The organism is Nocardia sp. NPDC050799 (assembly GCF_040654015.1).
GTDB lineage: Bacteria > Actinomycetota > Actinomycetes > Mycobacteriales > Mycobacteriaceae > Nocardia.
In genome coordinates, this window is the sequence record NZ_JBFAHF010000001.1 from 399,195 (window position 1) to 514,537 (window position 115,343).

The 115,343-nt window shown below is 68.7% G+C and carries 88 protein-coding genes and 2 pseudogenes (2 of these 90 cut by a window edge); 56 read left to right on the top strand and 34 right to left on the bottom strand.

The window, feature by feature from the left end; genetic code table 11:
• From AB0H42_RS01940 to AB0H42_RS01975, 8 genes and pseudogenes are all read right to left on the bottom strand, one after another.
• Positions 1-26,505: the 5' portion of a LuxR C-terminal-related transcriptional regulator gene (locus AB0H42_RS01940; protein WP_357048313.1), read on the bottom strand. The gene continues 3,336 nt to the left of window position 1, outside the view; 26,505 of the gene's 29,841 nt are visible here — the first part of the coding sequence; the start codon lies at positions 26,503-26,505; the stop codon falls past the left edge of the window.
• A gap of 130 nt (positions 26,506-26,635) precedes the next feature.
• A complete protein-coding gene (locus AB0H42_RS01945) occupies positions 26,636-27,064 on the bottom strand; it encodes a YbaB/EbfC family nucleoid-associated protein (protein ID WP_357048316.1) in 429 nt (142 codons plus the stop codon).
• A gap of 28 nt (positions 27,065-27,092) precedes the next feature.
• Positions 27,093-28,754, bottom strand: a complete 1,662-nt coding sequence (locus AB0H42_RS01950) for a hypothetical protein (RefSeq protein WP_357048319.1) — start codon at positions 28,752-28,754, stop codon at positions 27,093-27,095.
• Positions 28,755-29,005: 251 nt separating this feature from the next.
• A complete protein-coding gene (locus tag AB0H42_RS01955; protein WP_357048322.1) occupies positions 29,006-30,535 on the bottom strand; it encodes a hypothetical protein in 1,530 nt (509 codons plus the stop codon).
• A gap of 474 nt (positions 30,536-31,009) precedes the next feature.
• A pseudogene (locus AB0H42_RS01960) lies at positions 31,010-31,245 on the bottom strand (hemin transporter); the annotation flags it as partial.
• A 175-nt stretch (positions 31,246-31,420) separates the two neighbouring features.
• Positions 31,421-31,897, bottom strand: coding sequence for a hypothetical protein (locus tag AB0H42_RS01965; protein WP_357048325.1), 477 nt, complete (start codon positions 31,895-31,897; stop codon positions 31,421-31,423).
• A gap of 29 nt (positions 31,898-31,926) precedes the next feature.
• Positions 31,927-32,403 carry a GreA/GreB family elongation factor gene (locus AB0H42_RS01970; RefSeq protein WP_357048328.1) on the bottom strand — a complete coding sequence of 159 codons (477 nt, stop codon included), beginning with the start codon at positions 32,401-32,403 and terminating at the stop codon, positions 31,927-31,929.
• A 330-nt stretch (positions 32,404-32,733) separates the two neighbouring features.
• Positions 32,734-34,269: a helix-turn-helix domain-containing protein gene (locus tag AB0H42_RS01975; protein WP_357048331.1), complete on the bottom strand. Its 1,536-nt coding sequence runs from the start codon at positions 34,267-34,269 to the stop codon at positions 32,734-32,736.
• A gap of 97 nt (positions 34,270-34,366) precedes the next feature.
• On the opposite strand from AB0H42_RS01975, the gene AB0H42_RS01980 reads away from it, so the two are divergent.
• Positions 34,367-34,861, top strand: a complete 495-nt coding sequence (locus tag AB0H42_RS01980) for a hypothetical protein (protein WP_357048334.1) — start codon at positions 34,367-34,369, stop codon at positions 34,859-34,861.
• Positions 34,836-35,423, top strand: a complete 588-nt coding sequence (locus AB0H42_RS01985) for a hypothetical protein (RefSeq protein WP_357048337.1) — start codon at positions 34,836-34,838, stop codon at positions 35,421-35,423. Before AB0H42_RS01980 ends, AB0H42_RS01985 begins: the two co-directional genes overlap by 26 nt.
• Here the strand turns inward: AB0H42_RS01985 and AB0H42_RS01990 are convergent.
• On the bottom strand, positions 35,407-35,844 hold the full coding sequence (locus tag AB0H42_RS01990; RefSeq protein WP_357048340.1) for a hypothetical protein: 438 nt from the start codon (positions 35,842-35,844) through the stop codon (positions 35,407-35,409). The genes AB0H42_RS01985 and AB0H42_RS01990 overlap by 17 nt on opposite strands.
• Before the next feature lie 256 nt (positions 35,845-36,100).
• Between AB0H42_RS01990 and AB0H42_RS01995 the strand changes: the two genes are divergently transcribed.
• Complete coding sequence (locus AB0H42_RS01995; RefSeq protein WP_357048342.1) at positions 36,101-37,063, top strand: ferritin-like domain-containing protein; 963 nt, start codon at positions 36,101-36,103, stop codon at positions 37,061-37,063.
• Positions 37,064-37,084: 21 nt separating this feature from the next.
• On the opposite strand, the gene AB0H42_RS02000 is transcribed toward AB0H42_RS01995, so the two are convergent.
• Entirely contained in the window at positions 37,085-37,267 is a 183-nt protein-coding gene (locus AB0H42_RS02000) for a hypothetical protein (protein WP_357048345.1), read from the bottom strand.
• A gap of 354 nt (positions 37,268-37,621) precedes the next feature.
• Here AB0H42_RS02000 and AB0H42_RS02005 point away from each other — a divergent pair, with 354 nt between their 5' ends.
• Complete coding sequence (locus AB0H42_RS02005; protein WP_357048348.1) at positions 37,622-38,497, top strand: phytanoyl-CoA dioxygenase family protein; 876 nt, start codon at positions 37,622-37,624, stop codon at positions 38,495-38,497.
• A gap of 5 nt (positions 38,498-38,502) precedes the next feature.
• Here the strand turns inward: AB0H42_RS02005 and AB0H42_RS02010 are convergent, their stop codons facing one another.
• On the bottom strand, positions 38,503-39,396 hold the full coding sequence (locus AB0H42_RS02010) for a class I SAM-dependent methyltransferase (RefSeq protein WP_357048351.1): 894 nt from the start codon (positions 39,394-39,396) through the stop codon (positions 38,503-38,505).
• Positions 39,397-40,053: 657 nt separating this feature from the next.
• Between AB0H42_RS02010 and AB0H42_RS02015 the strand changes: the two genes are divergently transcribed.
• The 4 genes from AB0H42_RS02015 to AB0H42_RS02030 are packed head-to-tail and all read left to right on the top strand — an operon-like array spanning position 40,054 to position 43,596.
• The gene (locus tag AB0H42_RS02015) at positions 40,054-41,034 is read left to right on the top strand and encodes an ABC transporter ATP-binding protein (RefSeq protein ID WP_357048354.1); all 981 of its coding nucleotides are present in this window, start codon (positions 40,054-40,056) and stop codon (positions 41,032-41,034) included.
• Positions 41,031-41,843: an ABC transporter permease gene (locus AB0H42_RS02020; RefSeq protein WP_357048357.1), complete on the top strand. Its 813-nt coding sequence runs from the start codon at positions 41,031-41,033 to the stop codon at positions 41,841-41,843. Before AB0H42_RS02015 ends, AB0H42_RS02020 begins: the two co-directional genes overlap by 4 nt.
• Complete coding sequence (locus AB0H42_RS02025; protein ID WP_357048360.1) at positions 41,840-42,982, top strand: histidine kinase; 1,143 nt, start codon at positions 41,840-41,842, stop codon at positions 42,980-42,982. The genes AB0H42_RS02020 and AB0H42_RS02025 overlap by 4 nt, the downstream gene beginning before the upstream one ends.
• The gene (locus tag AB0H42_RS02030; RefSeq protein ID WP_357048363.1) at positions 42,979-43,596 is read left to right on the top strand and encodes a response regulator transcription factor; all 618 of its coding nucleotides are present in this window, start codon (positions 42,979-42,981) and stop codon (positions 43,594-43,596) included. Before AB0H42_RS02025 ends, AB0H42_RS02030 begins: the two co-directional genes overlap by 4 nt.
• Positions 43,597-43,602: 6 nt before the next feature.
• On the opposite strand, the gene AB0H42_RS02035 is transcribed toward AB0H42_RS02030, so the two are convergent.
• Positions 43,603-44,610 (bottom strand): nitronate monooxygenase, encoded by a 1,008-nt coding sequence (locus AB0H42_RS02035; protein WP_357048365.1) that lies wholly within the window; start codon positions 44,608-44,610, stop codon positions 43,603-43,605.
• Positions 44,611-44,723: 113 nt separating this feature from the next.
• Positions 44,724-45,167, bottom strand: coding sequence for a MarR family winged helix-turn-helix transcriptional regulator (locus AB0H42_RS02040; RefSeq protein ID WP_357048368.1), 444 nt, complete (start codon positions 45,165-45,167; stop codon positions 44,724-44,726).
• Between the two features lie 401 nt (positions 45,168-45,568).
• Here AB0H42_RS02040 and AB0H42_RS02045 point away from each other — a divergent pair, with 401 nt between their 5' ends.
• The 4 genes from AB0H42_RS02045 (at position 45,569) to AB0H42_RS02060 (ending at position 47,404) form a co-directional block, all read left to right on the top strand.
• Positions 45,569-46,078, top strand: coding sequence for a nuclear transport factor 2 family protein (locus AB0H42_RS02045; RefSeq protein WP_357048370.1), 510 nt, complete (start codon positions 45,569-45,571; stop codon positions 46,076-46,078).
• Positions 46,079-46,129: 51 nt separating this feature from the next.
• Entirely contained in the window at positions 46,130-46,621 is a 492-nt protein-coding gene (locus AB0H42_RS02050; protein ID WP_357048373.1) for a CrcB family protein, read from the top strand.
• Positions 46,618-46,980 (top strand): fluoride efflux transporter CrcB, encoded by a 363-nt coding sequence (crcB, locus tag AB0H42_RS02055; RefSeq protein ID WP_357048376.1) that lies wholly within the window; start codon positions 46,618-46,620, stop codon positions 46,978-46,980. Before AB0H42_RS02050 ends, crcB begins: the two co-directional genes overlap by 4 nt.
• Before the next feature lie 253 nt (positions 46,981-47,233).
• Positions 47,234-47,404, top strand: coding sequence for a hypothetical protein (locus tag AB0H42_RS02060; RefSeq protein ID WP_357048379.1), 171 nt, complete (start codon positions 47,234-47,236; stop codon positions 47,402-47,404).
• A gap of 9 nt (positions 47,405-47,413) precedes the next feature.
• On the opposite strand, the gene AB0H42_RS02065 is transcribed toward AB0H42_RS02060, so the two are convergent.
• The gene (locus AB0H42_RS02065; protein ID WP_357048382.1) at positions 47,414-48,499 is read right to left on the bottom strand and encodes a dihydrodipicolinate reductase; all 1,086 of its coding nucleotides are present in this window, start codon (positions 48,497-48,499) and stop codon (positions 47,414-47,416) included.
• A gap of 49 nt (positions 48,500-48,548) precedes the next feature.
• Positions 48,549-49,574, bottom strand: a complete 1,026-nt coding sequence (locus AB0H42_RS02070; protein WP_357048385.1) for a Rieske 2Fe-2S domain-containing protein — start codon at positions 49,572-49,574, stop codon at positions 48,549-48,551.
• A 172-nt stretch (positions 49,575-49,746) separates the two neighbouring features.
• Between AB0H42_RS02070 and AB0H42_RS02075 the strand changes: the two genes are divergently transcribed.
• From AB0H42_RS02075 to AB0H42_RS02090, 4 genes are all read left to right on the top strand, one after another.
• Positions 49,747-50,367, top strand: coding sequence for a TetR/AcrR family transcriptional regulator (locus tag AB0H42_RS02075; protein WP_357048388.1), 621 nt, complete (start codon positions 49,747-49,749; stop codon positions 50,365-50,367).
• A gap of 184 nt (positions 50,368-50,551) precedes the next feature.
• Positions 50,552-50,875 (top strand): hypothetical protein, encoded by a 324-nt coding sequence (locus AB0H42_RS02080; RefSeq protein ID WP_357048391.1) that lies wholly within the window; start codon positions 50,552-50,554, stop codon positions 50,873-50,875.
• A 33-nt stretch (positions 50,876-50,908) separates the two neighbouring features.
• Complete coding sequence (locus AB0H42_RS02085) at positions 50,909-51,745, top strand: metalloregulator ArsR/SmtB family transcription factor (protein ID WP_357048394.1); 837 nt, start codon at positions 50,909-50,911, stop codon at positions 51,743-51,745.
• A complete protein-coding gene (locus AB0H42_RS02090) occupies positions 51,742-52,341 on the top strand; it encodes a dihydrofolate reductase family protein (protein ID WP_357048397.1) in 600 nt (199 codons plus the stop codon). Before AB0H42_RS02085 ends, AB0H42_RS02090 begins: the two co-directional genes overlap by 4 nt.
• Positions 52,342-52,543: 202 nt before the next feature.
• On the opposite strand, the gene AB0H42_RS02095 is transcribed toward AB0H42_RS02090, so the two are convergent.
• From AB0H42_RS02095 to AB0H42_RS02120, 6 genes are all read right to left on the bottom strand, one after another.
• Positions 52,544-52,882, bottom strand: a complete 339-nt coding sequence (locus AB0H42_RS02095) for a hypothetical protein (protein ID WP_357048400.1) — start codon at positions 52,880-52,882, stop codon at positions 52,544-52,546.
• Between the two features lie 180 nt (positions 52,883-53,062).
• A complete protein-coding gene (locus tag AB0H42_RS02100) occupies positions 53,063-53,809 on the bottom strand; it encodes a sterol desaturase family protein (protein ID WP_357048403.1) in 747 nt (248 codons plus the stop codon).
• A complete protein-coding gene (locus AB0H42_RS02105; RefSeq protein ID WP_357048405.1) occupies positions 53,806-54,528 on the bottom strand; it encodes a GntR family transcriptional regulator in 723 nt (240 codons plus the stop codon). Before AB0H42_RS02105 ends, AB0H42_RS02100 begins: the two co-directional genes overlap by 4 nt.
• 40 nt (positions 54,529-54,568) lie before the next feature.
• The gene (locus tag AB0H42_RS02110) at positions 54,569-55,600 is read right to left on the bottom strand and encodes an LLM class flavin-dependent oxidoreductase (RefSeq protein ID WP_357048408.1); all 1,032 of its coding nucleotides are present in this window, start codon (positions 55,598-55,600) and stop codon (positions 54,569-54,571) included.
• 4 nt (positions 55,601-55,604) lie between these two features.
• Positions 55,605-56,423: a DUF1684 domain-containing protein gene (locus AB0H42_RS02115; protein WP_357048411.1), complete on the bottom strand. Its 819-nt coding sequence runs from the start codon at positions 56,421-56,423 to the stop codon at positions 55,605-55,607.
• Positions 56,424-56,722: 299 nt separating this feature from the next.
• Positions 56,723-57,592: an HIT domain-containing protein gene (locus AB0H42_RS02120; RefSeq protein ID WP_357048413.1), complete on the bottom strand. Its 870-nt coding sequence runs from the start codon at positions 57,590-57,592 to the stop codon at positions 56,723-56,725.
• Positions 57,593-57,789: 197 nt separating this feature from the next.
• On the opposite strand from AB0H42_RS02120, the gene AB0H42_RS02125 reads away from it, so the two are divergent.
• The gene (locus AB0H42_RS02125; protein WP_357048416.1) at positions 57,790-58,842 is read left to right on the top strand and encodes an enoyl-CoA hydratase/isomerase family protein; all 1,053 of its coding nucleotides are present in this window, start codon (positions 57,790-57,792) and stop codon (positions 58,840-58,842) included.
• An 11-nt stretch (positions 58,843-58,853) separates the two neighbouring features.
• On the opposite strand, the gene AB0H42_RS02130 is transcribed toward AB0H42_RS02125, so the two are convergent.
• Complete coding sequence (locus AB0H42_RS02130) at positions 58,854-60,245, bottom strand: amidohydrolase family protein (RefSeq protein ID WP_357048419.1); 1,392 nt, start codon at positions 60,243-60,245, stop codon at positions 58,854-58,856.
• Positions 60,242-61,450, bottom strand: coding sequence for a CoA transferase (locus tag AB0H42_RS02135; protein WP_357048422.1), 1,209 nt, complete (start codon positions 61,448-61,450; stop codon positions 60,242-60,244). Before AB0H42_RS02135 ends, AB0H42_RS02130 begins: the two co-directional genes overlap by 4 nt.
• 388 nt (positions 61,451-61,838) lie before the next feature.
• On the opposite strand from AB0H42_RS02135, the gene AB0H42_RS02140 reads away from it, so the two are divergent.
• The gene (locus AB0H42_RS02140; RefSeq protein ID WP_357048425.1) at positions 61,839-62,654 is read left to right on the top strand and encodes a DUF1206 domain-containing protein; all 816 of its coding nucleotides are present in this window, start codon (positions 61,839-61,841) and stop codon (positions 62,652-62,654) included.
• Between the two features lie 144 nt (positions 62,655-62,798).
• Entirely contained in the window at positions 62,799-64,250 is a 1,452-nt protein-coding gene (locus tag AB0H42_RS02145) for an MFS transporter (protein WP_357048428.1), read from the top strand.
• 198 nt (positions 64,251-64,448) lie between these two features.
• Here AB0H42_RS02145 and AB0H42_RS02150 read toward each other — a convergent pair whose 3' ends face one another.
• A complete protein-coding gene (locus AB0H42_RS02150) occupies positions 64,449-64,784 on the bottom strand; it encodes a MerR family transcriptional regulator (RefSeq protein ID WP_357048648.1) in 336 nt (111 codons plus the stop codon).
• 415 nt (positions 64,785-65,199) lie between these two features.
• Here AB0H42_RS02150 and AB0H42_RS02155 point away from each other — a divergent pair, with 415 nt between their 5' ends.
• The 3 genes from AB0H42_RS02155 (at position 65,200) to katG (ending at position 68,305) form a co-directional block, all read left to right on the top strand.
• A complete protein-coding gene (locus AB0H42_RS02155) occupies positions 65,200-65,484 on the top strand; it encodes a cold shock domain-containing protein (protein WP_357048431.1) in 285 nt (94 codons plus the stop codon).
• Positions 65,485-65,633: 149 nt separating this feature from the next.
• Positions 65,634-66,038 (top strand): Fur family transcriptional regulator, encoded by a 405-nt coding sequence (locus AB0H42_RS02160; protein ID WP_357048652.1) that lies wholly within the window; start codon positions 65,634-65,636, stop codon positions 66,036-66,038.
• A 35-nt stretch (positions 66,039-66,073) separates the two neighbouring features.
• Positions 66,074-68,305, top strand: coding sequence for a catalase/peroxidase HPI (gene katG, locus AB0H42_RS02165; RefSeq protein WP_357048434.1), 2,232 nt, complete (start codon positions 66,074-66,076; stop codon positions 68,303-68,305).
• Positions 68,306-68,428: 123 nt separating this feature from the next.
• Here katG and AB0H42_RS02170 read toward each other — a convergent pair whose 3' ends face one another.
• Complete coding sequence (locus tag AB0H42_RS02170) at positions 68,429-69,313, bottom strand: aldo/keto reductase (protein ID WP_357048436.1); 885 nt, start codon at positions 69,311-69,313, stop codon at positions 68,429-68,431.
• A 74-nt stretch (positions 69,314-69,387) separates the two neighbouring features.
• Between AB0H42_RS02170 and AB0H42_RS02175 the strand changes: the two genes are divergently transcribed.
• Positions 69,388-69,561 carry a hypothetical protein gene (locus AB0H42_RS02175; protein ID WP_357048439.1) on the top strand — a complete coding sequence of 58 codons (174 nt, stop codon included), beginning with the start codon at positions 69,388-69,390 and terminating at the stop codon, positions 69,559-69,561.
• Positions 69,562-69,569: 8 nt separating this feature from the next.
• On the opposite strand, the gene AB0H42_RS02180 is transcribed toward AB0H42_RS02175, so the two are convergent.
• The 3 genes from AB0H42_RS02180 to AB0H42_RS02190 all read right to left on the bottom strand — a co-directional run bounded on the left by AB0H42_RS02180 (position 69,570) and on the right by AB0H42_RS02190 (position 75,491).
• Positions 69,570-72,797 (bottom strand): protein kinase, encoded by a 3,228-nt coding sequence (locus AB0H42_RS02180; protein ID WP_357048442.1) that lies wholly within the window; start codon positions 72,795-72,797, stop codon positions 69,570-69,572.
• Between the two features lie 217 nt (positions 72,798-73,014).
• Entirely contained in the window at positions 73,015-73,197 is a 183-nt protein-coding gene (locus tag AB0H42_RS02185) for a hypothetical protein (RefSeq protein ID WP_357048445.1), read from the bottom strand.
• Positions 73,198-74,720: 1,523 nt separating this feature from the next.
• Entirely contained in the window at positions 74,721-75,491 is a 771-nt protein-coding gene (locus AB0H42_RS02190; RefSeq protein ID WP_357048448.1) for an IclR family transcriptional regulator, read from the bottom strand.
• 67 nt (positions 75,492-75,558) lie between these two features.
• Here AB0H42_RS02190 and AB0H42_RS02195 point away from each other — a divergent pair, with 67 nt between their 5' ends.
• The 6 genes from AB0H42_RS02195 to AB0H42_RS02220 all read left to right on the top strand — a co-directional run bounded on the left by AB0H42_RS02195 (position 75,559) and on the right by AB0H42_RS02220 (position 81,612).
• Positions 75,559-76,563 (top strand): 2-dehydro-3-deoxygalactonokinase, encoded by a 1,005-nt coding sequence (locus tag AB0H42_RS02195; protein ID WP_357048451.1) that lies wholly within the window; start codon positions 75,559-75,561, stop codon positions 76,561-76,563.
• A 38-nt stretch (positions 76,564-76,601) separates the two neighbouring features.
• Positions 76,602-77,225, top strand: coding sequence for a 2-dehydro-3-deoxy-6-phosphogalactonate aldolase (locus AB0H42_RS02200; protein WP_357048453.1), 624 nt, complete (start codon positions 76,602-76,604; stop codon positions 77,223-77,225).
• Positions 77,226-77,273: 48 nt separating this feature from the next.
• Positions 77,274-78,422, top strand: a complete 1,149-nt coding sequence (dgoD, locus tag AB0H42_RS02205; RefSeq protein ID WP_357048456.1) for a galactonate dehydratase — start codon at positions 77,274-77,276, stop codon at positions 78,420-78,422.
• A gap of 11 nt (positions 78,423-78,433) precedes the next feature.
• Entirely contained in the window at positions 78,434-79,762 is a 1,329-nt protein-coding gene (locus tag AB0H42_RS02210; protein ID WP_357048655.1) for an MFS transporter, read from the top strand.
• 94 nt (positions 79,763-79,856) lie between these two features.
• Positions 79,857-80,423: a DUF2165 domain-containing protein gene (locus AB0H42_RS02215; RefSeq protein ID WP_357048459.1), complete on the top strand. Its 567-nt coding sequence runs from the start codon at positions 79,857-79,859 to the stop codon at positions 80,421-80,423.
• 100 nt (positions 80,424-80,523) lie between these two features.
• Positions 80,524-81,612: a methyltransferase gene (locus AB0H42_RS02220; protein ID WP_357048462.1), complete on the top strand. Its 1,089-nt coding sequence runs from the start codon at positions 80,524-80,526 to the stop codon at positions 81,610-81,612.
• Positions 81,613-81,648: 36 nt separating this feature from the next.
• Here AB0H42_RS02220 and AB0H42_RS02225 read toward each other — a convergent pair whose 3' ends face one another.
• Positions 81,649-82,158, bottom strand: a complete 510-nt coding sequence (locus AB0H42_RS02225) for a CGNR zinc finger domain-containing protein (RefSeq protein ID WP_357048465.1) — start codon at positions 82,156-82,158, stop codon at positions 81,649-81,651.
• Between the two features lie 25 nt (positions 82,159-82,183).
• Here AB0H42_RS02225 and AB0H42_RS02230 point away from each other — a divergent pair, with 25 nt between their 5' ends.
• A complete protein-coding gene (locus AB0H42_RS02230) occupies positions 82,184-82,348 on the top strand; it encodes a hypothetical protein (protein WP_357048468.1) in 165 nt (54 codons plus the stop codon).
• 232 nt (positions 82,349-82,580) lie between these two features.
• Here the strand turns inward: AB0H42_RS02230 and AB0H42_RS02235 are convergent, their stop codons facing one another.
• Positions 82,581-84,113, bottom strand: coding sequence for an FAD-dependent oxidoreductase (locus AB0H42_RS02235; RefSeq protein WP_357048471.1), 1,533 nt, complete (start codon positions 84,111-84,113; stop codon positions 82,581-82,583).
• Positions 84,114-84,273: 160 nt separating this feature from the next.
• Between AB0H42_RS02235 and AB0H42_RS02240 the strand changes: the two genes are divergently transcribed.
• Positions 84,274-85,014, top strand: coding sequence for a hypothetical protein (locus AB0H42_RS02240; protein WP_357048474.1), 741 nt, complete (start codon positions 84,274-84,276; stop codon positions 85,012-85,014).
• 183 nt (positions 85,015-85,197) lie between these two features.
• Here the strand turns inward: AB0H42_RS02240 and AB0H42_RS02245 are convergent, their stop codons facing one another.
• The 4 genes from AB0H42_RS02245 to AB0H42_RS02260 form a co-directional block, all read right to left on the bottom strand.
• Positions 85,198-85,833, bottom strand: coding sequence for a glyoxalase (locus tag AB0H42_RS02245; RefSeq protein WP_357048477.1), 636 nt, complete (start codon positions 85,831-85,833; stop codon positions 85,198-85,200).
• 330 nt (positions 85,834-86,163) lie between these two features.
• The gene (locus AB0H42_RS02250) at positions 86,164-86,676 is read right to left on the bottom strand and encodes an OsmC family protein (protein ID WP_357048480.1); all 513 of its coding nucleotides are present in this window, start codon (positions 86,674-86,676) and stop codon (positions 86,164-86,166) included.
• 218 nt (positions 86,677-86,894) lie between these two features.
• The gene (locus AB0H42_RS02255) at positions 86,895-92,360 is read right to left on the bottom strand and encodes a carboxyl transferase domain-containing protein (RefSeq protein ID WP_357048483.1); all 5,466 of its coding nucleotides are present in this window, start codon (positions 92,358-92,360) and stop codon (positions 86,895-86,897) included.
• A 475-nt stretch (positions 92,361-92,835) separates the two neighbouring features.
• The gene (locus tag AB0H42_RS02260) at positions 92,836-93,558 is read right to left on the bottom strand and encodes a helix-turn-helix domain-containing protein (protein WP_357048485.1); all 723 of its coding nucleotides are present in this window, start codon (positions 93,556-93,558) and stop codon (positions 92,836-92,838) included.
• Between the two features lie 128 nt (positions 93,559-93,686).
• Between AB0H42_RS02260 and AB0H42_RS02265 the strand changes: the two genes are divergently transcribed.
• The 25 genes and pseudogenes from AB0H42_RS02265 to hypE all read left to right on the top strand — a co-directional run.
• Positions 93,687-94,133: a nuclear transport factor 2 family protein gene (locus AB0H42_RS02265; RefSeq protein ID WP_357048488.1), complete on the top strand. Its 447-nt coding sequence runs from the start codon at positions 93,687-93,689 to the stop codon at positions 94,131-94,133.
• 50 nt (positions 94,134-94,183) lie between these two features.
• On the top strand, positions 94,184-95,020 hold the full coding sequence (locus AB0H42_RS02270; RefSeq protein WP_357048490.1) for an SDR family oxidoreductase: 837 nt from the start codon (positions 94,184-94,186) through the stop codon (positions 95,018-95,020).
• Complete coding sequence (locus AB0H42_RS02275; protein ID WP_357048493.1) at positions 95,013-95,795, top strand: SDR family NAD(P)-dependent oxidoreductase; 783 nt, start codon at positions 95,013-95,015, stop codon at positions 95,793-95,795. Before AB0H42_RS02270 ends, AB0H42_RS02275 begins: the two co-directional genes overlap by 8 nt.
• Positions 95,795-97,234, top strand: coding sequence for an FAD-dependent oxidoreductase (locus AB0H42_RS02280; protein WP_357048496.1), 1,440 nt, complete (start codon positions 95,795-95,797; stop codon positions 97,232-97,234). The genes AB0H42_RS02275 and AB0H42_RS02280 overlap by 1 nt, the downstream gene beginning before the upstream one ends.
• A 19-nt stretch (positions 97,235-97,253) precedes the next feature.
• Positions 97,254-98,570: an MFS transporter gene (locus AB0H42_RS02285; protein ID WP_357048658.1), complete on the top strand. Its 1,317-nt coding sequence runs from the start codon at positions 97,254-97,256 to the stop codon at positions 98,568-98,570.
• Between the two features lie 94 nt (positions 98,571-98,664).
• Positions 98,665-99,861 (top strand): homogentisate 1,2-dioxygenase, encoded by a 1,197-nt coding sequence (locus AB0H42_RS02290; RefSeq protein ID WP_357048499.1) that lies wholly within the window; start codon positions 98,665-98,667, stop codon positions 99,859-99,861.
• Complete coding sequence (locus AB0H42_RS02295) at positions 99,810-100,721, top strand: hypothetical protein (RefSeq protein WP_357048502.1); 912 nt, start codon at positions 99,810-99,812, stop codon at positions 100,719-100,721. The genes AB0H42_RS02290 and AB0H42_RS02295 overlap by 52 nt, the downstream gene beginning before the upstream one ends.
• The gene (fahA, locus tag AB0H42_RS02300; protein WP_357048504.1) at positions 100,718-101,902 is read left to right on the top strand and encodes a fumarylacetoacetase; all 1,185 of its coding nucleotides are present in this window, start codon (positions 100,718-100,720) and stop codon (positions 101,900-101,902) included. The genes AB0H42_RS02295 and fahA overlap by 4 nt, the downstream gene beginning before the upstream one ends.
• A gap of 10 nt (positions 101,903-101,912) precedes the next feature.
• Positions 101,913-102,035: pseudogene (locus tag AB0H42_RS02305) on the top strand (succinyl-CoA--3-ketoacid-CoA transferase); the annotation flags it as partial.
• A gap of 163 nt (positions 102,036-102,198) precedes the next feature.
• The gene (locus AB0H42_RS02310) at positions 102,199-102,567 is read left to right on the top strand and encodes a hydrogenase maturation nickel metallochaperone HypA (protein WP_357048661.1); all 369 of its coding nucleotides are present in this window, start codon (positions 102,199-102,201) and stop codon (positions 102,565-102,567) included.
• Positions 102,531-103,385, top strand: a complete 855-nt coding sequence (gene hypB, locus AB0H42_RS02315) for a hydrogenase nickel incorporation protein HypB (protein ID WP_357048507.1) — start codon at positions 102,531-102,533, stop codon at positions 103,383-103,385. Before AB0H42_RS02310 ends, hypB begins: the two co-directional genes overlap by 37 nt.
• 81 nt (positions 103,386-103,466) lie before the next feature.
• The gene (locus AB0H42_RS02320) at positions 103,467-104,522 is read left to right on the top strand and encodes a hydrogenase expression protein HypE (RefSeq protein WP_357048509.1); all 1,056 of its coding nucleotides are present in this window, start codon (positions 103,467-103,469) and stop codon (positions 104,520-104,522) included.
• 13 nt (positions 104,523-104,535) lie between these two features.
• On the top strand, positions 104,536-106,332 hold the full coding sequence (locus tag AB0H42_RS02325) for a nickel-dependent hydrogenase large subunit (protein WP_357048512.1): 1,797 nt from the start codon (positions 104,536-104,538) through the stop codon (positions 106,330-106,332).
• Between the two features lie 27 nt (positions 106,333-106,359).
• Positions 106,360-107,274 carry a NifU family protein gene (locus AB0H42_RS02330; RefSeq protein ID WP_357048515.1) on the top strand — a complete coding sequence of 305 codons (915 nt, stop codon included), beginning with the start codon at positions 106,360-106,362 and terminating at the stop codon, positions 107,272-107,274.
• A 14-nt stretch (positions 107,275-107,288) separates the two neighbouring features.
• Complete coding sequence (locus AB0H42_RS02335) at positions 107,289-107,900, top strand: DUF5947 family protein (protein WP_357048663.1); 612 nt, start codon at positions 107,289-107,291, stop codon at positions 107,898-107,900.
• Positions 107,897-108,544 (top strand): DUF6084 family protein, encoded by a 648-nt coding sequence (locus tag AB0H42_RS02340; protein WP_357048518.1) that lies wholly within the window; start codon positions 107,897-107,899, stop codon positions 108,542-108,544. The genes AB0H42_RS02335 and AB0H42_RS02340 overlap by 4 nt, the downstream gene beginning before the upstream one ends.
• Positions 108,541-109,866: a hypothetical protein gene (locus AB0H42_RS02345; protein WP_357048521.1), complete on the top strand. Its 1,326-nt coding sequence runs from the start codon at positions 108,541-108,543 to the stop codon at positions 109,864-109,866. The genes AB0H42_RS02340 and AB0H42_RS02345 overlap by 4 nt, the downstream gene beginning before the upstream one ends.
• Before the next feature lie 10 nt (positions 109,867-109,876).
• Complete coding sequence (locus tag AB0H42_RS02350) at positions 109,877-109,999, top strand: hypothetical protein (RefSeq protein ID WP_357048524.1); 123 nt, start codon at positions 109,877-109,879, stop codon at positions 109,997-109,999.
• 22 nt (positions 110,000-110,021) lie between these two features.
• Positions 110,022-110,339 carry a hypothetical protein gene (locus AB0H42_RS02355; RefSeq protein ID WP_357048526.1) on the top strand — a complete coding sequence of 106 codons (318 nt, stop codon included), beginning with the start codon at positions 110,022-110,024 and terminating at the stop codon, positions 110,337-110,339.
• Positions 110,299-110,817 carry a hydrogenase maturation protease gene (locus AB0H42_RS02360; protein WP_357048529.1) on the top strand — a complete coding sequence of 173 codons (519 nt, stop codon included), beginning with the start codon at positions 110,299-110,301 and terminating at the stop codon, positions 110,815-110,817. The genes AB0H42_RS02355 and AB0H42_RS02360 overlap by 41 nt, the downstream gene beginning before the upstream one ends.
• 2 nt (positions 110,818-110,819) lie before the next feature.
• On the top strand, positions 110,820-111,062 hold the full coding sequence (locus tag AB0H42_RS02365; RefSeq protein WP_357048666.1) for a HypC/HybG/HupF family hydrogenase formation chaperone: 243 nt from the start codon (positions 110,820-110,822) through the stop codon (positions 111,060-111,062).
• Positions 111,059-113,329: a carbamoyltransferase HypF gene (hypF, locus tag AB0H42_RS02370; RefSeq protein ID WP_357048532.1), complete on the top strand. Its 2,271-nt coding sequence runs from the start codon at positions 111,059-111,061 to the stop codon at positions 113,327-113,329. The genes AB0H42_RS02365 and hypF overlap by 4 nt, the downstream gene beginning before the upstream one ends.
• 19 nt (positions 113,330-113,348) lie before the next feature.
• Complete coding sequence (locus AB0H42_RS02375; protein WP_030520085.1) at positions 113,349-113,672, top strand: HypC/HybG/HupF family hydrogenase formation chaperone; 324 nt, start codon at positions 113,349-113,351, stop codon at positions 113,670-113,672.
• A complete protein-coding gene (gene hypD, locus AB0H42_RS02380) occupies positions 113,669-114,781 on the top strand; it encodes a hydrogenase formation protein HypD (RefSeq protein WP_357048535.1) in 1,113 nt (370 codons plus the stop codon). Before AB0H42_RS02375 ends, hypD begins: the two co-directional genes overlap by 4 nt.
• Positions 114,774-115,343, top strand: partial view of a hydrogenase expression/formation protein HypE gene (hypE, locus tag AB0H42_RS02385; protein WP_357048537.1) — the 5' portion only. 510 nt of this gene lie beyond the right edge of the window; 570 of the gene's 1,080 nt are visible here — the first part of the coding sequence; the start codon lies at positions 114,774-114,776; the stop codon falls past the right edge of the window. Before hypD ends, hypE begins: the two co-directional genes overlap by 8 nt.

Sequence of the window (115,343 nt, forward strand, 5' to 3'; positions counted from 1 at the left end):
GAAGACCAGGCCGATTCGCGGGTCGAAATCGGGATTGGGTGTTTCGATCGCCACCCGGACGACGACCGCGCGGCCGTCCGGCAGCGGGACCACCCAGACCCCGTGATGATTTCCGGCGAAGTCGGCCCGGTCCCGAACCAGAGTGGTCAACAGGTCGATCTCCTGTTCGGTCAACGCCGGACCGTCGACGGTGAAATGGGGGTGCGCCATTCGGGTCATCGGCCGCGGATCGGTGCCGCGCGCGGCCGTCGCGCCCGCCGTGGGCATACCGTCCAGCACGCCCCACCACCGGCGGTTCTCCGGCCAGTCGTTCGGTATCCGGTCGAGATACTCCGCCAGTTCGGCGAACGTGGGCCGGGCCTCGGCGGGGCGGTCGAATCGGTCGAGCATCGGGTCCGCCGCCGTCTCGCGGTGATCGGCGCCCAACAGGTGCGTGGTGCTCTCGCGCGACTCGGCCAGACGTTGCGGATCCGCATCCAGCCGCAGACCGTGCCGTGCGGACATCGCGAAACCCGCTCGCCCGTGGACGGGCAGCACGATCCAGCCGTCCGCGCCGACACATTCGCGTAGTCGTGGAACGAAGTACTGCACGAAGCGGGCACCGGCGAAGGTGCTACCGATCTCGAGATGGTCGAAGGTTATCGACACGGCGCCCTGGTCGTCGGGGCGGATATGGAATCGCATATCGCCCACTTCGTCCGGGCCGCGCGGACCGGTGACAACGACGGTCGCCGAGACGGTCAGGCAGCGGGCATCCGCGGCGTCGTCGTACCGCACATGGGTTGGAGCCACGACGTAGCCGTGCGGTCCGTACTCCGTGTCGAGCAGACGGTTCGCGACGGCGAGTAGTGGGTCGCCGGTATGTTCGGCAGTCGGCAGTGTCGCGAGCGGGTCGGTTGCGGTGGGGGCCGGCCGGTTCGGCGGTACCACGGTCGGCTCGGTCTGCCGCGGCAGATCCGGCTCGGCAATCAGCTCGTCGACTGCCGCCGAAATCATAGTGCGGACCACTTCCGGTGACTCCGGTTCCCAACCGCGGAGTCGGCACAACCGCCGGTAGTCGGAGTGGAACCGGTCGATCAGGGCAGCGGCTTTGCCGGGATCCGCCGCGATTTGCGCCACAAAGGTCACGGAATCGGCGTAGAGCGAGTCGAGGCACGCCATGGTGAGCAGCCGCTCCAGCTCTTTCTCACCGCGGCGCCCGAACCGGTCCCGGACCTCGTTCCGTAACATGCCCTCGACCTCTTCGGCGGTCTCGGGCGGCCAGTTGGACCACAGCATGGTCACGTAATCCCACAGGGGATGGGTGATGGCGGCGTTGTCCCAGTCGATCAGCGTAATCGAGTCGTCCCTTCCGCTGATCGACCTGTTCTCGTCCGCGGCGCGGATTCGGACATTCTCGAGGTGCATATCGCAGTGGTTCAGACTGGGCGGCCAGGCCTCATCATCGGTCTCCGGCGACCACGCCTGATGTGGCGCCAGCCGGAACAGCCGGTCCAGCCAGGGTGCACGGTTACGGTAATTGCGGCGCTGGTGATCCAAGTAGAGATGCAGATGCTCGGTCACCGGCCGTACCTTCAGATGGGCGGATAGCGGGATGTCCAGCAACTTCCGTTTCGCCCGGAACAATTTTTCCAGGGTTGCCCGCCAGTCGCTGTCGGTGACCGCCGGGGTATCGCCATCGGCGAACTCCTCCACGTAGAAATCGCGCCATTGGTACATCCGCGCCGGGACGTCGATCACCTCGCCGGCGAGCCGCACGGCATCGGGTACGTCGAACGACAGCGGGTGGTACCAGCGAATGCCCCTTTGTGACGAGGCGGGATTGCGCGTCAGATCCTTGTCGTCCCCGGCCGCCCGGACCAACTGGTGGACGACGATCCGGTTTCCATTGTCGTCACGGAAGAACCACGCCCGCTTGCTGTTGCCCTGTCGGTCGGGTGCCCGGAGCCGGGCTCGCAGGAACTGCCGCGCGGCCACCTGCCAATCCATGGTGCCGATACCCTCGCGCTCGATCGTGGCGAAGAGGGTTTCCGGCGCGGGCGCGGGGCCCAGCGGTGCGGCCCGGACCGGTGGGGCCTCCGGCTCGCTCCACACGGTGTCCTCGACGGCCCCCAGGTCGATGAAGCCGAGCCACGCCGCGGCCACCCGTTCCAAGTCGAAGCCGAGATCGCTGAGACCGGCACCGAACAGCTCCCGGGGTGCGGGCACGATACCCGACCGCAGCTGACGCCGTATCGCCGCGGCGGCAGCGGGCAGCGCCGGTTCGCGTAGCTCGAGTTCGTCCAGTTCCTCGCAGAGGGCTCCATGAACAGCGGCCAATTCACCGGGATGCGCTCGGTTCCAGTCGAAGCCGGCGCGAATGGCCGCAAGAAAATCGGTGATCGGTGTGTGGAGAATGTCGGCGCCTGCGTCCCGGGCGAAAGCGAGCACGAGGCGATCGACCTTGAGGGAGGGATGTGCACCGGAACAGTGGGCGATCATCTGGCCGGAATCTTTTCGTACGAACTGGAAGTACACTTCATCGGACTCGCGCGTGCCCTGCACGATCGCGGCGGTCACGAAGATCGTGCCGCCCCTGGACTGCACCCTCGTCGGTTCCAGTCGCCGCGGCCCATCCCAGCGCTGAAGGAACCGCAGTGCCGAGCGGTCCACATCGATGAGCCGGTCGCTGTTCGACGCCCCGAGGATGGCGAAGAACTGTTGTATCCACCGGCGCGGTGCCGCCGCGGGCATCGGCGGTGCCTCCGGACGTGCCGCAGTGGGGAGATCCGGCATCAAGGCACGCAGTGACCACTCCAGCAGCAGGTCACGGACCGCGTCCTCGGATATCAGTTCCCGGCCGGCGGCGCGGCGCATGAGGTTGATGTTGCGGTGGAAGGCCGGTAGCGCCTCCTCGACGGTCAGGAACCCCGAAGCGATCTTGCTCGGCAGGCGATAGGCATCGCCGAGGATCGACTTGCGAGCTTCCAGGAGCACATACCGATCGAAATCCACCACCAGCGCGGCGCCGTTATCGGCACCGTATCGGTGCAGCATGGTTCGGATCTCGGCGGCGACGGTATGCCGTTCGGCGTCGTCGGCCCATTCGTTCACGAGGTAGTACCTGGCCCAATCCCAGGCGATCGGAGCATACTGGGCAAGCTTCGCATCGGTGAAGCCGATCCGGCCGTCCGTACCGCGCCGCATCTTGCGGCGGATCGGGTTGCCGTGCGTGTACCCCATCCGCCCCTGGTCGTCGCCGGGCAAGGTCGGCTGCCACATGGCGAACAGTGGTACACCGCCGGTCAGCTGGTCCAGACGGTGGCCGACATCGTCCTGCTCCAAGCCGAGCACCCGATTGCGTTGCTGCCGATCCCAGTCGAATTGCGACAGGGGACTCGGCACGTTGTGTAGCTGGTACAGCTCACGGAAGGTGTCCTCAGTGGTGCGCTCCCAGCCTTCGTGCGGCCCGACGTCCTTACCCGGTACGTATTCGTGAATCGTCACGCGCGTCCGGAAGTCGGGCGCGGTCAGGGCGGAATCGGAGTCGTAGAGCAACCGCGGTCCCCGCACCCCGGCTCGATGGAACAGGTCCGACGACTCCGCCGCCGACAGAGCGAAAGAGTCCAGGTCGAAGCCCAGCCGCTTCGCCTCGTCGAGATATACCCGGACGGTCACCATTGTCTCGGTATCCATACCCGGTTCGGTCGCCACCGGCAGATGCCAGACACCGCATTGATTCTCGGACTCGTGCGGTGAGGTCACCCGAACCTGTTCCATCACCTGCAACACCTGGTCTCTGGTGAGCCGCCGATCCAGCCGCGGGGCGACCGGTTCGGCCACGGCCGGAACCCATGCGCAGGGTTCGCTCAGCCACCCCGGGGCGTTCTCGACCGGTTCGAGGCCCGCCTGCGCGAGCAGGTTGCGACCGTGTAGTACCTCGCCGGCCGCGTCCTCGGCGGCCCTGATCCGCAGCACATCGGCGCCCGCTCCGCGCACGAAATGCCGCACTATATCGAGAAACGAGCCGCGGTCGGTACCGCCGCGGCCGGCCAGGTACTCCGGAACGAAGTCGGCGCCCGGGCCGGGCTCGACGGACGCGACCAGGGTGCCATCGACGTCGAGCTCGAAAGACAGCTCCACATCGCCCAATTCGGCCTGACCCACCATCACCAGGGCGCGCAGACGCACGGAGTCCGCCGCATCGGCGCGAACTTCACGCTTGATCTCGGCCACTTCCAGCCGATGGGTTCCGCTCTGTTGCCGACGCGCGCGGACCAGGCTGTCCGACCCCGGATCTTCGAGCAGCTGACGAGCGGTCGTCCCGAGTCGTGGGGGCAGCGGTTCATCGATTTCGGGTACGAGGTAATTTCGCCGCACCTGGGGCCAACCCTGGGCAATGCGTTCGGCGAGGGTGTCGAGGGTCGCCTGGCACTGTTCTTCGGTGACCGTGCGCAGGCCGGTAACGGCCTGGACCAAGCCCACTTCCGTGGTGAACGCCGCCAGGAGATCGGTGTGCCGCACCATATGGGCGACGAGATTCCGTGGTGCCTGTAGTGCCCGGCCGACGGCCGCGATACGGGCCTCGACCGCGAGATAGCGATCGAAGTGGCTGCGCTCGACCGCACCGTGCCGGTCCAGGACCTGCTGTTCGCACCATGCGAGCACTTGCGGCCGCACCTCGGGCGGCCATGGGTTGCGGATGACGAAGGCGGCGTATGCCCACGCGGGTGGCCCGACGTCGGCACGCGCCGGATACGTCCGCATGAGCGTGCCGTCGGATGTCCGCGCCAGGTCGGAGAGGGTTACGGTGCTATGAAGTGCTACCGCCGACTCCGCGCCTTCGGCGACCCGTTCCACGCCGAATGTCTCGGACAACGCGGGCAGGCCGAGCAATCCGGGTCCCGATCCCAGCAACGATCCGAGATCCAGACCGGCGATCTCGGCCTCCGCGCGACGCAGAGCGCGGTGCACGCCGCGATCCCATTCGGCCCGTGCGCGGGTCGTGGGGCGGTCATCGGCCGGTGCGTGCTGCGCGAACAACTGTTCGGCGCGATCGTGGCGGAACGTCATATCCGCTATGTCCACGAGGTGGGTAACCGTCAGCGGGGTGCCCGAGATGTGCTCGTGCACGACGAGATCATCGCTTTCGTAAAGGCTTCGCAGCCCTCGGACACCAACGCCGATTCCGGCGGGGTCGTTCGTGCTCGGGATCACCCGCAGCAATTCGCCGACGCCCGCGAGTACGTCGGCGTCGGTCCGGGCCACCATCCGCCGGGCGACCACCTGCGCACCCGCGTGCCCGGGCCGCGGATCGGGTAGCAGCCACAGCCGGTGTCCGCCGTCGGTTCCGCGCGGGGCCTCGCTGTCGGTCAGGAGCAGGAGCGCTTCGGCCTGCGCGGCGGTCAGGGCGGGAACGCCGTCGCTGGGTCGCGGATACTCGTCCCCGCGCCGTGGACCGGTGATTTCGCCGTCACGCGGGGTCGCGGCGCCGGGGCCGTTGGGCGTCGCGGGGGGAGTCTTCGGATGCTGACGAGCGTCCCGGTTGGCTCCGGCGTCCGATGTCAGGTCGGGGTCGTCGGCGTACCAGATCGCCTCCTGCTGCGGAGCGCGCCGGGTACTCCTGTTCCGCCGGGTCCACGGAGTGCGGTGCGGCTGGTCCGAAGAGCCGGTCGGCGGCTCCGGGTTGTCGACGATTTCGCGTTGCCGCTCGGCGATCCCGGATTCGAGCGCGGGTCCGTCGTGGGCGGGCCGTTCGATGTCCGGTATCCCGGAGGGCCGGGAATCTGCGGAGACGGCCGGATCGGCCGGATCTCCGAGCGCACGCTGCGTACCGCCCCACGGCGTCCGCCCGGCGCCGGATGACGACAACTCGGCGCGGCCGGGCCCCGGCGGCTCGGAGACGGCAGTCGGCGGTGGCCCGGTGCCGTCGTCTCGCGGTGGCAGGGTGCCCTGCGCGAAGACCCCTTGGTTGTCGGGTCCACCCGGGCCGTCGACTCGACCGGCCAATTGCGCCCGAGGACCCCGTGGCGATGGCTGCCGCCCCACCAAGGGGATCTTCGGGGCGCCGGCGGTGTCGAACCGGAGGAACGACCCGCCCTCGACACCCCTCCCGGCATGCTGCTCCCACCGCGCCACATCCTCGCCGACCACCCAACCCGCGGCGTCGGCACCGGCGTAGGCATTGTCGAAGACCGCCACCTGACCGATCGCCTGCCGTAACTGTGGATAATGCTGCGCGAGAGCATCGTTCACCCGCACCACGGCAACCGCGTGGGCGAGGCCACCGTGCACCTCCAGGGCGGCGGCGATCATGCTGGTTCGGTTGCTCGGATCCCGCACCTGGTTCACCAGCCAGGCCGCTCCCGCCGGTCCGGGCGGAATCGGGGCCGGATCCCAATCACAACCCAGACCCACAGCGAATCGGATACCTGATAACCCGTCCCGCACGATCCGGGGATCATCGGCATACTCCGGATGCATCGCCGCACCATGGACACCCGCGCCCAGCGTGATAACACCCTGCACCAGCGGGGCACATATCTTCGGCACTTTCCGCTTGCTGTCCGGATATCGGAAACTCGTCGAACTATCCGCTGTTTCGAATGCCGCCGCAGGTGCACCGAACCGGCCCGAAACCTTCGCCGGCGAAGGTGCGGCATACCCGGGTAGTCCCGAATCGGCTGCTGCGGCCGGGACGTACCAGTACCCGAGGGTTGCGGTCGCGGCGGTCACCGCGGCGCGCATCCGGGCGCTACCGCCACCGCTCAACACGACACTGACACCGCTCTGCCGGTATCCGGCGCTTTCGGCGACTTCGACCTGTCTGGGCTGGCGGGCGAAAGCGCCGCGGACGAATCCGTTGCGGGTGAAATGCCCGGGCGAGAACCGGGCGCGCTCGAATTCCGGGTCGATGATCGTCAGCTTTTTCCCCGGCACCGGGTAGCCGAGCCATCGAGCGGCGATGAGGATACGCTGCTCCTCCTCGGTGCCGTTCGGATCAGGCGATTCGAGTACGCTGCCGGCCTTGTGTTCCGGCACGCCCGCGAGCCTGGCCACGTCCAGGAGCGTCGCTGTGCGGGCCAACTCCGACTCGCTGAACCCGCGCAGCAGCGCGACCAATTCCGTAGCTGTTCTCGTACTCGCTGCGTCCGCGGCCACAGCGTCCACTTCATCCGCCGGCAGGTCGAACCAACCGGACAGCTGATGACGCAGGGCACGGAGCTGTTCGAAGGCTTCTGCGTGATCGGGGGCTGTCCGCGAGTCGGGCCGGTGGGGATACCAGTGGTTCAGCTCGGCCACTGCGCTCCACACTCGCTCGACAACCGCTGTGGAAGGCCCGGATCTGCCTCGCAATACCTGGCTGACCATGGATTGTGAGACGTTCGCTGCCAGCGCGACTGCGTCCTGGCTGGGCTGGCGGAAGAAGTATCCGGGAAGAAACCCGTCCTCGGTGTGCCGGCCGGGAGTGAACCGCTCGGCCGCGAACCCCTCATCGATGGCGTTCGCGAGTTCCTCGGGGACCTCCGCGAAGCCCAGCCATCGAGCGGCGATGAGGACCCGTTGCTCCGGTTCGGTCGAGGACGGCCGCGACCGGCCCAGTATCACCTTGGCATTCTCCGGGTGGACTCCGGCCAGTTGTGCAACATGGAAGATCCTGGGCGTCTGGCCGAGCTGTAGGTCACCGAATCCGAGGAAGCGCTGACCCACCAGTACGAGACGGGCCGACTCGTCGGCGCCTCCGCGGTCGGCTCCGGCGACCGCCGCCGCCACCGCGGCCCGATCGACCTGCTCCGGCTCGATCCCCAGCAACTCGGCCAACTCGAGACGCAACGCGCGAACCTGCTCGACGTAAACGCCTTCTGACGGATCGGGGCGTAACCAGTAACCCAGCTCATCCACCGCCGCCCATACCCGCGCTTCGACGGCTGCGGAAGGTCCCGGGTCACCGCGCAGTACCTGTCTGAACTCGTACGGCGATGTGCGCGCCAGCCGAACGACCTCCCGCACAGTGGGCTGGCGGCGGAATTGTCCTGGGAGGAACCCGTCCTCGGTATGCCGACCAGAGGTGAACCGCTCGGCCGCGAACTTCTCATCGATGGCATCGGCGAGCTCCGCGGGGACCCCCGAGAATCCCAGCCATCGAGCGGCGATGAGGACACGCTGCTCCGCCTCGGTGAAGGCCGGCTGCCGCCGGTTCAGTACCTGACGGACAGTCGTGAGGCTGACTCCGGCCAGTCTGGCGATATGGATGGGGGTGGGCTCCTGAGCGAGACGCCCGTCGTCGAATCCGAGGAAGCGCTGACCCGCCGACACGAGACGGGCCGGCTCGTCGGCGTCCCCGCGGTCGGCTCCGGCGACCGCCGCCGTCACCGCGGTCCGATCGACCTGCTCCGGCTCGATCCCCAGCAGCTCGGCCAACTCGAGACGTAACGCGCGAACCCGCTCCACCTCGACGCGGCGGTCCTGGAGCAACCGCAATCCCGGCTCGTCGAGCTCCGCCCGGGAATCGACGCGGTTCCCCCACGGCTCCGTACGGGCACCGGGTTCCAGCGCGCCGAGCCGTCCGGGCGGTCCACGCAGTACCTGCGCCTGGGCATCGAAATTCTCCAGCGCCCGGCCCGCGGCATCGAAGCCGGCTACATGGACTTCCGCGGATCCGGCCCAGCCGGAAGCAATCCAGTCGTTGATCGCGGCGCCGCGCAGCAGTCCCCCTGCGGCATTGTCGAAAACGACTACTTCGCCGGCCGCGACCCCGGCTTCACCGCGGAGCGCCGCCGGCAAAGCGTTCAATATCGCGGCGAATTCCTCGGTTACTCGGGCCACAGCGAAACTGTGGCCGAGCCCCATGGTTGTCTGGTTCACCCCGCCGACCAGGACGCCACCGACGCGGTGAACCTGCCGGACCATGGCGGCGAGACCGGCGGCACCGGCTCCGACCGGCCGCTCGGCCCAGCCTGTTCGCATTCCCGCGACGAGATCGACCTTGTGGATTCCGGCCAGCGCGATCAGCGGATCGTCCACCGCGACCGGAGTCATCACCGCCGCGGCGCGACCGCCGACAGCGTCACGAACGAACCACTGCACCAGCGGACCACAGTTGAACGGACCCCCCTCATCGGTATGTCCGTCGACGCCCGCCCACACCGCGGTGCCCTCATGGGCCGCCCGCACCGACGCAGCCCCGGTGGGCGAATCGGGCGGTGATTCCTGCCGCGCGGCAGGTTCGCCGGTCGCCGACGCCGGTGCGCCGGTCGAGCCGGAGGGACGAGCGTAGCCGGCACCGCCCTCTGGACGTCCCTCGGCGGTTGTGCCGCTGAAACCCCGAGTGGTGGGCGTCGGTGCCGCGACCTCCTCATCGAAATGCAACGCGAGGTTGCCGCTGCGGGTCGAAACGGTGACAGCGAGAGCGCGCGCGCCGCGCGCCCCGGAAAGCTCGGCGGTGAAGGTGCCGTCGGCCCCGATCAACCGCCTGGTACGGGAGCGGTTGGTTTCGGCGAACTGCTCGACGATACCGGCGAATATCCGGTCGATCTGCCGCTCGTCCCACCCGGTCAGCAGTTGGGGAACAAGCGTTTGCGCGAACAGGATGCGGTCCGGCCGGTCCTGCCGCAGGTGCAGCCGGACCGTCGCGGTGCCGTTGGCCATCCGGATGTCCAGCAGCGGATGACCGGCATCGTCGCGGACCTGGACGCGGTGCCCGACCGCCGCGGTTTCCAAGGGCCACAGCTGTGCATCCGGGCGCGCGGAGGCCCGCTCCAGGACAGCAGCGACCACGGCCCGGCTGTCGGCATCGAGGTCCGGCACCCCGGCCAGCAGTTCCCGGATCTGCGGAGCGGACTCCAGCAGCGGCACCGGATGTGCGAGCTCGTCGAGCCGGCGCGCTTCCGACTCCCGTTCGGCCAGCAGGTCGACCGCGCGGACGAGCGGGTCGGTGGCGAGGAACCGCCGGCACAGAGCGACGATCCGGTCGGCGAAGAGCAGCCTGCGGGGGTTGTCCGGGGAGAACGGATAATTCTGCTGGCGCTCCGCCTGGCCCAGCAGGTTGTACACCTGGCCGGCGATCACCTGCCGGGGTTCGAGATCGAGGAAATCCGCCAGTTCCCGGCGGGCCTCGTCCCGGTCGTGCCGCAGCTTCTCGATCAGAGCAGAACCTGGTTGTGCCTGTTCGGGATCGATCGAGTGTTCGAGGGCGATCAGCGTTGCCGCGGCGCGTTGCCGGCCGACTTCCTCATGAGCCGCGATGGCGCCGTTCAGCAGATCGATCTGGACATCCCAGTGGTTGAATTCGTCGATCCACCCGACCAGCATCCGGGTCTTCGCATCGGTGGCGCGGCGTAGTAACTCCAGCTCGGCCGATTCCGCGCTCGAGGCGGCCAATTCCTTCGCCGGTATCGCCAGCTCCGTCCGGGCGCGGGCCCGCCGGGTCTCGGCCTCGGTGCGTTCCCGAACCAGCTCGATCAGCCGTGCCCCGGCATCGGTTCGGCCTTCCGGCCGGGCCGCCGGTGCTGGACGGGTATCGGTCAGCGAACTGGGGGCACGGTCGCGGCCTTGCGCATCATCCCAGGCCCAACCGTAGAAATCCGCGTAGCTGCCCCCGGCCGGCCGAGGCCCGGTATGCCTCAGCTCGGCATGGATCGCGTCGCGACCGGCTTGCCGGGCTATCGCGGCGGGTGTCGCCGGCCGGCCGGGCACCTGCGCGACGGCCTTCCGATAAGCACCGGTATACGCGAGTTCCAGTGCATCCGGTGGCTCGGTATCGTACCCGATCTCGCGAAGCTGCCGCATGGCCTCGCAGCGCCACGCCTGCGCCCCGGCCTCCTCGTCGAGCCGTGAGTCGACATAGCCCTTGCGACTCGGGTTCAGCAGCTCTTCGACCTCACTGGCCCCGGCGTGGCGGCGCTGCGCCGCCCGCAGCGCGTGGTAGGCGCCGGCCAGCATTTCGGCGGCCAATCGGGCGTCGGAACATCCGGCGCCGAGCACGTGGGCTTGTCTGGCCGGATAGAAGCGGTTGTCGGCATGCGCTTCCAGCAGGAACCGGATCTCGTCGGTGCGCAGCAGGTGGTCGGCCCGGCTATCGATCTCGATTTCTCGCAGGAGGCGCCCGGCCCGGCGAATCCGCTGCTCCCCGGCCTGCTCGGCCAGGTTGAGCCAGGGGACCTCGGGCAGTGCCGGTTTCGCTTGTGGCTGCGGGTCGTCGACCCGTCCCAGCGACACGGTTCCGTTGACATCACTGGAAGCGGACCAGAATTCACAATCCGATTCGGCGAGACCCACCAGCTCCGGATGAGCGGCGATCGCGTTGCCGAGCAGCCGGCGGTGATCGCCGTCGCCGGCGACGACGATCAGGTGCGGCCGGTCACCGTCGACCATCGCGACATGGTCTGTCAGCAACAGTCCGCGCTCGTACTGCCGCAGCAAAACGGTCGACACGTCACGGGCGACAGCCGCCTCGACTGCGGCACGCGCCGCGGTGGCCTCCCGCGCGGCGGCCGCTCGCCACGCGACGAGGTCCCGGAACTGTAGCGCGGCGTGGTGGCGGCGGCGCTCATCGGCGGGAGATGCCGAATCGGACCGGAGTACTCGCGTCCGTTCGAATTCCGCACGGATCGCCCGATCCAGGATGGCGAGATCACGCTCCGCGGCAGTCCTGGCCAGCGCCAGCCGCCTGATTTCGCGTGCTCGCTCGGGTGTGCTGGGTGTATGCAGATTTCCTTGTGCGGCTGCCGTGCGGGCAACGAACCACTGTTTGCGGGCATCCCACACGTAGATCCCGGGTTCGCCGAGGTGATCGCCCGACGTGTTCTCCGCGGACTCGCCGGATCCCTCCAGCAGCTCTGCCAATCTTTCCGGTGACTCGAGCAGCATCGCCAACCTGGCGCGAGCCTGTCGCGGGTGATCGGCGGACACGTCGTAACCGATGAGTTCGTCCAGTTTTTCCGGCGCCTCGAGGAACGCCGCGAACTTCGCCGGTGAATCGAACAATTCGGTGAACTTGAGTGGGAAGGCGAGGAAGATCTCCACAGCGTGGACACCGGCCCGGAAGCCGATCGCGAGCTGTTGCGACTCGGTGAGGTTCGGGTCGGCCTGCAACGCATCGCGGACTGCCTTGTTGTGCGCCTCCTCGTAGACGGTGTGCCGGTCATCGGCCTCGACGTCGTAGCCGTATTCGCTCAGTACTTCCGCGAACAACGCCTGCTGCGCGAAAGCTCTCGCTTCGAAGTGCAGGATCGCGTGGACATATTCTCCGCGTGTCATAGCGACCGGGTCCGGCAGGGGGATCTCGTCGAAGTCCCGGGCGTGCGTCAGCTCGTGGACCAGGTAGACGCCACGGCTGAGCAGACTCGAGCCCGCGGTCCGCATTCGGATCATCAGATCGGACAGTGAATACAGACCGCCCATCCCCGGCGCCAGATTCCGCACATGCCGCACTTCGACATTCGAGGGAAGCATTTCCCGCCACTGCGGTCCGCCCTCGTCGAGCAGAGCCGACATCCGGTCACCGATCGTGTCGAGTGTCAGCCCGACGGCAAAATCGAGATCGGCGGCGGAAGCAGGTTCGCCGGGAAGAACGATGGGGTTTCCGGCCGCGTCGAAAACGACCACCCGAATACTTTCGAGATCTGCCAGGTCCGAGGGTACGAGCGTGTCCGCGAGCGGGCCGAATATCTCCTTACCCGGATCTTCCCGGTGCGTCGCACCGTCGCGGTACACCGCCCGGAACACATGCCCGGCAACACCGTGCCGGTCGGCCGTGCCCGCGCGGACGAACACCAGTGCCGACGCGCCTTCGCGCCGGCTCTCCGGCAGTGCCGCCAGCGTGTCGGCGACCGCCGCGAACGGACTGCCGCCCGGGTCCGTGGGGAGCCGTCGAACATGCCGGAGGCCGGCGCCGGCGATCTCCACGAGGCGCGTTACGTCGATACCCTGCGCACCGACCGAGACGGGTATCGCACTCTTGTCCACCCAGGGGAGCAGCTCCAGCACCAGCCGGCCGCAGAAGTTGACGGCATGACCGGCCTCGCGGGCGCCGGTCGAATCATGCGGCCGCTGGTAGTCGGCTTCGCCGGTGGACACCGCGGGCCCGGTCGCATCCGCGCCCGGCACCTCGATCGGTGGGACCTGTGTTTTCCCGGTGGGTTGGTCCGTGGCGGTCGGCGGTGCGGACGTGTTCCGCGGCTCTACCACAGTCGAATCCAGCCGATCCCTGCTGGTCATATGCGGCTCGGCTCCGAGCGAATCGGCCAGTTTCCGTAGCTCGGCATTTTTCCCAGGTGTGGCCGGACGGCCCGCGATGCCGACATCGTCGTAATCGATTCCGGCGATGGCCTGGGACCTGCCGTCGACGAGCGGGCGGCGCGGTGTGCCACCCTGCATGATCTCCCATCCGGATAGGCTGCGTATCCCCGTCTGCTCGGCGGCCCATTCCACGAACGCGCTGCGCTGACCGTTATCGATCACCACTACTCGGCCGGCATTCGGGTCCGGAACCCTCGTACCGTCCGCACGGATCTCGAATCCGCCATCCCAGAACGCCTGTACCGCATGTGAGCCGGGCCGGGCGGCATCGGTGAAACCTTGGAGTCCCAGCACCAGCAGCACTGCGTCACCGGTCTGCTCCACATGCCGGCGGACCTCGTCGAAATCGCGGTAACCGCCTTCTCGAGGGTCAGCGTCGAGCAGGCCGAATGATTCCCGTGCGAGGACTCCCGCGGACCCGGTCACGTGGCCGCGCAGTTCTACCGGAGCGGTACCGCCCGCGGCCTCGTACACGCCCAGTCCCGACTGCACGAAACAGTTACGTTCCGCGGGTTGCCACAGATGTTCGACGGTGCCGATCGCGGGTTCGGCGCTGTCCCCGGTTCGATCGGGCGCGGCCGTCGCCGCGAACACGACGTCTACCTCAGTGGCGAGCCCGCTCGACAGACCCTGATCGATTCGGTCGAGTTGCGCGGTGAGCAGCTCGAATTCGACCACATCGCCGATCAGTTGCTCCAGACGCCGGAATTCGGCAATCCGGTCCTGGAACTCCCCGTCGGTGAACAGGTCGGCGCGGGAGAGGGCGACCAGCGTCAGATGTTCGGCGGTCAGGTCCGCCGCGGTCATACCGTGCTCGTCCAACGATTCCGGGCCGATCATCGCGGCCAGCGCTGCCCGTTCGCCCGCCTGGTATCGGCGCAGCTGCGCACCGCGATCGGAATCGCCGACCGGCCAGCCGAACTCCAGCTCGGTCCGCGCCCCGATCCGCTCGTCCGCCGCCGTCCCTTCGTCCAGCACGCGAGCCCGCTCCGCCGCTACTGTGTCGAGCCGGTACCCGAGGTCCTGCAGGCGCCGGACTCGCCATTGCCACAGCTCCCGTTGCCCGGCCAGGCCGAGCAGCTCGTGTAATGCGGCACGAACCTGCAGGTACTCCTCGTGTTCGTATCGGCCTCCCCGCCATTGCTCGGCGCCGGCCAGCTGCTCACGTACCTGTTCGGCATCGACGAGACCGGCGCCGAGCCCGTACCCGTAACCATCGAGAAGTTCCCGGTGCGCGCTCTGCCGTGCGACGAGTCGGCGCTCCAGAACGGGCAGCTGTGCTTGTGCCTGGAACAGTGCCGCACGCAGGCGATCGATCCCACGCATCCGCGTGGTCACCGCTACCGCTTCGTCCAACTGCTCGATTTCGACATCCAGCTGCCGGCATTTCGCGGCGGCCCTGCTGCGCTCGTCCGCGACGCGTCGACGCTCCAGTGCCTCGGCGATCCTGCGGACCCGGGCCGGGTTGAGGAGCCGGGGTGCCATACCGATCGCCGACGCCAGTTCCTGCGCGAACTGGAGACGAAGCTTGCGGTGCGAATTCAAGTTTTCGCCGGCCCGGGCCGCCGATTCGGCGGCGCTGTCTCCCATGGCGGGCAGCTGGTGCAGCCGACGGCGCCGATCCGCATCCATATCGCCCAGCGCGTCCAGGTCATCGCCGATCAGCATCGGAGTCGCGGCGCTGTCGAGACCCCGGATCCGGGCGACATAGTTCAGCGCGCCGGCCAGCTCAGCGCCGAACGATTCCCCTATCGATTGGAAGAACGGGTCGGCCAGATTCTCGGCGACAGTGCCCTGACCGCCGTGCTCCCGGCTCCGCTTTATCTGGCTGTGATATTCCGCTGCAGCCGCCTGCGCGATCTTGTCCAGCTTCTCCTGCAGACGCTGTAGTTCTCCGTCTGCCAGTTCACCGTGCGCGGCGAGCGCATGGGCGTGGAAGAGAGCGGCTTCCAGCCGATCGATCTGATGGATTTTGTTTTCCAGGTAGGGGACGGCGTCGATGAGATCGATCGTGTCGAAGAACCAGGCGAATCTTTCCGCCGCCTCTCGGAGATCGTCGGGTGCTTCGTCTCGCTCCAGTACGTCGCCGGCGTGGATGCGTAGCCAATTGCCTACGTCGGAAGGCGAATACCCCTCGTGTTCCCGGACCTTGTCGATCAGGTGCTGTTGTGTGTACGCCAGCTCATCGACCAGTTCCGCTCTGCGCGCCGAGAGCTCCGCCGCCGTCATGTTCTGGTGATCCGCGCGCACCGCGAGCTGGTCCAGCACATCCGCGCGCAGCGCGCGTGCCAACCGTCGCGTCGTATTCAGCTCCCCCAGCCGGGGCTCGACCACCGCCACCGGGATCGCCACCGGCTCCGGCTCCGTACTTCTGGACATCCGGCGGCGGGCCTGCGTGGCCAGCGGCGTCGCCATCGCCCACTCTGCAAAGCGCCCCGCGGGTGTGAACAGCCGGCCCTGCGGAGCAGGCCTTCTGCGGGGTAGGTTCGTGAAAGCGTCCCGATGCGGCTTCACCTGCGGGTCGGTGGCGACAGACTGGATGAGGCCCGAACCCGGCTGGTCCGGGACGAGCCGTATCCTGCGCTTCGGGTCGGTGGCGTTCTCACGACGAGCAGCCAGTTCGGCGAGCACGGCAGCCAGCGACTGCGCCGTATCGCCCTGCCACAGCACGACAGCGACTGCCCGATCGTCGCCGTATCTCTCCGCGTACACCTCCACCGCCTCGCGCAGGCCCGTCCGCAGCGAACCCGGTGTGACCGCGGCCCGCACGAGTACCACCACCTCGTCCGCGGTGCGTGGGTCCGCACCGAGGACGAAATGCTGGGCGGGCGATACCGTACGAGTGACCAGCTCGGGCACACCGGGCAGGTCCGCGGCCCAGCCCTGTGCGCGGCGCACGATATCTTCGTCGGTTTCGCCCCGGGTCACCTGTGCCAGGTCCAGCCCGCTGCCGTGCAGGCGATCCGCCACCTCCTGCCATATCCGCGTGCCCCGGTTCGTATTGCTGCGGCACACCAGTTCGACCCGCGGCGGTTCGTCGTGGGGCGCCCAGACGTCCCGCGCCCCGTCTTCCGCGGCCAGCCATGCCGTGAGGTCGGCGCCGGCCCGCGCCTCGCGGGTGTTTCGCGATTCGGCGTCCCCGTAGGAGTGCAGTACGAGCGTGGTCACCGCACGGCTGGGCCGGTGCTCGAGCTCGGCGAAGTCCGCACCGTTGCGCACCACGTCGACCCATTCGCCCGGAACGCCGCTGCGGACGATCGGGTACCAGATCTCGTTCTGGGGTGCGGTTTCGTCACCATAGGCGAACAGGAGACTGCCCGCGGCCCCACCGAGTCCCGTCCGGCGCGGGAAAGACAGCAGGTGGAACGGTACGCCCATCTGCTTTGCCCGTTTCCTGCCCTCGTCGCGCAGCGCCCCGATCGTCTCCAGTTCCCGCAGCCGCTGGTAGTCGGCCTCGTCGAGAGTTCCCTCTCGAGCGCTCAGCTCATCGAACTCGCGTTGCCATTCGGATTCGTTCAACTCGGTGCGGACTGCGCGTGGAATACCCGCGGCCTCACCGAGGATCGCGGGATACTCCGCTGCCAGTACCGCGCGCAGCTCGTCGTTCGCCCAGTCCCACAGTCGGGCATTTCGCCGCCCCTGCGCTCGCGCGGCGGCAACCGCCGGCATTGCGCCGTCGCGATGCACCATCTGTTCGATTTCGCCGATCCCGGCGCGGGCCAATGCCAGTGCTACCTGCCGCGCGCGAGCTGCCGGGTCATCGGCTTCGGAGGTGGCGACGGCGATATCCTCGTCGCGTTCCACCGGTCGTGGTCCCGGCCCCTCCGGTGGCGCGACCGAGAAACCGTTCTCGTCCACCCACAGCGCGACCGTCTTCCGTTCGCCGGGTTCCTCGGCGGGCCGGAAGTTCTGCACGATGGTGTCGTAACCCGCGTCCCAGCAATCGATCCGAATCAGGCCGTCTTCTACGACCGACACCAGCTCGACCATATGCCCGAGCCTCTCGGTGCCTGCGGTCAGCACGAATATCGACTTGCCGTGGCCGGCGCCCGCCTGCCGGCTCTCCGCTGTGGATGCCCACGAGCGCAGTTCGTCGTGGGCCACGTGTATATCGCGGACCTGATGTGCTCGGACCGGCCGGCCCGGTCGAGCCGTACGCGCTTCGATATAGCTGGACAGTGTGCCCTTGCCCGGCACCGCGGGCTCGATATCCCCGGTATTCCGTCCGGTTCGTGCCGCGTTGGCGGCCAACGCCGCCCGCCCACATTGATCGTCGAGTCCCTGCAGCGCGTGGGGCCGCTCGTATCCCGCCATTCCTTCCGCGTCGGCGATCGCGATGGTGCGCTGGGCCGGGGGGAGGGTGTGCGCCACCCGGCCACCGTCGGTTATCCCGGCGGGCGCACTGGCCAGTGCGGCGCCGGTCCCGGTGGCGATCCGGGATGTTTCCGCGAATCCCGCGAGCAGTTGGTGTTCGAGTTCGCGGATCTTCTGGGTCCGGGCGCCGACCGCCGCGTCCTCGGATCGTCGATACTGCGCCGCTTCGCCGCGACCGGGTACGCCGACCGCTTGTCCCGCAGTGGCCCGTCGACCACCCGCGGAACCCGGTACCGGCCCTCGCGGTCCGGTCTCCCCGGACAACTCACCGTGCCGGGCGGTGTACTGGGCGAGCTCCTTCTTCGCGGCACGGTACTCTGCCGCCAACGTGTCGAGACCGGTTGCGTGCAGATCCAGTCGGCCGGACCGTTGCCGGCGCCGGGTATGGTCTGTACTCAGCGCAATCAGGTTCTGCAGACCAACGGCCGACCGCGGATCGGTTTCGCGCACCGCGACGAGCCGGTCGCGTAGTTGCTGCACCGCATCCGGTCCGGGCACCGGAAACCCGAGTTCACGGTTCGAGTCGGTGAACTTCACCTTCGCAGCCGACCGATATCTGTGGGCGGTCAGCAGGGCGGCTTCGAGGGCGTAGACACCGTCGATCAGCATTTCCGCTGTATCGAATTCGGCCTGCGAGGACCCGGGTCCTGCCTCGACCGCCTCGCACTCGAGAAGAAGCTGCCGCAGTTCGTGCCCGAGCTCGACTCGTGGGGTGGGTGGGTACCCCTGCGCAGGGTCCGGCAGCGTTTCCGGCGCGTCGATACCGTGCTGTCCCAGCATCTCACGGGGGCGATCCGCCCACCGCTGCGGCCGGGCCCGCGGCTGTTCGTCGCGCCGGGATCCGGATCGGCCGCCGCCACTCCACGGCGCGAACGTGGACGGTGCCGTGCCGAGAGCGGGGGCTTGCTGTCCCTGCTGCCCGCCGTGATGGACCGGGTTTCCGGCAAGCATGCGTGAAGGGTGCGGTGCGCGATGCTTTTGCGAATCGGCGGATATCGCCGACATGCCCGCCCGGGATACCGTAACGAGCCCGGTGTTCCACGGTGCTGTTCCGTCATGGTTCTTCGGGTTCGTATTCCCGGCCGGGCGCGTGGGTGCGGACTCTGCGGAGGTGGGCGCGGGGTTGCTGTTACGTTCGGCAACCGACGGTCGTGCCCGGCCGGTATCGGTGTCGTCGAGAAGGCCGCGTCGTTGCGCTTGCAGCGCCAGGTCCAGCTTGCTGTCGACATCGAATTTGCCCAGCAGTTCGGACATGAACCGTCGCGTCCGGCGCTGCCCCAGCCCCAGCGCGGCCCCGATGGCCTGGTTCGTCTCGCCGTCCGCCACCATCCGGACGGCGCCGGCCTCGGCCTCGGACAACTCGACCCGATCGGCCACGTCGGTACCACTGTTGAGCGCACCGGTACGGATCGCGGCCAGGACCGTCGGGATCAACCCTTCGGTGTGGAGTTCGACTTCTGCGTGAGCGATGTCATCGTGGACAGCAGTGGGCTCCAGGCCCAGCAATGCGGCGGCTTCGACGACGGAATGCCCCTGGACGAGAAGATTCAGCACCTCGATCTCGCGTTCGCCCAGCCGACCGCTCGGCTGGTCTGCGAGGTGAGTGCGGAAGGTCCGCAGGATATCCGGTGTCACGGCCGAGGTGTCGTCGGCGGTGGGGTCGGGTAGATCTGCGGTCAGCAGGCGAAGCATCTCGATCTGTCCGGTCGACAATCGGATATCTCCGGCCGACCCGGTCTGCTGTGCCGCCGGGGGCATCCGCACAGCGGTTGCCTCCCCGAGCTTCGAGTTCAGCCGCACGAGCAGCCGATTCACCCGGGCCGGTGCGAGCCCCAACACGGCGCCGAGCAAGCGCGCCGGTGTCGCGGCCGCCTCGGATACGAGACCGGCGACAAGGCGCACGATATGCACCTCGGCCTCGGACAGCTCGATACCGGGGAACGTCGCCGTCCTCGAAGGCGCCTTCTCGTCGGTATCGGGCGATGCGGTGGTCGGCGGGTCGATGCTCTGCACGGCAGCCGGTTCCCGCGTCGACCGCGTGGGCTTTCCATCGGATCGATTGCGCTGGGATCGGCCCGCCTCCGCGTTCCTTCCCTCGGCACTTCGGGGAAGGAACGCGTGCTGCGGTCCCGGCACGAATCCGTCGCCTGGTACAGAGGCTTCGGGACCGAATGCGTGAACTTCGGCCAGATCCGCCGGTCCTCGGTTCCGTCGCGGGCGCACTCCGTCGACAATCGCCGCCGCGTCCCGGGGGGAGACCGGAGCCGGGACCGGTGGCGCCGCGATACGGGTGGCCGCCGGTTCCTCGGCTTCGGTGCGACGGGACCGACGCTGCGCCACCGTCGCGAGTCGCTGGATCACGGCGACCTGGTCGTCGGCCAGGTCGCCGCCGCGGTGCAGCCCCTTCATCGCGGCCGCGGCCAGCCGGCGGTCGTCGCCGTCCACATGCACCAGGCAATCGAGCAGCGTGTCCTGGGCTACCGCGAACATCCAATCGGAGACCTCCAGCCCTTCTGTCACCGGCCAAAGGTTGTCATCGGCATAGGCCACCACCCGGAAATGGATTTCGTGTGCCAGGCGCGTGACCTGGGTGGGCGGCGTGCCGCGGGCCGGGTCCCACCCCAGCAGCGCAACAGTGCGCTGGATATTGTCCTGTCCGTATCGGCGAGTCAATGCCTGCGCGGCCGACCTGTCGCCCCCCTGGGCACGGCGCAGTGTCGAGTTGTCGACGACCCCCGCACCGAGCACAGCGGGATCGACCGGTGTCGGCTTACCACTGGATTCGGCCGCGGAGACAACCGAGGACGGTCGCGAACTCGGTTCACCCTCGATGGTGTCGCTGATGGTCTCGTCCCACTTCGACCACATCGCGCCGTCGGCCTCGAGAACCGCCTCCCGGATCCCGGCCGCCACCATTGCGGCGGGAACGAACGTGCCGAGTGTTCTGCCGATATCACCGAGGTGCTCGTGTACCGCGGCCTGCGGAAGGGACAGCACCGCCGCCACCGCCTCGGGTGTCAGGCCTTTCGCGGTGAGGGTCAGCACGGCGGTCGCTTGCTCGGACAAGCGCACCGCCGCAGTAGCTTGCGCAGCCGGGAAGGCAGTGATATCGAGATCGCCGCGCCGGGTCGCCTCGGCGACGGATGCGGCCCGATTGGCGACGTTCAGTTTCTGCGCAGCCTGCCGGACCAGGACGGCCATGGACCGTCGCGGCATATCGAGCCGCGCCGCGATCACCGCACGTGACAAACCCTGGGCCGTCATCTGCAGGACGGTGAGTTCGGCGGCAGTGAGTTCGGCGTCCGTTCCCGGTATTCCGTGTTCCGCGGCGACCGTTCGCGCGAGTCGGCGCAGCCCGCCGGCGACGATGGCCCGGACGGTCGCGGCCTGCCAGCGCATTCCGGTGGAGGTGCGCGCATTGTGCACGTAGGCGGTTTGCGCCTCCGACAAACCCTGCCGGAAACGCAACGCAAGGGCGGTCCGCTGGCTCTGATGCAGGTTGTCGACACACCGCCCGAACACCTCCGGCGGCGCCCCGGCGAGCGCGGCAACTACGGGATCGGCCGCCGTGACGCCCTCGAGGGCTTGGTAGGCGGTGACGATTCCCCGTTGCAGCGCCCGGAGGTCCCGCGCGGTATTCGGATCCGTTTTCGACGGTGCGGGCGTCGTCGGCTCAACCGGCGCCGTGACGGGTTCTGCTGGAAGGCGAGCATCGGCAGACCGGTCCGAAACAGCGGGATCGCCGGCGGTAGCGCGCGAACCGGACGCGATACCGGTGGGCGCAGCGGAATCGTTCGGCTCGGCCGAAGCGTCCGGCCGGGCGGTGGCCGCCGGTGCCGGCTGCGAGATATGCGCGCTCGGGCCCACGGATTCGGACGCAGCGTCGGAACGATACCGTGCGTGTACGGTCCGCGTGAGTTGTTCCAGCACGTCGATCTGTTCATCGGTGAGGCTCTGTCCGGGCACAGTCGCTTGTAGTGCGTTCGCAATATCGCGAGGCTTGACCGCATCGAGCTGCGCCAAGCTGTCGAGCAGTGCGTCGCGGGTTTTGTCGCGCAGCCAGTCGCCGAGGTCTGTATCCCCGGGTACCGACCATTGGTCGAGTTGTGCGGCCCGGAGTCCGGCGAAGGCCATCGCGTGTGCCAGTTGCTCCACGATCTCGGCCACCGGCCCGGTGGCGGAGTTCCTGCCGAGCGTGGTGTAGGCGTGCTGGAGGGTATCGGTCCAATACGTATCCACCAGCGATCTGGCGGCAGCCGGATCGCCGTGCTGGGCCGCCTGTAGTTCGGCCGGATGTCCGGTGGACACCGGGGCGGGCTCATATGTGCTGCCGGACGCGTCCCGCGGGTCGGCCGCTTGCGCGGCGGCCGCCGCGGTCACGTCGGATGTGCCCGCCGACAGTGTCGGCGTTGTCGGATCCGATGCATGCTGTGGTGGCCGATCGGTGTCCGGCTCTTCCTGGCTGGTCGCCGGCGCCGGGCGAAGAGGGCCGGCAGCGGGTCCATCACCGAGAGTACGGATCGGCGGCGGCTGGTGCGGCTGTTCCGAGTGATTCCAGGGAGCGGCGCGGGTGTCGGTGATGGGTGGTGAATTCGCCAGGTGAGCGGTAGCGGGGTCGTGCGTGTCGGCGGTGCGGACACCGACGGGCTGTAGTTTTTCGGTGAGTGCGCGGATATCGGCGACAGCCGCGGAGAAATTCATTTCGGTAACCGCTACCCGGTTGGTGGTCTGCCGTAGTTTTTCCCGGGTTTCCGGGGTGGGTCCGACAGCGTGTTCGGCCAGCGCTGCGCGGTGTTCGGACAGTGCCTCCTGGTGCTGTGTGTAACGGATTATCGAGATCTGGGCTTGGGGTGTTTGTGCGTAGAGCGCGTCGTCGGGTGCGGTGAAGTACTGGACGCTGCCGTTTCCGCCGCTACGGGCGGTGCGGTTTTCGGCTTGGATATCCACGGCGCGGGATTCCGCGGAACGGCCGGAGATCAGCACATGCAGGCCACCGTCGGCGTCGACATCCGGGGCTACGGGGATGTCGACGCCCCGGCCGCCCTGCCGGTTGATCACCAGAACTTTGCCGCGCTCCCCGGCTTCGTGAAAGATTTTCTGCAGTTCCGCCTCGGCGTGCACGCCATGGCGCAGGAAGAATTTCGCATCGACAGCGATATGTTCCACCCCGAGGTCGCCGAGCATGGTCGAAAGTCTGCCGACTTCGCTGTTGCGGTTGCAGATGGCCAGTTGCGGATTTCCACCGGGTTGGCGCTCGGCGATGCTATGTGCCATGGCGAGCATTTTTGCGTCCTGGTGGCTGATCACCCCTTCCTGACCGATCGCATGATAGTCGTCGGCGATCTTCAACTGGGATTCTTTGAAGCGGGGGATATCGATGACCTGTGTGACACCGTGGTTGTTCTGTAGTTGCTCGGCGACGCCGTCGGCTGTGCCGGAGAGTCCGAAAAGCTCATCGCTCTTCTCCGCCGAGAACATCTCCCCTGCGGTGATGCTGGCGGAACTGGCAGGGTCGTCACGGATTTGGATCCCGTGTTTCGCTTCGGCGGCTTGGGCCAACCCACCATTCCAGCGGCTTTCGGTAGAAGTTTCGGCATCGAACATGACCTTGTGCGAGGTCTGGTCGATGATATAGATCTTGTGAGCATCCGGATTGAGAACCGTTGTCCCCTCGGCGGTGGTAATGAATTCGGGGCCGAGTTCGGGGTGATGCCACACAACATAATGATCGTTCTCGAGATATTCCCATTCAGCGGTCGCGGCCATGGTCAGGCGGTGCGCTTCCTCGGCAGTGAGGTCGCGGCCTAGGATTTCGTTGATCTTAACGCGGCCTTCGTCGGTCAAAACGGTGCCGCCACCGAGCCGACCGGGCTCACGGCCGAAATCGAATTCGGTCAGCAAACCGGCTTCCCGCGCGGCGGTGAAAAAACTATGCGCGTCGGCGACCGCAGCGGTGACCTCGTCACCGGCCGGATCACCGGAGCCTTCGGACAGAATGAAAGTGGTATCGGCGTGCACCAGCGCCTCGTCGATCTCGTCGACACCATTGCGGCGCGCCGGCGCCACATTGCCACGAAGTTCACCGAACCCGGCATCGTTCATGGTGCCGATATAGATCGTGGGCCGCCCCTCGACCGGCGCGCCGTAGGGGCTGTCCGGATTCATACGCACGATATCGAACCCATAACCGGCCAGTATCGTCCTGTATTCACCGAACGCCTCGTTGGCCAGGACATCCCGAGTCGTGATGATCTTCACCGCGTCGCCCCGGGCCGATTTCAACGCCGCCGCCGCCAAAAACACCAAAGTCTTCCCCTCACCGGCCTGCATATTCCCCACACCCCCGTCCCGGGCAACCAGCACGGCCATAACCTGCGTCCACCGCAGCACCCGGTGCTTGGGATCACTGCGACGGATCATCTCGACCGTCGCCGTCGCCGCCTCCCGGTTGTCACCGTGGCGGACCATCCACTCCAGGCCCTCCGGCGACACCAGACTCCAGTCCGTCGCCGCATGCCGGGCGAGAACGGCGTCGGCCTCGGCCCGATACCGGGCCGCGAGCTCCGCCGCATCCGGATCCGCATCCGAGCCGAGTGAGGTGCTCTCGCTCCCCGGAACGTCCTGCGCACCGGTGGTGTCGCGCTCCGGTCCGTCAGGTGAATCCGCAGTCTCGGGTTCCCGTGGTTCCGGGACGACCGCGGCGGGATCGTCGACCGTGCCGGTCTTCGGCGTGCCGCCTTCCTCGGTAGGCCTTCCCGCCTCCTCGGCGGACGTGGCCGACGGTTTCGGCCCCGGCTCCTCGGATGCCTTCGCGGCAGTATCTACCACGCCGGCCGCCGTGCTCTCCGGGGCGGGTTTTCCGGCCGGCAGTTTCGGTGGGGTCCCGTGGTCCTTGATGGAGACGGGCTTTTCCGGATAGGCCGGTGGCCTACCGGGCAACTCCGTTGTCGGCCGCGCCTTCCCCTCCTCGGATGCTCTGACCGATACTGCGTCCGAGGGAATCCGGTTGACGGTCGGCGGTTCGGCCGATGATCTCGGGCTGGACGCCCTGGCCGGCACGTCGGCGGATTCCCGGACCACGGTGCCATCGGGCGGCCGTGGTGCTGCGTGCTCCCCGGGCCTGCCGGCGGCCGGGGCCTCGTCGGTTCCGTTCACTTCGCGCCTGGGACCGGTATCGGTCGACCTCAGTGCAGCGTCGATATCTTTGCTCGACACGGTGTTCAGGTCTGTCCCCGGCACACCGGTGGGTTTGTCCGGCTTGTCGACGGGGCCGGGTGCGTCCCTCTCGATGGACCCGGGTTGCGCTTCGGGCAGCGTCCTTTCCGAGGTATTGAACTCCGCGACCACCGGTCTCGTGGTCTTGCCGTTTTCGACGACCTCTGGTGGAGCGGGTGATTCGTCCGTCGCGAGCCGCTGAAGCAGCCGGGCATGTAGTTCCCCGGCCGGTTGTGCGGTGCGACCGCCCGTGCGACCGCCGGCGTCGTCGCCGGTAGGTGTGGAGGGAGAGCTGCTGTGGCTCGGCGCCGTGGAGTGCCCCGGCTCTTCTCCGGTGCGGATGTCGCGGCCGGCCGATACCGGCGGCGCGGGCTCGGCATGGGGTGCGACGGTGTCCGACTTCACGATGGCGACGTTCTCCGGCAGTACCAAGCCCGCGGGTCGCCAGTCGACCGAGTTGTACTGCGGCGTAGCGGAGTCCCGGAGCAGGCCGGTCAGGAGCGCATTGAGCTTCTGCTGGTATGTCTCGGGTTGTCCGGCCGGGACGGCGGTGCGAAGGTGCCTGCGTGCGTCGAGCGCTTCCGAAAGGGGGCGGGCGCTCTGGGGTGACTCACCCTGGGGATGGGGGGCGTCGATACCCGGGCCTTCGGCAGCTCTGGCACCGGGACCGGCCGGGGGTGGAGCCGCCGCCCGCAAACTGGCCAGGCTGTGTCCGGCGGCGCCGAGGAATCCCCCGGACACGGCGGGGACGAGCCCTTCGGTGAATGCGTCGAGGGTGAACTTCTCGTCCGACAGCTCGAGCGCTGCCGCGGCACCGAAGAGCCCGCCGACCAGACCGCCGATACCGCCGATGACCATCGCCCCGCCGAGCTGGAAGGCCACTCGTTCGGTGGTGCCGGTGGCGCGTTCCGCGCGCGCGAGGGTAGCCGGGATGATCCACCGGTCGCCGACCCACTTACCTGCGACCGCACCGGCCGCGCCCCCGACACCGCCGGCGGCCGTTGCGATCCAGAGGTCCTTACCGCGCACCCGGTCGCGCTGATCGTAGGCGACCTGCTTCAGTTGTGCCGCCAAAGTGATGCCGCCGCCCTGCAGGCCCCCGAAAAAGGCAGTCCTACCGGCCAGTGCCAGGGTGCTGCGTTGAGCGGCCGCCCGCGCGCTCAATCCGGCGAGGTATTCCAGGAGTTTGCGTTCGGCGATCGTCAACGCCGCCCTGGTCCGCGACTCGGCGAGATAGGCTTCGATCGGCCCGCCGGCGGCGAACATGAAGGCGGCGTGACACAGCGTCCACGCCAGAATCAGCGCGAACCCGATAACCGTCCACTTCTGGATCTCGAAGGCGTTCGCGGCCTCGAACAGCTGCTCGGCTTCGCTGTCGAGATGGTCGGCCTGATTTCGGAAGTTCGCAGCCGTCTCTCGATATTGTTGTTCGAGCTGGTCGCCTCTGCGGCCCCGGATGGCACGGTGGCGGTCGGCGGCTCTGCTGTCGAAGTACGCTGCCTTTCCGCGACACCGCTCGGCAGTGTCCGACAGATGACCGGCCCGGCGACGCATAGCGTCTTCTCTGGCCTCTGGGAAGTGGCCGACGACGATTTCGACCACGATGGCGGGAAGCCATGGGGGCAATAGCAGAGACAACGTTCAACCCCTGCCCCTCAACCCACGTCCGACAATAGAGTCCTGGTCAACTCGACGATTGATCCGATCCGGGCAATTATTTCATGATCACGAGTAGCCCCTCCGTTCTTGGGAAGGCAGCTCTGTGGTGTCAATGTCCTCCGGGCGGGTCGCCGCGGAGATAGGCGCGAATATCGCGCAGGCTGGGCGCTTCGGGCATGATGTCGGCCAAATCGCCCAGATCATGGGGCCCGGCGGTGGCCGGTGTGGCCACCGCCTGCTGTTCGCGGGCAGCGCGGGCTGCCTCCTGGACCGCGTCGACGATGACGCGGGCCAGCTCCTCCGGCGACTTCCGCAACGCGGAAACGGTCAGAGTCAACTCGGTGAGCACGCCGCCCGCATCGACGGTCACTTCCACAGCGCGATCCGGTGAGCGAGCTTGTACCCGCATTGCTTCCAATTGCCGGTATGCCTCGGCGAGCCGGCCCTGCTCCCGCTGGTAGGTATCCAGCAGATCCTCGATCTGGTTGCGCAGCCCGTTGTTCGCCGACAGCAGGCCTTCTCGTTTCCACCGGTCCATTGCGGCTTCCTTCCCGGATCGCCATCCATTACTTGCCGGGCTGTGCTGCCTGTGCCATCGACACCAAGAGCCGGTGCAATGCCTTCGCCGAGGCCGGCGCATCGGGTCCGTGTAGTTCGACGGCGGCGAAAGCCGCAGCCAGGGCCCGGCCTGGCGAGAACATACCGTTATCGAAGCAGTAGTCGCCGAGTTCGGCGCGCCAGGACTTGTAACCAGTGACGATCCGCCCTAGGCTTTCGTCCCCGGCGCCGCTGATACGCAGGTATTCGGCGATCAGCGTGCGCTGCGCTTCGCCCCTGGCACGCGACCCGCCGGTCAAGTCGAGAACCCGACCGAGTTCCAGCAGCATGGTGACATACATCGGCCGTTGCCGCAGTAGGGGATGCACGGAACCCGGTCGAACCCGGTCGCGTTCGATGATCACGCCGGGATCTGCGGCAGCGGCCCCACTCAGGACGATCCAGGGTTCGGGAGGCGGCGAAGTACCCGCTGCGGGAATCGCCGCGGCCTCGCTCCGATTCTCGACCAGAGAGGGCGGCCCGTCCTCGGCGACCTGTATTCCGCACAGGATGATCGGGTGGCCGGCGAGCACCGTGTCCACGGCCTCGGCGATCTCGTGCGCTGTCGGTTCGGCGATACCCGCCGTTTCGAATCCAGCGATCTCGAGATCGTGCCGGGCGGCCATCTCGCGCAGGATCGCCATGGCCTCGTCGCTGCTTTCTCTCCGGGCGCGTACGGCTTCCCGCTCCCGTGGCGGAGTCCGGCGCGGGTCCTCGACCGGTTTGGCACGGGCCGGCGGACGATCGGTGGTCCGCGGCGGTGACGCCTGCGGTGGCGCGGAATTGTCTTGGGGGACAGAACTTCCCGCCCCAAGCGGCCGGAACGGGCCCCCGGCGTTGCGACCCCACGGCGACGCGGGACCTGTACGGGCAGAATCGGTCCGGCCGGCCGGCTGTTTCGGATCCGCCGACGCAGTCGACGCGCTTGCCTCGGCGCCCCGTGGTGTGGTCAGCACAGGGGTCGAGATACTCGGAGCCGGGAACGTGGCCGGCTGCGCATCACGGCTCGGGTCGGCACCGGCGCCGCGGTCGGGGGCACTCGGATCAGCGGTGTCCGGCCGATCCGGTTCGAATGGTTGCCGTTGGGCCGGCTCCGGTGCGGGTTGCTGCTGCTGAACCGACGGTGACCGGTCGGTGGTGGTCTGCTGCGCGCTGCCGGAAGGCCGCGTCCCGCCGGCGTTTGCGGTCGAATCACCTCGTAGGCGGGTCGATCCGGTGGGTTGCTGGACGGGCTGGTCGATCCGCTCCGGATAGCGCCAGGTGGATTCGGGAGACCGATACGCCTGCGCGCTGGAATCCGCGCTCATCATGCCGGTCGGATCGAAGCTGCTCACCTGCGTTGCGCCCGCTGTGTCCACCTCGGCGAGGGCGGCGGTGGTGGCACGGATGCCGGCGCCGATTGCGCGGACGCCGTCCACCAGATTCTCCAGACCCGCCATGCCCTGTTCCGAGCTCGGCACATAGCTTTCGGCGAAGGTTTTGCCGGGTTTGTCATTCCCCCAACATTCTCCGTCGTGGGCCAGAGCTGCTTTCAACTCCGCCACCATCTGCGCGACTTCCTCGGCGACCGCGTCCAGTTCCGCCGCCGACGCGTGCATCTCACCCGGATCCAGCCACAGCGGGTCGGTCATGGCGTATTCCTTTTCCAGCGGAGGTCGCCACAGCGCCAACCAGTGCGCGGGCGATCGGCCCGCACGGTATCCCGCGGCCCGGCCGGTGTATCGGCTCGGCTGCCACCTGTGCGGCACCATGGCACCAGCGAGCCGGAACTGCTTCTCCTGATGGGGTTCGCCGAGCCGCTCAGCAGCAGGATACAGGCAGCCGAGGTCATCGTGTCCATAGTTTCATCTCCGGGCACAGCGATCAGTAGGCACCGTCGTACTCACGTCCGTGCCTTCCGGCGCTGCTGATAACGCTCTTGGAAGCTCTTCACGAAAGTGGTCGGTGCCACCGACGACGAAGAATGCTCCAATACCCCGTCATCGGCGATGTAGAAAATCGCTCGTCCTATCGCGATCTCACCGGCCGGAACCGGGACGTACACCATCCAGCCGACCCCGATCCGATCCGCCACAAGCTCGTCCAGCGGATACCCGGTGGTGTCCAGCTCCCGGCCGAGGATGTAATGCCGGACCCGGAAGATCGCTTCGTCGGCGGTCATCCGCTCGGGTACCCGCAGCACCACGCCCGCCAGCGACAGCTGGTACATGGCACCGTCGATATCGTAGCGGCCGTCATCGGCGAAGACATCGGTCACGGTTTCCCGGGTGACCAGACCGGCTTCGGCGGCCGACACCAGAGCCGCTGCGGCCGCGCGGTGCTCCGTGCCCGGGTAATCGGCCGCCACGCCCGCGACGATCCCGGCAACGGTCTCGGCGGTCCACACGCCGGGTACCGCGGTGGCACAGTGCTCCGCTGCGGGAGACTCGCCCCGGTACCAACGCCCGGATTCCCACCAGTAGCAGAACGACAGGAGGCCGGTGGAGGCGCGCGGATTCAACACCGGGTCGGCAACCCAGTCGGGTGCTCCGGCGTAGAAATCCGGCATTTCGGCACCACCGTTGTATGTCGCATCCAGATTCGGTGCCTCCCACACACCGCCGGACAGCACTGCTCGTCCGCCGGGTAGGACGTACAGGGTCGAACCGCCACGTCGGGAACTTTCGAACCAGCCCAGCGATGGCAGAACCCGCGGGCCCCACTCGGAGCCGGTGGCGACAAACGCCGCGGAAAGAACCGCCCACCTTGCCCACATCTGCGGGAAGTCCGGGAACTCGTTCTCTGCCAGTACCGGCCACACCTGCGCGGCCCGGTCGATGCGTGCCGACTCGGCAGCCTTCCGAGGAGCGCGCGACTGGCGGTTCCCATGGTCGATATGGGCCGCCAGCCATATCGGCAAATCGCCCCGCGGGTACTCTTCCAGGTCCGCTCGATAGACCTCGGGATCGAAAAGGTGCTCTTCCGGGAAGGGCTCGTCACCGAGGTCGTAGTCGATGTCGAAGTCACCGTCCGCACTCAACTGGACCTGCAGCCGCCACCACGGTTCGCCATCGCGTTCGGCCACCAGCGCCCGTTGCTCACGCACCAGTTCGAGCACGGCCGCCGGCGGCTCTGCCCGCACCGATCGATCACCGTCGGTGTAGACCACCTGGGCCACTCGGGCCGTGGTGGTCAGCGCGAACACCGCGTGCAACCGCTGCCATCCGGCCGGTCCCGCCGCGGCCAGCCCATCGGCTGCCTGCCGCGCCAGCATTTCCGCTTCGTCGTCCCCGTGAGCCCGGAGTCCGCCCTCCGCCTCGCGGGTTCCGGCTTCCGCATCGCCGCCGGGTGTAGCACCCGCAACGCCCGGCTTCTTGCCTCCTGGTTGGGCCGGGGCCCCGCCCACGGAGCGCGGCTCCGTCGAGGAAGCCATACGATTCGTATGGAGCCGGTCTTCCCGGCGGGTTTCTTCCTTGTCTCGCTCGCTCACTGCTCAGATCCTGCCCACACCTGTGCTGTCTTCACCTGAACGATCCGGAAGAGTGGACGAGCCCACCCTTCGCCCGGGTTTCGCGAACCGTGTCCTACGCCCGTATCCGTCCTCATACCGGCGTGCCCGGCGTGAGTGCCCATGCCCGGTCGGGATCGGCCCGAATCGGTTGAATCATCCGTTTCCCTTTGCTCCTGCTACTCCCTGGAAAGTTATCAATATCAATCATCTCCCCGGCGCCGACCGGGGTTCTCGGTCCTGAGAAGGCGATGTGCGCGAAGAAGAGCAATGCTGGTTCCCTCGCGAATGAGCTTCCACCGGTTCGATTCGCCGAAGCTACGCCGGAACTCCGCAGAAGCGCAGTACTCGATGACGAGTCCCGGACGGCAATGGGCGCATTTCCATTTTCCTCCCCGGCTCGTGCACCACCGGATACTGTTCGGCGACGATGCCCAGCGAGGCGTGCTTGTGCCCGATCCGCGCGAGCATCTCGCGGGGATGCGGTAGCGCAGGACCCACCGGGCGGGTGGCGAAGGTGGCTATCGACGCGGCCAGCGCCGCGTCCGCTGTTGTGCGCCCTGCGCCTGGTTGCCGCGGTTGAAGAGACCGGTGAGCAGATCGGGGTGGGCGGCGAACGGCTTCTTGTAGAACTCGAATGCCGCACTGCCACGCAATCGAAACAGGGAAAGGAAAGCGTTGATTATCAACGGGAATTCGAATACGCGCGCCGCTGCGGAATATGTAGCGCGTGTCACCGTGAATTCGTCGGCGCATTTCGTGGGCAATGCCCATCGCGGGCCGATATCGGTTTCGACGTCCGCCGTACCCTTAAATCGGCGGCGTCCGTATCGGCGCCACGGGGTGGACGTCGGGTACCAGGATCGTCGTGTGCCACCGGTCGTCCTCCCACATCTGTGTCGGGAGAACCGAGTCCGGCCGGCGTTCGAGCGGTGTGGCCAGGGCGATCACCAGGGTGGTCCGTTCGATCAGGCGGCGTCGTGCCCGCTTCATCGGGCCGGAGATCTCCAGCACTCCCGGGCCGGGACCCAGGGTGGCGGGGACATCCACCCGCAGCGGCGCCGGTTTCCACGTCGTGGGATCGTCGCCGCGCCGGGCGAGGTAGGTGCGCGGAGCGTCCGCGGTGCCGAACGAGAGCGCGGCCAGCGCCCGGTCGGCACGGGGGAGGCCGAAGAGCTCCCAGAATCCCGCGGACAGCCAGGTACGGACCGGCAGTGCGATCGTCCGGTCGTCCCGGACGATCGCTGGGGAATCGATATGGACAAGGGTGATTCCACTCGTGCGCACCTGCATCCTTGCGCTCGATCGAACGGCCCTCATGCTGAGTGAGAAGCGCTCGTCACAGTGTGCCCGTAGGGGACGGCCTCGAGCAGGGTGACCCGGAACTCGGTGCCGCTGGGTACGCGGTAGGTGCGCTGTTCGCCGCGCCGGGCTCCGGCGAGCGCGGCGCCGAGGGGCGAGTCGGGGGAGTAGACCTCCAGATCGTCGTGGTCGCCGGCGCGGCTGCCGAGCAGGAATGTTTCGGTATCGGCGGTGTCGTCGTAGCGGACGGTGAGCACCATCCCCGGTTCGGCGATACCGTCGTCCGGTGGGTCCTGCCCGAATACGGCGTTGTTCAGCAGGTCGCGGATGTGCGCGATACGAGCCAGGCGCTGGCGCCGAGCGGTGAGACGGTCTTCCGGGTCGGCGTTCTCGGGCTGCCCGGCGGCTTCGGCGGCGAGCAGTTCGGCCAGTTCGGACCGAAGTTGTTCGTGTGCGTGCGGTGTCAGCCATACAGGCGAGCTATTGGTCATATCCGTCCTACAGGGATTCGATCGGAAAGGAGTTCTGCCGTCGGGGCCGGGGGAGGAGAGGCCGCCCCGACGGCAGAACTCCGTGGAGCCGGGTACTCACGACACCGGCTCCACGGATGGGGAGATAGCCGAGGATTCAGCGGGGTATCGGGTTCTGCACCCGATACCGTGCTGGTCGTTCGCGGTCGAGCCGACTCGTTGCGCGCGCCATGCTCACCTCCACGTCGAACGATGCGCTGTAACAGCCATGATGGCCCGGGCGGCGGCGCGGCGCATGTCTGTACGGCACAGTTTCGCCCCCATGAGTTGTTCGTTTTCTACAACCGGTGCTCAATCATTCTCGAAAGCCGCGAGATCGATCGTCATGGCGAGCCGGGTGCGTGCGTCGTCCAGCTCGAGCACGGCCACCTCGCGCATTTTCCGCATCCGGTTGCGGACGGTGTTCGGGTGGACGCCGAGGCTGGCGGCGGCGACCACCGGATCGCCCTGGGCATCGAGCCACGCCCGCAGAGTCCCGACATAGTCCGTGGCGTGCGCGCTGTCGTACCGGCGTAACTCCGCGACCGGCCCACGCGCCGGTATCCGGCCGGTCCGTGCCGCCGCCCGCAACCGCTGGAGCAGGATCTCGCCCCACGATTCGTCGTAGGCCGGATACGCGATACCCGCCGACCCCTGTTCGTGCAGTGCAAGGCACTCGTCCGCCTCCTGGCGGGAGGCCGGCAGGTCGGCGGCCGTGGCGGGCCCGCCGATCCCGGCCGACAGTGTCACGCGGGCCGGGAGCGCCGTGCGCAGCGCGGTCACCCACTTCCGTGCCGTCTGCACCCGGTCGCTGGGCAGGATCGTGTAGACGGTGTTGTCCGACAGGGTGCTGCGGCCCGGCCGCGACCAGCCGAAACCGAACGTGGCCTGCTCGAATGCCAGCAGCAGCCCGGCATGCCGTTCCGCCGCGATCTGCGCGCGTACCGCCACGACACGTAAAGGGGCCGACGCCAACCCGAGCCGGCCGACCACGGTGGTGGCATCCGGGCTGCCCTCCAGCAGCCGGATCACCAGCTCGGATTCGACTTGGCGTTCGAGGTCCGCGCTGGCCCGCGACCGCAGCAGATGCAGGGCCACCGTCCGGGCCCCGTCGGCCAGTGCCGCCCGTCGGGCACCCGGCATCGGTTCGGTGCAGGCCACCCACACCGAACCCAGCAGTTCCCGGCCCACCCGCACCGCGACCACCATCCGCCCGTCGAGCCCGTGCCCGGGGTCCGGTTCGACGAAAACGGGTGCGTCGGAGCCCGCCAGATGCGCAGGGACACCACGTGATTCGAAAAGTTCGCGCAGGGCAGCGGGTTGCCGGCGTTGCAGCACAGTCTCCCGCAGGGCTCGGTCGGCGACCCGCCCCAGCGTGGAATGAGCCATCACGCGCGACAGCGGATCCTCGATCGTCACCGCGCCGTCCACCGCGGTCGCCAGGCTGTCCGCCAGCGCGAAAAGATCCGTAGGACCGCGCCCGGACGCAGTTTCCCGCCCCTCCAGTACCAGCCCGTAGACCACCCCGGCGAGCTGGCTCCACGACACCGCGGGATCGACCACCAGCACCGCGACCCCGTCCTCGGGTCCGATCGCGGCCGCTTCGCGGTCGGCGCCGGCGCCGCCGCGCACCAGCACCGCGACCGCTTTCGCCGCCCGCGCCCCGGCCACCGCCGCCCGGACGGAACCGGCGCCCACGGCGAGGAGGATATCGCCGGTCGCTTCTTCCGCCCCGGTCGCGTCGAACATCGCGACGCTGCGGATCACGGTCGACCGCGACACCGGGCAGCAGCGCAACCGCACTCCGTACCCGCCCAATACGTTCACGAGATGGTCCAACCGAACCATGAACGACTCCTGTCCACCCTGGTCTCGTTACCGTAGCCGCGCCGGCGGTGGGATCCGGATGCCGGGTTTGTGCCGACGGCGGGATCGGTCGCGGCCGATGGACCCGAACCAGCTCTCGCTGCGGCGCACTCTCATCGGGGCGTTGACCCGTGCGGCCGAACTGTACGCCCTGTCCTTCGACAAGGACGAAATCCGGCAAAAACGCATACCCCGCGCCGTCGCCGGCTGCTTCGCCGTCCTCTTGGCGCAGGTGGCGTACTCGCTGCCCTCGACGGCGCCTTTCGGCAGGGATCCCAGGCCACGGGCGCCGAACGGGCTCGCTTTTTTGGTGGCGGGGCTGTGGGCCGCCGGTGCTGCGGTGCTCATGCTGGTTGGGCTATTCGATGCGGCCTGGGGCCACGGCTCGGAGCCCGAGATCCGACGACAACCTGCCGACCGTTCCCCGGCTGCGGCGGGATCGGACGTCTCGGAGTCCGGAATGCGATGGCCGGGAACAGTGTCGGAGGGCCGGGATACCCTCGGCCGTCGCTACCGCCTTGGGGCGCGACGGATCGAAGGAGGACCCGATGAGTCCCGAGCGCACCGTGCGTGAGGTCGTGGATCTGATCGTCGAGCTCGGGCTCGTCGACCCGGAAACGCCCGCGCAGCAAACCTTCCTGGGCAGGCAGCTGGTGGAATCGTTCGACGAGCCGCTGAGCTATTACGGGCACACCGAGCAGAGCGCGGTGCTCGCGATCCTCGACGAGCTGGGAACCCGGTACACCTTCGACTACAAAACCTTCCGTCACATCGGTGAGAGCAGCCGTGACGAACGTCGGGAGTGGTACGAATCCGAACTGCAGTCGATCGCGGAGTGCAGCCGCGGGATGGTGACCATCACCGACGTGCGGCTGGTGGAGAACGACGAGAAATGGGAGCTCCTGTTCGACAGCAACGGAGTGACCGAGTCGTGGCCGGTGTACCCCGGTGACGACGAGGACCTGGAGGCCGCGCTCGTGTTCGCCACCTATGTCACCGGGATCCACACCGGCCTCGTCGAACAATTCTGTTCCGTGCAACCCCTCGACGAAGACGTCAGCGGTGAAGCGGTTTTCGGCGATCCCGAAGCACTCAACAGGCTGGGAGCGCAGTTCGGTCTCACCTTCGGACCCTAGGCGCGCGGCCGTTGCCGGTTGCCCGGCGTCCGGCCGGGGCATCGCCGCCGAACCGGCGGATGTGCCCGCCATGGCCGGGCGCAGTCATCCGGGATCGCCGGTCGTGGCGAAGCGGACCCAGGCCGTGTGCATCTCCGTGGCCAACCGTGCCGGAGCTGCGGCCGGGCCGAGTAAGGCGCCCGGCCCGTGCAACCCCGGAAGCCGGAGGCAGTCGAATACGAAGGGATCTCTGGGCGGCATTGCCCTTCTCGGTATTCGTGCCGATCAGCAGATCGACCGTGGACGACCAACGCTGCGCGGGCTGTGATTCCGCGACGAGGCCGAACGGGCTCAGCCCGAGCAGCGGGTCGAAGTCGGTGGAGGTGCGCAGATCCGGCCCGTGCAAGGCCGAGACGACGCCGACGAGATCCGCGTCGGGCACCGAGGCGAAGCCTGATGCCGTCGGTGCCGGCACCGTGCGCCGCTTTTCCGCCGTGTCCCGGTGCGGCTTCCAGGACTGGCTCGCGTCGGAGCGGTGCCCCTTCGTCGAGGGCTCCCGCGAGCGGGTGACCGGCGATCAGTGGCCGCCGAAGGCGGGTAGGAGATCACGCTGATTACCGAGCGGCAGAGCGGGTAGGCGCTGGGGAGGTGCAACGTGGCACCCGCCAGAAAATCGACACCGGAGGAACGATATTCGTATGACTTCGCGTGAAACCACCACTCTGCTGGCGCAGCTGCGTGCGATCCGTGAATTGACCGATACCGAGATCCAGATCGCGGAAACCCGTATCGGGCAGGCACGGACCGAGGCAGTGCGCCGCGAATTGTCCGAGAACGCCGAAAACGCCCGGGCCCGTGCCGAAGCCCTCGGCGCCGCCATTCGTGAACTCGGCGGCGTACCCGAGGTGATCGGCCCCTTCCTCGGCCGGGCCACCGCCGTGGTGAAGGCGCTCATCGAACAGGCGCAGCCGTTCGACGAGGCCCTGCTGGGCGATCTCACCCTGGAACACCAGCTCCTCGACCGCGCGCGGTACGTCGAGGCCCTGGCGACCAGCGCGGGGCGCAGCGATATCGCGGCGCTGGCGCAGCGACTGATCACGGCGCACTCCGCGACCGTGGACTGGCTGGCCACTGTCCTGGCCGAGGAGGCGCTCGGCGGTCCGGCCGCGCTGCGCCGCACGCCACTACAGGCGGCGGCCGGGACGGCCGTGAAGTTGGTCAATCTGCCCGTCACCTGGTCTGCGCGTGGTGTGGACCGCGCGCTGAACACCGTTCGGGCCACCCCGCCCGCGCTCGGTGAACTATTGGCCCGGGGTGCGCACGCCGGTGATATCGCCGCCCGGACGCTGACCGCTTCCCGCGATGCCGCGCTCGAGAGCGCCGAACAGGTGGCCCGCCGGGAAGGTGCGGGCACCGCCGCCGGTTCGCTGCATTCGGTCCGCGCGGCCACCGGTGTGCTCGAACCGGGGGAATTGCCCATCGCCGACTACGACCAGCTCAATGTCGGCCGGGCGGTCGCCGCGGTCAAGGAACTGACCGACCCGGCCGATATCCGGGCGATCGTCGCCTATGAGGAGGCGCACAAGAAGCGGCACGGTGTGGTCTCGGCGGCGCAGACCCGGCTCGCGGTCATCGCCCAGGAAGCGGCCGGTCTGAACTGACCGCCGTGGTCGCCGCGGCGCTCAGCCGGCGATCGACTCCATCCAGTCCCGCACCGCCGCCTGACGGGCGGCGGTGTTGCGGGCGAGATTCACCGAATGCCCGCTCCCGGGCAGCACGAAAGTGCGTAACCGCGCGGCCGGGGAGAAATGCGGTGCCTCGGCGGCCTGCAGAGTCGCCGTATCGGCACAGACCCGGGAGCACATCGTCGCTACCGTCGACCACGAGTACCGGAGTGGTGATCTGCGTGGACATCGGCGGCAGGGTGGAGGTCAGCTCGTCCGGATACTCCGTCGCGGCGAACGCATCCTCGGTGGCTTCGTCCACGGCGACGACCTGGGGGCCGGCGGTCGCGGGCGAATGGAACGGTTTCTCGCGTGTGCCCGGCTCGCCGGTGCGCACCGAGGACCGGTAACGGCCGGTTCCGCGCAGTCGGCCGGTGCCGGCGGGCCTATGTGCGACAACTGTGGTGGCCGGACCGAAGGTATTGCGGAAGCTCAAGAGCGGTAACACAATTGGGTGCGGTCCGTCGACGGGCCCGAATCGCTCGAGGAGCAGTCGTGAACCCTGCACAATCTCCGCCTCCGGTCGATGTCATCACCTCTCTGGACGATCTGCGCGGCGATCTGGCGCGCCGTCATCCGGCGACCACCACCACCGCGGACACGGTGGACCCGGCCACGGTCGCCGCTGATCTGTCCGCTCTCGAACGCGACGGCTACGTCGTCTGGGAGAACCTGCTCACCCTCGACGAATGCGAACAACTCCGTGGCGCGCTCACCCCGCTCCTCGAGCGGACCGGCCGCAACACCTTCGAGGGGCAGCGAACCCGGCGGGCCTACAACCTGCTCGAGAAGACTCGTGCCTGCGACGTGCTCGTCGAACATCCCCGGGTGCTGGCCCTGCTCGATCGGTTGTTCCTGCCGAATTATCTGCTCTCGCAATTGCAGGCCATCGATATCCACCCCGGTGAACACGCGCAGATGCTGCACCACGACGACGGTTTCTACCCGATCCCGCGACCCCGGCCACCGTTGAGCGCCGCGACAATGTGGGCGATCGATGCGTTCACCGACACCAACGGCGGCACGGTGGTGCTGCCCGGCAGTCATCGCTGGGGTTCCGGGCGCGGCCCCGCCGAAGCCGATGTCCGGACAGCGGTGCGGATGCCGGCCGGATCCTGCGCGTTCTATCTCGGTACGCTCTGGCACGGCGGCGGTGCGAATCGCAGTACCGGCGCCCGGCTGGGGGTGACCGTGCAGTACTGCGAACCCTGGTTGCGCCCGCAGGAGGCCTATACCCTGGCCACCAGCCGGGATACCGCGCGGACGGTATCGGAGAACATCCGGCGGATGCTGGGATACAGCATCCACCCGCCGTTCATGGGTGCCGTCGACGGAATGCACCCCAAACGGCTGCTCGACCGGCCGGTGTGACCGGTCTATTCGGACGACACCTCGGCATCACCCACTTTGCGCAGCGCGATTCGATACAGCACCAGGTGCTGCTCCTCGAACTGCCGGATGGATGCCTCCAGGTACCGTTCATAGGCCTCGGTGACCCGGGCCCCGGCCAGCTTCTCCGCCTCGGCGCGCCGGGCCCGGAGCCGCTGTAACCATTCGGCGCAGGTGGTCGCGTAGTCGTGGCGGTCGTTGACCACCGAACGGATTTCGAACAACTTCTCCGACGCGTGGGCGAGTTCGGCGAGCCGCGGTGGATCCGACTCCGGGAAGATCTCGTCGGCCAGGAACTGCACATCGGTGATCGAGTTCTGGTCGAGCGGACGGTTGCCTTTACCGATCGTCTGGACCACCAGACCGCCGCCGGGACGCACCATACTGTGGCAATAGGTGAAGAAGGCCCGATAGGTGGCGGTGCGTTCGCGGCGCGACAGCCCGAACCGCACGAAATGTTCGAGCGCTCCGATACAGAAGATGGTGTCGTAGGGGGTGCCGGGCCGATGATCCTGCCAATGTTCCAGGCGCACGTCGGTGCGCTCCGCGGAATGAGTGCGGACGTGGCGGTACTGGTCGCGGCTGAGCGTCAGTCCGGTGACCCGGGTCTGTGCGTGCCGGTCGGTGATCGCCCGCATCAGGCTGCCCCAGCCGCAGCCGATATCGAGAATCCGTTCGGTGCCGGTGAGCCGGGCCTGTTCGATCAGGTAGTCGAGCTTGCGCTGCTGCGCGCGGTCGAGGTCGTCGCCGTCGGCCCACAGGGCGCACGAGTAGGTCAGGCCCGAGTCGAGCCACAGCCGGTAGAAGTCGGTCCCGATATCGTAGTGATGTTCGACCGCGTCCGCCGAGGCGCCCTGGCGTGCGCCGATATCCGATGTCATCACAGACCTCCGAAGTCTCTTGGTGCGCCGGTGTCTTCCGGCAGGGGTTTCCGGTCCGGTACGGCCGGCCGATCGACGAGCTCGGTGGATCGCCGACCGAGGTCCGGGCCGCAGTGCCGGGGGGTACACGGCACGAAAGCCGGTCGGTCGGGTACGGGATTCTTTCCGGGGAGCCGGTGACCTCGGGGCGGGTGCGGGACCGTCGCGTGCGGTGTCCGTGCCTATCGAGGAGTAGTTCCGGAACGGGTGCTGCTCACCGGAGCTCCGAGGGGCGGTGGGGTGAGATTGCCGGTACGGCGGAGGATCTCTCAACCGGTCTCGCGGTATCTCCTGTTCGCGGGCGGGGGAGTGAGCGGATCGGGTCGGCGCCGTAGTCGATTCTACGTGCGCGCGGTGGGCCAGTCCAGCTGTTGCGCGCGCCAATTGTCTTGCGGGATAGTGGATATCGATTACGTCTTCGCTGCTGCGCGGACCGTCGGTTGCCCGGCGAGTGGACAGTTCGATGGCCGGCTTTTCGAAGGTCGACCGCCGATGCCCGGGCGGAGACCGGAACGGTCGGGTGATGACTTTTGTCATCTGCGGACCATGAGAAATGCACGAGTATCCCGTGACTGCGCTTACTACAGATACCGGTCCGGCTCGATGATCGTAGAAGTCATGAACAGCGCACATCCCGATCCACCGCAACTGCCGGGGCGGCCGGTACACGATATCGTCGTCGCGCGTGGTCTGCGCCGGACCTACGGCACCGGAGCGACCGCGTTCGAAGCCGTCCGCGGTATCGACCTACAGGTCGCCGAGGGTGAGGTGTTCGCCCTGCTGGGCACCAACGGCGCGGGCAAAACCTCGACGCTCGACATCTTGGAGGGACTGGCCGAACCCTCGGCCGGTTCGGTCGAGATCTTCGGCCTCGATCCACACCGTCACCGTGACCAGGTACGTGCGCAGGTCGGCATCATGCTGCAGTCCGGAGGCCTGCCCGCCGAACTCACCGTCCGCGAAACGCTCGAGATGTGGCGGGGGACCTGCAGTAATCCGGTGAGCAGCGCAACGGTTCTCGCTCAGGTCGGTCTGATCCCTCGCGCCCACGTCCGGGTCGGATCCCTCTCCGGCGGTGAACAGCGCCGGGTCGATCTGGCTTGTGCCCTGCTCGGGCAGCCGCGGTTGCTGTTCCTCGACGAACCGACCACCGGCCTCGATCCGGAAAGCCGGCGCGGGACGTGGCGACTATTGTCCGAGCTCAAGAGCGCGGGGGTGAGCATGGTGCTGACCACGCACTATCTGGACGAGGCGGAAGCGCTGGCCGATCGGATCGCGATCATGCACCGGGGCGAGATGGCGCGCACCGGGACCCTGCGCGAGATCGTCGACGGCCATCCGGCCCGGATCGCCTTCGATCATCCGGGGCTGCCGTTGCCGACCCTGTCCACCACCCGCATCGAGGCGGGAGCCCGGGTCACCGTCAGCACCCACGATCTGCAGGGTGATCTGTCGGTGTTGCTCGGCTGGGCGGACGAACAGGGCGTACGGCTGGGTGGGTTGGAGGCCCGCGCCGCGTCCCTGGAGACGGTTTTCCTCGATATTGCAGACCATACGGCCGCCGCGGCCGCCCCCGAACTGATCGGAGCTCGCCGATGACCACGACCGCCGCATCCGCCACCGGTTTCCGCCGTCGTCCGCTCGCCGCGCTCGCGAAGGCCGAGTACCTGCAGTTCCGGCGGAACAAAACGCTCGTCTACCTGGCGACGGTCTTCCCGATCGGGATACCGGTGGCCCTGTTCTTCATCGCCCGCCGTGGCGATACCGCCGCCGCGGATCTTGCGGTGCTCACCTTCGAAATGCTGGCGCTGGTGACCCTCTTGTTCGTGCAGTACTACTCGGTGTTGTCGATGGTCACCACCCGCCGCGGCGAAGGCGTCCTGAAACGACTGCGGACGGGTGAGGCCGCCGACTGGCAGATCCAGACCGCGCCGGCGATACCCGGGGCGCTGGTCACCCTCGGTGGCACCGCCGTGGTCGCGGCGGTCGTCTACGGTGTGGGCGCGCCCGCGCCGGTCAACCCCGTGGCGATTGCGCTCGCTCTGGTGGCCGGGATCGTCCTGTTCTCCCTCCTGGCGTTGGCGACCAGTACGTTCACCAAGAACGCCGAGGCCGCGCAGATCACCTCGCTGCCGGTGATGACGGTCGCCATGCTGGGTATGACATCGATCCGCGCGATGCTTCCGGATCGGCTCGCGGATCTGGCCGGCTGGACTCCGTTCGCGGCCGTCTCCGATCTGGTGTCGCTGGGTATCGCCGGGGAATCGGCTCTCGCCGATTCCGGTGCCGCGCGTGATTTCGCAGGTACCTTTGCCGAGATGGGACGTCCGTTTGCGACACTGGCGGTATGGACCGTCCTGGCGTTTGCGCTGATCCGCCGGAGTTTCCGCTGGGACGACCGCGGGTGAGCCGCTGGACCGCGCGGTGGCGCGCACTGCCGGCGGGGACGAAATTCCGGCTCTACACCGGTATCACCTTCCAGAGCGCGCTGGTCGCAATGGTCGCCGCCATGGCGGTCACCGCACGCTCGCCGTGGGCGGCCGCCGGAATCGTGCTCGCCGGTATCGCGGCGGTCTTCGCGGTGGAGGCCCGCGCCGAATTCGCCGTATCGTCGCAGTGGTCGTCGCGTGGGTGGGTCCTGCCGGTCGCCGTCGCGACGCTGGCAGGGGTATGGGTCGCCGCTGCCGTGGTCGCCCGGACGACGGACGACGAATCCGCGGTTGTTCCCGCACGGATGGCCGGCGTCTACATGGCGGTGCTGGCCGTGTTCGCCCTCGTATCGTTTCTCCGGCACCGATGGTGGATTCTGCCGGCGCTGAGTGTGGTGACCGGGTTGGTGTTCGGCTCGTCGCCGGCGACGGTGGTGAGTGGGATCGTGGTGACCTTCGTCGCCGGCGGGTTCGTCATCGCCACCGTCTGGCTCACGATGTGGGGGTTGCGGGTCGTCGACGAAGTGGAACACGCGAAGGTCGTCGAGGCCGAACTGCGGCTGGCGCAAGAGCGATTGCGATTCGCACGGGACCTGCACGATGTGGTCGGCCGCGGATTCTCGGCGATCGCCGTGAAAAGCGAACTCGCCGGGGTGCTGTCGCGATCCGGCGATACCGACCGGGCGGCGAATGAGATGGACGAGGTCAACACACTCGCCGTCGAATCGATGGGGCAGATGCGCGAACTGGTCCGGGGCTATCGCGGGATCGATCTGCTCGGTGAGGTGGCCGGTGCGCGCTCGCTGCTCGCGGCCGTGGGTTGTGAGCTCGGCGTCGAGGGCGACCCCGCGACCGTCCCCCCACGATTCCACGAGGTCGCGGCCTGGGTGGTACGTGAGGGTATAACCAATATCGTCGAGCATTCCGCGGCCACGTCGGCGACTCTCGCATTCGGCGGTGCCGGTATGTCGGTGCGCAACGACCGTCCGCGCGGCGCGCCGGGACAGCACTCGGGACTGCGTGGTCTCGCGGAACGGCTCGCGGCCGTCGGCGCGAGTCTCGCCGTCACCGCGACCGCCGACGAGTTCATCCTGGAAGTCCGCTGGGAGCAACAATGATCCCTGTCTTCCTCGCCGACGACGAAACGCTCATCCGCGCGGCGCTTGCGACGATGCTCGATCTCGAGGCCGATCTCGAGGTCGTGGACCATGTCGGCTCCGGGGAGGAACTCCTGGCCGTGTGGCGGCACCGCGCGGCGGGCGAGCCGGCCGCGGTGGCGGTCATCGATCTGCAGATGCCCGGTATCGACGGGATCGAGACCGCCACGCAGTTGCAGCGGCTCACGCCGGGCGCCGCCACATTGATCGTCACCAGCCATGGCCGGCCCGGCTACCTCAAACGGGCACTGGCCGCGGGTGTCCGGGGTTTTCTGCCCAAGACGACCTCGGCGGCGACGCTGGCCGAAGTGATCCGCACGGTGCACGGTGGCGGCCGATATGTCGATCCGGAACTGGCCGCGGAAGCCATCAGCGCCGGTGACACCGTGCTCACCGCCCGGGAGGCCGATGTTCTCGAATATGCCCTCGACGGTTCGCCGGTCGAGGACATCGCCCGGCGGGCGCACCTGTCGCCGGGTACCACCCGCAACTACCTCTCTGCGGCAATGGCCAAGCTCGGGGTCTCCAACCGGTACGAGGCGGCCCTCAGAGCGCGGGAGAAGGGCTGGATCTGACGAGCGTCAGCCGCGCCCCGGCCCGAGCGCCGTGCCGCTGTCCGCCGCGGTCGCGGTGCCGCCGGTCCACCGGCCCAACAGACGATCGGCTCCGTCGCACAGCGCGGCGATCACCGTACCGGCCGGGAGACTGTGGGTGAGGGCACCGACGCCCTCACCGGCGTCGACAGGGGCGCGTCGGGGGTCCCCGGTGGCGGCGGCCGCTGCCACCTCGTCGCGGGCCGCACCGTCCCCGGACAACGCGGCCTCCCGCTCCGCCCAGTGCCGGGTGGTCTCGTTGGCCAGTACGCGGGCGGGATAGCGGTCCGGCCAGGGGAGCCGCTGCCCCAGATCGAAGACCCGGGTGACCACCGTATCGGTGGCCCGGGCGCGCACCAGCGCGGCGCGAGCGGGTTCGGGAGTGAGCGCTTCCGGGCAGGCCGACAGGCAGGTGCCGAGCCAGGCGCCGGCCGCCCCCGCCGCGAGCACGGCCGCCAGACCCCGGGCGGTGGCGATACCACCGGCAGCGAGGACGGGAACGGTGACCGCGTCGAGTACCGCGTCCAGTACCGCGAGTGTGCCCAACCGGGTTTCGCCGTGGCCGCCGCCCTCGCTGCCACGCGCGACCAGGACATCCACCCCCGCCGCCACGGCCCGGCGGGCATGGTCCGCGTCGTAGACCTGGGTGACCGCCGCCGCCCCCGCCGCGTGGACCCGGTCGACCCAGGCCCATTCCTCGGTGAAACCGACCGAGACGAGCGCCGGCCGCGCGGCCAGGGCCGCATCCAAAAGGGCGGGCTCGCGCTCGAGCACCCAGCCGACCATGCCGATACCGAACACCGTGGGCGCCGGATCGAGTTGGGTGAGTTCGTATTCCAACGCCTCGGCCGAGCCGGTGCTGCCCATGCCGATCATTCCGAGCCCGCCGGCCGCGGAGACGGCGGCCGCGAGCCGTCCCCCGGCCACTCCACCCATCGGGGCGTTCACGATCGGGACCGATAAACCCATCCGGCGCGACCACGGTGTTCCCGGCACCCAGAGCCTCCTTCTCGTCCGGGCGCCCAGACGCCCCGCGTGGAGGCGACATTACGGGAGCCCACGCCCCGGCCGGCCGCGGTGCGCCGCCGTCTCGGTGGTGGCAGCGTTGTTCAGGGGGTGGCTCCGCCGGTGAACGCATCCACCACGGCCGCGCCGATCCGGCGTTGTACCGGGTCGGCCGCGGCTCCGAACAGGCGTTCGTCGACCTCGGTGACCACTTGCTGGGCGGTCCGGAGCAGACGAATTCCTTCGGCAGTGAGTTCGATCGCCGATGCCGACCCGGCGCGGGCCGTACGGTCGTGGACCAGTCCGGCGCCGACCAGGGCCTTCACCGCCGTATGCACGCTCTGCACACTGATTCCCGACATCCGCGCCAGCTCCGAGAACGACGCCCCCGGGACTCCGGAGATATGGCCGAGCAGACCCAGGCGGCCGACGGTCAGATCCAGCGCTGCCAAGGCGGCGTTGAGTTCGGTCTCCACTCGCCGCGCCAGTGTCAGCACGATGATCGAGGCGCTGGCCGGCGGGGGTGTCGGGCCGTTGTCGGTACTCACCGATCCAGTGTCGCGCACCGCCGCCGGTGCCCCGGCCGGCAGGCACGTTTGCCATGCCGGGTCAGCGGACAGCGACCGGTGCGGGCCCCGTGCTGGTGACGACACCGCACAACCGCGAGCAGCAACGCGCACCGGCGGTCGTCCGGCCGGCTCATATGCCGTCGCGACGAACCTTTGTCCGGCGGCCCGATCGACGAGGCACCGATCCGCCTGGTGGGCATCTCGTCGGAAGCGCGACGGCGGCCCGGCGAGGATCGGCACTCCTCGATAGAACTGCGGGTGATGACTTCGGTGAGCCGGGCCGTCCGCGTGCGGTGGTGATGTGATGTGATGCGATACGAGCCGGTTCGGCCGGGGCCGGCGTAGCGCAACGGATACCGGCCGCCGAACGAGGAGGCCGTATGTCCGGATCACCGTCACCCGAGGCCGACCCGGCCCATCGCCTCACCGTGCTGGAAGCGATCGAGGCGATCAAGGCGCTCAAACACCGCTACTTCCGCGCCTGCGATGCCAAGGACCCCGCACGTTTCCGGGCGTGTTTCATTACCGAGGGTGCCGTCCTCGACTACGGCGAGCTGGGGGTTTCGGACGCGGACGGAATGGCCGCGGTCTTCGAATCCATCGCCCTGCGGCGGGTCGACGAGAAACACGTGGTGCTCGATATGCACCACGGTATGCACCCCGATATCACCGTGCACGCCGACGGTACCGCCGCCGGGCAGTGGACCATGCAGTTCCGTCAAGTGAACCTGCTCGACCACACCGATACGCTGTCGACCGGCGAATACGAGGACTCCTATGTCCTCGAGGACGGCCGCTGGAAGATCGCGGCCTCCCGGTTCCGCCGCCTCTGGTCCATCACCCGGCCCGTCGACGACACGTGCCGGATCGGCTGGTACGCGGCCTCGTGACGCCCGGCTCGGCCGCGTCCGGTCCGGACGGCTCCGGAGTAGGAGACCGCTGTGCCCGATGATCCGCAACCGATTCACGGACCGTTTCTGCCCATGGATCCGGATGTCGATCTGCGGGATCCGCCTCAGCGCGCCGAACTCGCCGCGTCGCATGGCGCGATTCTCGCGGTTATTGCTGCCGGCGGGGCGCTGGGCGCGCTGGGCCGCTATGGTCTGACACTCCGCTGGCCCACACCGGCCGGAGGGTTTCCGTGGGCCGTGTTCGTCATCAACGCCGGCGGCAGTTTCCTGCTCGGTGCGCTGATGGTGGTGATCACCGAACTGCGGCCGGCGCATCCGCTGGCACGCCCGTTTCTCGGGGTCGGCGTACTGGGCGGGTTCACCACGTTCTCCACCTACGCCAACGATATCCGGGCTCTGCTCGAGCCGGGCTCCGCCGTGATCGGTGCCGTATATCTGGCGTCGACCCTGTTCGCGGCGGTAGCGGCCTGCGCGCTGGGTGTCGGCCTCACCCGGCGCGCCGGGCGGGGAGGGGCACGATGAACGTGCTGCTGGTGATCGCCGGGGCCGCGGTCGGCGCGCCGCTGCGCTACCTGCTGGACCGATTCGTCCAGGCGCGGCACGACGGCCGGTTCCCGTGGGGAACCTTCGTGGTCAACATATCCGGATCTCTCGTCCTGGGGTGTCTCACCGGCGCGGGGCTACCGGCCGCGTGGACGGTGCTCGCGGGCACCGGATTCTGCGGCGCCTTCACCACCTACAGCACTTTCGCCTACGAGACTGTGCGACTGACCGAACAGCGCGCCTACCGGCACGCGATCGGCTACGCCGCCTTCAGCGTCGCCATCGGGTTGATCGCGGCGACACTGGGCTACGCCGCCTGCCACGCGCTCTTCCGCTGAATCGTTGATCCGCCGCGCGGTGCGGGTCCGTTCCCGGCGGTGGTATCTGCTCGCCGGCGGCGGACCGTTCGACCGGGACAGCACCGCCGGACCGAACAAGAACCTGAAGGACATCGCGTGGGGGCCGGCCGGTCGTGGGTGGCGGTGCTGCGGTTCGACAAGGTCACCTACACCCAACCCGAGGCGGTTGCCGCGACGGCCGGTTTCACACCCACCGACGGATACGTCCCACACGCCGTGGCGGCGGTGGGGTATGCGCGACCTCCCGGATCTCGACGCCGATCGCGTCTTCGTGGTCGGCCATAGTGTGGGTGGCGAATTTGCCCCGCGGGTGGCGGCCGCCGACCCCGCGATGGCCGGTCTGGTCGTCCCGGCCGGGGACACGGTGCCGCTGCATGGTCGCTGGTGGGTGGTCGCCCGGTGAGCGCGCCGCTCAGCGAGCGAAACGGCCGGCGAACGCGCGCAGCGGGAGATCTGCGCTGGTGATGATGCCCGGACGCGCGGCGACAACGGATCGCAGGGAGTTGAGGGCCGGCAATCCGGTGACGGTCATCCCGATCGAGGCGAAATTCTCCGGATTCGACAGGTCGAAGCCTTTCCGGGGGAAGATCATATGTTTGCTGTAGATGCTGGGATCGCCGGTGATCTGGGTGATGTAGCAACCTTTGATATTCCACGCGGGGTCGGTGTGCGGGGTCATCTGCCATTCGAGATGGGTTTCCACCCGCGGCACCCCGTCGACCACACCCTGATATTTGATGTAGTTGGCGCCGAGTGAGCCCTTGGGCAGGAAATACCAGCCCAGATCGACATCCTTCGTGCAGGCGCCGAGCTCGTAGCGGAAGGTGACCTCGTCCAGTTCGAGGTCGAAGGCGTCGGCCATCAGGTAGACCGAATCGGCGAAGACCGCGGTGTACTTGTGCAACGAGTCCGGGATGGTCGGATCGTCGACCGGGCGGCCGTATCCGACTGCTTTCCAGGTGTCGACGGAATGGTGACAGGAGACGTCCACCGATTCGGTGACGGTGATGTTCTCGATCGCGGCGACGTCGGCGGTGTGCACGATCCCGAGGATCTGGGCCAGGCCCGGATTCATACCCGTGCCATAGAAGGTGGAATTCCCGCGCACGCACGCGGCCCCGATGATCTCGCTGACCTTGCGCCCCGACGGGTGGGAGTGGTTGGTGTCGCGGTGAAATCCGGTGATCCAGTCCGCGGTGGTCACCACATTGATGCCCGCCTCCAGCACCTTCTCGTAGAGATCCTCGTCGGGGAAGACGCCGTGAAAGGTGAGGACATCGGGCCGCGCGTCGAGGATCTGCTCGACCGTACCGGTCGCCGTCACCCCGATCGGCCCGATGCCGACGATCTCGCCGGCGTCCCGGCCGATCTTGTCCGGGGTGTAGCAGTGCAGCCCGACGAGTTCGAGATCCGGGTGGTCGCGGATGCGGCCGATCATCTCGGTGCCGAGGTTGCCGGTCGCGACCTGGAATACCCGGATCTTGCCGGAGGTGCTCATGGGTGGGCCTTTCTGTCTGCGGGTTGAGGCTGCTGGTTCGGGTCCGCGGTCATGCACCGGCCGCGGGCGCGTTCGGCGCGGGTTCGGTCGCGCCGGTGTCCGGGTAGAACTGCCGGGCCCATTCGCGCAGTGCCCGGAAGCCCGCGTATTCCTTACGCGACAGCGCGGGCGGGTCGGAGTAGCGCTGATGTGCCCAGATGTGGATATCGGCTTCGAACTGCTCGATCACGAAACCGGCCATCGCCGTGCCGTAGGCGGTGATCTCCGGCCTCTCGTCGCCGGGTTTGCGGCCGATCCACACGGTGAACCGGACGTCGGAGGTGCGCTCGTCGACCGGGGTGACCGCGGGCATGGTGCGGTTGTCGATCATGCCCCAGCTCTTGGTGATCGAACATCCGAGTCCGGCGTTGATCGATTCGACACCACTGTTGACCTGGTCTTCGGTCACGCCCTCGTCGAAGGCGATGGTGAAATCGACGTAGGAGACGGGGCCGGAGAAATCGTGGCGGGTGAACTCCGGCACGAACGGGGTCTTGTGCACATACTTGAAATGCGCGAAATCGACACCGTTTTCCATGACGTACTGCGGGTGCAGCTCGAGCCCGGGCCGGTACAGCGTGGCCGCGGGCACCGGCGGGTAGTAGTCCGCGGCGGTTTTGCCGTCGTCGAAGGCGGTGAAGATATCGGGAACCTCGAAATGCGGTGCCCGGCCTTCGATGTCATACCAGATCCAGACGCCTTCGTTGCGCTCCACCACCGGGTAGCTGCGGATGCGGCGGCCCTTGTTCGGGTGGCTCTCGTAGGGGATACACACATTGCGTCCCTCGCGATTCCACTCCCAGCCGTGGAACGGGCAGACGAGGTTCTCGCCCTCCACCCGGCCGCCGTAGCCGAGATGCGCGCCCAGATGCTCGCAATAGGCGTCGAATACGGTGACCTGCCCCGAAGCCGATCGCCAGGCCACCATTTCGCGGCCGAAGTACTTCATCCGGTGTACCGCGCCGACGCCGATCTCGCGGCACCAGGCCACCTGGAACCAGCCCGTCGGCTCCATCGGTAGTGGTGGTTTTGCCATCGCGATCCTCCAGGCATCGAGGGCTTCAGCGGGCGGCGGCCACGGCACCGTACGTGCGTCGGTATATGACGCCGGTCACGTGGCGTTCCGAGCATAGAATCCTCTTCGAAAGAATGCAAGAGGGTTGTGTGAAACTGGATCACCCTGCTCAGGGCGGGTAAAGTCGTCCATCGTGACGGAAGCGGCGGTGGGTGGGAGACGAGCGAACAGGCGCGGGATCCAATCCCGGGAGAGCATGCTCGAGGCGGCGATCGCCTCACTGGCCACCGGTGATCCCGCGGCGGTCTCCGGTAACCGGATCGCCCGCGATATCGGCGCCACCTGGGGAGTGATCAAGTACCAGTTCGGCGATATCGACGGCCTGTGGGCGGCGGTCCTGCGGTACACCGCGGACAAGCGCGGAGACCTGCCCGCCGGGATCAAACCGGGCGGCACCCTGCATGAGCGGGTGGCCGCCATGATCGACGCCATGGCCGGCGGGCTGCGCAGACCGGAATCGCTGGCCATCGAAACACTGCGCGCCGCCCTGCCGCGCGAGCACACCGAACTCGAGCGCGACTATCCGCGCACCGCCGCGGAACTGGCATCGTGGAAACCGAACTGGGACAAGGCCTGTCAGCGCGCATTCGCCGATATGGAGCTCGACCCGGACAAGGTGCGGCAGGTGGCCGCCCTCATCCCGGCGGCGATGCGCGGGATCACCTCCGAACGCACCCTGGGTACCTACGGCGATCTCGACGACGCACTGAAAGCACTGATCGGCGGCATAGTCGCCTACTTGGAGCGCCCCTGAACGCCGCCCGGCGCCACACCTTCGGGGCGGCCGGTTCGGGCCGCATCGACCGGCGTTTGCGGATCGAGGCGCGCGGCGGTGTCTCCGGTCGTCGTGAGACGGGGCGTGGGGAACCCGCGTGCCCGGCGGCCCGTCGGCAGCCAGGCGGGTGCGGTGCACGGGTCCGCCCACCGAACGACCGGCCGTGATCAGGCAAGCACGGCGGGAGCGAGAACCGCTGTGCATCACTCTGTACGAGGAGGCCCGAGGGCTGTTCACCACCATCCATTCCGCTGTCCGGCGGGTGCGGGAGGCCGACCGCGGGGTGGAGCGGTGGTGCCGCGGGGTTGCGCAGTCGTACTCGCGGCCCGACCGTGATCTACCGGCAGGTGATGGACGCCGAACCTCCGAGAACTACGTCGTGGTGCCGGATAACCGGTGGGCGCGGCGGGTGCGGCGGGTGCGGGAGTTCGCGCAGACCGCGGCCGCTGTCTTGCGGAAAGCCGGGGAGGAGAAAAATATTCCTTGACTTGAATATTCACTTTAGTGAATACTCGGGCTCATGGATCGGATCGCATCGGCATTGGGGGATGAGGCGCGGTGGCGTCTCATCGAGCTGCTGGCGGAGCGGCCGCGGTCGGTGGGGGAGCTCGCCGAGCTGACCGGTCTGCGGCAACCGCAGACCACCAAACATTTGCGGACCCTCGCCCAAGCCGGTCTGGTCGCGGTGTTCCCGCTCGGGCAGCGGCGCGTCTACGCGATCGAGACGCAGCCGTTGGAAGCTTTCGCGCGGCGCGTCGCGGATCTGGTCGTCACCGCCGGGGCGCAGGCGGGGGAGCGCGAGGTGATCGCGCGCTACCGCGCCGCAATCGATGCCGAAGCCGCGAGGGCGGATCAGGACCGGTGGGCCGACGGGCGCAGGTTCCGCTTCGAGCGGATGCTCCCGGTACCGCGCGACGTCGTCTGGCGGTACTGGGTAGAGCCGAACCTGCTCGGGTCCTGGTGGGCTCCGTCCCCCATGACGGTCACCGACTGCATTCTGGAACCGGCCCCGCGCGGCCGCGTCGTGCTCGACTATCGCGATGCCGAGGGACGGCGCTACCACTCAGCGGGTGAGGTCACCGCGGCAGCCGAGCCCGAACATCTGGAATTCCGGCTGTCGGTTCTCGACCCGGCGGACGCGGTCCTGTTCACCGGACATTACGACCTGACGCTCACCCGGGCCGCGGAAGGCACCCGCCTGCGACTCGGTCTGACACTCACCGAAACCCACACCGAAGCAGTGCCGTTCATCGCCGGAATCGAAACCGGCTGGCAGCAAGTGCTGGACAACCTCACCGCCGCCTGCGGCGGCGCCGATATCACTGTGCACGACAACGAAAAGGACGCGCGACAATGACCGATACCGGCAGACGTTCCGTCACCGCGAATATCAATCTCACCCTCGACGGGCGCTACAGCGGCCCGGGTGGGCCCGGCGATCTGGGCGCGATCGTCTCCTACGCCGCGACCGAGGTGGCGCGGCGCCATCTGAGTCGCATATGGGACGGGGCGACGACGGCTCTGCTCGGCCGCCGCAACGCCGAGGGGTTCCTCGGCTACTGGCCGGCGGTCGCCGCCGACGACAGTGCCGACCCACGCGACCGCGGATACGCGAAGTGGCTGGTCGACACGGAAAAGGTAGTTCTGTCCACCACCTTGGGCGCCGCGCCCTGGGAGCGCACCCGCGTCGTGAACGCCCCGGCTGCCGATGTGGTGCGTGAACTGAAGGACGCCGGCTCGGGCGATATCCTCGTCAACTGCAGTGCGAGCATCATCAAACCGCTCCTGGCCGCGGATCTGCTCGACCGGCTGTATCTCATGATCACCCCCGAAATCGCGGGTGGCGGGCAGCGGCTGTTCGACGACGGCCTGCCGGCTACGAAGTGGACGTTGACCCGGCACGAGGTGGGCGAGCTCGGCGAGATGGCGATGGTCTACGACCGCGCTCGATGACGCCGGCTCCCGATTACTCCGGGTGTGCCCTGGTGATGCCGGTGCCCGCCGGTCGACGGGGTCGGACGACGTGCAAGCGATTCGGCCGGATCCGGCAGAACACCAGGGCGGGAGGGGAGGGCGGTGGTGATCCCGGCTCGGGATCCGGCCGATCAGATGGACGGCCTCCGAGCGTGCGGGTGGCCGCCGCGGTCATCGCTGCTCACCCCTCGGATGATGCTCGGATCGTGGTGATTCCCCTGCCGCCGGGCACCAGCGTGGGTTGTGCCGCGGGCGTGTCCGCCGACCCCGCTTCGACCAGCCTTCGCCAGCGATTCGAGAAATTGGAGATACCCCAGCCCTGCAACCGGTCATAGGCCTCGGTCAGATCGGACCGGCACAGCAGGCCGGCTTCCCGGGCCGCGGCCACCGCTTCGATATACGCCGCTTCGGCGGATAGCAGCTCATCGACCACACGGGCCTGCTCGTCGAGCAGATTTTCGATACGGCAGGCGATCTCGTGCGGTGCCGTGCTCGTGTCCTGACCGGAAAATCGGTGCATACGCCATCCTCGGAACTGTGGGGTGGAACCTGCGGAAGAGCCGGCTGCCCGGCGGTGCACGTCGAATCCCGAACCGCCCGAACGCCGTGAAGCTGTGGGTTCACTACTACCCTGTGGCGGTTGGCGCTGCGCACCCGGTACCGGGTGCGCAGCGCCGGAAGGCGATACCGCGGCCGGGCGTCAGGCGGCCTGCGGCTTGTGCAGGGCCTTCGCGGTGGGGGAGTTGGGGATCGAGGCGGGATCGGGATAGGTGCCCAGGACCCGGTCCGCGGTTCCGGCGGTCGTGACGGCGAACCAGTAGTGCTCGTTCTTGAAATGGTGCAGACGGTGGTTGCGGCGCACCGCGCGCAGGATCGCGCTGTGCGGCTGGTAGTCGGTGTGCACCAGGAGGTGGGTCCATTCATAGACCAGTCCGAGGACGCCCACGGTGGTGAGGAAGGTCAGGCCCAGGCCCGGCCGGCCGAAGGCCAGTAGTGCGATGGCCACCAGGATGGGCAGCAGCCAGAGGAAGGTCTGCCACGGGATGAAGACCAGCTCCCGGATCCGCGGATCGGCATGATGTGCGCGGTGCTTACGTGCCAGCAGCGAGTCGATCCGCCAGCGGCCCAGAGTGCGCGGCCGCCAGTGCAGCACGCAGACATGGATGACCCATTCCACGAACGGGAACGCGGCCACCATGAACACCGGAACCAGGGCGTCGGTGAATTGCCAGTCGCCCACCAGGACGCGGGCCGTGGCGGCGGTGACCAGCAACGCGGCGATCACCCAGGGCGAAGGTGCGTGACGGAACGAGGCGAACACGTCCGCGAGCGACTCCGGTGCGCGGCGAGCGGCCTTCGCCTCGTCGGCGGCCGGGCGCCCCTCCGCAAGACGGTCGATCCCGGTGTTACGGTCGCGCCGGGCGCGTAGCGCATGCGAGAGGTTCATGGCGTCTGTTCCAATCGGTGCAGGAGGTCGTCGAATTCCGCGGTGGCCAGCGACAGCAGCGCGTCGGCACGGGTACGGGCCGAATCGCTGTCGCCGGCGAGGACGGCCGCCGCGAGCGCGCGGTAGCGCTCGGGCTGTCCCACCTCGGTGTCCATGACGCCGGCGAGGGCGGCCATGGCGGGTTCGTACACGGTGCGCAGCTGGTTGAACAGCAGGCGGTAGACGATCGAATCGGCGGCGTCGACCAGGTGGTCCCAGAAGGCGAGCGCGGCGAGCTGGCGCGCCAGCGGATCGTCTCGACCGGCGAGTGTGTCCACCGCGGCCGCGAGCGTTGGGCCGGCAGCCGGACCGTGGCGGCGGGCGGCCAGGCCGGCGACCTCGCAGCCCAGCGTCGCCCGGGTCTCCAGGATGCTCCGTACCACGGAGTGGTCGAGCCGGCCGCCGCGCAGGATCAACCGCGGTAACAATTCGAGGCCGCCGGAGCGGCGCGGATCGCGGACCGTGGTGCTGCCGCCCTGGCGGATCTCCACCAATCCCGCCCGCGCGAGCCGCTGGACCGCTTCACGGACGGTGGGCCGGGAGACACCCAGCGCTTCGGCCAGTTGACGTTCGGCGGGCAGGGCCGAGCCGGGCGCGAGCTCGCCGGTGAGGACGTCGTCGACGAGCTGCTCGTAGATCTCGTCGGGAACCGACCGGCGGGCGATCCGCTTCAGTGCCATTCCCCGGACGGTAGACCCCTATTGGTAAGAGGTCAAGTGGTCAGACCAATTCGGTCGACGGCTGCCAGCCGAGTTCCGGTGCGATGTACTCGACGGTGTCGTGCAGTATCTGCTCGTAGTCGCCGCGATGGAACTCGTACGGTAGTTCCAGCCGCAACTCCGTGGTCCCGGCGACGACCGGATCGGTGCGCAGCCGATCGAGGATCTGCTCGGCGGTGCCGACCAGATCCGGAGCGAACAGAATCCGCCGTTCGCCCTGCGGGGCGCGGGTGCGCTCGTATCGCCCGGCCGCGTAGCGGCGGTAGCGTTCGCGGGTGGCGCGGTCGGCGCTGTCGAACGGGACGATCACCCGGCCCACCGCGACCCGAGCCGGCCGGGCCGGGTCGACGCGGCGGCGATATTCCGCGATCAGGCCCTGCTGCGCGGTGGCGAAATCGTCGCTGTGCTCACCGAAAACGATATTGCCGGTGAGCAGGTTCAATCCGTGCGCACCGGCCCAGCGTATCGACCGGGTGCTCCCGCCGCCGTACCAGAGCCGATCGACCAACCCCGGATCGTGCGGTTGCAGCCGCGGCCGCTGCGTATTGCCGGGGGAATGGATCACCGTGTCCGGCTCGCCCAGGTAGTCGCCGCGCAGATTGTCGATCAACCGCTCGATCCGCCCGTAGGAGAGGTCGTAGCCGCGCCAGTCGCCGTCGAAGACGAGATCGCCGATCAGCTCGGCATGCGGCGGAGTGCCCGCGCTGAAGCCGGGTTGCAGTCGCCCGCCGGACAAGACGTCGGCCATCGCCAGATCCTCGGCCAACCGGAACGGGCTCTCGTAGCCGATCGGGATCACGGCGGTCCCCAGTTGGATACGGCGGGTCCGCTGTCCGGCCGCGGCCAGGAAAACCGCCGCCGACCCGACGCCGTGCTCGAGATGACGCTGCCGGATCCAGGCGCCGTCGAAACCGAGCCGTTCACCGAACTCGAACAGGCGCAGGGCGTCTTCGAGCCCGGCGGCGGGATCCTCGTCGGGGTAGTTGCCCGGAGTCAGGAACGACAGGTTCGCGATGGAGGGGGGCGCACTCATCGGGTCAGCTGCGCTCGTAAGGGATTTTCTCGCCCGCCTCGATCGCGACCGGGAGCCGGTTCTCCGCGGGGGGCAGCGGGCAGGTCGCCAGATCGGTGTAGGCGCAGGGCAGGTTGACGGCCCGGTTGAAGTCCAGGGTCACTGTCCCGTCGGCGTCCGGCGGCGGTAGTTGTAGCACGCGGTTGGCGGCGTAGGTGGTGACGCCGGAGGTCGCGTCGGTGAAAAGCACGGTGAGAGCGCCCGGGGTCTTCCCTGGAAAAGCGGTGAGTCCCAGTGTCTGCCCGTCCCACTCGAAGTCGATCCGGCCGGGGGCGTCGTAGACGTGTTCGAGACCTTCCACGGCCGCTCCGACCGTGGTGGGCCGCGGCTCGGCGAACGCGGTGTAGCGTCCGGCGACCACCCATTTCGGATCGGGTGCGTAGGCGGGCGTGCCACGGAACCCGGTGCGCAACGGGTTGCCCGGGTGCCGCGGGCGCACGATATCGTGCCCGCCGCGTTTGGCGACCTCGATCACCGCTTCGCCCCATACGGCCTCGACGCCCCCGCGTTCCGCGATGGCCCCGAACCGGTACGTGCCGCGTCGGACGGTTCGGTCGATCACCAGTTCCTCGTCCTCGTCGAGAATCACGGTGACGCCGTCGGTGCCGGTGGACCAGCTGCCCGGCGCGTCGGAGAACCGCTGCGGTGTCGCGGTGAGCCAGTGCAGGCCGGTCACCGCGAGAAATCCGTGCGGATCGGCCAGCCGTGCCTCCTGCTGCCGATGCCAGTCCTGCCAGTCGGCGAGGAACGTGTCGTTTCCGGTGGCCGCAGTCTGCGTTGCCATGTGGTGCTCCTCCGAGGTCTCTCCGTCGGGCCGCCCGCTCGCCGTTACCGGTGGGCCGGCGGCTGTCGCGCTCGCCGGCGACAACCGGTGGCGGCCGACCGGATACCGTCCGGAGAGAACGGCCGGCCGGCGCTCCCATGGCGACCCCGCGGTTGCTGCTCTCGATCCAAGCGCGCGCATTGCCGACCGGACAGGATTTCGATCAGCCGGAACGCAAAGCGCACACTCCGGGTCTGCGCGTGCCTGGGTCCAAGGTCGGTTGCTCCCGCGGCGGCCGGGCGGACGCCGCTCGCGCACGGCTACGAGTTCAGTGCCCGGCGCAGTCTCCCGGCGAGGTCGACGGCATCGCCGAGGGTCCACGCGAGCACGCCGTTCTCGGCCATGAGCGCGTGGAACTGCTGTTCGCGATAGGGCACGCCCGGTGGCAGGGGCGCGATATGCCAGTGCAGGTGGGAATTGCCCTGCTGGCTACCGAGGCTGGCCAGGTACATGCGCTCGGTCGGTACGACGGTCTCCACCGCGCGGGCGACCCGATGGACCATCTCGGTCAGGCGCCGGAACTTCGCGAGCTCGAGGTCGCGGACCACATGCTGGTGATGCTGTTTCGGCGCGACGAGGGTGTGGCCGATCAACGTCGGATAGCGACACAGGAACGCGATGTTCTCGTCGTCCTCGTCGATGATCTGTTCCAGTTCGGAGTCGTGGGTGCCGGCGACGATCGCGCAGATGAAGCACGGGCTCTCTCGCACCCGGCGTTCGTAGTCCGCGATATCGAAGGGGACACGGCGCGTCCCGGCGCCGTCCCCGGCGCCCAGGAATTCCAGGCGGTTGCCCGCCGGGTCGTCGGTGTGGAAGCGCCGGCGTCCCGGGATCTCGGCGGCGTCCGCCCAGCGGACCGCGTACCCGGCGGCGACGAGGCCGGCCGCGACCGCGTCCACATCGACGACAAACGCGGGGTGCGCGCGGCGGGCGGGCCGGAAGGGGTCCTCCGCCCCGATATGGAGTTCGGCGGCCGGGCCGTCCACTCCGGGCACCGCGAACCAGCAACCGCCACGAGCAGCGAGCAGCGGCGGCTTGGGGATTTCCGCCCAGCCGAGAACGCCGTGGTAGAACGCGCGCATAGACTCTTCGCCGCCCGGAGGGCAGGCGATCTGCACATGATGGAGCACGGTCGGCCTCCTCGGAAGAGATTGCAGGACAAGCGTACTGGAATTCTCCGCGCGACAGCCCCCGGCGAGGTCCCTTGCGGCGCCACCCCGGTGGAAAGTGACCGCGTGACCTTCTCGCAGGACGGGCGGTCCGGGCAAGCGATTCGCGCGGGCCGGGTCCTGCTACGTTCCGAAGAACGAAGTCAGGGACGGTGGATATGGACGTGCGGACGCTTACCGCGGCGGAAGTGGCCGGTGGCGCTCTCCCGGAATCGGTCCTGGACCCGGAGTCGCTGCTGGAGCCCGTGCTGATCGTCGATCTGGACGGCGCCGACGGTGTGACCGCGCGAACCGCTGCGGCCCGGATCGCCGCCTGGGGGAGCCTCGCGGTCGGGATCTGCTCCGGCGAGATCGCCCCGGACCTGGCGCCCCTGACCGCCGCGCTGGACCTGACCTACGCCACGGCCGAGACGGCGGATCGCTCGGTGGTGGGTGTGGCGGACCTCGATCGCGCGCGCACCGAATTCCTCGGCTGCGTGCGACGGTGTCCGCAGGCGTCCCGTATCGCCGGGCAGGTGTTGCGCGCCTCGGCGGAGCTGCCGGTGCCCGCGGCGATCGATGTGGAATCGCTGGCGTACTCGACGCTGCAGGGCGGCGCCGAGTTCGGTGCCTGGCTCGGCGAACGGCGGCGACTGGGCCGGCCGCTGCCGCCGCCACCCGATACCGCTCCGGTCCTGTTGTCGGCCGAGGGCGACACCCTCCGGATCACCCTCAACCGTCCGGAACGGCGCAATGCCTACGGGACGGCGTTACGGGACGGCCTGGTCGAGGCGCTGCGTACCGCGGTCGTCGCCGAAGCGTTCGGCCGGATTGTCCTGGACGGTGCGGGGTCGTCCTTCTGTTCCGGCGGAGATCTGGACGAGTTCGGCCACACACCGGATATCACGACCGCGCATCTGATCCGTACCCGCGGTGGTGCCGCGCGGTTGATGGCCCGGCTGGCCGATCGCATGGAGGTCCGGTTGCACGGGCACTGTGTCGGGGCCGGGATCGAGATCTCCGCGTTCGCCGGACGGGTGGTCGCCGCACCCGATACCGTGGTCCGCCTCCCCGAAGTGGCGATGGGTTTGATCCCCGGGGCCGGGGGGACGGTGAGCGTGCCGCGCCGGATAGGCCGCTGGCGTGCGCTGTACCTGTTCATAACCGGTGTGGCGCTCGGCGCCGAGCGGGCGCGGGCGTGGGGGCTGGTCGACGAGATCGTCGAGGGATAAGTGTCCCCGGCTCAGCGGTCGAACATGATCCGCCCGCGGATGATCGTCGTCCGCACCGCCTCCGCCGTCGGTTCCGCGAGTAGCCGCGTCAGCGACCGATCCAGCAGTATCAGATCGGCGGCCGCGCCCGGGGCGACGGCCCGGGCGCGGCCACCCGGATCGTGCAGCGGCGCGAGGTAGCGTCGCAGGGCCTCCGGCGGTCGCAGGGTTTCCCCCGCACCGACGACGCGACCGTCGGGAGCGCGCCGGGCCACGGCCGCGGCGATCACCTGCCAGGGGTCCAGTGGACCGTACGGGGCATCGCTGGACAGGGCCAGGCCCACGCCGGCCTCGACCATACTGCGGCACCGGTAGAGATCGGGCAGGTCGGCCGGATCCACCCGGCGTAGATAGTCGTCGCCGCGATCAGCGAGGAAGCCCGGTTGCGTCACCACGGAGACACCGAGACGCCGCAGCACATCGAGGGATTCGGCCGGTACGACGGCACCGTGTTCGATGCGATCGCCCGGAACCGTACCGACCTCATCGAACGCGGCGAGCAGCAGGAGCAGCGCTTCCCGGCTGACGCAGTGCACGGCGACGGGCCGGTCCAGCTCGTGCGCGCGCCGGACAGTGCTCGCGAGCGTATCGATATCGGGCAGACCCGAATCCGCGAGGACGATTTTGTAGGGCCCGGCGGTCACTCCGGCCGCGCCGGTCCGGCCGAGCGGTACCCCCAGCAGCGCGAGCCGCTGGGGCACTTCTCCCGAGGTCGCCGCGGCGATCAGAGCGGCGAGGGATTCGTCGGACAGATCCGGTGTGGCGTCGGTGATTCCGGTGATCCCGTATCGGGTCAGTCGCGCGCCGACGGCGGTGAGGTCGGGCGGGCCGGTATCCGGGAGTCGCGAACGCAACCAGGTGTCTGCGCGCCAGATACGGCCGGTCGCCCGACCGGCCGTATCGCGCTCCACACCCGGGTCGCTCGCGAAGTCGAGGCCGACCCGATGCGCGGCGGCCGAATTGAGTATCCACAGCGCGCCGCTGCGATGCTGGACGCGTACCGGCCGGACACTGTGCAGGGCGTCGAGTGCCGCGGAATCGAGCAGACCGGCAATGGTCTCGGCATAGCCGACTCCGCGGATCCAGCCGTCGCCCGGGGCGGCGGCGAGCGCGCGGGCCAGCTCGGCGGCCGTGTGTACCTGCGGTGGCCCACAGCGGACCGAGTTCGACTCCGCCGCGAGCGCGTGCAGGTGCAGGTGGTGGTCGTGCAAACCCGGCAGCAAGGCGCCACCCCCGGCGTCGAGTACCGGGATTCCGGCCGCGGGCAGGCCCCTACCCAGCGCGGCGACGACGCCGTCACGGAGCAGGACGTCGGTGCGCGGCCCGCCCGGCACTTCCGCGTCACGGATCAGCAGATCCGTCATCTCGGCCGCCCGCCCAGTTCGGCGAGCACCGTGGCGGTGTCGCGGCCGCTGTCCGGTGCGGTACCGGTTGCCGCGCGACGGTCCGGCGCGACGATGTGTGACTCGTCGATCGGCACCGTCGCGGCAGCTCCGGGATCGAGTGTCGCGGCCACCACCGCGGACATCGAAATATCCCAGAGCTGCCCGGACCCGTCGGCAGGAGCCGACATCGCCAGTACGGCCGCGGTCAGGCCGGTCAACGGGTCGGCGATCGCGTCGCCGACGAACAGGGGGGTGTCGTCGGGTGCCCGGGCCACCAGCCCCGCGGTCGCGGCGATATCGTCCCCGAAGCCGATTCGATTCGAGGCCCGGCCGTGCGCCGTGATCGAGACCCAGGTGCCGCCGGTATCGGCGAATGCCTGGGCGTCGAGCCCGAACCCGGCCAGCGCGCGCGGGCGGGACGCCTCGATCACGATATCGGCGGAGGCCACCAGTTCACCCAGTGCACGACGTTGCCCGGGGTCACCGGGGTCGAGGACGACGGATTCGTGATCGCCGTGCAGGAGCCGGTAGAAATCCGGTGCACCGCGGCGGGCGCCGTCGGGCCGGGTGGGAGTCTCCACCTTGATCACACGCGCGCCCGCGAGTCCGAGGAGGTGGGCGCACAGCGGGCCCGCCCACAGGGCGCTGAAATCGACCACGCGCAAGTTGTCCACCGGACGCGGGCGCAGCGGTTGTGGTGGTTTCGCCGATACGGGCGCGATCGGTCCGGCGGCCACGCCGAGCAGTTCCGCGCGCTCGGCGAGTTCGGCGCCGGGGTGGGTGCGCAGCCATTCCGCCACTTCGGGCCAGGGATCGTCGACCGCGTCCCGGCCGATGAGCGCGGCGAGCAGAAGGGGATCGTCGGGCCGCGCACAACTGACCGCTGCCCAGCCGTCGGCGGTGGGCAGCAGGCGGCAGGCCCGCCCGGCCGAGCGGGTGCCGCCGCGGGTGGACCCGGTGCAGGCTGCCCGCTCGGTGAGCAATCGGGCGCCGTCGAGCTGGACCCGTCCGCCGGTGAGCGCCGCGATCCGGGTGGTGTGCTCGCGGGCGACCGTGGCCGCGACGCCCGGTGGGATCAGCGCGGGTCCGCCCGGGAAACCGGTGAGTGCGGGCACCCCGCTCTCGGCCCAGTCGAGGATCCGCCGCGCCGTGGTGTCGGCGGCTTCCCCCGAGGTGTCGGACACGGCGACGATGGTACCTGCCGCCGATAATGACGTGCGTAGATTTCCGTCGGTCATCGATCAACTACTGTTGGCCGACCATGGCTGTGGACATGCACGGGTAAGGGACGGCCCGCGACTCGATGAGGATGTAACGCGTGATAGGGCGCTGCTGACGAGGTGCCTCAGTGGCGTTCGGGTGATGGCGCGATCGCGCCATCACCCGGGGGTGTACCGTTTCGCCGCCCCGTTCCCGGGTATCTGCTGAACGTTCCGTTCGCTCGAGGAGGCGTGGCAGCGAACAGGCGAGCGCGAGAAGCGGTTTCGGGTCGACGCCGATCCGGGGCCGGGCTCGCGTGGGACCGGTTCCGGTACTGCCCGGTCGCGCGCCTCCGGTACGAAGAGAGGCCAGATGACCCAGGTTTCCACATCCAGACCGGTTTCCGCGGCGCACCGTGTCACCGACAGTCGCGTGTTCGAGCGACTGGCCCGTGCCGGCTACGTGATGGCGGGGCTCGTACACCTGCTGATCGGCTACCTCGCCGTGCGCCTCGCCTTCGGTGGCGGCGGCACCACCGATCAATCCGGTGCCATGGCCGAGCTGGCCGCCAAACCCGGCGGCGTTCCCGCGCTGGTCGTCGGTATCGCCGCCTTCGTTTTCATGGCGCTGTGGCGGCTCACGGAGGCGGTACTCGGGTCGCGCACCCGTGGTGACGAGGACCGCAAATCCGATCTGTTCCACCGCGGCAAGGCGTTCGCCGTGGCCCTCGTCTACTTCGGCTATGCGATCACCGCGTTCGGTTTCGTCCAGGGCAGCGGGAGCTCGAGCGGTGGTAAGAACGCCGGGTTGTCCGCGCGAATGATGCAGAGCACCGGCGGCAAGATCGCCCTCGTGCTGGTCGGGGCGGTGATCATCGCGGTGGGTGCGTACCACATCTACAAGGGCGCCACCCGGAGGTTCCTGAAGGAACTGCGCACCGACCGAGCGCTGCTGCGCCGACTGGGAACCGTCGGGTACCTCAGTAAGGGCTCGGCCATCGCCGGGGTGGGTGTGCTCGTGATCGTGGCGGTGTTCCAGTCCGATCCCGGTAAGGCCAGTGGCCTGGACGCCGCGCTGAAAACGCTGGGCGCACAGCCGTTCGGCCCCGTTCTCCTGGTCGCCGCCGGACTCGGCATAGCCGCCTACGGTCTCTACGATTTCGCCTGCGCCCGCTACGCCCGGATGTGACCGGCGCGGACGCTCGTCTCGGATAGCTGTCGCGTCCCACCCTGCCGTCCGGCAGGGTGGGGCGCCGGGCTGTGGCGATCTCGTCTCCCGTCCCGGCGTGTGTCGCGCGGTGGCGAACCGCGGCGGATCCGTATCTTCGGTGACGTGAACCCCACCGAGCTGCCCCGTCTCGGGTCGGCCGGCGGCCGCTGGATCGTGCTGGCCACCGTGCTCGGCTCCTCGGTGGCCTCGCTGGACGCCACAGTCGTCAATATCGCGCTGCCCCGTATCGGCGCCGTACTCGATACCGATGTCGCCGGATTGCAGTGGACTCTCAACGGCTACACGCTGACCCTCGCCTCGTTCATCCTGCTCGGCGGTTCCTTCGGGGATCGTTTCGGCAGGCGCAAGGTCTTCGTCACCGGCGCTGTGGGTTTCGCTGTCGCATCGCTGCTGTGCGGAGCGGCCGTGAACATCGAGATGCTGGTGGCCGCCCGGGTACTGCAGGGCGTGGCCGGCGCCATGCTCACGCCGGGCAGCCTGGCCCTCATCTCCGCCTCCATCGACAATCGCGATCAGGGCGCGGCGATCGGGCTGTGGTCCGGGTTCAGCGGGGTGGCGGGGGCCCTCGGGCCGTTCCTCGGCGGCTGGCTGATCGAGGTCGCGGGCTGGCGGTCCATCTTCTTCCTCAACGTGCCGCTGGTGGCGGTCGTTGTCCTGGTCTCGCTGCGGCATGTGCCCGAGAGCCGCGATCCGAATGCGACCGCCAGGCTCGATCTCCCCGGTGCGCTGGTGGTGGCCGCGGCGCTCGGCGCGCTGACGCTGGGGTTGATCGACGAACTACCGGTGCTGGTGGGCGCCGGCGGGGTGTTGCTGGCGACCTTCGTCCTCATCGAGATGCGCAGTGACCACCCGCTGGTGCCGCCGGCACTGTTCGCCTCCCGGGTTTTCACGGTGGCCAACCTGGTGACTTTCGCGGTGTACGCCGCGCTCGGCGGAGTGTTCTTCCTGCTGGTGCTGGAACTGCAGGTAGTCGCTGGGTATTCGCCGTTGCTCGCGGGGCTGGCCACGCTACCGGTGACGCTGCTGATGCTGGCACTCTCGGCGCCGTCCGGCCGGTGGGCTCAGCGGCACGGGCCTCGCCTGCCGATGACATTCGGGCCGTTGCTCGCCGCGGGCGGGCTGATCCTGCTCCAGCGGGTAGGTCCCGGCGCCTCCTATCCGCTCGATGTGCTGCCCGGAGTGCTGGTCTTCGGTCTCGGGCTGTCGGTGCTGGTCGCCCCGCTCACCGGCGCGGTCCTCGGCGCCGTGCCGGCGAGCGAGGCCGGGATCGCTTCCGGAGTGAACAACGCGGTGGCGCGGACGGCGCAGTTGCTCGCGGTGGCGGCCTTGCCGGGGCTGGCCGGGATCTCCGGTGCGCTGGACGATCCCGCGGTGTTCGACTCCGGTTTCGGTGTCGCCATGTGGATCTGTGCGGGTCTGTTGCTCACCGGCGCCGCGCTGGCCGGGGTGCTGTTGCGGCCGCCGCGGCGGGCACCCGAACCGGCCCGGGTGGACTGTCTGCCGCAGTGCGGAGTCGGCGGCCCCGCGGTCGCTCCGGCGCGGGCCGCGCGGTGAACGGCGTACCGCGGACCGATCAGTCGGTACGGTTTTGCGTCGCGGTGCATGATCGGAAAGATCCGGGGTAGACGCCGTATATGCATTCGACACCCTTCGTCCGGGCGGCCGGCGTTTCCGCCGGTGCCGCCCTGTGGACCCGGAGCGTGCGCCGTGCGGCCCCACGGACGCCCGGGTTCCCCGGTGCGATCCGTGTGACTACGGCGTTCCGCGCAGATTGTCGTTGTCCACGCGCAGACGGTCGTTGTCGGCGTGCAGATCGGCATTGGCATCCTCGAGGTCGAGGATGCGGCCGATACCCGTGAGGTTCACGCCGGCGGCGACGAGTTCGGTGATCCGGCGCAGGCGAGCGAGGTCGTTACCGCTGTAGCGGCGGGTGCCGCCGTTACTGCGCGCGGGGGTGAGCAGGCCATGGCGTTCGTAGAGCCGGAGCGTCTGCACGCCGATGCCCGCGAGGCCTGCTGCGACCGAGATCCCGTATACCGCCTGATCGGGATCGGGCAGGTGTTGCCCCGGGTCGCGCTCGTGATCCATGCACTCCTCTTCCTCATCGTCGTACACGAGGTTTCCTACCTTATCAACTTGCACTAGCTAATTGGCAGTGCTATAAGAAATCTGTGTTTTAAGACAGAGATTATCTAAGTCCGATCCTTATAGGAGAGGTGTGGGGGAAGCGGCTACCGGTCGAGAAGCCGGGGGCTCCACCCCGGTCCCCCGCGCCCCCGCTCCGTCTCGCCCGCGGATATGCCGCGCCGCCGACGAACATCCTTTTGTCCACCCGATTCGCCAGTTTGGAGATGTATCCGGTCATGCCCGCTATCGAAATATCGACAGCATCGAGACGAGAACACACGGAGTCCCGCTCGGAGGCCCGGGTGGTCTGGCCGGAGCCCAGCCCGCTCGACGAGTGGTGGAACCGGGTCATGGGCGCCTCGAAAGCGGGCGTCCGGTGACCGCGCCCGCCTCTCCGCGACTGGAGAACGAATCCGGCGCCTCGCTACCCCGGCCGGCGGCCGAGCGATCCTCGGTCCGGTTTGGCCGGGTGATCTGGTACGACGCCCAGAAGGGCTTCGGCTATATCGATCCCGACGACGATATCGCCCCGGTCTTCGTGGAGTACCGGAGTATCGACGCCGACGGGTACCGGGTCCTCTTCGCCGACCAGCGCGTGGAATTCTCCACGGTCGTCCGCGCCGGCGGGGCGGAGGCCGTCGCGGTGCGTCTCTGTGGCTGAAGAGCTCAGGCGACGAACAGGATCGACCCCGACATGACGAACAAATCGCCGTGACCAGCGAAGACGGCCGAACGCGCAGCGAATGCTTGACTCATTCCAGAAAAGAGGCCAGACTTTCGGCTGTGCATGCGGCCGTGGATTTCCAGCAGATGCTGCGGGGAGTTTCGCTGCGCGTGACAGCTCCGCGAGTGGCGGTGCTGAGCGCGGTGTACGACCACCCGCATGCCGACACCGATTCGATCATCCGCGCCGTGCGGTCGCGCCTGTCGGCGGTCTCGCACCAGGCGGTCTACGACTCGTTGCACACGCTCACCGCGGCCGGACTCCTGCGTTGTATCCAGCCCTCCGGTTCGGTGGCCCGTTACGAGTCCCGCGTCGGTGACAATCACCATCACGTCGTATGCCGGACCTGCGGTTCGATCGCCGATGTCGATTGCGCAGTCGGCGCGGCCCCCTGTTTGACAGCCTCCGACGACCACGGCTACTCGATCGACGAAGCCGAGGTCATCTACTGGGGCCTGTGTCCCGGCTGTGCGGCATCGCACCGCACCTGACCGCAGCTCCTGCCACTTATTCAGGAAGGAAAGTCGTGACCTCCGATAGTCGTCCACCCGCTCCTGACACCGGAACTCGCAGCACGAGTGAGAGCGAGAACCCGGCGATCCCGTCGCCTACACCCCGTACCGACCACCGCCCCCGCACCATAACGGACTGGTGGCCGGAGCAGATCGACGTCTCGGTGCTGCACGCCCATTCGTCCAAAGCCAATCCGCTCGGCGAGGATTTCGACTACGCCGCGGAGTTCGCGAAGCTCGACGTCGAAGCGCTCAAAGCCGATGTCGCGGCGGTGCTCACCGACTCGCAGGACTGGTGGCCGGCCGACTACGGAAACTACGGCGGCCTGTTCATCCGAATGAGCTGGCACGCGGCGGGCACCTATCGGATCGCCGACGGCCGCGGTGGCGGCGGTCAGGGCGCCCAGCGGTTCGCGCCGCTCAACAGCTGGCCCGACAACGCCAGCCTGGACAAGGCCCGCCGCCTGCTGTGGCCGGTGAAGCAGAAGTACGGAAACAGCATCTCCTGGGCCGACCTGATCGTGTTCGCCGGTAATGTCGCGCTCGATTCGATGGGCTTCCAGACCTTCGGATTCGGCTTCGGGCGCCCCGATATCTGGGAACCTGAAGAGGTTTTCTGGGGTCCGGAGGACACCTGGCTCGGCGACGAGCGCTACAGCGGTGACCGGGAACTGGCGAACCCGCTGGCCAACGTCCAGATGGGTTTAATCTATGTCAATCCCGAAGGCCCCAACGGGCGGCCCGATCCGGTGGCCGCCGCCCGGGATATCCGGGAGACCTTCGGCCGGATGGCCATGAACGACGAGGAGACCGCCGCGCTCATCGTCGGCGGCCACAGTTTCGGCAAGACCCACGGTGCGGGCGACCCCGACCTGGTCGGCGCCGAACCCGAGGCCGCCCCGATCGAACAGCAGGGCCTGGGCTGGAAGAGCAGCTACGGTACCGGCAAGGGTAAGGATGCCATCACCAGTGGTCTCGAGGTCGTCTGGACCTCCACCCCGACCCAGTGGGGCAACGGCTTCCTGCAGAACCTGTACGGCTACGAATGGGAGCTCACCAAGAGTCCCGCCGGGGCGTATCAGTGGAAGCCGAAGGATGGCGCGGGCGAGGGCACCATCCCGGATCCCTTCGACGGCCCCGCGCGCACACCCACGATGCTGACCACGGACCTTGCGCTGCGGGAGGACCCCGTCTACCGGGAGATCACCAGCCGCTGGCTGGAACATCCCGAGGAGCTGTCCGAGGCGTTCGCCAAGGCGTGGTACAAGCTGCTGCACCGGGATATGGGGCCGCTCAGCCGCTATCTCGGCCCGTGGGTTCCCGAACCGCAGTTGTGGCAGGACCCGGTCCCGGCGGTCGACCACGAACTGATCGACGACGAGGACATCGCCGACCTCAAGGGCAAGATCCTCGGTTCCGGCCTGTCGGTGCCGCAATTGGTCAAGACCGCGTGGGCTTCGGCGGCGAGTTTCCGCAGCACCGATAAGCGCGGCGGTGCGAACGGTGCCCGGATCCGGCTGGAACCGCAGAGGAACTGGGAAGTCAACGAACCGTCCGAACTGGCGAAGGTACTGCCCGTCCTCGAGCGGATCCAGCAGGACTTCAACGGATCGGCGTCGGGCGGCAAGAAGGTGTCGCTGGCCGACCTGATCGTCCTCGCCGGTTCGGCGGCGGTGGAGAAGGCGGCCCGGGACGCGGGCCACGAGGTGACCGTGCCGTTCCGGCCCGGCCGCACCGACGCCACCCAGGAGAACACCGATGTGGAGTCGTTCGCGGTACTCGAACCGCGGGCCGACGGGTTCCGCAACTATGTGCGCAACGGCGAGAAGGCGCCGCTGGAACGCCTGCTGGTGGACCGGGCCTACCTGCTCGATCTCACGGCACCGGAACTGACGGTGCTGATCGGCGGTCTGCGCGCACTCGGCGCGAACCACGGCGGGACCAAGCACGGGGTGTTCACCGATCGGCCCGGTGTGCTGACCAACGACTTCTTCGTCAATCTCCTGAACCAGGACACGGAGTGGAAGGCGTCGGAGTCGGCGGAGAACGTCTACGAGGGCAGCGACCGCCGCAGCGGTGAGACCAAGTGGACGGCCACCGCCAACGACCTGGTCTTCGGGTCGCATTCGGTGCTGCGCGCCGTGGCCGAGGTGTACGCCCAGCGCGATGCCGGCCGTAAGTTCGTCGACGATTTCGTCGCCGCGTGGGTCAAGGTCGCCGAAAACGATCGCTACGATCTGCGCTGATCGGTGTCGCGGAGTCCGGGCCGTCCCGTACGGGGCGGCCCGGATCCATTTCCGGCGGGGCGGCCACGAGTTGGCGTCACCGCGGCGCCGGTCCTGGTCGCGGGCCGCTGGTGAGCCCCCCGCTCAGGGTTCGGGGATCTCGACTCCAAAGTTCTCGCGGGTGATATCGGCGGGCGCCGGGCCGCCGCGGACACCGGTGTCGAGCGCGTCGATGGCGTCGAGTTGGGCGGTGGTCAGGTCGAAATCGAAAACGGCGAAATTCTCCGCGATCCGCGCGGGCCGCACCGATTTCGGGATCACCTGGCGCCCCTGCTGCAGATGCCAGCGCAGCATCACCTGGGCGGGTGTCCGGCCGTGCGCCGCCGCGATCTCACCGATCACCGGGTCGTCGAGAGTGGAGCCGTGTGATCCGTCGCGATAGAAAGTGATGCCGCCGATCGGCGACCAGGCCTGGTTGAGAATGCCGTGCTCGGTATCGGCGGCGAGGAGCGCGGACTGCCGGAAGTACGGATGCACCTCGATCTGGTTCACCGCGGGCACGACCTCTGTCTCGGCGAACAGCCGGGTCAGGTGCTCGGGCATGAAGTTGGAGACACCGATCGCCCGGACCCGGCCGTCGGCGTAGAGCTTCTCCAGCGCCCGATAGGCCTGGACGGTCCGGTCGAATTCGCCGGGCAGCGCCTGGTGCAGGATCAGCAGATCGATCTGCTCGATGCCCAGTTTGCCGGCGCTCTTGTCGAAGGCGTGCAGGGTGGCCTCGTAGCCGAAATCGGTAATCCAGACCTTGGTCTCGACGAACACCTCGTCGCGGGAGAGTCCGGAGCGGCGGAGAGCCTCCCCGACGCCCCGTTCGTTGCCGTACACCGCCGCGGTATCGATATGCCGGTAGCCGGTGGCCAGTGCCGACTCCACGGCCGCGGTGGTCTCCTCCGGCGGGGTCTGGTAGACGCCGAAACCTAGCGCGGGTATCTCGACGCCGTTGTTCAGGGTGAAGTTCGGAACGGTCATGGTCTCGACACTAGGCGGCCGCGAGGGCGCGGCGGTGCTGCCGACCGCCGGCGGGCGGTGTCACCCGCATAACGATGCAGCGCGTTTGTGACCACGGGTTGGACGCCGAGCCGCTCGGCGGCCCGCGCGGGCACGAGAACCTGACGGCGCCGGCGGGGTACGCGGCCACGCCCGGTCAGCCGGCCCGGGAATTCTTCGCCGAGCACTACGCCCTCGCTGGAACCGTCCGGCCGGAGCTACACGGGTAGAACGGGTTTCAGCTCTGCGCGTTCGCCACCACCCAGGCCGCGATCTGGGCGCGTGAGCTGAACCCCAGCTTGGTCAGGATGTTCTCCACATGGCCCTGGGCGGTGCGCTGTGAGATCACCAGCTTGGTCGCGATCTGCTTGTTGCTGAGCCCCTGGGCGACCAATTCGGCGACCTGACGTTCGCGCCGGGTGAGATTTGCCGCACGGTCTGCCGGGCCGCCGGCGGAGGTGGCCGGTTCGCCGAGCGCGTAGGCCACGGCGGCGTCCATGCCCATGGTCAGTCCCTGCTGGTGGGCCGCATCGAATCGCCGGTCGCCCAGGGCTGCCCGGGCGTTGTGCTCGCATTCCGCGTGGAAGGCGGCCATATTGTGAAAGACGGTCATGACACGGGAACCCGACGGCCACAATCCCTGTGCGGCGCCCATGAGCACCGCGGCGCGTTCGGCTTCGGTGCGGGTATCGACGACCCAGGCCAGTCCCTCGAGGCAGAACATACTGATCACTGTGCTGCCGTTCAGGCTGCTGTTGACCCGCAACGCCTCCTGCAGCAGCTCTCGGGCCCGCGGCCGGTCGCCGTCCCGCCAGACCGCGATTCCCATACCGCGCAGGGCGGCCGCGCGATGAAGCAATTCACCGCGCGGCTCGGTGACGGTGAGGACCTGCCGGTAGTACTCGCTCGCCCGGCCGGTATCTCCGCTCAGCTCGTACGACCAGCCGGTCAGGGTGAGCGCGCCCATCCGCAGCGGGCCTGCCGGTTCGGCGCCGGTGAGTTCCACGGCGCGTCCGAAATGGGCCGGTGCGGCGTCGGGTTCACCGCGCGCCATGGCGAAAAGCCCCTCCAGATAGGCGATCTGCGCCCGGCACATCGGTTCGGTGCCGGGCCCGGCCAGATCCTGCGCTTCCGCCAGCGCGTCCACCACCGCAGGGAACTCACCCTGTGTAGTGGCCAATTTGCCCGCTGCGCACAGTGCTCGGATCCGAGCGGGGACCGAATGCCACCCGGGGCGGCCGAGCGTGCGCCGCAACCACGAACGCCCCTCACCGTAGAGACCGCGGAAGTTCCAAAACTCGAAGAGCCCAGCGGCGGTTCGCACACCGGCATCCACCGCCGCCTCCGTGTCCTCGGCCAGGCAGTATTCGAGCGCCTCGCGCAGGTTGGGTTGTTCGCGGGCGAGCCGGGCGATCCACCGGGGCTGCTCGGCGCTGATCCAGCCGGCTTCGACCTCCACGCACAACCGCTCGTACCACTCGTGGTGCCGTCGGCGCAGTTCTCCTTCCCTACCGGCCTCCCGTAAGCTCTCCCGGCCGTAGTCGCGCAGGGTCTGCAACATCCGGAAGCGTACGGCGCCGCCGGTTTCCGCTCGGATGAGAATCGATTTGTCCACCAGCGACGACAGCACGTCCAGTACGCTGTCCGGGCCGGGACCTATATCGCAGACACCTTCCACGGCATCCAGTTCGCAGCTTCCGGCGAATACCGAGAGCTGGGCCCACAACCGCTGTTCGGCCGGAGTGCACAGGTCGTAACTCGAGGCCATGCACAGGCGCAGGGTCTGCTGCCGGATCGGTGCGGTGCGGCTGGCCCGGGTGAGCACCGGGTTGCGGATATCGATGCGTTCCAGAATCTGCTGCGGTGTCATGGTGCGTAGCCGGGCGGCCGCCAATTCGATGGCCAGGGGCAACCCGTCCAACCGTGCACAGATCCGCGCCACGGCGTCCTTGTTGCTCTCGTCGAGTTCGAAACCCGGTACTGCGGCGGCGGCACGTTCGGCGAACAGGGTGACCGCGTCGAAGCGGGGCAGTCCGAGCAGAGTGGGCACCCGGCCCGGGTCGGGGACCATCAACGGCGCCACCCGTAGCACCGCCTCACCGGCGATGTTCAAGGGTTCGCGGCTGGTGGCGAGGATTCTCAGTCCCGCACAGCCCTTCAGCAGGACTTCGTCCAGTTCCGCGACCGCGCGTACCAACTGCTCACAGTTGTCCAGCACCAGCAGTGTTTCGCGCGGGCACAGGTACTCCACCAGCACATCGAGCAGTGACCGGCCCGTTTCTTCGCGCACCCCGACCGCGTCGGCCACCACATCGACCAGGATCGCCCGGTCGGAGACATCGGTGAGGTCGACCAGCCATACACCATCCGGGAAGTCCCGCCGCACTTGTGACGCCACCCGCAGCGCGAGTCTCGTCTTTCCCACGCCGCCGGCTCCGGTGAGGGTCACCAGCCGGTAGTTCGCCAGCAGGTTCTTCACCTCCACCACTTCGCCGCGCCGGTTCACGAGACTGGTCAGCTCCAGGGGGATGTTCCCGCTGTGGTCGGCGCCGATCGCTTTACGCTGTGCCGGTATCCGGGGCTTGTCCGCGGGCTCTTCGCGGGCGGGTTGCTCCTGCAGCGCCATCTCGTCCACGGGGTATCCGTGCCGCTCCTGCAGGCGGCGGAGGCACTGCCCGAGGGCCGTGGCCGACGGACGCTTCCGGCTGTCCCGGTTCATCGCCGATTCCACCAGGTCACTGATATCGGCGGCCACGCCGCTCTCCCTCAGATCCGGCAGCGGCTGGGCGGTGATCCGCAGGAACTGGGTCACCATCTTCTCGCCGCTGCGCCGCTCGAACGCCGCGTGCCCGGTGAGAGCGCAGAACATAGTGGCGCCGAGCCCGTAGACATCGGCGGCGGGGGTGGGCGGTTCGCCTTCGAGGACTTCGGGGGCGGTGAATGCCGGCGACCCGGTCACGGTACCCGCGGCGGTGCGGAAACCACCCGCGATGTGCGCGATACCGAAATCGGTCAGCGCGGGCTCCCCGTAGTCGGTGAGCAGGATATTGCCCGGTTTCACATCCCGGTGGACGACGCCGAGCCGGTGTGCGCTCTCCAACGCCCCGGCGATCTTCACGCCGATCTGCAGCACGTCCGCGGCGGCCAGTGGCCCGTGGTCGCGAATCCAGGTGTCGAGGGATCCCAGCGGATAGAACGGGGTCACCAGATAAGGCCGCCCGCGGGCGGTGACGCCTTCCTCCAGCACGGTGACGATATTGGGATGTCCGGTCAACCGGCCCATCGCGCGTTGCTCCCGGGCGAAGCGGGCCCGATTGTCCTCGTCGGATTCCGCGGTCATCAGTTTCACCGCGACCGTCCGCTCCAGCGGTTCCTGCTTGCACCGGTAGACCACACCGAATCCGCCGCGACCGACTTCCGCCGCATCCTCGAATCCCGCAGCGTCCAGTTCCGTCGCGACGGTCATCGCCGGCTCGCGGCGTGTGCGTACGGGGTCGTCGCCGTTCATGGGGTGGGCGCGATCCACCGAGTCTGGTTGTGGGCACCGGGTAACATACACGTCCCTCTCGCCACCTCAACTCTATCGCCGGGGCCCTCCGGCGGCGAGGCGTTGTCTCCGGGAAGGTCGTGGCAGGTCGCGGTGCGGACCGTTCATCCCGGCGGCGCGGGCTACGCCGGGGCGATCACTCCGCGGCGAGAGCCGGCTGCCCGCCGCTGATCACGAATACCGGGAAGCGGTCTCCGCGCGGTGGCGCCTGGAAGTGCACCCGGACCGGCCGGCGCCCGGCACTGGGCAGTTCACCGTGGATCGTCGTGTAGACCCACGGCCCCTCGTCGAGTTCCACGATCGCTATCGCGGACTCCACCGCTTCCGTGCGAGCATTCGGCGCACAGGTGATTTTCCGCCAGCACACGATGGAACCACTCCCGGTCGAGGGGACACGCTCGAAATCGTCGCACCGGCATGCCGAGCACCGGGTGACCGGCGGGGCGAACAGCCTGCTGCAGCTTCCGCACCGACGGATCATCAGTGCGGCCTCGGTGCATTCCGCGTACATATCACTGCAGCTCGGGACGTTGTCGGAATTCCACTGGTGCATTACTGCCCTCGATGTGATGGTTGCCGATTCGTTCGGCTTCCAGAGTGTGGTATCGGGCGCGGAAACGCGCCGGTCGAACGGCCCCGGGTATACCTGTTTTCGGATAATGCCCGGTCAGAGCGGTGCCAGGGCGCTCGCAGGGGCCGTTCAGTGGGAGTGACGGGGGTCATACCCGGTACCGCACCGGGTGGTGCCGGCGCGACGGACCGGTGTTCGGGTGCGTCCCATCGGGGACATGCACGCGCGCGCGCCCCGAATGTACTGCTCCGGAAAGGCCGTGCCGGTGAATCACCTACGCGGAGTCCGGCGCCCGGAACGCCTATGCGGCCCGTCACGGCGGTGCCGAATCGGTTGATCCGTCGGTGATCTTTGTATCGCCCGACAACGTGTGGTCGAGTACGGAGGATCCGGCACCGAATCGCGCACGAGCGGGTCTGTCGCCCGGTATGCGAAACAACTCTCGATCGTCCATATCGACGATCTTCGATAAATGGTTCCGTCACTATTCCTGGGGTGATATATGTGAAACTCACGCGAAATCCGGGCCGGAGTACGGCAACAGCCCGCCGGACGTGATCCGGCGGGCTGTTGTCACAGGATTCCCTGCTCATGCGCAGCGCATACTTACTCGGCAGAGAAGCTCGACAGGGTACCGATGCCACCGAAGATGTCACCGAAGGCGCCGAAGAAATCGCCGAGGGCGCTGAAGTCCATTGAACCCATGAAAATGCTCCTGTCGTATCCGTTGCTTCGGCGCCGCCGTCTGCGCCGCCGCACACCTTCGTACTGGTGTTATCCGAACGTTATAGGTATCGCGGGTTAAATCAAACTGAATTGTGATCCATCCGACACAATCGGATCGGCACGCCGATAATTACATAGATGTCAGTAAATACGAGCCGGAAGAGGGGACGGGATCGCGCTGCGGATAAATTGCGTGAATATCTCATATATTGCGGCGCGGGCGGGAAACGATGCATTTCGCACAGGTAATTATGTGTTCTTCTGGGGCTCTTGCGTTTCCGTCGTCGCGCCGTGGCCCGCCGGCTGCGGCTGTCCTCCTTCGGAGGTGCCCGCGATCGTCCGTTGGCTGTGATCGCCTCGGCCGCGCTCGAGCTCACCGTTCTCACCGCTGCCGATGGCGCGCACGCCGGCGAGTTGTACTGCTGGGTCGGCCGGGCCTGGGACCGTGACCGGTCTGTGGCTGATCTTCGGGGGAGGAGTTGTCGGCGCCCGGGAAGGCCGAGCAGCGATCCCGACCGGACGCCTCGCCGTGGGCGCCCGGCGGGTCAGGTCGCCAGGTAACCCAGCGAGGCCGAGATCCGGCCCGCGGCGCGGCGCACCACCGGCACCAGGCCGCGCATCCGCTCGTGGGGCATGTACGGGGTGGTCGCCGATACGCTGACCGCGCCCACGATCGCGCGGGACGCGTCGCGTATCGGCGCCGCGACACAGCGGATACCGGGCTCGTTGTCCTCGAGGTCCATGGCCGCGCCGGTACGGGCGTAGGTCTGCATACGGGTGAGGAAGTCCTCGGGATCGCCGGGCTTCGCCCCGGCCGGTAGTCGCGCTTCATCGGCGGCGTACTGCTCGGCCCAGCGATCGGCCGCGTCGAGCAGTAGCGCCTTACCGACGCCCGCGCGGGTCAGCGGCATGCGGTATCCGATTCGCGAGCGCATCTCCGCGCCCCGCGAGCCGGGGAGTTTGTCCAGATAGAGCACCGAACCGCCATCCTCGACGGCCAGGTGGACCGTATCGAGTACCGTGGCCGACAATTCCTCGAGCACCGGTCGCGCCACCAGCGGTAGCGGGTTGCCGTGCAATGCCTTGAAACCGAGTTCGATCAGGGTCGGACCCAGGGTGTAGCCCCGGCTGTCGTGGCGCAGGAAGCCCTGGGTGACCAGTAGTTGTGCGAGCCGGTGGGTGCTGCTGCGGCCGAGGCCGGTGCGTTCCACGATCTCGCGTAACCCGCGCGCACCGTCGCCGACCGCGCGGATCACGGCGAGGCCACGAGCGAGGGTCTGGGTGCCGGGCGGGACGGTGTCAGGAGAAGCGCTCACCGCTCCACAGTCCCATAAATAGGGACCACGTTGGAATTAACGGGACGCGCTGTTCATAGTGACCGTCATGACACCGGACCGACCAGGGCTCTCGAGGCCGCGCCTCATCGGACTCGACTGGGGCACGACGTCGATGCGGTGCTGGTTGCTCGGCGACAACGGCCGGATCCTGGGCACCCGGCGGTTCGCCGGCGGGCTGCTCGATATGGCCGCGGGCATCGATACCGCCGATCCGGTCGCGCGGGCCCGCGTGTACGAAGCGACCTTCCTGGATGTGTGCGGGGAGTGGCTGCGTGCCGGCCCGGATGTTCCGGCACTGGCCTGCGGCATGGTGGGCAGTGCACAGGGCTGGTACGAGGCCGGGTATCTCGATGTCCCGGCGCGGCTCGACAGCACCGGTTCGGCGCTGGCCCGGGTGCCGGTGGCCGCGGGCGTCCTGCATCTGGTGCCCGGTCTGCGCGTCCCCTCCGACCCGCGGCGTGATAGCGCCGGGGATGTCCTGCGCGGTGAGGAAACGCAGGTCATCGGTGCGCTCGAATCGATCGACCGACCGGATGCCGAACATGTTCTGGTGCTGCCGGGAACCCACACCAAATGGATCCGGATCGCCGACCGCAAGGTACTGTCCTTCACCACGGCCATGACCGGCGAGTTGTACGGACTGGTCACCCGGCACGGTCTGCTGAGCCATACCGGGGCCACCCCGCGCCGCGACGACGCGGCTTTCGCGCGCGGCCTGACGGCCGGCTTCTCGTCCCGGGAACGCGGGCTGGCCGCCGCGCTGTTCGGTGCGCGGGCGCTGGTTCTCGACGGCCTGCTCGAACCGGCCGCGCTGGCGGACTACCTCTCCGGCGTCGTCATCGCCGACGAAGTACGGCATCTGCTACTGCAGTACGGCGGCGCGGACCAGATCATCCTGTGTGGCGCCGCCGATCTGTGCCGCCGGTACGCCACCGCGCTGCGGGCGCGGGAGGTGCGCACGCAGGTGCTGGACGAGGATGCCGCCGCAGCGGGGCTGTGGTCGATCGCGGTCGGTGCCGGGCTGGTCACGGCGGGTGCGGACGCACGATGAATGGCCGGCAGGAAATGAACACTATCGAGGAGTTATTCATGGTGGGCACATCGGAGGCCACCCCATCCGGGTTGATCGCCATTCTCCGGGGCATCACCCCCGGCGAAGTCGTCGAGGTGGGCTCGGCTCTGGTCGAGGAGGGCTTCCACGCCCTCGAGGTGCCGCTGAACTCACCGGACCCGTATCGGTCCATCGAGTTGCTGGCGACGCGCTTCGGCACGGTCTGCCCGGTCGGCGCCGGTACCGTCCTGCGTCCGGAGGACGTGGAGCGCGCCCGCTCGGCCGGCGCCGACATCATCGTGTCGCCGGATACCAATATCGAGGTGATCGCGGCCACCCGCGGCCTCGGTATGCGCTCGTACCCGGGGGTTGCCACGCCTACCGAGGCGTTCGGTGCCGTGCGTGCCGGGGCGCGCAGCCTCAAACTGTTCCCGTCCGAAGCGCTGGGAATCTCCGGTATGCGGGCCGTGAGCGCCGTCCTGCCCCTCGACGTGGAGCTGATCCCGGTCGGCGGTGTGGACGAGACCAACCTCGCGGACTGGCGCGCCGCCGGAGCCGGCGGGGCCGGTATCGCCACCGCGGTCTACCGGCCCGGCGACAGCGCCCGCGAGGTACGCGCCCGGGCCCGCCGACTGTCGAAGATCTGGGCGTCCACCCTGTAGTACCCGCTCGTCACCGGACAACGCTGTCCGCTGCACAGGAGGAAATCAATGAAGATCGCGTCGATCGAGACGTTCACGCTGCCACCGCGCTGGCTGTTCGTGCGTATCGAAACCGATGACGGCACCGTCGGCTGGGGTGAGCCCGTACTGGAGGGGCGCGCGGCCTCGGTCGCCGCGACCGTCGAGGAACTCGCGGACTATTTGATCGGCCAGGACGCGGGCCGGATCGAGGATCTGTGGACCGTGCTGTACCGGGGCGGGTTCTATCGTGGCGGCGGCATCCATATGAGCGCACTGGCCGGTATCGATCAGGCGCTGTGGGATATCAAGGGCAAAGCGCTGGGTGTCCCGGTGTACGAACTGCTCGGCGGCCGGGTCCGCGACCGTATCAAGGTCTACTCCTGGATCGGCGGTGACCGGCCGGACGAGACCGCGAAGGCGGCCCGGGACGCGGTCGACCGTGGTTTCGCCGCGGTGAAGATGAACGGCACCGAGGAACTGCAGTATCTCGATACCTGGGACAAAATCGACCGCTGCGTCGCGAATGTGGCCGCGGTCCGGGATGCGGTCGGGCCGAATATCGGAATCGGTGTCGATTTCCACGGCCGGGTACACAAACCGATGATGAAAGTACTGCTGCGCGAACTGGAACCGTATCGGTTGATGTTCGTGGAGGAGCCGGTGCTCTCCGAACACGTCGACAGCGTGGTGGATGTGCTGCGACAGTCGCCGATTCCGATCGCGCTGGGAGAGCGGTTGTTCTCCCGCTGGGATTTCAAGTCGGTCATCGCCTCGGGGGCAGTGGATATCATCCAGCCCGACCCCTCCCACTGCGGTGGAATCACCGAAGCCCGCAAGATCGCGCATCTGGCCGAGGCCTACGATGTGGCGCTGGCGCTGCACTGCCCGCTCGGTCCGATCGCGCTCGCGTCCTGTCTGCAGATCGACGCGGGGTGCTACAACGCGACCATCCAGGAACAGAGCCTGGGCATTCACTACAACACGACCAACGAACTGCTCGACTACCTGGTCGATCCGGCGGTGTTCACCTATGCCGAAGGCCACGTCCGGATTCCGTCCGGCCCGGGCCTCGGGATCGAGATCAATGAGGAATATGTGGCGGAGCGGGCGGCTGTCGGACACCGGTGGCGCAACCCGATCTGGCGTCACAGTGACGGTTCGTTCGCGGAGTGGTGACCATGAAGACAATGCTCGATAAGCGGCCCGCGGCATCCGGCCTGGCCGCCAAGGCCAGTAAAGCGCGGATCCTGATCGCGGTCATGTTGTTCGTGACAGTGGTCATCAACTACATGGACCGTGCGAACCTATCGATCGCGGTACCCGCCATCGCCGACGAAATGGACCTGTCCGCGGCGCAACAGGGCCTGCTGCTGTCGGCCTTCGGCTGGACCTATGCGGCGCTGCAGATCCCGGGTGGGTGGTTCGTCGACCGTGTGCCGCCCCGCGTGCTGTATCCCGCCTGCCTGCTGCTGTGGTCGCTGGCGACCGTGTTCATGGGAATCATCGGCGGTTTCGTCGCGCTCATCGCACTGCGGCTGCTGGTGGGGGTTTTCGAGGCCCCGGCCTATCCGATCAACAACCGCGTGGCCACCGCCTGGTTCCCGGAGCGCGAACGCGCCTCCGTCATCGGGTTCTACACCTCGGGTCAGTTCATCGGCCTCGCGCTGCTGACCCCCGTGCTGTCGTGGCTGCAGTCGGTGCTGAGCTGGCACTGGGTCTTCATCTTCACCGGTGCGGTCGGTGTGGTGTGGGCGCTGGTCTGGTACCTCGTCTACCGCGAGCCGCGTGATTCGCGTGCCAACGAGGCCGAGATCGCCCATATCCGCGAGGGCGGCGGCCTGGTCGATCTGACCTCGTCGCGGCCGGAGCGTACCCGGGTCACCTGGACCGATATCGCCACGGTGCTGGGGCGGCGGAAACTGTGGGGCGTGTACCTGGGGCAGTTCTGCCTCACCTCCACCCTGTGGTTCTTCCTCACCTGGTTCCCGACCTATCTGGTGAAATACCGCGATATGGACTACATCAAGTCCGGGTTCCTGGCCTCGCTGCCGTTCATCGCCGCGGTGATCGGGGTGCTGTTCTCCGGGGTCTTCTCCGATTTCCTGCTGCGGCGCGGCGTTTCGCTCGGTATCGCGCGCAAGGGGCCGATCATCGCGGGTCTGCTGCTGAGCACCACCCTGATCGGTGCGAACTTCACCGATTCCACCGCATTGGTGATCGTGTTCCTGTCGGTCGCCTTCTTCGGTAACGGATTGGCCTCCATCACCTGGTCGCTGGTCTCGGCGCTGGCACCGGAACGGCTCATCGGAATGACCGGCGGAATGTTCAATTTCATCGGCAACCTCTCCGGTATCGCCACCCCGATCGTGATCGGATTCCTGGTCACCGATGCCAGTTTCGCGCCCGCGTTCGTCTACATGACCGTGGTCACGCTGCTGGGTGTCGCCTCCTACGTCCTGCTGGTCGGGCGGGTCGAGCGGGTGCGGGAATCGCGTTCGGTGCCGGAATCCGGCTAGGGGCCGGGCTGCGCGCCGACGAGGGGCGCGCAGCCTCCCGGCCGGGGGAATCGACCGTGTTGTGACGGTACGGGGGATCGGAAATGATCCTCATGTGTCAACCACAACGGATACGTCACTCAGCTCGGAACCACAGCGCGGCAAGGGGTTTCTGGACCTGGCCGGCAGCCGGCAGCTGGCGGTCGCCGTCCTCGCCACCATCACCGGCTTCTACTACCTGCTCGTCGCAATAACGAATTGCACCGATACCGAAACCAACCGCCGGGGTGTCGCCGCGGTGCTATCGATGGAACAGACCATCCACAGCGCCGGCACCGACTGGCGGGCGATCGGCAACGAGACCGTCGCGCTCGTCGCCTACATCCTCATCGTCGGCTGGGAATTCCTCATCGCGTTCGTCCTGCTCGCGGCGGCCGTCGTGTGGGTGCGCGCCCTGCGCGGACAGGTGGGAGCGACAGCTACCGCCGCGAAACTTTCCAGCCTGGGCTGGACGCTGGCCGTCCTGCTGTTCGCGGGCGGCTTCCTGACCATCGGTGGCGAATGGTTCCGGATGTGGGCCAACGAGGATGTGAACGCCTCGTCGGCCGCGCTGCAGAATTTCCTGATCGCCGGAGTCGGGCTGATTCTGGTGCACCTGCCGCGGTCCGCGGAGGCCGGCTGACGGTCGGCGGCAGAGGTCCGACACGACCGCCGCGTTGTCCGGGGGCGCCCGCGAGAGGTCGTAGTCTCAGCGGATACACCCACCACGAGAGGGAGTCGCCATGCTCTCCGATCGAACGAAGACACCGCCACGGTCGGTCGTTCGCGCGATGGAACGGGTCCGCGGCGGATTGGCCGGGATCCACCGGCGGCTGATTCCCCCGCATTTCGCCCTCCTGGAGATGGTCACCGCGGGCTGGCTGTCCCAGGCGATCTACGCGGCCGCCGCCCTGGATATAGCGGGTGCGCTCGTCGCCGGCCCGCGCTCGGGCACCGACCTCGCGCGGGCGGTCGGCGCGGACCCCGATGCGTTGCGGCGGTTGCTGCGCCTGCTGACCGCGCACGGTATCTTCGCCCGGCGCCGCGACGGTCGTTACACGCTCACCCCCCTGGCCCAGGCGTTGCGCACCGACGTGCCCGTCTCGCTGCGGGACGCGGTGCTGTTCTTCGGTAGCCCGACGCACCGCGACCACTGGAATCGGCTGGTAGACGTGGTGCGCACCGGTCGGCCGTCCGTCGCCGCCCGCGCCTTCTTCGATCTCGTCCGCGCCGACCGTGCGCTCGGCGATATGTTCGATCGCGCGATGTCCGATATGGATGGCCTCGGGCAGCGCGCGGTGCTGGCAGCGCACGACTTCACCCGCTACCGCACGGTCGTCGATATCGGTGGTGGTCGCGGCGCCCTGCTCGCGGAAATACTGCGCCGCGCGCCGGGTTGCACAGGCGTGCTATTCGATCTGCCCGAGGTGGTGACCGAGACGGCGGAACTGCTGGTCCGGGCCGGGACCGCCGACCGGTGTACCACGGTCGGCGGCTCGTTCTTCGACGCTGTCCCCGAGGGCGGCGACCTCTATGTGCTCAAGCACATCCTGCACGACTGGCCCGCCGAACAGGCCGGGCAGATCCTGCGAACGGTACACGCGGCGATGGCCCCCACGGCCCGGCTGCTGGTGATCGAACTCCTGCTCCCGCAGCGGAACCACCCGCATCCGGGCCACTACATCGATCTCGAGATGCTGGTCCATACCGGCGGGCGGGAACGCACCGAATCCGAATATCGCGCCCTGCTCGCCGGAGCCGGGTTCGCGCTGATCTCGTGCACACCCACACTGTCGCCGGAGAATGTACTCGAGGCCGTCCCGGTGCCGTGACACCCGCGGCACCGCACGGATCCTGCGGGGAGCGGGTCACCCCACCCGGCGGGCGGACCTGGCCCGGTGCCTTGCCACATTCACCCGGTTGGCGCACCGTTCGGAGCAGAAGCGGCGCCGTCCGTTGCGGGAGATGTCGACGAACACCCGCGGGCAGTCCTCCCGCCGGCACTGCCCGATCCGGCCGGGCGCCGCGCAGTACAGCTCGGCCAGGCCCGCGGCGGTATAGGCCTTCACGCGTTCCTCGATCGGCGCGTCCTCGGCGGCATAGTGCAGATGCGGGGCGCGTCCGTCGTGGGTCGAGATATAGGGGCGGCTCGTGGTCCCGGCCAGCAGTGCGTTGATCGGCTCGACTCCGGGTGCGCGGAACACCGCGTCGAGTCGGCGGGTCCAGCGGCGCAGTTCGGCCGCCTGCCGAGAACTCACCGTCCCGATCGGTTTGTAACCGGCCGCGGCCAGCAGGGCGGCCAGATCCTGATCCGGTGGCGCGTTCACCAGCCGGGCCGCCAGGTCGGCGGCGGCGCCTCCGTAAGGGTTGAAATGCACAGAACCATTACAGCAGACTCGGGTCATGACCATCACCTGCTCCGCGTGCTCCTGGCCCGAACCCGCCCTGATCTCCGAACACGGTGCGGTCCGCTACTGGCGCTGCGTATGCGGTCAGTGGCTGGTGAGCGAAGCGGATGCGGTCACCGCATCACCCGGCGGCAGCGACCTGGCGGTTGTGCAGGGCTGACGGCTCGCGCGCTGTCGGCAACCGATCGATTCACCGCGAGAGCAGGGCGCGACGGGATCGTGCCGCGCCCGGCCCGGGCGGGGGCGGACCGGCGCCTGGTGGGGCCGGTCCTTGCGGAGCGCGAGGACGGCCGAGCCCTACCCGGGATGAAGGCCCGACGCTCCGCGGCACCGGCGGGAGTGTGTGGGTGCGCGGGCCGCGGGGTGCCCTCTTCCTGCTCCACCGTCGGCGGTCAGTCCTCACCCGGATCGTGCGGTTGCAGGGGCCTGGTCGCCGGGCCTTCCAGGACCTTGCCGTCGATATCGAAGCGCGATCCGTGACACGGGCAGTCCCAGCTGGTTTCGGCATCGTTGAACGCCACGAGACAACCCAGATGGGTGCACACCGCCGATACGGAGTGCAGCCGCCCGTCGTGATCGCGGTAGACGGCGCTGCGGCGGCCGGACCGGCGCATCACCGCTCCGCTCCCCGGGGCGAGGTCCGCGGCGGAATCGACGAAGGTATGCGGGCGGAGCCGGTCGCCGACGAAATGGCGGCCCACATCCAGCCCGGACGTCAGCAGGCTGCCGGCCTCTACCCTCGGGTGCAGGCGGCGCGGATCGTAGATCTTCGCCCAGGGCGCCGGTTCGCCGGCGAGTTCGGCGGCCAGCAGCCGCCCGCCCATGATCCCGTGGGTCATTCCCCAGCCGCCGAACCCGGTGGATACGTACACGTGCCGGGCGCCGGGATGGAAGCGGCCGATATAGGGGATCCCGTCGGATGTGGTGTTGTCCTGGGCGCCCCAGTGGTAGGCGAGGGAGCTCACCGGGAAATGGTCGCGAGCCCACTGCGCCAGCAGGTCGAACCGGTCCGTGGTCGAGGCCGTGCCCGGCCGTAGGTGCTCGCCGGTGATGATGAGCAGTCGCCGGTCCGCGCCGTACGGGGCAGTGCGTACCGAGCGGGTGTTGTTCTCCGGCGTGATGTACATACCCTGCGGGTCGTGCTCGGCGGCGATCACGCCCGCGACGGCCAGCTCGCGCCGGGGCTGGAGCCTCGCGAACAGCAGTGCTCGGTCGAATACCGGGTAGTGGGTGGCGACCACGACATCCCGCGCACGCACCACGGCGCCGGACTCGGTGGTCAACCGGCAGGGGCTGCCCTCGTCCAGCGCGACGACCCGCGTGCGTTCGAAGATCCGGCCGCCACGCGCGATCAGGGCCTCGGCCAGGCCGAGCAGGTAGCGGCGCGGATGGAACTGGATCTGGTCCGCCACGCGGACGGCCGCCGCCACCGGAAAGGGCAGACCGGTCTGGGTGACCAGGGTGGCCGGCAGCCCCGCATGCCGCGCGGCGTCGACCTCGGCGCGGATCTGATCGATCCGTTTCTCCTCGGTGACATAGGTGTAGGAGGGCGCCCGCTCCAGTTCGCAGTCGATACCCAGTTCTGTGGCCGTGCGGTCGAGATGCTCGACCGCGTCCAGCTGCGAGCGGGCGTACAGGCCCGCGGTCTCCTCGTCGAACGAAGAACGCAGCTTGTCGTAGACCAGTGTGTGCTGGGCGCTCACCTTCGCCGTGGTGTAGCCGGTGGTTCCGCTGACTATCCGGTCGGCCTCGAGCATCACGACCGAACGCCCGATGGCCGCGATCTCCCAGGCGCTGCAGATCCCCGCGACGCCCGCGCCGACCACCGCGACATCTGCCTCGATATCGCCGGTCAGCGGCGGATACGAGGTCGGCCCGGTGGAATCCATCCAATACGACTCGGCTGTTCCGGTGGGTGAGTTCACGGCGCGCGGATACCCCGAACCCGGCCGGCCACACCCGGCACCGCGCGCCGAGTATCGACCGGTCGGCATTTCCGGCGCGACAGTGCGGTGCGCGCGGCTTCCGTACGGCGTAAAAGATGGATACGGTGGGGCGGATATCCGGGCAGTGGAAGGAACGAAGATGGCGGTCGGCACCACGGTGAACGCACACATCCAGGAACTCGGCGGCGGTTTCATGTTCTCCCGGGAGGCCCGGGAGTACGCCGTCGAAACCGGTGTGGACGAATTCTTCGGTCCCTATACCCGTGGCCGCGGGGGCGTGCTCGGTGAGGTGGACGCCGAGGTGGTGACCGCGGCGTTCGGCTTCTTTCCGGCCCATTCGATCCGCGTGGCATGGGAGTCGGTCCCGATGCCCGCCGCGAAGGCCGCCCACCGGTACGCGCTGGCCTGTCAGGACTTCGGCCGCCGGAAGCTCGCTTCCTTCGACGAGGCGCCGCGCCTGGCCGAACTGCTGGAAGCCGTTGTCGCGGCGGCGGACCCGGCCGGACTGTCGTTGTTCGCGGGGTGGCGCGCCGTACCCCTGCCCGGTGACGCGCCGGGCCGCGTCATGCAGCTCGCCCACGTCCTGCGCGAACTGCGCGGCGGACTGCACCTTCTCGCCGTGCGGGCCGCCGGTATCACCCCGCTGCAGGCCGTGCTGATCTCCGGGTCGCCCCTCAACGACGGTCCCGGCCAGGCCCGCTGGTACGGGTGGCCCGAACCGTTCGAGGAGATCTCCGACGAGATCCGGGCGGCCTGGCGGCGTGCGGAATCGATCACCGATGACCTCATCGCCCCCGCGTTCGCGGTGCTCGGCGACGATGCGGGAACCGACCTCACCCGCCTGGTAGCCGCTGCCCACACCGCGACCTTCGCCCGCTGAGGCCGGCCGGTCGCGGCGCCCGGTACCCGACGCCGCGGGACCGGCGCCGGCCCTCGGAGCCCTTCCCGGTGACGGTACCCACGCCCGTGGTGGAGCGCGTTGTCCCTGCACGTGGCGCCCGCGCCGAGACGTTCCGCGCGCCGCTGCCGGTGAAAACCGCGGCCGTCGCGGGCCTCTTCGGCCTCATCCGGCCGTGGACTCCCAGACGAAGCCGTCGGGATCGGTGAACGAACCAGCGGTGCCGGCGATCACGATACGGTGCGAACCGTCCCCGTCCGGGGAAACGCCGGCGTCCTTCGCCGCGGCGCGGCGTCCGTAGAGTGCCAGTTTCACCGGCGAGTCCGGGGTCGCGAATTCCACGTATTTGCCACCGAAGCTCTTGGCCACCGTCAGGCCGCGTTCGACATAGAACCGCTTGCCGGTCTTGACGTCGTCGACCCCGAGCAGCAGCACGACCTCGTCGATGTCGCGGGTGGCCGGCCCGGTGTCCTTCTTCTTCGAGGTCGTGATCTTCCAGATCGCGCCGTCGGGTGCCCGGAGGACGCCTCCATAGCCCCAGAAGCTCTTCGCGGCGGGCTTCAGGGTGGTGAAGCCGGCGCCGAGCGCGCTGTCGACCAGACTGTCGACGTTCCCGGGTTGCGACACCACCAGGGAAAGGATGTAGCCGCGGAATCCGTTCGTGGGGGCTTGTCCGGCGCGGAAGTCCAGCTCGGCGCCGAGGCCGAAGGCGGCGGCGTAGGTGGCTCGGGCGGCGTCGGAGTCGGGTACCTCGAGGTGGACGGTGAGGGCGGTGGTGGTGGTGTGTGTCGAAGCGTTCATGCTGCTCACGCTAATTCCGGGCCGGTCACCTGCGCTTCTCGATTCCTGATCAGTGCGCTCCGGTGGACTGTGACGGTTATTTCAGTTCATGGAACTCGTCGGGCCGCGCCCCGTCCGGGCCCGCCGGATGCGGGCCGTACACGAGTCTCCCGCCTGGGTGGCCGAGGTCGTCGATCCGCCACCACCTGGATCGACGAGCTGCACACCCACGTGCGGAGCAATGTGGTGCTGCCCGGTGTCCGGCGCAGGCGACGAGTCCCGACCGTGGTCGGGGCGAGTACCTCCCTGGAGGACGCTGTACTTGCCGATACCCCCGAGCAATCCTGCGACTCAGTCGGTTTCGAGAGTAATGACCACGGGGGTCACGCCGGTGGTGAGGTCCAGGACCGGGCAGTGTGCCTCGACCGCGGCCTGAAGTTCGGCGTAGCGCTCGGCGGTCTCCGGTCCGGTGATCCGCACCCGCACCCGCACGGCCTGGAACCCGGCGCGCACTCGGTCGTCGAGACCGAAGAAGCCGCGCACATCCAGGTCGCCTTCCGCCTCGACGGACAGGTCGTCGACCACGAGGCCCAGTCGCTGGGCCCAGAACCGGTAGGTGACGATATGGCAGGAGATCAACGCGCCGAGATAGACCTCGACCGGATTGGGGGCGGTGTCGTCGCCACCGAGCGCCGGTGGTTCGTCCACCGGGAAGCGGTGTGTGCCCGCGGTGATCGTGCTGCCCACCGCGCCCTGTGGGGCGCCCGCGGCCCGGAAGAGCACCGTGGCCGCGGCGGGGTTCTCCCGCACCGCCTTCGCGGTGGCATCGGTGATGTCGTTGAGCGCTGTCGTGCCGGTGGTCATGGTCGCCGACGGTAGATCCGGCGCGGGCGGTCGGCCAGGATTGTGCTCGCGCTGAGGCCAATCCGTGCCGGGCCGCGCCGGGCGCCGGGGCGCGCAGCAGAATGGCCGCTGCCATAGGGCAACGGCCGCGGAGGCTCGGAAGCACATCGGGTGCCCCGCCGCGAGAGCGGGGCACCCGATGCTCGGTGGAATGCCGTTCGAGGACGACCGGCCGGAAATCAGCCCGCCAGATGTGCCTCGATGGCCTCGATGATGCGCGGACGCAGTTCGGCGGCCCGGATGACGGCGTCGACCGAACCGACCTCTACCGCGCGGTGGATATCGTGCACGCGGTCGAACTCCGCGGCGACCTCACCGAGTTTCTCGGTGCGGACCGTGGACCGGAGCTCGTCGAGTTCGGCGGTGAGGGTGGCGCGGTCGGTGCCGGAGGCGTTCGCGGCGCGGGCTTCCAGATCGCGGACCCGCGGGTCCGACGCGGTGCGCTTGTCCACCTCACCGGCGAACACGACCGCGGCGGCAGGGGCGCCACCGAGGACCGAGGCGAACGAACCCTCCAGCGCGAGCACGGTCATATTCGGGTTCAGCGTCTTGGAGAACACGACGAACGCGCCACCGTGGTACCGCGAGATCACGGTGAACACGATGGGGCCCTGGAAGTTGACGATCGCGCGGCCGATTTCGGCGCCGTACTCGAGCTGCAGTTTGCGCATCGATTCCGGGGAACCGTCGAAGCCGGACAGGTTGGCCAGCACCACCAGCGGCCGGTTGCCGCTGGCCGCGTTGATCGCCCGCGCGGCTTTCTTCGACGACCGCGGGAACAGGGTGCCCGCGGTGTAGGTGTCCGGGCCGTCGGTGGCCGGGAAACCGCGCCGGGGTACACCCCGCGACTCGATACCCAGCAGGCACACCGGGATTCCGCCCAGATGCGCGTCCTGGACCACCGAGGTCTCGGCATCGGCCATCCCCGCCCACCGTTCCAGCACCTCGTGGTCCTGGTCGGCCACCGCCCGCATGACCGTGCGAATATCGAACGGCTTCTTGCGATCCGGGTTGGCGGCGGCGGAGAAGATCTGGCCGACCGTGGTGAAATCGCTGTCCGCCATGACATGCGGAAAACCGGAGATGTCCCGATCCACCGGGTCGGTGGTCGGCGCCCGGCGCGGCCCCTTCTCACCGGGGACGACATAGGTGTGATCGTAGTGCGACATCAGCACGGCCCGGGCGGCGTGCAGGTTCGGCGCCCAGTACTGGGCCTGCCCGTTGGGGCCCATGACCCGGTCGTAACCGCCGATCCCGAAGTTGTCCTCGGCCGAGACGCCGCCGGAGAAGTCCAGGGCCTGCTTACCGGTGAGGACCATGGCCGAATCCGGGGTCATCACCAGAATGCCCTTGGTGTGCATGAGCATGGTGGCCTCGGCGTTCCAGTACGGCTGGGCGCCGACATTGATCCCCGCGACCACGATATTGATCTCGCCGCCGTCCTGGGTGAACTCGACAATGCGCTTGAGCGCCGCCGCCACCCAGTCCATGTTCTCGGTGCCCGAGGTCATCGAGATCCGGGCGCCCGAGGACAGCGCGTACCACTCCAGCGGGACCTGCAACTTCTCGGCCAGATCCAGCGCGGCGATCACCCGGCGGCATTCCGGCTCCGACAGCGCGCCCAGCGATTTGGTGGGATCGCCGAGGAGCACCACCCGGGTGACACCTTCGGGGTGCCGCTCGGTCACGGTGGTCACCACACCCGCCACCATCGCCGCGGTGTTGCGGCCCTTGGGCCGGTCGACCGGCACCAGCGCGTGGTCGGCGTCGAGGTCGTACTCGGTGAATTCACCGAGCAGGCCGGTGAGCTCGTACGGGTACACCGTGTTGCGGCTGCTGGCGCGCAGCACCTTCTGCCGGTAGGCGTCCAGCGGCTCGACCGGATCGTCGGACCGCTCGCCGACGGTCAGTTGAGTCCCGCCGGTGGCGTCGAAGGAGATCCGCAGGGCCAGCTTCACCAGGTCACCGGTCCGGGCGTCGCGCTGGCGCGCGATGAGCAGGATCTCCTCCAGGCCCGCGCCCGTGGTCGTGGGACGCACCCGCTCGACGATCGACTCCAGTTCGCCGCGGGTGATATCGATCGGCGGCCAGACGTACATCACGATGCGGTTGGTCTGCAGCCGTTTGGACGACGGCCGCCCCGCCTGCGCGCGGCGGATCGAGTCGAGGCAGGTGGCGATGGTGCTCTCCGCCGTCGGCAGGGTGACCAGCCGGCCGTCGTGGTCACGCAGCGCGGTCAGGTCCCGGACCTGGGCGAACGCGACGAGACGCTCATCGGCCGGGTTCTCCTTGGCGACACACCGGAACAGGTACACCTCCTCGTTGTCCGAGGACGGCAGCTGGGTGAGGTCGAACTTGTGCAGCCGCTTCATCTGCATCCGCTGCGCGATATAGGGATGCAGACCGCGGATGAGACGTTCCTCGTCGAGGCCGGTCGCCGACGGGCGGAACGTGAAGTGATAGTGCATGACCGCGTTGTCGCTACCCGCGACGGTGGCGGTGATCCGGTGCACCTGGTTGGACACCGGCTGCGCGTTGAGCACCTCCTGCAGCTCCGCCGCCATGGCGTCGAAGTCCTCGGGCTGGTTCTCCCAGGACAGATAGATATCGGCCTCGATGGAGGCGGAACCGGTCGACAGTTCGGCCAGACCGGCCACCACCCGGGGCAGGGAGTCGAAGCTGACCGCGGCCGATACCAGGCTCACGCCCTTGCGTTCGGCGACGACGAAGGTGTAGTCGCCGGCGTCGCGAGTGCGGACGTCGGTGAGGTCCTTGTTGCCGTAGTAGCGGCGGGTCAGCACTTCCAGCATGACGGTGTTGTCCGCGGAGCCGCGCGAAAGCCGCTGGCCCAGGAGGCGCACCAGAGGTTCGGTGGCGCTCACCATCTCGGCGATCCGCGCGGTCCGGTCGGACGCCTGCGGATGCGCGTCCAGGTAGCTGAGGTGTTTGCGCGCGTCGGTGTAGACGCGGGCCCGGTTGCGGCGCAGCACCGGCTGCCCGTACCAGGCGAAGACCAGGCCGCGGGTGAGGTCCGCGATCACCGGGAACCGCACCTGGGTCGCGGCGACGAGCCGCTCCAGCGCCAGGCCGACGGGCTCGCGCAGTACCCGGTCCGGCATCGGCTCGTTCAGCCATTCGCGCAGTAGTGCCGAGACGACCTCGACCGTATCGGCGGGCCGCTGCTGGGCCAGGAAGATCCGGAACACCGCGGCCTCGAGGTCGGGCGTGCGGTCCAGTTCGGTGACGCCGTAGTGCCCGAGTGCCTGGGCGAGCTTCGTGCGGTAGGACTCCGGGAGGCCGGCCCGCTCGACGTCCAGGCTCTGCAGATAGGTGTGGAAGTACTCGCGGGCACTGTGGACGTGCCCCGGGGTCGGATCGTCCTCCCAGGACCGATTGTGGCTCAGTTCGGCCAGGTCGGCGAAGACCTGCACCAGGTCGAGTTCCTCGGCCAGCGGCCGGCGGTTGTCCGCCACGGCCGCGCGGCGGGCCGCGAGGTATTCGTCGAGCACCCGCCGGTCGTCGTGCGGGTCGACATCGAAGCCCAGCAGCAGACTGCGCAGATCCTGCTGACCGCGGATCATCCGCTGGTACGGCTGCGGGTCCGACTCGGCGGGCAGATCCAGTTCGACCGTGGCGGTCGCGGTGTCGGCCTCGGCCTCGTCACCCTCGTCGGCGAGCGGCTCCAGCCGCAGCAGCGGTGCGCCGGTCTCCACCTGGGTGCCGACCGAGACATTGGATTCCTTGAGCCGGGCCCGGAACGGCGCGCGCAGCACCGTTTCCATCTTCATGCTCTCCAGCACCAGTACCGGTGCCCCGGCCTCGACCTCGGCGCCGACCTCCAGCGGGGTGGCCACGACGAGCGCGGGCGCGGGGGAGCGGACGACGCCGCCCTCGTCCCGGCTGACCCGGTGGGTCACGCCGTCGACGTCGACGAGGTGCACCGGCCCGTGGGTGCCGGTGATCAGGCGGTACCGGACGCCGTTGACCACGAGCTGGCCGGTGTGCTGATCGAAACGTTCGAGATCGACGTCGGCGGTGCGGATATCGGTGCCCGCCTCGATACCGACCCGGAACCGGTGCGCGCCGATCCGGGCGACCCGCACCCGGTAGCTCGCACCGCGCAGCTTCAGGTCCAGCGGACGTCCGCTGTCGTGCTGTACCTGGGGACGGCCACCGGAGGCGGTGGACAGCAGCCGGTGCTGTTCGACCTGCTCCTCCTCCTCGTAGGCGTCGATGGCGGCGGCGGCCAGGGCGATGGCGGAGTGCCGGTGGGAGACGAGCCGGCCCTCACCGCGCACCCGGTCGATCCAGCCGGTGTCCGCGCTGCCGTCGATGACCTCCGGCTGATCCAGCAGGTCGAGCACGAAACTCTTGTTGGTCGCGCCGCCCTCGATGATCACCCGCGTCTCGATGACCGCCCGGCGCAACCGGCCCAGTGCCTCGTCGCGGTTGCGGCCGTAGGCGATGATCTTGGCGATCATCGAATCGAAATCGGCGGGGATGGTGTCGCCCTCGCTGACACCGGTATCCACGCGGATACCCGGGCCGGCCGGCAGGTCCAGATGCGCGATCCGGCCGGGGGAGGGGGCGAAGTCGCGGTCGGGGTCCTCGGCATTGAGCCGGGCTTCGATGGCGTGCCCGCGTTCGGCCGGGGGTTCGCCCTCGAGCCGGCCGCCGGAGGCCACGTGCAGCTGCGCGCGGACCAGGTCGAAACCGGTGGTGATCTCGGTGATCGGGTGCTCGACCTGCAGGCGGGTGTTGACCTCGAGGAAGGCGAACAGTTCGTCGCCCGGGTGGTAGAGGAATTCGACGGTCGCCGCGCCGCGGTAGCCGACCGCGACCGCCAGCCGCTCGGCCGACGTCTTGAGTTCGGCCGCCTGCTCGGGCCGCAGCACCGGCGAGGCCGATTCCTCGATGACCTTCTGGTTGCGCCGCTGCACCGAGCAGTCGCGCACACCGAGTGCCCAGGCGGTGCCCTGGCCGTCCGCGATCACCTGGACCTCGACGTGCCGGGCGCCGGTGACCAGCCGCTCCAGGAACACGATGCCGCTGCCGAAGGCGCGGGCCGCCTCCTGGCTGGTGCGTTCGTAGGCATCGACGAGCTCGGCCTCGTTGTTGATCACGCGGATACCGCGGCCGCCGCCACCCGCGGTCGCCTTCAGCATCAGCGGGTAGCCGATCTCGGCCGCCGCCGCCGCGGCGGCTTCCACCGTCTCGACCGCGCCGCGGCTCCAGGGCGCCACCGGCACGCCGACCTCTTCGGCGATCAGTTTCGCACCGATCTTGTCGCCGAGTTTGCGCATGGCGTCGGGGCTCGGACCGATGAAGGTGACGCCGATCTGCTCGCACAGTTCGGCGAACGCCGGATCTTCGGCGACGAAACCCCAGCCCACCCAGGCGGCGTCGGCGCCGGTCGCCACCAGTGCGCGCTCGAGGGCTTTGAGGTCGAGGTAGGGGCGGGCCGAGGCGGGGCCGAGGTCGTAGGCGATATCGGATTCCCGGACGAAGGTCGCGTTCCGGTCGACATCGGTGTGCAGCGCGATGGTCTGGATCGGCTGCCCGGTTTCGGCCGCCAGATCCCGGACGGCGTGGACAAGGCGCATCGCCGCCTCTCCCCGGTTCACGATGGCGATACGACTGAACACTATCCCTGGCTCCTTCGTCTGTGGGGCACGGTCACGGATGAGCCGTTTTCGGCTCGGCTCTGCGTAGTGTGCACCCGCGGGACCACTGTGTGCACAGCGTGCGGGTGCTACTCGCCCGTATTTTCGGCGGGCGGGTGGATCGGCCGGGTCGTAAGTGACCGAGTGATCCGGAGAACACTTACCCGAAAGACATGTCGCAATCCACCGACACGGCGCTACAGGCGCCGATCGTTGGATTGAGCGAAGGGTGTCCGTGGCCGGCCACGGTGGCGAGTTGGTGCAGGTGACGCGGCGCGTCCGGACCCCGCCCGCCGGTAATCCGGGTGGCCTTTCCCCCTTCCGGCGGCGGCCGCGGTACTGCCCGGCGAGGTGCACGGTCGGGTGCGGCGAGCGCATTCCGGGCATTGGGGGAGCCGGCCGGCCGCCGGAACCCCCGGCGGCGCGCCGCCGGGGGCCTTGCCGGCCACGGCCGGGTTCAGTGCAGCAGGGTGCCCAGGTGCCGGGCCGCGTCGCGGACCGCGACCGCCAGGGCCGGTTCGTCGTCGACCTCGAAGACGGAGATGCCGATGGTGGCTTCCGGTTCGCCCCGGCGGCGGGGTACGAGCGCGGAGATGCCGAACACGGTCGCGACGACCTCACCGCGGGTGAGGGCGTAGCCGCGGTCACGCGCCGTCTCGACCTCGGGGCGTTCACCGGGAACGGGCGGCGCCGCGGCCAGCATCGCCAGGCCCGCCGAGCCACGATCTATGGGATGGATCTGTCCCGGCCGGAAGGCCACATGGACCCGCGCGTTGCGCGGTTCGACCACCAGCAGCGCGCGCACTTCGGTGGCGTTCTCGCGCAGCACCAGGTGGACGGTGGCCCGGGTGCGTTCGGCGAGTTCCTCCATCACCGGCCGCGCGACCGTGCGCAGATCCTGTTCGACCGGCTCGGCCAGAGTGACCAGGCCCGCACCGAGGGTGACGCGTTTGGTGTCGTCGCGGCGGCACAGGCGGTGGGCCTCCAAGGTGCGGACCAGCCGGTGCGCGACGGTGCGGTGCACGCCGACGGACTCGGCGAGATCGGTGATCGACAGCCCGTGGGGATGGCGGGCCAGGGTCTCCAGGATGTCGAGTCCGTGGTGGAGCGTTTTCGACATTCCCGAGTCGAGCTCGACTCCGGTGGCGCGTGCACTCCCGGTGGCGGTGCTGTGGTTCATCACGTCCTTCTTGACTTTTGTGAGTGGCGACACCTAGCCTTCACTCATATCGCACAGTGCGTGCGATTATCGCACGATGAGCCGGTGGGGGCAAGCGGAGGCTCCGCGATCACGTCGAGGAGAATTCGATGACCACGGTTTCGATCGGCGACCTGCCCGATCCGGCGACGGTCGCCGCGGTCCACCAGCTGTACGGCTTCCAGAGCCACCACATCGACAACGGCCGGGCCGCCGACTGGGCGGCCACCTTCACACCGGCCGGTGAGTTCCACTCACCGAGCTACCCCGAGCCGGTCACCGGGACCGCTGCGCTCACCGACTTCGCGCGCGCGTTCCATACAGCGGCCCGGGCGGCGGACGAGGTACATCGGCACGTCGTCACGAATATCGCGGTCCGGCGACTGGACTGCTCGACCCTCGAGGTCGGCGCCTACCTGCAGATCGTGGCCACCCCGCGCGGCGGGTCCGCGCGCCTGGTGCGGATGACGACGCTCGCGGACCGCCTCGAACTCACCGGCGACCGCTGGTCGGTCGCCCACCGGCGCGTCTCCCGCGACGACGCGCCACAGCGGTAGGCCGCGGCGCGACCCCGCACGGATTTTCACACGATTTCGGAGGACAACAGATGAGCACCACCACCGAGCAGCTCAATCCCGGGCGCACGGACGCGGCACCGATGACCGCGCACTACCCGGAGATGGCCGGCAAGGTCGCCGTGGTCACCGGGGCGGCGCAGGGAATGGGCGCGGTGTTCGCGGCAGGCCTGGCCACCCGCGGGGTGTCGGTGGTCGCCGCCGATATCAACGAAGACCAGGTCGTCGCGACCGCGCAGGGGATCGGGTCCGAGCTCGCCGCGCAGTCGCTCGCGGCGGAACCGGGCCGCGTGGTCGGGATGCGTGCGGATGTGACCGTCCCCGCCGATCACGAGAAACTCGCCGAACGCGCCGTCGCGGAATTCGGGCGGATCGATTTCTGGATCAACAACGCCGGTATCTTCCCGTTCGCCTTCGCCGAGGACATCTCGCCGGAGCAGATCGGCGCCACCCTGAAGGTGAACGTCGAAGGCGTGCTCTACGGCGCCCAGGCCGCGGCCCGGCACATGGCGCCCGGCGGCGCCATCGTGAACATGTCCTCGGTCTCGGCGCTGCGGGTGCGCAAGGGGCGCGGCGCCTACTGCACGTCGAAGGCCGCGGTAGCGCATATGACCGAATCGCTCGCCGTCGAACTCGGTGACAAGGGAATCCGGGTCAACTCCATCGCACCCGGCTATATCGACACCGCGATGACCCGCTGGGTGCAGGACGATCCCGCGGCACTCGCGCACGCGCTCGAGGTCGTTCCGCTGCACCGGCTCGGTTCCCCCGAGGAAGTGTTCGGCCCGCTGCTGTTCCTGCTGTCCGACAGCGCCCGCTACGTCACCGGGCACAGCATCGCCGTCGATGGTGGGTCCCGCCATGTCTGACCGGCCGACCTATCCCGGCGTCGTCCTGGTCACCGGCGCCGCCGCGGGCATGGGCGCGGCCCACGCCCGGGCACTGGCCGCGCTCGGCACCCATGTGTGCCTGGCCGACGTCGCCGACACCGAAGAGCTGGCGGCGGAGATCGTCGCCGCCGGCGGATCCGCCGGCGCCCACCGCCTCGACGTCGCGGACCGAGAGGACTGGACCCGGGTCGTGGACGAAATCGGCTCCCGCCGCGGCGAGCTCGGCGGGCTGGTCAACAACGCGGGTATCTCGCGGCGGCTCGAGTTCATGGACACCCCGGACGAGATCTGGGACCGGACGCTACGGATCAACCTGTTCGGTCCCTTCTACGGAATGCAGGCCGTGGCACCGCTCATGCGTGATTCCGGCGGCGGTTCCATCGTCAACATCTCCTCCATCTCCGGGCAGATCGGCTACTTCTCGCCGGCCTATTCCGCCAGCAAATGGGGGCTGACCGGATTGTCGAAATCGGCGGCCGGTGGCCTGGCGAAATGGAACATCCGGGTCAATTCCGTCCATCCCGGTCTGGTGGGGACGGCGCTGGTGAGCGGCTCGGGCGGGTTCGTGGAGTCGTCGCTGCGGTCCATCCCGATGGGCCGGATGGGTGCGCCGCAGGAGATCACCGACGCGGTCCTGCACCTGCTGTCGGACCGGTCGAGCTATATGACCGGCAGCGAGGTCACCGTCGACGGCGGCCTGGTCTCCAACGGCCTGTACCACCGCATCGTCGCGGAGACCGAGGGGAGCCTGTAGTGGACGACGCATTCGATGTCATCGTGATCGGTGGCGGCGGGGCCGGGCTGGCCGCGGCGGTCTCGGCCGCCGCGGACGGCGCCTCGGTGCTGCTGTTCGAATCGGAACGGGAGCTGGGTGGTTCCACTCAGCTGTCCGCGGGCCTGTTCACCGCGGCCGGCACCAGTGTGCAGCGTGCGCTCGGTATCGAGGATTCGGCGGAGAAGTTCTTCCAGCACTACATGGATCTCAACCAGTGGGTGCTGCGTCCGGGCCTGATCCACACCTTCTGCGAGCAGGCCGCCCCGACGCTCGAATGGCTCATCGGCCTCGGTGCCGAGATTCCCGCGGTGGAATCCGGGAACGCCCATCAGCCCGGCCTCGCCCGGGCGGGCGTCGAGGACGTCTGGCGGGCGCACGTACCGAAGGACCAGGGCTACGGCCTGGTCCAGGTGCTGGACCGGGCACGTCGTGAGCACGGTGTCGAGGTGGTGCTCAACACCCGGGTGGAAGAACTCCTGGTCACCGACGGCCGGGTCACCGGGGTGGTGGCCGACGGTATCGAGGTGCGCGGCGGTGCGGTGGTCGTGGCCACCGGCGGATTCGCCCAGGACCCCGGCTTCGTGGACCGTTATTTCCCGGCGGCTCGTGCGGCGGGTGAGGCATTGTTCGTCGTCGCGGCGCCGGGCAGCCGGGGCGATCATCTGCGCTTCGGCGCCCGGGTCGGCGCCGCACTGACCGGGCACGAATGGGGTCTGCTCATGCCGACGGTGTACTTCCAGCGACATCACCACTGGCAGTCCGGCTTCCCGCCGCCGTCGCGGCTGTACGTCAACCGGAACGGACGGCGATTCATGGACGAGGACGCGCCGTATGCGGTATCCACCGGGATCCTCGACCAGCAGGGCGGCTCCGCCTGGATGATCTTCGACGAGAAGGCACGCGTGGGACTCCCGGCCGGTTACACCGATTGGACCCCCGAGCGGGTCGCCGAGGAGGCAGCCGCCGGGCGCACCGCCCGGGCCGATACCTGGGACGAACTCGCGGCGGCCATCGAGGTACCGGCCGTGACGCTGCAGGCCAGTGTCGACCGGTGGAACGCCCAGTTGCCGGCCGGCGCAGACGACGATTTCCGCCGCCACGTCTCGCTGGCCGCCAAGCACAGCGATACCCGGCTCGAACCGATCACCGAGGGACCGTTCTACGCGGCCGAGATCCTGCCCGCCGAACTCGTCTGCACCCATACGGGTCTCGAGATCAATTCCGATACTGCCGTCCTCGATGCCACCGGGCGTCCCGTTCCGGGACTCTTCGCGGCGGGCGAGGCCGGAGGCGGGGTCCTCGGACTCCGCTATGTGGGCGGCGGTAACGCCGTCGCCAACGCATTGACTATGGGGCGCATCGCCGGTCGCGCGGCCGCGGCCGAGTCGCACTCTCGCACGAAAGCACAAGGTAACTGACATGTTGGGACACGAGCTGATGCCCGAAGAAGCGCACCGCTCCGATTCGGCCGCCGGTGGCTCCGAAGGCCAGTCGTCGGTGAAGGTGGTCCGCGCGGCCATTGTGGGTACCGTCGTCGAGTACTACGACTTCGGTATCTACGGGTACATGGCGACCGTGGTCGCCACCCTGTTCTTCGTCTCGGAGAACGAAACGGCCGCGCTGCTGGGCACCTTCGCAGCGTTCGCCGTGGCGTTCTTCCTGCGGGTGCCCGGCGGGATCTTCTTCGGCCATATCGGTGACCGGTACGGCCGCAAGAGCGCGCTGTCGTGGACCATCCTGCTGATGGTGATCGCCACGGTGCTGATGGGGTTGATGCCGACCTACGTCACGCTGGGCGTCTGGGCCACCGCGGCGCTGGTGCTGGCCAGGTGCCTGCAAGGTTTCGCCGCCGGCGGCGAACTCGGCGGTGCCAACGCCTTCGTCTCCGAATCGGCGCCGCGGCGCTGGCGCGCGACCCAGACCTCGATGGTCAACTCGGGCACCTATCTCGGGTCCCTCGTCGCTTCACTGGTCGCGCTCGCCCTGACCTCGATCTTCTCCGAGGAGACAATTCTGTCGTGGGCGTGGCGTATTCCGTTCCTGCTCAGCGTGGTCATCGGTGTCGTCGGCATCTGGATCCGCAACCATATGGAGGACACCCCGCAGTTCGAGGAACTCGCCGAAAAGGGTGAGACGAAGAAACTGCCTGTGATGGAACTGCTGCGCACCTCCGGTGGTGCCGTGGTCAAGATCGTCTTCCTGGGTGCGCTCATCACCGGTGGTTACTACATCGCCTCGGTGTACGCGGCGACCTACCTGCAGACCGCGGGTGGTCATTCCTCCACGCTGGCATTCCTGTCCACCTCGCTGGCACTGGTGCTGGGCGTGATCACCCTGCCGATCGCGGGCTACCTCGCCGACACCTACGGGCGCAAACCGGTACTGCTGTGGGGCAGCGTCGCCGCGGCCGTGCTCGGCGTCCCGATGTTCGTGCTGATGGCCGGGGCGGGCGCCTGGCAGGCGGTGGTCGGCCAGTCGGTCCTGTTCATCTGCGTCTCGGTCGTCAACGGTGCCTCGTATGTGACCTACGTGGAGATGCTGAAGGCCTCGGTCCGCTACAGCGGTCTGGCGCTGGGCAACAACATCACCAACATGCTGCTCGGCGGCACCGCGCCGTTCATCGCGACCTGGCTCATCGACGTGACCGGCAATTCGCTGGCGCCCGCGGGCTACTTCGTGTTCTGCGCGCTGCTCACGCTGGGCACGGTCTTCTTCGTCGAGGAGACCAAGGGCATCGAACTGCGGGTGGACTGAGCGCGTCGCCGCCGCGGGCCGGCCGAGGTCACCCGCGGCGGCACCGTGCGCTCACCTTTCCCGATCCACATCCGTTTCCACGAGGAGGCAGGTCATGGCGTACTACCGCCAACTCGGCAACGTTCCGCCGAAACGCCACACCCAGCACCGCGACGACAGCGGCCGGCTCTACTACGAGGAGCTGATGGGGGAGGAGGGTTTCTCCTCGGATTCGTCGCTGCTCTATCACCGCGGGATCCCGTCGGCGATCTCCGGAGCCGACGTGTGGGAGGTCCCCGACCAGACCACCACGCCCAACCATCCGCTGACACCGCGGCACCTGACATTACCTACGCTGTTCCCGGCCGGAACCTGGGCGGATACCGATGTGGTCACCGGCCGCCGGCTGCTGCTCGGCAATTCCGATGTGCGGATCTCCTATGTGGTCGCGGCGAAGGAGTCGCCGCTGTACCGCAACGCCCTCGGCGACGAGATCGTCTATATCGAGTCGGGCGCGGCGCGGGTGGAGACGGTGTTCGGCGCCCTCGCGGCCCGGCAAGGCGATTATGTCGTGATCCCGACCTCCACCACCCACCGCTGGATTCCGCAGGGCGGCGAACCGCTGCGCGCGTACGCCATCGAGTCGAGCAGCCATATCGTGCCGCCCAAGCGTTATCTCTCGCGGTTCGGGCAGCTGCTGGAGAACGCGCCCTACTGCGAGCGCGACCTGCACGGCCCCCGCGAGGTGCTGCTCGCCGAGGGAGCCGAGGTGGAGGTACTGGTCAAACACCGCACCTCCCGCGGCATCGTCGGCACCCGCATGGTGTACCCGCGGCACCCGTTCGATGTGGTCGGCTGGGACGGCTGCCTGTACCCGTACACGTTCAATATCGACGATTTCGAGCCGATCACCGGCCGCGTCCATCAGCCGCCGCCGGTGCACCAGGTGTTCGAGGGCACGGGGTTCGTGGTGTGCAATTTCGTCCCGCGCAAGGTCGACTACCATCCGCTGGCCGTCCCGGTGCCGTACTACCACTCCAATGTCGACTCCGACGAGGTCATGTTCTACTGCGGCGGGGACTACGCGGCGCGCAAGGGTTCCGGTATCGGCCTCGGGTCGGTGTCGGTGCATCCGGGCGGGCACGCGCACGGCCCGCAGCCCGGCGGTATGGAACGTTCGCTCGGTCTCGAATCCGTAGAGGAGACCGCGGTCATGGTCGACACCTTCGCCCCGTTGGAACTGGGCGAGGGCGCGCTCGCATGCGAGGATCCCGACTACGCGTGGTCGTGGCTTGGGGAGGCGAGCGCGTGATCCCCGCTCTCCTGCGTGGGCTGTGTGACGACGCGGCCCTCTTCCCACCCGGCAACGCGCCCCTGCCCGCCGCGCTGGCCGCGCACGCACGCTATCGGGACAGCGAGTTCGCGGCACTCGTCGGACCGCTGATCTTCCCCGTCCCGCGGCTCGCCGAACTGGCGGATCGGTCACCCGGCTCGCTGACCGTGGTGTTCACGGCCCCGGCGGGTCCGGGGACTGTGGTTCCGGCTCTGGCGCAGGCAGCCGCGATCGACGGGCTGATCGTGACCGGCGTCGAGATTGCCGTCCCGGCACAGGTATCCGTGGTGGAGTTCTTCGCGACGCTGGAATCGATCACCGGCCGGACGTCGGGTCTCGAGGTGTATGTCGAGGTGCCGCGTGACGAGCGGCGAGCGGCCGTCCTGGAGCGGCTCGCCGGCTCGCCCTACGCGGCGAAGTTCCGCACCGGCGGAATGGTTGCCGCGGCGTATCCGGACGAGCGGGAACTCGCGGTGGCGTTGCGGTCGGCCGTCGCCGCCGGGGTCCCGTTCAAGGCGACCGCCGGGTTGCATCATGCCGTCCGCAATACAGATCCCACCACCGGGTTCGAACAGCACGGCTTCCTCAACCTGCTGCTCGCGACCCACCTGGCGCTCGCCGGTGCCGATACCGGTGCGCTCGAGGCAGTGTTGGCGACCCGGAACGGCGCCGGGGTCGCCGCCGAGCTGGCCGCGCTGTCGGAAGCCGAGGAGAAAGCCGTGCGGGGCGCCTTCCGCTCGTTCGGGACCTGCAGTATCAGCGACCCCCTCACCGAACTGGTGGATCTGAACCTGCTTCCGGCCGCCCTGCGGCCCGTCTCCGAAAGATCAGCGTCATGACCGTCATCGATATCCCCGCCGATTCCCCCTTCGGGATCGACAACCTGCCCTACGGCGTCTTCTCCACCCCCGGCACCGCGCCGCGCGTCGGTGTCCGGGTCGCGGACACGGTCGTCGATCTGGCCGTCGCGTTGGGGGACGAGGCGTTCGCGCGTCCGTCGCTCAACGATTTCATGGCTCTCGGACCCCGGCAGTGGGCTGCCGCCCGCACCCGAATCACCGAACTGGTCCGGGGTGAGGTGCCCGCCGACGCCGTGCTTCCGCTCGCCGATGTCACCATGCATCTGCCCATCGAAGTCGCCGACTACGTGGACTTCTACGCCTCCGAACAGCACGCCACCAATCTGGGCAGGCTGTTCCGGCCCGATTCGGCGCCCCTGATGCCGAACTGGAAACACCTCCCGGTCGGCTACCACGGCCGGTCGAGCACCGTGCTCGTATCCGGCACCGATATCGTCCGCCCCTGCGGGCAGCGCAAATCGCCCGCCGAGGCGGTACCGAGCTTCGGACCGTCCCGGCGCTTGGATATCGAGGCCGAACTGGGTTTCGTCGTCGGGGTGCCGTCCACGCCGGGCACCGTGATCACGCCGGACGAATTCGCCGAGCACGTCTTCGGCGCGGTGGTGGTCAACGACTGGTCCGCCCGCGATATCCAGGCCTGGGAGTACGTACCGCTCGGTCCGTTCCTCGGTAAGAGTTTCGCGACCTCGATCTCGCCGTGGGTGGTGCCGCTGGCCGCCCTGGAAGCGGCGCGGATCGACACCCCGGTCCAGGACCCCGAGCCGCTGCCGTACCTGCGCGGTGCGGAGAAATGGGGGCTGGATATCGACCTCACCGTCGAATGGAACGGACAACTGGTCTCCCGGCCGCCCTATGCCCAGATGTACTGGTCGCCCGCGCAGATGCTCGCCCACACCACGATCAACGGCGCCGCGGCGCGTACCGGTGACCTGTTCGCCTCCGGAACCATTTCCGGAGACCACAGAGATCAGCGCGGCGCCTTCATCGAACTCACTTGGGGCGGGGCCGAACCGGTCGAGGTCAACGGGGAGACCCGGACCTTCCTCGAAGACGGCGACGAGATCGCCATCGCGGCCACCGCCCCCGGGCCCGGGGGCGCCCGGATCGGTTTCGGTGAGGTGCGTGCCCGGATCCTGCCCGCCACGCAGGCGCACCGATGAGCGCGAAGGTGGCGGCGTCGGGATACCCGCGTTCTACACCCCGGCCGGAGTGGGGACGCCGATCAGCGAGGGCGGCCTGCCCTGGCGTTACCGGGCCGACGGCTCGGTGGCGGTGGCTTCCCCACCCAAAGAGGGAACCGGCGCGCCCGGTCGAATCGCATACTCGATCACCCCGGCTCGGCTCGGAGGCTGGTGATCGACCTCGCGTGAGTGCGACGATCGGGCCGGCCGCGGGGTGACCTCGGCGGGTGCGGCGGGAGTAGCATCCAGGTATCCCTCGACGAGTCGAGAGCATGATGCACGAACTCGCGATTGCGCAAAGTGTTGTCGACGCCGTGTGCGACCACGCGGCGGGGCGTGCGGTGTATCGCGTGACCGTCGAGGTGGGGGTGCTGACCGCCGTGGTACCCGACGCGCTGCGCTTCGCTTTCGATATCGCCGCCGAGGGCACCGTCGCGGACGGCGCGAGTCTGGATATCCGGTGCGTACCGGGTGCGGCACACTGCCGCGCCTGCGGTGCGGACTTCACCGTCACCGAGCTGCTCCTGCTCTGCCCGTGCGGAAGCGCGGATGTGGCGATAGGGGCGGGCCGGGAACTGCGGATCCGCTCGATGGAAGTGAGCCGAGAATGTGCGCAACCTGCGGATGTGGAAACGATACGGTAGGCGTGATCACGGTCGGACACGACGGCCCGGCCGATCCCGGACACGAACACGGCCGGGACGGGCCGCCGCATTCGCACGGTCCCGGCCACGAGCACACACACGACGGCGGGGCCCCGCACACCCACCCGCCGGCGACCGAGACGGTATCCCTCGAGCAGAAAGTCCTCGCGAAGAACGACCACCTCGCCCAGCACAATCGGGAGTGGTTGCGCGAGCGCGGCATCCTGGCGCTGAACATGACCAGCTCTCCGGGTGCGGGCAAGACCACGCTGCTCGAGCGGACGATCCGCGCGCTGCCCGGCACCCCGATCGCGGTGATCGAGGGGGACCAGGAGACGGTGCGCGATGCCGAGCGGATCGCCGCGACCGGAGCTCGGGCGGTCCAGGTCAATACGGGAGCCGGTTGTCATCTGGACGCCGAGATGACGCGCCGGGCACTGCACGCGCTGGATCCGGCCTCCGGCACCGTGCTCTTCATCGAGAATGTCGGCAATCTCGTCTGCCCGGCGCTGTTCGACCTCGGTGAGGCCGGGAAGGTCGTACTGATCTCGGTGACCGAGGGGAGCGACAAACCGCTGAAATATCCGCATATGTTCGCGGCGGCCGGTCTGGTGCTGGTGAACAAGATCGATCTGTTGCCGTATGTCGATTTCGACCTCGCCGCCTGTATCGAGTACGCGCATACGGTGAACCCCGGTCTCGAGATGCTTCCGGTCTCGGCCACCACCGGGGCGGGGCTCGACCGCTGGTACGAATGGCTGGCGGAGCAGCGCCGGGTGGCCGCGACGAGTCTTGAGGGTGCCGGTCACCCCGTCTAGACTGTTGTGATCAGAGTCACAATCCGTGGTCAATGAGCCGGAACGGCCAGTCCCCGCTTCGACTCCGGAAGGTGGCAGCGTATGCCAACTCAGGAAGCGGTCCGAGCCGAAGAGACCTTGATCCATGTGCTCTGGATCAATGCCGGTCTCAGTTGCGACGGCGATTCGGTGGCGTTGACCGCCGCCACCCAGCCCAGTGTCGAGGAAATCGCCCTCGGCGCCCTCCCCGGTCTCCCGAAAGTCGCGGTGCACTGGCCGCTCATCGATTTCGAATGCGGTCCCAATGGTGGCGCCGACGATTTCCTCGAATGGTTCTTCCGGGCAGACCGTGGCGAAATAGACCCGTTCGTGCTGGTCGTGGAGGGGTCGATACCGAACGAACAATTGCACGAGGAGGGGTACTGGTGCGGATTCGGCAACGATCCCGCCACCGGCCAGCCCCTGACGACCAGCGAATGGCTGGACCGCCTCGCCCCGAAGGCCACGGCCATCGTGGCGGCCGGCACCTGCGCGACCTACGGCGGTATCCACGCCATGGCCGGTAATCCGACCGGCGCCATGGGCGTGCCCGACTATCTCGGCTGGGATTGGAAGAGCAAGGCGGGAATTCCGATCGTCTGCGTGCCGGGCTGCCCCATCCAGCCGGACAATATGTCGGAGACGCTCACCTATCTGCTCTACATGGCCACCGGTCAAGCTCCGATGATCCCGCTCGACGACGCGCTGCGCCCCAAGTGGCTGTTCGGCGCGACCGTGCACGAGGGTTGCGACCGCGCGGGCTACTACGAGGAGGGCGATTTCGCCACCGAGTACGGCTCCCCGAAATGCATCGTGAAACTGGGGTGCTGGGGTCCGGTGGTCAAGTGCAACGTGCCGAAGCGCGGGTGGATCAACGGTGTGGGCGGCTGCCCGAATGTGGGCGGTATCTGCATCGGATGCACCATGCCCGGCTTCCCCGACAAATTCATGCCGTTCATGGACGAGCCGCCCGGCGGGAAGATCTCCTCCGCCGCCTCGGGCCTCTATGGATCGGTGGTCCGCAGCCTCCGCAACATTACCGGTCGTACCGTCGACAAAGAGCCACGCTGGCGGCACCGGGGCGAAAAGCTCGAGACCGGCGCGACCCGAACCTGGTAGGAGGGATCCGGCGATGACGCAGATCATCCCCGAGCCGTCACATCGGACGATCGAACCGGACAGCCTCGTCGAGATGGCGTGGGATCCGATCACCCGCATCGTCGGCAGTCTCGGTATCTACACCAAAATCGATTTCGACAACAGCGAAGTCGTGGAGTGCCACAGCACCTCCTCGATCTTCCGCGGCTACTCCGTGTTCATGCGCGGTAAAGACCCGCGCGACGCCCATTTCATCACCAGCCGTATCTGCGGTATCTGCGGCGACAACCACGCGACCTGCTCCTGCTACTGCCAGAACATGGCCTACGGCGTGCAGCCGCCACATCTGGGCGAGTGGATCGTGAACCTGGGTGAGGCGGCCGAGTACATGTTCGACCACAACATCTTCCAGGAGAACCTGGTCGGGGTGGACTTCTGCGAGAAGATGGTCGCCGAGACCAATCCCGGCGTGCTCGCGGTGGCCGAACGGACCGACGCCCCGCACGCGCAGGCACACGGCTACCGCACGATCGCCGACATCATGCGCGCGCTGAACCCGTTCACCGGGGAGTTCTACCGGGAAGCCCTGCAGGTGAGCAGGTACACCCGCGAGATGTTCTGCCTGATGGAGGGCCGGCATGTGCACCCGTCGACGCTGTACCCGGGCGGTCCGGGCACCGTGGCGACGGTCCAGCTGATGACCGACTACATGACCAGGCTGATGCGCTATGTCGAGTTCATGAAGAAGGTCGTGCCGATGCACGACGATCTGTTCGACTTCTTCTACGACGCGATACCCGGCTACGACAAGGTGGGCTTGCGGCGCACCCTGCTGGGCTGCTGGGGCTCGTTCCAGGATCCCGAGTTCTGCAACTTCTCCTATGCGGATATGGAGGACTGGGGTCGCAAGATGTTCGTCACCCCGGGCGTGGTGGTCGACGGCAAACTGCTCACGACCTCACTGGTCGATATCAATCTGGGCCTGCGGATCCTGCTGGGCAGTTCGTACTACGAGGACTGGACCGACCAGGAGACATTCGTGGCCACCGACCCGCTGGGAAATCCGGTGGACCGGCGGCACCCCTGGAACCAGCACACCAATCCCCGGCCGCAGAAACGCGACCTGGCGGACAAGTACAGCTGGGTCATGTCGCCGCGCTGGTTCGACGGCAGCGACCACTTGGCCCTGGACACCGGCGGCGGGCCGCTGGCCCGGCTGTGGGCGACGGCGCTGGCCGAGCTGGTCGATATCGGATACGTGAAGTCCACCGGCCACAGCGTGCAGATCAACCTGCCCAAGACCGCGCTCGCGGGCCCGGTCACGCTGGAATGGAAGATTCCCGCGCACGGCAGCAACACCATCGAACGCGACCGCGCCCGGACCTACTTCCAGGCCTACGCCGCGGCCTGCGCGCTGCACTTCGCGGAGAAGGCGCTCGCGGAGATACGGGCCGGGCACACCAAGACCTGGGAAGAGTTCGAGGTGCCCGAGGAGGGCATCGGTTGTGGTTTCACCGAGGCGGTGCGCGGTGTGCTGTCGCATCACATGGTGATCCGGGACGGGAAGATCGCGAACTACCACCCGTATCCGCCCACTCCGTGGAACGCCAGTCCGCGCGACAGCTACGGCACGCCGGGTCCGTACGAGGACGCGGTGCAGGGCCAGCCGATCTTCGAGGAGAACGACCGCGAGCACTTCAAGGGCATCGACATCATGCGCACCGTGCGCAGTTTCGATCCCTGCCTGCCGTGCGGTGTGCACATGTACCTCGGGAAGGGGCAGAGCCTGCGGAAACTGCATTCGCCGACGCAGACGGCCACACCGGAGTGAATTCGGTACCGGCGACGGGAGAGTGAGGTGGACGCATCCCCGCACGGACAGGACGACACAGCACCTGACGGGCAGCGCTGGCGCGCGGCGGGCGACCGGATAGACACGCTGCTGGAGGCCAGTTCGGCGGGCGGCACTGTCGCCCGGGAACGGGCCGAGGAGCTGGTGCGCGAGGTGGCCGGGTTGTACGGCGCGGGACTGGCCCGGGCGGTCGAGCTGCTGGACCCGGGGTCGGTCGAACTCCTGGCCCGCGACGATCTGGTCGCGAGCCTGCTGCTCGTGCACGGGTTGCACCCGCACGATGTGGAGGCCAGGGTGCGGAACGCACTCGACAGTGTGCGGCCGTATCTCGGCTCGCACGGCGGTGATGTCACCCTCGTCGGCATCGTCGACGGGGTGGTCCGCTTGGAGCTGACCGGCAGCTGCCGCAGCTGCCCGTCCTCGTCGGTGACCTTGGAACTGGCAGTGGAGGACGCGGTACGTACCGCCGCGCCGGAGATCGAGGCCGTCGAAGCCGTGGCTGCGCAGCCGGAACCGGCGGGGCTGATCTCCACCGATTCGCTGTTCTCCCGGGTGCGCGCCGACGGCCGTGCGGCGGGCAGCTGGGTGCCGGTCCCCGAACTGGCCGGACTCGTTCCCGGTGAAGTGGGCGGATTCGCGGTCGCCGGCCATACGGTGCTGGCCTGCCGGGTGGGTGAGCAACTGTTCGCCTACCGGGACCACTGCCCGGCCTGCGGGCATTCGCTCGCGGGGGCCGCGCTGCACCGGCGGGCCGGATACCCGGTCGGTGACGCGGTCCTGCGCTGTCCGACCTGTCGCGCCCATTTCGATATCGTGCGGGCCGGTGCGCGTCTCGACGGCGAGGGTCATCTCGAACCGCTCCCGGTCCTCGTGCGGTCCGGTGAACTGTCGGTGGCCGTGCCGGTGGGGGTGGCAGGGTGAACACGCCGTCGCGAGTGCTCCGGCGGATCACCACCGAACGCCCGCCCGCGCGGCGGGTGGGCGAGCGCTGCGAGATGTGCGCCGAGCCGATCGCCGCCGCACATCAGCACGTCGTGGATATCGAGGGCCGGCAGCTGATGTGCGTCTGCCGCGGGTGCTACCTGCTGTTCGTGGACCAGCAGGCCGCACTGCGGTACCGGGCGGTGCCCGCACGCTATCTCGCCTTTCCCCGGTTCTCGATCGGTCCGGCGGAGTGGGACGCGCTGGATATACCGGTGGGGCTGGCCTTCTTCTTCCACAACTCCACGGAAAATCGGACCGTGGCCTTCTATCCGGGCCCCGCGGGCGCGACCGAATCGGAACTGCCGCTGGACCGGTGGAACACGATCCTGCGGCGGCATCCGGAGCTGGATGTGCTCGCCGCCGATGTCGAGGCCCTGCTCATCCGCGTTCCCGACAACGATGTCGACCGGGCGAGCTGCCTGCTCCTGCCGATCGACGCGTGCTACGAATTCGTCGGCCGGATGCGCCTGCTGTGGCGCGGTTTCGACGGTGGTCAGGATGTGCGTGACTACCTGGACGAGTTCTTCGCGGCCGCCTCGGCCCGGGCCCGGGATGCGCTATGAGTCCCGTGCACTCGACGACGTTCGCGGTGCTGGAGATCGCGCCGCAGCCCTACTCCGCCGCGCCGATCCTGTCCGCCCGGGTCGGCATCGCCTCGCTCGCGGACGAACCCGTCCACGCGATCGCCCTGCGCGCGCAGGTACGGATCCAGCCGTCGCGCCGCCGCTACTCCGACGAAGAGGGAGCCGGGCTGACCGATCTGTTCGGCGCGCGCGATCGCTGGCGGGATACCCAGCGATCCTTCCTCTGGATGCACTGCGCCACCATGGTTCCCGGGTTCTCCGGCGGCGCCGAGGTGGATATGCCGATGCCGTGCACCTACGACTTCGAAGTGACCGGATCGAAATACCTGCACGCCCTGCGCGACGGCTCGGTGCCGCTGCTGTTCCTGTTCAGCGGCACGGTGTTCATCAAGGGCAGTGGTGGCTTCGCCATCCAGCAGATTCCGTGGGACCGCGAGGACACCTTCGATATGCCGGTGTCGGTGTGGCAGGAGCTGATGGCCGCGCATTTCCCCAACACCGGCTGGGTGCGCCTGCATCGGGACACCCTCGACGAGCTGGCCGCCTACAAATCCGGCCGCGGTCTGCTCGGTTTCGACGACGCCGTGACCCGGCTGCTGGCGCGCGCGAAGGAGCTGCCGTGACCACGGAACCGCTGGCCCGGGCCCGCGCCGTCGCCGACGCGGTGCTCTACGAGGGCTATCTGCTCTATCCCTACCGGGCGACCACGCGAAAGAATATGGCGCGCTGGCAGTTCGGGGTGCTGGGGCCGCCGGGGGCGGCCGCGGCGGGATTCGGCGAGGAGTCGTCACTATCGGCCGGGTTCCTGCTCGACCCGGCTACGGACCCGGTGCTGACATGGACTGTCCGGTTCCTCCAGCTCCAGCGGCGGCAGGTGATGGGCGACGACGGCCGGCCGCGCGCCGAACTGTCCGTCGGCGCGCGCTCGTGGCTTTCCTGGGACGAGGCCGTCACCCAGGAGATCGTCGTCGGCCCGATGGCCGCGGAATCCCTCGTGCGCCCGCTGACCGTCCCTCCGGGCGTCGATACCGAGGAGATCGCCGATGCCGCGGGCCGGGTGGCCGGGACCCTGGTGCGGTCCCGGCAACCGCTCGCGGGTGAATTCGCGCTCGCTGTCGAGCATGCCGGCGGCTTCCTGCGGCTCACCGCGGAGGTGCGCAATGTGGGCGCCCCCGCGACCGGCAGCCAGGACGCGCTCGCCCGTTCGCTGATCGGCGCGCACATCCTCGGGCAGCTCAGCGGCGGACAGTTCGTCTCGTCACTGGATCCACCGGCGGCGGCCGAGCCGGCGGTCGGACGCTGCGCGTCGCACCGGTGCTTCCCGGTGCTCGCCGGTCCGCCCGGTGATCACAGCCTGCTGCTGATCTCGCCGATCATCCTCTACGACCACCCCGAGATCGCCGCGCAGAGCGCGGGGGAGCTGTTCGATTCCACCGAGATCGACGAGATCCTCACCCTGCGGGTGATGACGATGACCGACGCGGAGAAGGCGCAGGCCCGGGCGACCGACCCGCGCGCGGCCGAGATCATCGACCGCTGTGAGGCCGTATCGCCGGAAGCGATGCGGCAGCTGCACGGTGTGTTGCGTGAACCGGGTCCGGACCGGCCCCGCCCGGTACCCGAGGTCCCGGAGGGGACCGATTGGTGGGACCCGGCGGCCGACGGCGCCGTCCGTCCCGACCGCGACGCGGTGCCGGTGGCGGGTGTGCTGGTGCGCCGGGGCAGCCGGGTCCGGCTACACCCGTCGCGGCGAGCCGACGCCCAGGATCTGTTCGTCGACGGTGCGCCCGCCCGGGTCGTCTCGGTGCACCAGGACGTGGACGGGGAATCGCATGTCGGGGTCGTACTGGACGACGACCCCGCAGCCGAACTGCACGAATGGTTCGGCAGGTACCTCTATTTCGCGCCCGACGAACTGGAGCCGCTCGACGAGCCCGAGAAGTGAAAGGAAGTACATGATGCAGACGGTGGGAGTTGTCTCGACAGCGGTGGTGGCGGTACTGGCGGCAGTGGGTGTCTACCTCGGTGTGCGCTCGGTACCGGACCTCCGGAGATATCTGAAGATCCGGCATATGTAGCGGCGGATCGGAAGGAGACACGATGCAGGACCCGAGAGAAGAACCACAGCAGGCACGCGGCGAGCCGGGCTCGCGCGATACCGGTGCGGACACCGTGGCCGGTGGACCCACCGAACGCGAGCCGGGCGATATCGGTCACGAGGAGACGACCTCCGCGCACGGCGCGGACGCCGAGCGGGAGACCGAGTTCACCTCGGAGCCGCCCTCCGGTAGCGAACCCGCCGTTCCGCCCTACGAGGAGCGCAAACCGACGGCGAACGAGCCGGAGGAGACAGCGACCGGGAAGGTCGACGACCAGGATGTCGGCGGTGCGACGACGCCGACCGACGGAAAGGGCTGAGCCGACGGATACCGTGCTGATCGCCGGGATCGGCAATATCTTCCGCGGCGACGACGGTTTCGGACCCGAGGTGGTGCGGCGCATGCCGGAGCACCCGGCAGCCGGTGCGCGGGTGGTGGACTACGGCATCCGCGGTATGCACCTGGCCTACGACCTGCTCGACCCCTGGGACGCGCTGGTGCTGGTCGACGCCGTGCCGGATCGCGGCACGCCGGGACGGATCGAGGTGATCCGGGCCGAACCCGGCCGCGCCGGGACCGCCGCGCTGGACGCCCACGCGATGGATCCGGCGGCGGTGTTTGCCGGTGTCCGGGCACTGGGCGGCACCGTGCCCCCGACCGTGGTCGTCGGATGCCAGGTCGAGTCGGTGGACGAGCGGCTCGGGCTGTCCGCCCCGGTCGGTGACGCGGTGAACGCGGCCGTGGCCACCGTGGGTCGCGTCGTCGCCGAACTGCTCCGCCCACATCAGGAGGTGTGACCATGTGCCTCGGTATCCCCGGCCGGGTCGTAACGGTCCCCGACGGCTACCACCGCCAGATCGCCCTGGTGGACGTATCCGGTGAACAGCGACAGGTGAACATCGGCCTGCTCGAGGACGACCCGGCGGGCCCCGGTGACTGGGTCGTCATCCATATGGGCTTCGCGGTCGAGAAGACCGACGCGGCGGGCGCGGCCGAGGCGATGGCGGGGTTGCGCCTACTCGGCCGGGGTGAGCAGCCGTGACGGCCGGCCGGGCGCGGCGCCGGTTCGTGGTGCGCGGCGTGGTGCAGGGCGTCGGGTTCCGGCCGTTCGTCTACACCACCGCGGCGGAGCTGTCGCTGAGCGGCCGGGTGTCCAACGACAGCAGCGGGGTGTTCATCGAAACCGAGGGGACCCCCGCCGACCTCGCGGAGTTCGAACGGCGTCTACGGACCGCCCCGCCGCCGCTGGCCGTGGTGGAATCGATCGAAAGCCGGGAGCTGCCGGTCCGCGGCGGTACCGGATTCCGGATCGCCGACACCACCGCGGGCGGCGGGCGTACGCTCGCCTCACCCGATATCGCGATCTGCGCGGACTGTGCCGCGGAACTGCGCGATCCCGCCGACCGGCGCTACCGGCACCCCTTCGTCAACTGCACGAACTGCGGTCCGCGATTCACCATCATCGCGTCCCTGCCCTACGACCGGGCGCGGACCTCGATGGCCGATTTCCCGATGTGCGAGCGCTGCGCCCGGGAGTACCACGATCCCGCCGATCGCCGTTTCCACGCCCAGCCCATCGCCTGCCCGGAGTGCGGCCCCCGCCTGTACTACGCCGGGCCGGGCGGTGGGGAACCGCTCGCCGCCGCCCGTGCGCTGCTGCGCTCGGGCGGCATCCTCGCGGTGAAGGGCGTCGGCGGTTATCACCTGGCCTGCGACGCGATGGATGAGACCGCGGTGGCCGAGTTGCGCCGCCGGAAACGCCGCGGCGGAAAACCTTTTGCCGTGATGGCGCCGGATCTCGCGGTCGCCCGTGGGATAGCCGGGCTCGACGATGTCGCCGCGGCACTGCTGACCGGGCCGCAGCGCCCCATCGTCCTGCTCCCGCGGGGTGCCCGGCAGATCGCCGGATCCGTCGCGCCGGGCAACCCGGATCTCGGTGTGCTGCTGGCCTACACCCCGCTGCACATCCTGCTCTTCGGGCTCCCGGGCGATCCGGCCGGTCCCGATGTGCTGGTGATGACCTCCGGCAACCGCAGCAGCGAACCGATCTGCTATCGCGACGCGGACGCCCGGGAGCGCCTCGCCGGGCTGGCCGACGGATGGTTGTGGCACGACCGCCGGATCCTGGTGCCCTGCGACGATTCGGTGGTGCGCGTCGTCGACGGTGCCGAGACACCGGTGCGCCGGTCGCGTGGATACGCACCGCTGCCCCTCGCGTTGCCCGTGCCGGTGGCACCGACGCTCGCCGTGGGCGCCGATCTGAAGAACGTCTGCGCGGTGGCCGACGGCCGGTACGCCTGGTTGAGCCAGCACGTCGGCGATATGGACGATCTGGCCACGCTGCGGGCCTTCGACGCCACCGAGCGGCATCTCCGGGAACTGACCGGTGTGCGCCCCACCCAGCTCGCCGCCGACACCCACCCGGGCTACCGCTCCACGGAGTGGGCGCGCCGCGCAGCCGGCGATCGCCCGGTACGCACCGTGCAGCACCATCACGCGCATATCGCCGCGGTGATGGGGGAGCACGGCCTCGGGCCGTCCGACACCGTGCTGGGAGTCGCGTTCGACGGCACCGGGTTCGGCCCCGACGGAGCGGTCTGGGGCGGGGAGTTCCTGGCCGCCGGGTACAAGGGCTACCGCCGGCTGGCGCATCTGAAATATGTGCCGCTGGCCGGCGGCGATACGAGCGTGCACCGGCCGTACCGGATGGCGCTGGCGCATCTGTGGGCGGCGGGTATCGACTGGCGGCCCGCGATCGCCGCGGTCCGCGCCTGCCCGGCGGCCGAACGCGCGGTGCTGGCCCACCAGTTCGAGACCGGCCTGGGATGTGTGCCGACCTCGAGTATGGGCCGGCTGTTCGACGCGGTGGCCTCGCTGGCCGGGGTCCGCCACACCGTGGACTACGAGGCGCAGGCCGCCATCGAACTCGAAGGTGTGTCCCGGCGCGGTGACACGGGCGGCATCGAGTACCGGTTCGCGATCGATACCGGCCGCGACCCGGTGTCGATCGATCCCGCCCCGATGCTCGCGGCGGTGGTCGCCGATACCGCGGACGCGGTGCCGGTCGCGGTGATCGGTGCCCGTTTCCACGCCGCGCTCGCGCGGCTGGTGCTGAAGATGGCCCTGGCCCACCCCGGACCGCCCACGACCGTCGCCCTCTCGGGCGGTGTGTTCCAGAACGCGCTGCTGTTGTCGGCCACCCGGCGGCTACTGCGGGCACACGGTTTCACCGTGCTCACCCACCACCGGCTGCCCCCCAACGACGGCGGTCTCGCGTTCGGTCAGGTGCTCGCGGTGGCCGCGGGCTGAGTGGAGAAGGAGGACGATCATGTGCCTGGCAGTTCCCGGAAAGGTACTCAGCCTCGAGGAGCGCGACGGCACTCTCATGTCGGTCGTCGATTTCGGCGGCGTGCACAAGGACGTATGCCTGCAGTACATCCCGGATGCCGCGATCGGCGACTACGTCGTCGTGCATGTGGGATTCGCCATCAACCGGCTGGACGAGGAATCGGCACTTCGGACCCTGGCCGAATTCGAACACCTCGGTGTGCTGAACGAGGAGTTCGCCGACGGTTTCGCCGTCGCGGCCGCGCAGGCGGGAGTGGAAAACCCGGAAGCGCCGCGGCAGCGCGACCCCGAGGAGGAACCGTGAAATATCTCGACGAATTCAGTGACCCGCACTTGGCGAAGAAACTTCTCGACCGGATCCGCGCCACCACCGACCGCCGGTGGGCGATCATGGAAGTATGTGGCGGCCAGACACATTCGATCATCCGGCACGGAATCGACCAGTTGCTGCCGGACCGGATCGAGATGATCCACGGCCCGGGCTGCCCGGTGTGCGTCACCCCACTGGAGGTCATCGACAAGGCCCTCGAGATCGCCGCCCGGCCCGGAGTGATCTTCTGCTCCTTCGGCGATATGTTGCGGGTTCCGGGCAGCGAGAAGGATCTATTCCACGTCAAGAGCGAAGGCGGGGACGTCCGGGTGGTCTACTCGCCGCTGGACGCGCTGGAGCTGGCCAGGGCGAACCCGGACCGGCAGGTGGTCTTCTTCGGGATCGGCTTCGAGACCACCGCCCCGGCCAACGCGATGACCGTCTACCAGGCCCAGCGCCTCGGTATCGAGAACTTCTCGCTGCTGGTGTCGCATGTGCTGGTGCCACCGGCGATCGCCGCCATCATGGAATCGCCGCAGTGCCGGGTACAGGCGTTCCTGCTGGCCGGGCACGTGTGCACGGTGATGGGTACCCAGGATTATCCACCGCTGGCCCAGCGCTACCGGGCCCCCATGGTGGTCACCGGATTCGAACCGCTGGATATCCTCGAGGGCATCCGTCGCACGGTGGCGCAGCTCGAGGCGGGCCGGCACGAGGTGGAGAACGCCTATCCGCGCGCGGTATCGGAGGCGGGGAATCCGGCGGCCAAGGCCATGCTCGACGATGTCTTCGAGGTCACCGACCGGGCCTGGCGGGGGATCGGCGTGATCCCGGGCAGTGGGTGGCGGTTGTCGCCGCGCTACCGCGACTACGACGCCGAACACCGGTTCGCGGTAGGCGAACTGCACGCGGCCGAATCGTCGATCTGCCGGTCCGGGGAGGTGCTGCAGGGCCTGATCAAACCCAACGAATGCGCCGCGTTCGGCACGCAGTGCACACCGCGCAACCCGCTGGGCGCCACCATGGTCTCGTCGGAGGGCGCGTGTGCGGCCTACTACCTGTACCGCCGGCTGGACCAGCCCGCGGAGGTGGCCCATGCGTGAGGATCCGATGGCCCCGGCGGTGACGATCGATGCCGAGGCGTGGGTCTGCCCGATGCCGCTGCGCGACGCACCGAATATCGTGATGGGGCACGGTGGTGGCGGGGCGATGTCGGGTGAGCTGATCGAGCACCTCTTCCTCCCGGCCTTCGGGGCCGCCGCCGACGCCGGCCTGGGGGATTCCGCGGTCGTCACGGTCGACGGCACCCGCCTGGCCTTCTCGACCGATTCCTTCGTCGTGAAACCGCTCGTGTTCCCGGGCGGTTCGATCGGCGAGCTCGCGGTGAACGGCACCGTCAACGATCTGGCCATGGCCGGTGCGCGGCCCCTGGTGCTGTCCACCGCGTTCATTCTCGAAGAGGGCACCGCGCTGTCCGAGATCGCCCACGTGGCCGAGGCACTCGGCACCGCGGCGTCGGCGGCCGGTGTCTCGCTGGTGACCGGCGACACCAAGGTCGTCGACGCCGGGCACGGCGACGGCATCTTCATCAACACCGCCGGCATCGGTGTCCTCGCCGACGGCGTCGATATCCGGCCCGAGCGCGCGGCCCCCGGCGATATCGTC

Bases quoted from the DNA above. Each gene is read 5' to 3' on its own strand.
- AB0H42_RS01945 (WP_357048316.1), bottom strand. From the start codon at position 27,064: ATGGACCGGTGGAAACGAGAAGGCCTGCTGTCGGCGAACAACGGGCTG.
- AB0H42_RS01950 (WP_357048319.1), bottom strand. From the start codon at position 28,754: ATGACCGACCCGCTGTGGCTGGATCCGGGTGAGATGCACGCGTCGGCG.
- AB0H42_RS01955 (WP_357048322.1), bottom strand. From the start codon at position 30,535: ATGGCTTCCTCGACGGAGCCGCGCTCCGTGGGCGGGGCCCCGGCCCAA.
- AB0H42_RS01970 (WP_357048328.1), bottom strand. From the start codon at position 32,403: ATGACCAATAGCTCGCCTGTATGGCTGACACCGCACGCACACGAACAA.
- AB0H42_RS01975 (WP_357048331.1), bottom strand. From the start codon at position 34,269: ATGGTTCGGTTGGACCATCTCGTGAACGTATTGGGCGGGTACGGAGTG.
- AB0H42_RS01980 (WP_357048334.1), top strand. From the start codon at position 34,367: ATGGACCCGAACCAGCTCTCGCTGCGGCGCACTCTCATCGGGGCGTTG.
- AB0H42_RS01985 (WP_357048337.1), top strand. From the start codon at position 34,836: ATGAGTCCCGAGCGCACCGTGCGTGAGGTCGTGGATCTGATCGTCGAG.
- AB0H42_RS01995 (WP_357048342.1), top strand. From the start codon at position 36,101: ATGACTTCGCGTGAAACCACCACTCTGCTGGCGCAGCTGCGTGCGATC.
- AB0H42_RS02000 (WP_357048345.1), bottom strand. From the start codon at position 37,267: ATGTGCTCCCGGGTCTGTGCCGATACGGCGACTCTGCAGGCCGCCGAG.
- AB0H42_RS02010 (WP_357048351.1), bottom strand. From the start codon at position 39,396: ATGACATCGGATATCGGCGCACGCCAGGGCGCCTCGGCGGACGCGGTC.
- AB0H42_RS02015 (WP_357048354.1), top strand. From the start codon at position 40,054: ATGAACAGCGCACATCCCGATCCACCGCAACTGCCGGGGCGGCCGGTA.
- AB0H42_RS02020 (WP_357048357.1), top strand. From the start codon at position 41,031: ATGACCACGACCGCCGCATCCGCCACCGGTTTCCGCCGTCGTCCGCTC.
- AB0H42_RS02030 (WP_357048363.1), top strand. From the start codon at position 42,979: ATGATCCCTGTCTTCCTCGCCGACGACGAAACGCTCATCCGCGCGGCG.
- AB0H42_RS02045 (WP_357048370.1), top strand. From the start codon at position 45,569: ATGTCCGGATCACCGTCACCCGAGGCCGACCCGGCCCATCGCCTCACC.
- crcB (WP_357048376.1), top strand. From the start codon at position 46,618: ATGAACGTGCTGCTGGTGATCGCCGGGGCCGCGGTCGGCGCGCCGCTG.
- AB0H42_RS02060 (WP_357048379.1), top strand. From the start codon at position 47,234: ATGCGCGACCTCCCGGATCTCGACGCCGATCGCGTCTTCGTGGTCGGC.
- AB0H42_RS02065 (WP_357048382.1), bottom strand. From the start codon at position 48,499: ATGAGCACCTCCGGCAAGATCCGGGTATTCCAGGTCGCGACCGGCAAC.
- AB0H42_RS02070 (WP_357048385.1), bottom strand. From the start codon at position 49,574: ATGGCAAAACCACCACTACCGATGGAGCCGACGGGCTGGTTCCAGGTG.
- AB0H42_RS02085 (WP_357048394.1), top strand. From the start codon at position 50,909: ATGGATCGGATCGCATCGGCATTGGGGGATGAGGCGCGGTGGCGTCTC.
- AB0H42_RS02090 (WP_357048397.1), top strand. From the start codon at position 51,742: ATGACCGATACCGGCAGACGTTCCGTCACCGCGAATATCAATCTCACC.
- AB0H42_RS02095 (WP_357048400.1), bottom strand. From the start codon at position 52,882: ATGCACCGATTTTCCGGTCAGGACACGAGCACGGCACCGCACGAGATC.
- AB0H42_RS02100 (WP_357048403.1), bottom strand. From the start codon at position 53,809: ATGAACCTCTCGCATGCGCTACGCGCCCGGCGCGACCGTAACACCGGG.
- AB0H42_RS02105 (WP_357048405.1), bottom strand. From the start codon at position 54,528: ATGGCACTGAAGCGGATCGCCCGCCGGTCGGTTCCCGACGAGATCTAC.
- AB0H42_RS02110 (WP_357048408.1), bottom strand. From the start codon at position 55,600: ATGAGTGCGCCCCCCTCCATCGCGAACCTGTCGTTCCTGACTCCGGGC.
- AB0H42_RS02115 (WP_357048411.1), bottom strand. From the start codon at position 56,423: ATGGCAACGCAGACTGCGGCCACCGGAAACGACACGTTCCTCGCCGAC.
- AB0H42_RS02125 (WP_357048416.1), top strand. From the start codon at position 57,790: ATGGACGTGCGGACGCTTACCGCGGCGGAAGTGGCCGGTGGCGCTCTC.
- AB0H42_RS02130 (WP_357048419.1), bottom strand. From the start codon at position 60,245: ATGACGGATCTGCTGATCCGTGACGCGGAAGTGCCGGGCGGGCCGCGC.
- AB0H42_RS02140 (WP_357048425.1), top strand. From the start codon at position 61,839: ATGACCCAGGTTTCCACATCCAGACCGGTTTCCGCGGCGCACCGTGTC.
- AB0H42_RS02150 (WP_357048648.1), bottom strand. From the start codon at position 64,784: ATGGATCACGAGCGCGACCCGGGGCAACACCTGCCCGATCCCGATCAG.
- AB0H42_RS02160 (WP_357048652.1), top strand. From the start codon at position 65,634: ATGCTGCGGGGAGTTTCGCTGCGCGTGACAGCTCCGCGAGTGGCGGTG.
- AB0H42_RS02170 (WP_357048436.1), bottom strand. From the start codon at position 69,313: ATGACCGTTCCGAACTTCACCCTGAACAACGGCGTCGAGATACCCGCG.
- AB0H42_RS02175 (WP_357048439.1), top strand. From the start codon at position 69,388: ATGCAGCGCGTTTGTGACCACGGGTTGGACGCCGAGCCGCTCGGCGGC.
- AB0H42_RS02180 (WP_357048442.1), bottom strand. From the start codon at position 72,797: ATGACCGTCGCGACGGAACTGGACGCTGCGGGATTCGAGGATGCGGCG.
- AB0H42_RS02195 (WP_357048451.1), top strand. From the start codon at position 75,559: ATGACACCGGACCGACCAGGGCTCTCGAGGCCGCGCCTCATCGGACTC.
- AB0H42_RS02200 (WP_357048453.1), top strand. From the start codon at position 76,602: ATGGTGGGCACATCGGAGGCCACCCCATCCGGGTTGATCGCCATTCTC.
- dgoD (WP_357048456.1), top strand. From the start codon at position 77,274: ATGAAGATCGCGTCGATCGAGACGTTCACGCTGCCACCGCGCTGGCTG.
- AB0H42_RS02210 (WP_357048655.1), top strand. From the start codon at position 78,434: ATGCTCGATAAGCGGCCCGCGGCATCCGGCCTGGCCGCCAAGGCCAGT.
- AB0H42_RS02220 (WP_357048462.1), top strand. From the start codon at position 80,524: ATGCTCTCCGATCGAACGAAGACACCGCCACGGTCGGTCGTTCGCGCG.
- AB0H42_RS02230 (WP_357048468.1), top strand. From the start codon at position 82,184: ATGACCATCACCTGCTCCGCGTGCTCCTGGCCCGAACCCGCCCTGATC.
- AB0H42_RS02240 (WP_357048474.1), top strand. From the start codon at position 84,274: ATGGCGGTCGGCACCACGGTGAACGCACACATCCAGGAACTCGGCGGC.
- AB0H42_RS02245 (WP_357048477.1), bottom strand. From the start codon at position 85,833: ATGAACGCTTCGACACACACCACCACCACCGCCCTCACCGTCCACCTC.
- AB0H42_RS02250 (WP_357048480.1), bottom strand. From the start codon at position 86,676: ATGACCACCGGCACGACAGCGCTCAACGACATCACCGATGCCACCGCG.
- AB0H42_RS02260 (WP_357048485.1), bottom strand. From the start codon at position 93,558: ATGAACCACAGCACCGCCACCGGGAGTGCACGCGCCACCGGAGTCGAG.
- AB0H42_RS02265 (WP_357048488.1), top strand. From the start codon at position 93,687: ATGACCACGGTTTCGATCGGCGACCTGCCCGATCCGGCGACGGTCGCC.
- AB0H42_RS02270 (WP_357048490.1), top strand. From the start codon at position 94,184: ATGAGCACCACCACCGAGCAGCTCAATCCCGGGCGCACGGACGCGGCA.
- AB0H42_RS02275 (WP_357048493.1), top strand. From the start codon at position 95,013: ATGTCTGACCGGCCGACCTATCCCGGCGTCGTCCTGGTCACCGGCGCC.
- AB0H42_RS02285 (WP_357048658.1), top strand. From the start codon at position 97,254: ATGCCCGAAGAAGCGCACCGCTCCGATTCGGCCGCCGGTGGCTCCGAA.
- AB0H42_RS02290 (WP_357048499.1), top strand. From the start codon at position 98,665: ATGGCGTACTACCGCCAACTCGGCAACGTTCCGCCGAAACGCCACACC.
- AB0H42_RS02295 (WP_357048502.1), top strand. From the start codon at position 99,810: ATGCGAGGATCCCGACTACGCGTGGTCGTGGCTTGGGGAGGCGAGCGC.
- fahA (WP_357048504.1), top strand. From the start codon at position 100,718: ATGACCGTCATCGATATCCCCGCCGATTCCCCCTTCGGGATCGACAAC.
- AB0H42_RS02310 (WP_357048661.1), top strand. From the start codon at position 102,199: ATGCACGAACTCGCGATTGCGCAAAGTGTTGTCGACGCCGTGTGCGAC.
- hypB (WP_357048507.1), top strand. From the start codon at position 102,531: ATGTGCGCAACCTGCGGATGTGGAAACGATACGGTAGGCGTGATCACG.
- AB0H42_RS02320 (WP_357048509.1), top strand. From the start codon at position 103,467: ATGCCAACTCAGGAAGCGGTCCGAGCCGAAGAGACCTTGATCCATGTG.
- AB0H42_RS02325 (WP_357048512.1), top strand. From the start codon at position 104,536: ATGACGCAGATCATCCCCGAGCCGTCACATCGGACGATCGAACCGGAC.
- AB0H42_RS02340 (WP_357048518.1), top strand. From the start codon at position 107,897: ATGAGTCCCGTGCACTCGACGACGTTCGCGGTGCTGGAGATCGCGCCG.
- AB0H42_RS02350 (WP_357048524.1), top strand. From the start codon at position 109,877: ATGATGCAGACGGTGGGAGTTGTCTCGACAGCGGTGGTGGCGGTACTG.
- AB0H42_RS02355 (WP_357048526.1), top strand. From the start codon at position 110,022: ATGCAGGACCCGAGAGAAGAACCACAGCAGGCACGCGGCGAGCCGGGC.
- AB0H42_RS02360 (WP_357048529.1), top strand. From the start codon at position 110,299: ATGTCGGCGGTGCGACGACGCCGACCGACGGAAAGGGCTGAGCCGACG.
- AB0H42_RS02365 (WP_357048666.1), top strand. From the start codon at position 110,820: ATGTGCCTCGGTATCCCCGGCCGGGTCGTAACGGTCCCCGACGGCTAC.
- AB0H42_RS02375 (WP_030520085.1), top strand. From the start codon at position 113,349: ATGTGCCTGGCAGTTCCCGGAAAGGTACTCAGCCTCGAGGAGCGCGAC.